The 115,343-nt window shown below is 36.2% G+C and carries 98 protein-coding genes and 1 tRNA gene (1 of these 99 only partly in view); 50 read left to right on the top strand and 49 right to left on the bottom strand.

Annotated elements, in window-relative coordinates; genetic code table 11:
* Both A3EM_RS0131175 and A3EM_RS0131170 read right to left on the bottom strand, forming a co-directional pair.
* Positions 1 to 232 carry the 5' end (the start) of a DUF2179 domain-containing protein gene (locus A3EM_RS0131175; protein ID WP_020532184.1) on the bottom strand. Its footprint begins 377 nt before the window's first position, so only the first 232 of its 609 coding nucleotides appear in the window; its start codon is at positions 230 to 232; its stop codon lies off the left edge, out of view.
* A 260-nt stretch (positions 233 to 492) separates the two neighbouring features.
* Positions 493 to 1,161: a nitroreductase family protein gene (locus A3EM_RS0131170; protein WP_044240425.1), complete on the bottom strand. Its 669-nt coding sequence runs from the start codon at positions 1,159 to 1,161 to the stop codon at positions 493 to 495.
* Between the two features lie 264 nt (positions 1,162 to 1,425).
* Between A3EM_RS0131170 and lhgO the strand changes: the two genes are divergently transcribed.
* Positions 1,426 to 2,622, top strand: a complete 1,197-nt coding sequence (gene lhgO, locus A3EM_RS0131160; RefSeq protein WP_020532181.1) for an L-2-hydroxyglutarate oxidase — start codon at positions 1,426 to 1,428, stop codon at positions 2,620 to 2,622.
* Between the two features lie 399 nt (positions 2,623 to 3,021).
* Here lhgO and A3EM_RS0131155 read toward each other — a convergent pair whose 3' ends face one another.
* Complete coding sequence (locus A3EM_RS0131155; RefSeq protein ID WP_020532180.1) at positions 3,022 to 3,894, bottom strand: DUF3592 domain-containing protein; 873 nt, start codon at positions 3,892 to 3,894, stop codon at positions 3,022 to 3,024.
* 516 nt (positions 3,895 to 4,410) lie between these two features.
* On the opposite strand from A3EM_RS0131155, the gene A3EM_RS0131150 reads away from it, so the two are divergent.
* Positions 4,411 to 5,382: an ABC transporter ATP-binding protein gene (locus A3EM_RS0131150; protein ID WP_020532179.1), complete on the top strand. Its 972-nt coding sequence runs from the start codon at positions 4,411 to 4,413 to the stop codon at positions 5,380 to 5,382.
* A 22-nt stretch (positions 5,383 to 5,404) separates the two neighbouring features.
* Positions 5,405 to 6,973: an ABC transporter permease/substrate-binding protein gene (locus A3EM_RS0131145; protein ID WP_026210692.1), complete on the top strand. Its 1,569-nt coding sequence runs from the start codon at positions 5,405 to 5,407 to the stop codon at positions 6,971 to 6,973.
* A 43-nt stretch (positions 6,974 to 7,016) separates the two neighbouring features.
* Here A3EM_RS0131145 and A3EM_RS44175 read toward each other — a convergent pair whose 3' ends face one another.
* A complete protein-coding gene (locus A3EM_RS44175) occupies positions 7,017 to 7,595 on the bottom strand; it encodes an ankyrin repeat domain-containing protein (RefSeq protein ID WP_020532177.1) in 579 nt (192 codons plus the stop codon).
* A 504-nt stretch (positions 7,596 to 8,099) separates the two neighbouring features.
* On the opposite strand from A3EM_RS44175, the gene A3EM_RS0131135 reads away from it, so the two are divergent.
* Complete coding sequence (locus A3EM_RS0131135; protein ID WP_020532176.1) at positions 8,100 to 9,554, top strand: sodium:solute symporter; 1,455 nt, start codon at positions 8,100 to 8,102, stop codon at positions 9,552 to 9,554.
* A gap of 12 nt (positions 9,555 to 9,566) precedes the next feature.
* Here A3EM_RS0131135 and A3EM_RS44170 read toward each other — a convergent pair whose 3' ends face one another.
* Positions 9,567 to 10,430, bottom strand: a complete 864-nt coding sequence (locus A3EM_RS44170) for a CPBP family intramembrane glutamic endopeptidase (RefSeq protein WP_020532175.1) — start codon at positions 10,428 to 10,430, stop codon at positions 9,567 to 9,569.
* A 209-nt stretch (positions 10,431 to 10,639) separates the two neighbouring features.
* Between A3EM_RS44170 and A3EM_RS0131125 the strand changes: the two genes are divergently transcribed.
* Positions 10,640 to 11,521 carry a hydroxypyruvate isomerase family protein gene (locus A3EM_RS0131125; RefSeq protein ID WP_020532174.1) on the top strand — a complete coding sequence of 294 codons (882 nt, stop codon included), beginning with the start codon at positions 10,640 to 10,642 and terminating at the stop codon, positions 11,519 to 11,521.
* A gap of 402 nt (positions 11,522 to 11,923) precedes the next feature.
* Positions 11,924 to 13,156, top strand: a complete 1,233-nt coding sequence (locus A3EM_RS0131120; RefSeq protein WP_020532173.1) for a Gfo/Idh/MocA family protein — start codon at positions 11,924 to 11,926, stop codon at positions 13,154 to 13,156.
* 183 nt (positions 13,157 to 13,339) lie between these two features.
* Here A3EM_RS0131120 and A3EM_RS0131115 read toward each other — a convergent pair whose 3' ends face one another.
* A complete protein-coding gene (locus A3EM_RS0131115; protein ID WP_026210691.1) occupies positions 13,340 to 14,290 on the bottom strand; it encodes a ComEA family DNA-binding protein in 951 nt (316 codons plus the stop codon).
* Between the two features lie 341 nt (positions 14,291 to 14,631).
* Between A3EM_RS0131115 and A3EM_RS0131110 the strand changes: the two genes are divergently transcribed.
* From A3EM_RS0131110 to A3EM_RS0131095, 4 genes are all read left to right on the top strand, one after another.
* Complete coding sequence (locus A3EM_RS0131110) at positions 14,632 to 15,033, top strand: hypothetical protein (RefSeq protein ID WP_020532170.1); 402 nt, start codon at positions 14,632 to 14,634, stop codon at positions 15,031 to 15,033.
* A 97-nt stretch (positions 15,034 to 15,130) separates the two neighbouring features.
* Positions 15,131 to 16,621: a M28 family peptidase gene (locus A3EM_RS0131105; protein ID WP_020532169.1), complete on the top strand. Its 1,491-nt coding sequence runs from the start codon at positions 15,131 to 15,133 to the stop codon at positions 16,619 to 16,621.
* A gap of 198 nt (positions 16,622 to 16,819) precedes the next feature.
* A complete protein-coding gene (locus tag A3EM_RS0131100; RefSeq protein ID WP_044240417.1) occupies positions 16,820 to 17,362 on the top strand; it encodes a 2OG-Fe(II) oxygenase in 543 nt (180 codons plus the stop codon).
* Between the two features lie 38 nt (positions 17,363 to 17,400).
* Complete coding sequence (locus tag A3EM_RS0131095) at positions 17,401 to 17,628, top strand: 4a-hydroxytetrahydrobiopterin dehydratase (protein WP_020532167.1); 228 nt, start codon at positions 17,401 to 17,403, stop codon at positions 17,626 to 17,628.
* On the opposite strand, the gene A3EM_RS0131090 is transcribed toward A3EM_RS0131095, so the two are convergent.
* Positions 17,612 to 18,814 (bottom strand): proline dehydrogenase family protein, encoded by a 1,203-nt coding sequence (locus A3EM_RS0131090; RefSeq protein WP_026210689.1) that lies wholly within the window; start codon positions 18,812 to 18,814, stop codon positions 17,612 to 17,614. The two genes, A3EM_RS0131095 and A3EM_RS0131090, sit on opposite strands and share 17 nt — an antisense overlap.
* Positions 18,815 to 19,175: 361 nt before the next feature.
* Here A3EM_RS0131090 and A3EM_RS0131085 point away from each other — a divergent pair, with 361 nt between their 5' ends.
* The gene (locus tag A3EM_RS0131085; protein WP_020532165.1) at positions 19,176 to 19,763 is read left to right on the top strand and encodes a nitroreductase family protein; all 588 of its coding nucleotides are present in this window, start codon (positions 19,176 to 19,178) and stop codon (positions 19,761 to 19,763) included.
* A 161-nt stretch (positions 19,764 to 19,924) separates the two neighbouring features.
* Entirely contained in the window at positions 19,925 to 20,251 is a 327-nt protein-coding gene (gene trxA / locus A3EM_RS0131080; protein WP_020532164.1) for a thioredoxin, read from the top strand.
* Between the two features lie 79 nt (positions 20,252 to 20,330).
* On the opposite strand, the gene A3EM_RS0131075 is transcribed toward trxA, so the two are convergent.
* From A3EM_RS0131075 to A3EM_RS44165, 4 genes are all read right to left on the bottom strand, one after another.
* Entirely contained in the window at positions 20,331 to 20,573 is a 243-nt protein-coding gene (locus tag A3EM_RS0131075) for an OST-HTH/LOTUS domain-containing protein (protein WP_157638183.1), read from the bottom strand.
* Positions 20,574 to 21,062: 489 nt separating this feature from the next.
* Positions 21,063 to 21,371 (bottom strand): ArsR/SmtB family transcription factor, encoded by a 309-nt coding sequence (locus tag A3EM_RS0131070; RefSeq protein ID WP_020532162.1) that lies wholly within the window; start codon positions 21,369 to 21,371, stop codon positions 21,063 to 21,065.
* Between the two features lie 225 nt (positions 21,372 to 21,596).
* Positions 21,597 to 22,325: a DUF4197 domain-containing protein gene (locus A3EM_RS0131065; protein WP_020532161.1), complete on the bottom strand. Its 729-nt coding sequence runs from the start codon at positions 22,323 to 22,325 to the stop codon at positions 21,597 to 21,599.
* 188 nt (positions 22,326 to 22,513) lie between these two features.
* Positions 22,514 to 23,779, bottom strand: a complete 1,266-nt coding sequence (locus A3EM_RS44165; protein WP_020532160.1) for a DUF3570 domain-containing protein — start codon at positions 23,777 to 23,779, stop codon at positions 22,514 to 22,516.
* A 116-nt stretch (positions 23,780 to 23,895) separates the two neighbouring features.
* On the opposite strand from A3EM_RS44165, the gene A3EM_RS0131055 reads away from it, so the two are divergent.
* The gene (locus A3EM_RS0131055; RefSeq protein ID WP_020532159.1) at positions 23,896 to 24,438 is read left to right on the top strand and encodes a cysteine hydrolase family protein; all 543 of its coding nucleotides are present in this window, start codon (positions 23,896 to 23,898) and stop codon (positions 24,436 to 24,438) included.
* A gap of 94 nt (positions 24,439 to 24,532) precedes the next feature.
* The gene (locus A3EM_RS0131050; protein ID WP_020532158.1) at positions 24,533 to 25,030 is read left to right on the top strand and encodes a YdeI/OmpD-associated family protein; all 498 of its coding nucleotides are present in this window, start codon (positions 24,533 to 24,535) and stop codon (positions 25,028 to 25,030) included.
* Here A3EM_RS0131050 and A3EM_RS44160 read toward each other — a convergent pair.
* The 3 genes from A3EM_RS44160 to A3EM_RS0131030 form a co-directional block, all read right to left on the bottom strand.
* Positions 25,027 to 28,431, bottom strand: coding sequence for a two-component regulator propeller domain-containing protein (locus tag A3EM_RS44160; RefSeq protein WP_020532157.1), 3,405 nt, complete (start codon positions 28,429 to 28,431; stop codon positions 25,027 to 25,029). The two genes, A3EM_RS0131050 and A3EM_RS44160, sit on opposite strands and share 4 nt — an antisense overlap.
* A 334-nt stretch (positions 28,432 to 28,765) precedes the next feature.
* On the bottom strand, positions 28,766 to 30,091 hold the full coding sequence (locus tag A3EM_RS0131035; protein ID WP_020532155.1) for a cobyrinic acid a,c-diamide synthase CobB: 1,326 nt from the start codon (positions 30,089 to 30,091) through the stop codon (positions 28,766 to 28,768).
* Positions 30,092 to 30,112: 21 nt separating this feature from the next.
* Entirely contained in the window at positions 30,113 to 31,042 is a 930-nt protein-coding gene (locus A3EM_RS0131030; RefSeq protein WP_020532154.1) for a homoserine kinase, read from the bottom strand.
* 567 nt (positions 31,043 to 31,609) lie between these two features.
* On the opposite strand from A3EM_RS0131030, the gene murA reads away from it, so the two are divergent.
* Positions 31,610 to 32,932, top strand: a complete 1,323-nt coding sequence (gene murA / locus A3EM_RS0131025; RefSeq protein WP_020532153.1) for a UDP-N-acetylglucosamine 1-carboxyvinyltransferase — start codon at positions 31,610 to 31,612, stop codon at positions 32,930 to 32,932.
* Positions 32,933 to 33,005: 73 nt separating this feature from the next.
* Here murA and A3EM_RS0131020 read toward each other — a convergent pair whose 3' ends face one another.
* Both A3EM_RS0131020 and A3EM_RS0131015 read right to left on the bottom strand, forming a co-directional pair.
* A complete protein-coding gene (locus A3EM_RS0131020) occupies positions 33,006 to 33,752 on the bottom strand; it encodes a hypothetical protein (RefSeq protein WP_020532152.1) in 747 nt (248 codons plus the stop codon).
* Between the two features lie 340 nt (positions 33,753 to 34,092).
* Positions 34,093 to 35,259 carry a hypothetical protein gene (locus A3EM_RS0131015; protein WP_020532151.1) on the bottom strand — a complete coding sequence of 389 codons (1,167 nt, stop codon included), beginning with the start codon at positions 35,257 to 35,259 and terminating at the stop codon, positions 34,093 to 34,095.
* Between the two features lie 504 nt (positions 35,260 to 35,763).
* On the opposite strand from A3EM_RS0131015, the gene dinB reads away from it, so the two are divergent.
* Positions 35,764 to 36,930, top strand: coding sequence for a DNA polymerase IV (gene dinB, locus A3EM_RS0131005; RefSeq protein WP_044240324.1), 1,167 nt, complete (start codon positions 35,764 to 35,766; stop codon positions 36,928 to 36,930).
* A gap of 73 nt (positions 36,931 to 37,003) precedes the next feature.
* Here the strand turns inward: dinB and A3EM_RS0131000 are convergent, their stop codons facing one another.
* The 4 genes from A3EM_RS0131000 to A3EM_RS0130985 all read right to left on the bottom strand — a co-directional run bounded on the left by A3EM_RS0131000 (position 37,004) and on the right by A3EM_RS0130985 (position 40,969).
* Entirely contained in the window at positions 37,004 to 38,020 is a 1,017-nt protein-coding gene (locus A3EM_RS0131000; RefSeq protein WP_020532148.1) for a transglycosylase SLT domain-containing protein, read from the bottom strand.
* A gap of 219 nt (positions 38,021 to 38,239) precedes the next feature.
* Positions 38,240 to 40,135 carry a vWA domain-containing protein gene (locus A3EM_RS0130995; RefSeq protein ID WP_044240408.1) on the bottom strand — a complete coding sequence of 632 codons (1,896 nt, stop codon included), beginning with the start codon at positions 40,133 to 40,135 and terminating at the stop codon, positions 38,240 to 38,242.
* A 67-nt stretch (positions 40,136 to 40,202) separates the two neighbouring features.
* Entirely contained in the window at positions 40,203 to 40,676 is a 474-nt protein-coding gene (locus A3EM_RS0130990) for a nuclear transport factor 2 family protein (RefSeq protein ID WP_020532146.1), read from the bottom strand.
* Between the two features lie 101 nt (positions 40,677 to 40,777).
* On the bottom strand, positions 40,778 to 40,969 hold the full coding sequence (locus tag A3EM_RS0130985; RefSeq protein ID WP_020532145.1) for a cold-shock protein: 192 nt from the start codon (positions 40,967 to 40,969) through the stop codon (positions 40,778 to 40,780).
* A gap of 693 nt (positions 40,970 to 41,662) precedes the next feature.
* Here A3EM_RS0130985 and A3EM_RS0130980 point away from each other — a divergent pair.
* Positions 41,663 to 42,772 carry a fatty acid desaturase family protein gene (locus tag A3EM_RS0130980; protein WP_020532144.1) on the top strand — a complete coding sequence of 370 codons (1,110 nt, stop codon included), beginning with the start codon at positions 41,663 to 41,665 and terminating at the stop codon, positions 42,770 to 42,772.
* A gap of 105 nt (positions 42,773 to 42,877) precedes the next feature.
* Here the strand turns inward: A3EM_RS0130980 and A3EM_RS0130975 are convergent, their stop codons facing one another.
* The 3 genes from A3EM_RS0130975 to A3EM_RS46450 form a co-directional block, all read right to left on the bottom strand.
* Entirely contained in the window at positions 42,878 to 43,468 is a 591-nt protein-coding gene (locus tag A3EM_RS0130975; protein ID WP_020532143.1) for a hypothetical protein, read from the bottom strand.
* 249 nt (positions 43,469 to 43,717) lie between these two features.
* Positions 43,718 to 45,103: a sigma-54-dependent transcriptional regulator gene (locus tag A3EM_RS0130970; RefSeq protein ID WP_020532142.1), complete on the bottom strand. Its 1,386-nt coding sequence runs from the start codon at positions 45,101 to 45,103 to the stop codon at positions 43,718 to 43,720.
* A 7-nt stretch (positions 45,104 to 45,110) separates the two neighbouring features.
* Positions 45,111 to 46,655: a sensor histidine kinase gene (locus tag A3EM_RS46450; protein ID WP_169513443.1), complete on the bottom strand. Its 1,545-nt coding sequence runs from the start codon at positions 46,653 to 46,655 to the stop codon at positions 45,111 to 45,113.
* Between the two features lie 623 nt (positions 46,656 to 47,278).
* Between A3EM_RS46450 and A3EM_RS0130960 the strand changes: the two genes are divergently transcribed.
* A complete protein-coding gene (locus A3EM_RS0130960; protein WP_020532140.1) occupies positions 47,279 to 47,971 on the top strand; it encodes an ABC transporter ATP-binding protein in 693 nt (230 codons plus the stop codon).
* On the top strand, positions 47,964 to 50,396 hold the full coding sequence (locus tag A3EM_RS0130955; RefSeq protein WP_020532139.1) for an ABC transporter permease: 2,433 nt from the start codon (positions 47,964 to 47,966) through the stop codon (positions 50,394 to 50,396). The genes A3EM_RS0130960 and A3EM_RS0130955 overlap by 8 nt, the downstream gene beginning before the upstream one ends.
* An 84-nt stretch (positions 50,397 to 50,480) precedes the next feature.
* Here the strand turns inward: A3EM_RS0130955 and porG are convergent, their stop codons facing one another.
* The 4 genes from porG to porQ form a co-directional block, all read right to left on the bottom strand.
* The gene (porG, locus tag A3EM_RS0130950; RefSeq protein WP_020532138.1) at positions 50,481 to 51,215 is read right to left on the bottom strand and encodes a type IX secretion system protein PorG; all 735 of its coding nucleotides are present in this window, start codon (positions 51,213 to 51,215) and stop codon (positions 50,481 to 50,483) included.
* Between the two features lie 220 nt (positions 51,216 to 51,435).
* On the bottom strand, positions 51,436 to 52,422 hold the full coding sequence (locus tag A3EM_RS46445) for a DUF6089 family protein (protein ID WP_157638182.1): 987 nt from the start codon (positions 52,420 to 52,422) through the stop codon (positions 51,436 to 51,438).
* Positions 52,423 to 52,826: 404 nt separating this feature from the next.
* Complete coding sequence (gene hslU, locus A3EM_RS0130935; protein WP_020532135.1) at positions 52,827 to 54,209, bottom strand: ATP-dependent protease ATPase subunit HslU; 1,383 nt, start codon at positions 54,207 to 54,209, stop codon at positions 52,827 to 52,829.
* Between the two features lie 27 nt (positions 54,210 to 54,236).
* Positions 54,237 to 55,340 carry a type IX secretion system protein PorQ gene (gene porQ / locus A3EM_RS0130930; RefSeq protein ID WP_020532134.1) on the bottom strand — a complete coding sequence of 368 codons (1,104 nt, stop codon included), beginning with the start codon at positions 55,338 to 55,340 and terminating at the stop codon, positions 54,237 to 54,239.
* 910 nt (positions 55,341 to 56,250) lie between these two features.
* Here porQ and A3EM_RS0130920 point away from each other — a divergent pair.
* Both A3EM_RS0130920 and A3EM_RS0130905 read left to right on the top strand, forming a co-directional pair.
* Positions 56,251 to 57,183: a hypothetical protein gene (locus A3EM_RS0130920; protein ID WP_020532132.1), complete on the top strand. Its 933-nt coding sequence runs from the start codon at positions 56,251 to 56,253 to the stop codon at positions 57,181 to 57,183.
* Between the two features lie 610 nt (positions 57,184 to 57,793).
* On the top strand, positions 57,794 to 58,666 hold the full coding sequence (locus A3EM_RS0130905) for a sigma-70 family RNA polymerase sigma factor (protein ID WP_020532129.1): 873 nt from the start codon (positions 57,794 to 57,796) through the stop codon (positions 58,664 to 58,666).
* A gap of 26 nt (positions 58,667 to 58,692) precedes the next feature.
* On the opposite strand, the gene A3EM_RS0130900 is transcribed toward A3EM_RS0130905, so the two are convergent.
* Positions 58,693 to 59,169 carry a response regulator gene (locus tag A3EM_RS0130900; protein WP_020532128.1) on the bottom strand — a complete coding sequence of 159 codons (477 nt, stop codon included), beginning with the start codon at positions 59,167 to 59,169 and terminating at the stop codon, positions 58,693 to 58,695.
* Between the two features lie 351 nt (positions 59,170 to 59,520).
* On the opposite strand from A3EM_RS0130900, the gene A3EM_RS0130895 reads away from it, so the two are divergent.
* Together A3EM_RS0130895 and A3EM_RS46440 are read left to right on the top strand one after the other, a co-directional pair.
* Complete coding sequence (locus A3EM_RS0130895; protein WP_020532127.1) at positions 59,521 to 60,153, top strand: peroxiredoxin; 633 nt, start codon at positions 59,521 to 59,523, stop codon at positions 60,151 to 60,153.
* A 214-nt stretch (positions 60,154 to 60,367) separates the two neighbouring features.
* Complete coding sequence (locus A3EM_RS46440) at positions 60,368 to 61,801, top strand: GAF domain-containing protein (protein ID WP_020532126.1); 1,434 nt, start codon at positions 60,368 to 60,370, stop codon at positions 61,799 to 61,801.
* Here the strand turns inward: A3EM_RS46440 and A3EM_RS0130885 are convergent.
* The 3 genes from A3EM_RS0130885 to A3EM_RS0130875 form a co-directional block, all read right to left on the bottom strand.
* Positions 61,798 to 62,448: an SCO family protein gene (locus tag A3EM_RS0130885; protein WP_020532125.1), complete on the bottom strand. Its 651-nt coding sequence runs from the start codon at positions 62,446 to 62,448 to the stop codon at positions 61,798 to 61,800. The two genes, A3EM_RS46440 and A3EM_RS0130885, sit on opposite strands and share 4 nt — an antisense overlap.
* A gap of 32 nt (positions 62,449 to 62,480) precedes the next feature.
* The gene (locus A3EM_RS44140) at positions 62,481 to 63,032 is read right to left on the bottom strand and encodes a toxin-antitoxin system YwqK family antitoxin (RefSeq protein ID WP_020532124.1); all 552 of its coding nucleotides are present in this window, start codon (positions 63,030 to 63,032) and stop codon (positions 62,481 to 62,483) included.
* A 73-nt stretch (positions 63,033 to 63,105) separates the two neighbouring features.
* On the bottom strand, positions 63,106 to 63,858 hold the full coding sequence (locus tag A3EM_RS0130875) for a YHYH protein (protein ID WP_020532123.1): 753 nt from the start codon (positions 63,856 to 63,858) through the stop codon (positions 63,106 to 63,108).
* A gap of 348 nt (positions 63,859 to 64,206) precedes the next feature.
* On the opposite strand from A3EM_RS0130875, the gene A3EM_RS0130870 reads away from it, so the two are divergent.
* The 5 genes from A3EM_RS0130870 to A3EM_RS0130850 all read left to right on the top strand — a co-directional run bounded on the left by A3EM_RS0130870 (position 64,207) and on the right by A3EM_RS0130850 (position 69,078).
* Positions 64,207 to 65,037 carry a glycoside hydrolase family 16 protein gene (locus tag A3EM_RS0130870; protein ID WP_020532122.1) on the top strand — a complete coding sequence of 277 codons (831 nt, stop codon included), beginning with the start codon at positions 64,207 to 64,209 and terminating at the stop codon, positions 65,035 to 65,037.
* A 76-nt stretch (positions 65,038 to 65,113) separates the two neighbouring features.
* Positions 65,114 to 65,671 carry a DUF2911 domain-containing protein gene (locus A3EM_RS0130865; RefSeq protein ID WP_020532121.1) on the top strand — a complete coding sequence of 186 codons (558 nt, stop codon included), beginning with the start codon at positions 65,114 to 65,116 and terminating at the stop codon, positions 65,669 to 65,671.
* Positions 65,672 to 65,794: 123 nt separating this feature from the next.
* Positions 65,795 to 66,496, top strand: coding sequence for a response regulator transcription factor (locus A3EM_RS0130860; RefSeq protein WP_020532120.1), 702 nt, complete (start codon positions 65,795 to 65,797; stop codon positions 66,494 to 66,496).
* A 42-nt stretch (positions 66,497 to 66,538) separates the two neighbouring features.
* Positions 66,539 to 67,534 (top strand): zinc-binding dehydrogenase, encoded by a 996-nt coding sequence (locus tag A3EM_RS0130855; protein ID WP_020532119.1) that lies wholly within the window; start codon positions 66,539 to 66,541, stop codon positions 67,532 to 67,534.
* A 194-nt stretch (positions 67,535 to 67,728) separates the two neighbouring features.
* Complete coding sequence (locus tag A3EM_RS0130850; RefSeq protein ID WP_020532118.1) at positions 67,729 to 69,078, top strand: Gfo/Idh/MocA family protein; 1,350 nt, start codon at positions 67,729 to 67,731, stop codon at positions 69,076 to 69,078.
* A 48-nt stretch (positions 69,079 to 69,126) separates the two neighbouring features.
* On the opposite strand, the gene A3EM_RS44135 is transcribed toward A3EM_RS0130850, so the two are convergent.
* Positions 69,127 to 69,522: a response regulator gene (locus tag A3EM_RS44135; protein WP_020532117.1), complete on the bottom strand. Its 396-nt coding sequence runs from the start codon at positions 69,520 to 69,522 to the stop codon at positions 69,127 to 69,129.
* Positions 69,519 to 70,646, bottom strand: coding sequence for a hybrid sensor histidine kinase/response regulator (locus A3EM_RS0130840; protein WP_020532116.1), 1,128 nt, complete (start codon positions 70,644 to 70,646; stop codon positions 69,519 to 69,521). Before A3EM_RS0130840 ends, A3EM_RS44135 begins: the two co-directional genes overlap by 4 nt.
* Positions 70,647 to 71,005: 359 nt before the next feature.
* On the opposite strand from A3EM_RS0130840, the gene A3EM_RS0130835 reads away from it, so the two are divergent.
* The 4 genes from A3EM_RS0130835 (at position 71,006) to A3EM_RS0130820 (ending at position 73,787) form a co-directional block, all read left to right on the top strand.
* On the top strand, positions 71,006 to 71,533 hold the full coding sequence (locus tag A3EM_RS0130835) for a hypothetical protein (protein ID WP_020532115.1): 528 nt from the start codon (positions 71,006 to 71,008) through the stop codon (positions 71,531 to 71,533).
* A gap of 112 nt (positions 71,534 to 71,645) precedes the next feature.
* Positions 71,646 to 72,797 (top strand): sensor histidine kinase, encoded by a 1,152-nt coding sequence (locus A3EM_RS46435; RefSeq protein ID WP_020532114.1) that lies wholly within the window; start codon positions 71,646 to 71,648, stop codon positions 72,795 to 72,797.
* Positions 72,798 to 72,860: 63 nt separating this feature from the next.
* The gene (locus A3EM_RS0130825) at positions 72,861 to 73,595 is read left to right on the top strand and encodes a LytR/AlgR family response regulator transcription factor (protein ID WP_020532113.1); all 735 of its coding nucleotides are present in this window, start codon (positions 72,861 to 72,863) and stop codon (positions 73,593 to 73,595) included.
* A 118-nt stretch (positions 73,596 to 73,713) separates the two neighbouring features.
* A tRNA-Asn gene (locus A3EM_RS0130820) sits at positions 73,714 to 73,787 on the top strand.
* A 423-nt stretch (positions 73,788 to 74,210) separates the two neighbouring features.
* Here the strand turns inward: A3EM_RS0130820 and A3EM_RS44125 are convergent.
* The 4 genes from A3EM_RS44125 to A3EM_RS0130790 form a co-directional block, all read right to left on the bottom strand.
* Positions 74,211 to 74,549, bottom strand: coding sequence for a DUF6787 family protein (locus tag A3EM_RS44125; RefSeq protein WP_020532111.1), 339 nt, complete (start codon positions 74,547 to 74,549; stop codon positions 74,211 to 74,213).
* Positions 74,546 to 75,268: a ribonuclease H-like domain-containing protein gene (locus A3EM_RS0130805; protein WP_044240378.1), complete on the bottom strand. Its 723-nt coding sequence runs from the start codon at positions 75,266 to 75,268 to the stop codon at positions 74,546 to 74,548. Before A3EM_RS0130805 ends, A3EM_RS44125 begins: the two co-directional genes overlap by 4 nt.
* Before the next feature lie 125 nt (positions 75,269 to 75,393).
* Positions 75,394 to 76,530, bottom strand: coding sequence for an OmpA family protein (locus A3EM_RS46430; RefSeq protein ID WP_020532109.1), 1,137 nt, complete (start codon positions 76,528 to 76,530; stop codon positions 75,394 to 75,396).
* Positions 76,531 to 76,780: 250 nt separating this feature from the next.
* A complete protein-coding gene (locus A3EM_RS0130790; protein WP_020532107.1) occupies positions 76,781 to 77,704 on the bottom strand; it encodes a carbon-nitrogen hydrolase family protein in 924 nt (307 codons plus the stop codon).
* A 195-nt stretch (positions 77,705 to 77,899) separates the two neighbouring features.
* On the opposite strand from A3EM_RS0130790, the gene A3EM_RS0130785 reads away from it, so the two are divergent.
* The 4 genes from A3EM_RS0130785 (at position 77,900) to A3EM_RS0130770 (ending at position 83,659) form a co-directional block, all read left to right on the top strand.
* Positions 77,900 to 79,870 carry an OPT family oligopeptide transporter gene (locus A3EM_RS0130785; protein ID WP_020532106.1) on the top strand — a complete coding sequence of 657 codons (1,971 nt, stop codon included), beginning with the start codon at positions 77,900 to 77,902 and terminating at the stop codon, positions 79,868 to 79,870.
* Positions 79,871 to 80,065: 195 nt separating this feature from the next.
* Positions 80,066 to 80,398 carry a hypothetical protein gene (locus tag A3EM_RS0130780; RefSeq protein ID WP_020532105.1) on the top strand — a complete coding sequence of 111 codons (333 nt, stop codon included), beginning with the start codon at positions 80,066 to 80,068 and terminating at the stop codon, positions 80,396 to 80,398.
* A 251-nt stretch (positions 80,399 to 80,649) separates the two neighbouring features.
* Entirely contained in the window at positions 80,650 to 82,287 is a 1,638-nt protein-coding gene (locus A3EM_RS0130775; protein ID WP_020532103.1) for a SulP family inorganic anion transporter, read from the top strand.
* Positions 82,288 to 82,423: 136 nt separating this feature from the next.
* Positions 82,424 to 83,659: a porin gene (locus A3EM_RS0130770; protein WP_020532102.1), complete on the top strand. Its 1,236-nt coding sequence runs from the start codon at positions 82,424 to 82,426 to the stop codon at positions 83,657 to 83,659.
* A 19-nt stretch (positions 83,660 to 83,678) separates the two neighbouring features.
* On the opposite strand, the gene pth is transcribed toward A3EM_RS0130770, so the two are convergent.
* On the bottom strand, positions 83,679 to 84,239 hold the full coding sequence (gene pth, locus A3EM_RS0130765) for an aminoacyl-tRNA hydrolase (protein ID WP_020532101.1): 561 nt from the start codon (positions 84,237 to 84,239) through the stop codon (positions 83,679 to 83,681).
* 541 nt (positions 84,240 to 84,780) lie between these two features.
* Here pth and A3EM_RS0130755 point away from each other — a divergent pair.
* From A3EM_RS0130755 to A3EM_RS0130730, 4 genes are all read left to right on the top strand, one after another.
* Complete coding sequence (locus A3EM_RS0130755) at positions 84,781 to 85,035, top strand: hypothetical protein (RefSeq protein WP_020532099.1); 255 nt, start codon at positions 84,781 to 84,783, stop codon at positions 85,033 to 85,035.
* A gap of 246 nt (positions 85,036 to 85,281) precedes the next feature.
* The gene (locus A3EM_RS0130745) at positions 85,282 to 86,250 is read left to right on the top strand and encodes a GSCFA domain-containing protein (protein ID WP_020532097.1); all 969 of its coding nucleotides are present in this window, start codon (positions 85,282 to 85,284) and stop codon (positions 86,248 to 86,250) included.
* Between the two features lie 274 nt (positions 86,251 to 86,524).
* Entirely contained in the window at positions 86,525 to 86,797 is a 273-nt protein-coding gene (locus tag A3EM_RS0130735) for a MoaD/ThiS family protein (RefSeq protein WP_020532095.1), read from the top strand.
* 46 nt (positions 86,798 to 86,843) lie between these two features.
* On the top strand, positions 86,844 to 87,938 hold the full coding sequence (locus A3EM_RS0130730; protein WP_020532094.1) for a WD40/YVTN/BNR-like repeat-containing protein: 1,095 nt from the start codon (positions 86,844 to 86,846) through the stop codon (positions 87,936 to 87,938).
* A 422-nt stretch (positions 87,939 to 88,360) separates the two neighbouring features.
* On the opposite strand, the gene A3EM_RS0130720 is transcribed toward A3EM_RS0130730, so the two are convergent.
* From A3EM_RS0130720 to A3EM_RS0130695, 6 genes are all read right to left on the bottom strand, one after another.
* Positions 88,361 to 88,750 carry a DUF2306 domain-containing protein gene (locus A3EM_RS0130720; protein ID WP_026210686.1) on the bottom strand — a complete coding sequence of 130 codons (390 nt, stop codon included), beginning with the start codon at positions 88,748 to 88,750 and terminating at the stop codon, positions 88,361 to 88,363.
* A gap of 182 nt (positions 88,751 to 88,932) precedes the next feature.
* A complete protein-coding gene (locus A3EM_RS46425; protein WP_020532091.1) occupies positions 88,933 to 89,601 on the bottom strand; it encodes a response regulator transcription factor in 669 nt (222 codons plus the stop codon).
* A gap of 308 nt (positions 89,602 to 89,909) precedes the next feature.
* The gene (locus A3EM_RS0130710; RefSeq protein WP_020532090.1) at positions 89,910 to 91,784 is read right to left on the bottom strand and encodes a sulfatase-like hydrolase/transferase; all 1,875 of its coding nucleotides are present in this window, start codon (positions 91,782 to 91,784) and stop codon (positions 89,910 to 89,912) included.
* A gap of 75 nt (positions 91,785 to 91,859) precedes the next feature.
* Positions 91,860 to 93,278: an aminotransferase class I/II-fold pyridoxal phosphate-dependent enzyme gene (locus A3EM_RS0130705; protein ID WP_020532089.1), complete on the bottom strand. Its 1,419-nt coding sequence runs from the start codon at positions 93,276 to 93,278 to the stop codon at positions 91,860 to 91,862.
* A 58-nt stretch (positions 93,279 to 93,336) separates the two neighbouring features.
* Positions 93,337 to 93,789, bottom strand: coding sequence for a rhodanese-like domain-containing protein (locus A3EM_RS0130700; protein ID WP_020532088.1), 453 nt, complete (start codon positions 93,787 to 93,789; stop codon positions 93,337 to 93,339).
* Positions 93,790 to 93,851: 62 nt separating this feature from the next.
* On the bottom strand, positions 93,852 to 94,718 hold the full coding sequence (locus A3EM_RS0130695) for a sterol desaturase family protein (RefSeq protein ID WP_020532087.1): 867 nt from the start codon (positions 94,716 to 94,718) through the stop codon (positions 93,852 to 93,854).
* Positions 94,719 to 94,986: 268 nt separating this feature from the next.
* On the opposite strand from A3EM_RS0130695, the gene A3EM_RS0130690 reads away from it, so the two are divergent.
* The 6 genes from A3EM_RS0130690 to A3EM_RS0130660 all read left to right on the top strand — a co-directional run bounded on the left by A3EM_RS0130690 (position 94,987) and on the right by A3EM_RS0130660 (position 102,845).
* A complete protein-coding gene (locus tag A3EM_RS0130690) occupies positions 94,987 to 96,396 on the top strand; it encodes a Glu/Leu/Phe/Val family dehydrogenase (RefSeq protein ID WP_020532086.1) in 1,410 nt (469 codons plus the stop codon).
* 186 nt (positions 96,397 to 96,582) lie between these two features.
* The gene (locus A3EM_RS0130680) at positions 96,583 to 98,373 is read left to right on the top strand and encodes a 4Fe-4S binding protein (RefSeq protein WP_020532084.1); all 1,791 of its coding nucleotides are present in this window, start codon (positions 96,583 to 96,585) and stop codon (positions 98,371 to 98,373) included.
* 284 nt (positions 98,374 to 98,657) lie between these two features.
* Positions 98,658 to 99,332, top strand: coding sequence for a ClpP family protease (locus A3EM_RS0130675; RefSeq protein WP_020532083.1), 675 nt, complete (start codon positions 98,658 to 98,660; stop codon positions 99,330 to 99,332).
* Between the two features lie 61 nt (positions 99,333 to 99,393).
* The gene (clpX, locus tag A3EM_RS0130670; RefSeq protein ID WP_020532082.1) at positions 99,394 to 100,617 is read left to right on the top strand and encodes an ATP-dependent Clp protease ATP-binding subunit ClpX; all 1,224 of its coding nucleotides are present in this window, start codon (positions 99,394 to 99,396) and stop codon (positions 100,615 to 100,617) included.
* Positions 100,618 to 100,702: 85 nt separating this feature from the next.
* Entirely contained in the window at positions 100,703 to 101,029 is a 327-nt protein-coding gene (locus A3EM_RS0130665; protein ID WP_020532081.1) for a YbaB/EbfC family nucleoid-associated protein, read from the top strand.
* Positions 101,030 to 101,822: 793 nt separating this feature from the next.
* Complete coding sequence (locus A3EM_RS0130660) at positions 101,823 to 102,845, top strand: glycosyltransferase family 2 protein (protein WP_020532080.1); 1,023 nt, start codon at positions 101,823 to 101,825, stop codon at positions 102,843 to 102,845.
* Between the two features lie 66 nt (positions 102,846 to 102,911).
* On the opposite strand, the gene xylA is transcribed toward A3EM_RS0130660, so the two are convergent.
* From xylA to A3EM_RS0130645, 3 genes are all read right to left on the bottom strand, one after another.
* The gene (gene xylA / locus A3EM_RS0130655; RefSeq protein ID WP_020532079.1) at positions 102,912 to 104,228 is read right to left on the bottom strand and encodes a xylose isomerase; all 1,317 of its coding nucleotides are present in this window, start codon (positions 104,226 to 104,228) and stop codon (positions 102,912 to 102,914) included.
* A gap of 2 nt (positions 104,229 to 104,230) precedes the next feature.
* The gene (locus A3EM_RS0130650; RefSeq protein WP_020532078.1) at positions 104,231 to 105,724 is read right to left on the bottom strand and encodes a xylulokinase; all 1,494 of its coding nucleotides are present in this window, start codon (positions 105,722 to 105,724) and stop codon (positions 104,231 to 104,233) included.
* Between the two features lie 68 nt (positions 105,725 to 105,792).
* Positions 105,793 to 106,944 carry a galactokinase gene (locus A3EM_RS0130645; protein WP_020532077.1) on the bottom strand — a complete coding sequence of 384 codons (1,152 nt, stop codon included), beginning with the start codon at positions 106,942 to 106,944 and terminating at the stop codon, positions 105,793 to 105,795.
* A 360-nt stretch (positions 106,945 to 107,304) separates the two neighbouring features.
* Here A3EM_RS0130645 and A3EM_RS0130640 point away from each other — a divergent pair, with 360 nt between their 5' ends.
* Entirely contained in the window at positions 107,305 to 108,321 is a 1,017-nt protein-coding gene (locus tag A3EM_RS0130640; protein ID WP_020532076.1) for a M28 family peptidase, read from the top strand.
* A 41-nt stretch (positions 108,322 to 108,362) separates the two neighbouring features.
* Here the strand turns inward: A3EM_RS0130640 and A3EM_RS0130635 are convergent, their stop codons facing one another.
* Positions 108,363 to 108,860: a hypothetical protein gene (locus A3EM_RS0130635; protein WP_020532075.1), complete on the bottom strand. Its 498-nt coding sequence runs from the start codon at positions 108,858 to 108,860 to the stop codon at positions 108,363 to 108,365.
* A 497-nt stretch (positions 108,861 to 109,357) separates the two neighbouring features.
* On the opposite strand from A3EM_RS0130635, the gene A3EM_RS0130625 reads away from it, so the two are divergent.
* The 3 genes from A3EM_RS0130625 (at position 109,358) to A3EM_RS0130610 (ending at position 114,874) form a co-directional block, all read left to right on the top strand.
* The gene (locus A3EM_RS0130625) at positions 109,358 to 112,351 is read left to right on the top strand and encodes an AsmA family protein (protein WP_020532073.1); all 2,994 of its coding nucleotides are present in this window, start codon (positions 109,358 to 109,360) and stop codon (positions 112,349 to 112,351) included.
* 236 nt (positions 112,352 to 112,587) lie between these two features.
* Complete coding sequence (locus A3EM_RS44110) at positions 112,588 to 113,943, top strand: sensor histidine kinase (protein WP_044240317.1); 1,356 nt, start codon at positions 112,588 to 112,590, stop codon at positions 113,941 to 113,943.
* 151 nt (positions 113,944 to 114,094) lie between these two features.
* Positions 114,095 to 114,874, top strand: a complete 780-nt coding sequence (locus A3EM_RS0130610) for a LuxR C-terminal-related transcriptional regulator (protein ID WP_020532070.1) — start codon at positions 114,095 to 114,097, stop codon at positions 114,872 to 114,874.
* Here A3EM_RS0130610 and A3EM_RS44105 read toward each other — a convergent pair.
* Positions 114,871 to 115,290, bottom strand: coding sequence for a hypothetical protein (locus tag A3EM_RS44105; RefSeq protein WP_020532069.1), 420 nt, complete (start codon positions 115,288 to 115,290; stop codon positions 114,871 to 114,873). The genes A3EM_RS0130610 and A3EM_RS44105 overlap by 4 nt on opposite strands.
* Between the last annotated feature and the right edge of the window lie 53 nt (positions 115,291 to 115,343).

Genomic DNA, 115,343 nt, shown 5'->3' with positions numbered 1-115,343 from the left:
TGACCACACTGCCAATATTTTGTAAAATCTGACTAATGGCAATTAGCCAGATAGCGGATTCGAAAAAACCGAGTAAGGTGGCTACCAGTCGTTTACCGCTGAGCATAAAAATTACCCTGACTGTGTTAATGGAAACATCACAAATTCTGGCCAGGAAGATTAAGATGGGAAGTATTACCCAATGAAAAATAACAGGACTAATTCCAAGAGTTTCTGCAAAGGCACTCTGCATTGGCTGAAAATTTAAGTTTGAAAATATGAGAAAGTTTCATTTTCATATTTGTTTCAAATGTAGAGAACTTTTTAGCAAATAGCCTCAGAAATTCTCAATGGAATTGAAAAGTTGCTCCGGACAGGTTGTCTTAGCAGGGTCTGTATTTTCGCGACCCTGCGTCTGTAGGGCTTCTGAAGTTTGATGGACGCAAGGTCTCTATCGAAGACCTTGCTGTGAAAAAGCAGTTTTTAGTGTACATTGGAAATTGCTGAAATATCCTACTCGTAAAAAACAATTACCTCATCCTTAGATTTTCTGGTAATATCAGGAACCAGGGCATCTTCTGCCGGATAGCCCACTGGAATTAAAAGAAATGGCTTTTCATTTTTTGGCCTGTTCAAAACCTTGGAAAGAAAATTCATCGGGCTTGGTGTATGTGTAAGTGCCACCAGTCCGGCATGATGAATGGCTGCCAGTAGAAATCCTGAAGCCAGTCCAACCGATTCACTTACATAATAATTGTTTTTCTTCTCATTGTTTTCTTCTTCATAAGATCTTTTGAAAACCACAATTATCCAGGGAGCAATTTCCAGAAAAGGTTTTATTTCGTTGGTTCCAAATTTCTTCAAATCTTCGAGCCAGGAATCGGACATTCGGCCATGGTAATTGACAAACTCTTCTTTTTCTGCGGCTTCCCTTATTTGTTTTTTGATTTCCCTGCTGGAAATGGCGCAGAAAGTCCAGGGTTGTTTATTGGCTCCCGATGGTGCTGTAGAAGCTGCCATAATGATATTTTCAATTACTGCTTTAGGCACTGGCTTATCGGAAAAATCCCGTAAACTCCTCCGCTGATCCATAAACTGATAAAACTCCTGTACCCTTTTTTTTAATTCTTCCCCTTCGAATGAAGTTCTTTTAAAGGGAATAAAACCTTTTTCTGAATCCATTATTTGAAACTTTTTATTTGAAAATAATTTATTTAAGCCGAATCCGCCAGCGATCATTAACCTTAATGGCGTGAGGGATTTCGCTGTCATAAACTCTTAAATGGCCTTCTGGGGAATGGGAACAAAGGAATATTTAAGAAGACTGGAAAATAACTTTTGGATGATTACCCTGAAATTTACCATGTGCACTTCATCCATTTACTAATGCACATTTTAAACAAGCTCTTATTACATTTGCGCCAAAAGTAAATAAAACTACACAAAATGCAATTTGATATTGTAATAATAGGAGGAGGAATAGTTGGTCTGGCTACAGCATTAAACCTGAAAAAGGCTGATCCCGGTCAAAAGATAGCTTTGTTGGAAAAAGAACAGGAACTTGCCAAACATCAGACAGGGAACAATAGTGGAGTAATCCATTCCGGGATTTATTACAAACCGGGAAGTTTAAAAGCCAAAAATTGCATTAATGGTTATCACGATCTGATTGCTTTTTGCGATCAGGAAGAGATTAAATATGAATTGTGTGGGAAAATCATCGTGGCTACGGATGAAAAGGAATTGCCCGCTTTGGAAAATATTTTCACCAGAGGCCAGCAAAATGGCTTAAAAGATTTGAGAAAAATCTCAGCAGGTGAACTTAAAGAATATGAACCTCATGTAAATGGTATAGCTGGAATTGTAGTTCCACAGACCGGAATCATTGATTATAAAGCCGTTTCCCAAAAATATGCGGAGAAGTTTAAGGAACTAGGAGGAGAGATTTTTATGGGGGAGAAGGTAGTGGATATACAAAACGCAAATAGCAAATCGGAGGTAATTACAGCAAATCAGACTTTTGTGGGAAAACTGGTGGTGAATTGTGGAGGGCTTTATTCGGATAAAGTGGCCAGCTTTACTAATCCAAAGCTGGATGTCAGGATTATTCCATTCAGGGGGGAATACTATGAGCTGAAGGAAGAAAAACAGTATTTGGTGAAAAACCTGATTTACCCGGTTCCCGACCCTGCTTTTCCTTTTCTCGGAGTGCATTTTACCCGAATGATTAATGGAGGAGTGGAAGCTGGTCCAAATGCCGTCTTTGCCTTTAAGAAAGAAGGATATAAAAGATCTGATTTCGATTTCAATGAATTTACGGCTTCGCTTGCCTGGCCGGGATTCCGTAAAGTAGCTGCCAAATACTGGAAAACCGGACTGGGAGAGTTTTACAGATCGTATTCAAAATCCGCCTTTACCAAAGCCCTTCAAAAATTAATACCGGAAATTCAGGAAGGAGATTTAAAACCCGGTGGAGCAGGAGTAAGGGCACAAGCCTGTGACCGAACCGGAGGGTTAATAGACGATTTTAAAATTATAGAAAATGACCACAGTGTAAATGTCTTAAATGCCCCATCACCTGCAGCTACTTCATCTTTGGCAATTGGAAAAAGCATTTCTGAGTTGGTGATGAAAAGGATTTAACTGGAAAAACTGCCCGATAGGAAACTGCTGGGCTGCAATACAATTGCAGCCAGTCAGGAAGTATAGGTTGCATTTTACATTACTTCTAATAATAGTTGTCTTCATTTCTAATAAGGAAACACCCCACTCCCAGTAAGCAAACACCTTGCGCCTGGTAAGGAATGTCCAACGTTCCTAGTAAGGAAACGGTCACGACCCAATAAGCAAACGACCACGTTGCTTATAAGGAAACACCCACATTCCTTATAAGGAAATGACCGCTTTGCTTATTAGGATTGCCGGACGATCTCGGTAAGGGGGTGAAAATTGCCTGCCTGTTTTAAGAATATAGTACTTCTAAAGGGGATTTTTTAGAGGTAAAATAATGTAGATGAAAAATAAGCATTCATTTCAAATATACTAACTGTTAAACAAAACAATCATATAAATGGTATTGCCTACTATGGCAAGGAAGGGAATGAAAAGAGCCCCAAAGGCTACTGATTTATCTACAGCCAAAATCTCCCCATTTTCATCTCTTTCAGGGTTTCCCGGCATGCTGTCAAACATCATGGAATCTTTTGGGTCATCTGGGTTATAAAGCAACAGTTCCATGTCTTCATCTTCCAGTAAATGAGTCTCGTGGGTGTAGGCCACTGTGGTGTATTCTTTCCCATCTTTCCCCCTGAACCCGAAATTCATTTTGTACACTACCTGGTCATTAATTTCCCGGCCAGTGGCAATTTTGCCTTTCATTTTTCCAAAAGCCCAATAGCCATGTACCAAAAGCTTTTTAGTTTTCAATCCACCAGTGAAGCCGATAAACACCATTACCAGTCCCAAAAGAGGCACTACAAGTGGTAAAACTCCGGTAGCCAATCCGTACTCAGCCGACCTCAATCCTTTAATTCGGCTAAAAGCATGATTGTTTGCCACATACTCTACAATTACATTATTTCCTTTTCTAAACTGAATTTCCCTGCTATAGGATTGACCTTCAAAAGTTCCTTCTTTAGTCTTATATTCAAAGGTATATTCTTCCACATCTTTCCCATTCACAATCGCTCCGGTGGCTCTCACCGCTGTAATTTTTCCTTTTGTAGTTTCAAGTTGTCCTGAAAATTTACCCAGGTTCATTAAATCAGAATCAAGGGAAAAAACCCAGAAAAATACCATCCCCAAACCAAAAATTGGCCAGCCAATCTGGTTGGTAAATCCACCAAATAAGATTTTTAAAGAAGTAGTGAAAGGGACTTTTCTGGGCGCCTCAGTAAGTTTAATGGTTTGTTCCATTTATCTTGAGTGTTGAAAAAATTGTAAGACAAAAAACGCTTCTGGAAGTTGAGCGAAAAATCAACCTTATTTTAAACAGGAAGCACTAATTGAACAAACTATTGGCAACCCATTTTTTTTAATTTCCACACAATTCCAGAAAGAAAAACCTAATCCGGATTTAAGTACGCTTCTGAACTTCAAATAAAGGAATAAATAAAAATCCCTCCAATAATTTGATAGGGTTTTCACTTTAGTCTATTTTTAAACTTACCTTTCAAATTTAAAATCCCTGATTTTTCTTCAATCTGAAAAAAAGTAAAAGGGTGTATTGCCAAGAAGTGATTTAAACTTTTTGTTTTACAGCGAAAATTGTCAGTTTAAGGTTCTCAGGAAGTAGAAAAATTTGAACTGCGCCAACATTTGGTAGCAGCGCTATTGCTAAATTTTTATGCGAACTGAGGTTCTTGAAATGACAGTTTGGAGCCTAAAGAAATAAGTTTGAATTACTTCTAAATAAAAAATAAGCACTGATTAATGATTTCCATTAAAAACCTGAGAAAAGTTTACAATGAAAGTGTGGCAGTGGACAATATTTCTTTTGAAATAAAAGAAGGAGAAACTTTAGTATTGCTGGGGAAAAGTGGAAGTGGTAAAACCACCACCCTCAAAATGATTAATCGGCTAATTGAACCAAGTAGTGGGGATATTTTTTTTGATGATGAAAATATCCTTCAATTAGATGCCGTAAAACTCAGACGGCAAATTGGTTATGTCATTCAGGAAAATGCACTTTTCCCACATTACTCAGTAGGAGAAAATATTTCTGTAGTTCCCAAATTATTAGGTTGGGATGCGACCAGCATCAATAAAAAGGTAAATGAGCTTTTACAATTGCTGGAACTTGCCCCAGAACAGTTTATTGATCGCTACCCCAATGAGCTAAGTGGCGGACAACAACAACGGGTAGCAATAGCCAGGGCACTTGCCGGAAATCCCAGGCTGGTATTGATGGACGAACCCTTTGGTGCTCTTGATCCCTTAATCCGAAATCAGGTGAGGGAAAGTTTTTTAAAGCTGAAGACCCATTTCAATTTCACAGTTGTGATGGTAACCCACGATATTTCCGAAGCCATAAAACTTGGAGATAAAATTTGTTTAATGGATCACGGGAAAATCGTTCAGATGGGTACTTCTAAAGCACTGGTTTTTAGTCCTGATAGTCCTTATGTACTGGAGTTCTTTACAGATAATAAATTCCAGTTTGAATTAAACCTGGTGAATTTGGCAGATCTGATGCCATTCCTGAATCACAATGAATACAAAGCTGAGAACCCTACAATTGCCCAATTCCCTCATAATATGAATTTCTATGAGCTTATGCAGGAATATGCTGCAACTTCCATTGACAAGTTAGCTGTCCAATTAGAAAATGGGGAAAATATCCAAACGACCATTTCTGAATTATTGGAGGCTTTCAGGAAATATAAAATTGCATTCAACTCCTAAAAACCATTGAAATAAAACCACTATGAATGAGTTTAGGCAATTTGTAATGACTCACCAGCAGGAAATAGCTCAGCGGACCTTTGAGCACATATGGCTCACCCTGATTTCCCTCATTTTGGCAGTGATCATTGGGATGCTCACAGGGATTGCTTTAAGATTTGAAAGAAAGTTTGCCAGTTCGGTAATTGGATTTATTGGTGTTTTTCAGACCATTCCCAGCCTGGCACTTCTGGGCTTTTTAATTCCTCTGGTTGGCATAGGGCCGGTACCAGCCATTATTGCTCTTTTTATGTATGCACTTTTACCCATTGTAAGAAATACCTATACAGGTCTTACAGAAGTAGGAGATGAGCTAATTGAAGCAGGAACCGGAATGGGCATGAGTAAATTTCAGCTGTTAACCAAAGTGGAAATTCCTCTGGCACTTCCTACCATTTTTGCCGGAATCAGAACGGCCACAGTAATCAATGTCGGGGTGGCTACTTTATGTGCTTTAATTGCAGCAGGCGGACTGGGGGAGTTTATTTTTACAGGAATTGCCTTAAATAATGTACAAATGATTTTGACCGGGGCCATTCCTTCCGCTTTACTAGCCCTGTTTTTCGATTTTATTCTGGGATTAATTCAAAAGCATATTCAGAAAATACTCAGGCCTATTTTAATCATTGGAGTAATTCTTTCGATCTTTTTAATGGGAAGGATATTTTTTAGTCCCACAAAAGCTGATCAGTTAACGATTGGGCTGGAGCCGGAGTTTACTGAAAGAGAAGATGGTTGGAAAAAACTGACACAGGTGTATGATTTGAAGATCAACACGGTGCAATTGAACCCGGGGCTTATGTACATGGCGATTAAAAATAAGGAAGTGGATGTCATAAGCGGATATTCCACAGATGGCAGAATAAAAGCCTATGATCTCAAAGTATTGGAGGACGATAAAAATTTCTTTCCGCCATATTTTGCAGCTCCTTTAGTGAAAGCAAGTACCCTGGAAAAATTTCCCGAGCTTAAGGAAATATTAAACAAACTGGAAGGAAAAATTGATAACCAGACCATGTTGCAGCTCAATTTTCAAGTGGATAATGGAAAAATTCCTGCTAAACAAGTGGCCAAAGCTTTTCTGGATTCTTTGGGTTTTAAAACCAGTGTACAAAGAACAGGTCCTCCTGATCTGGTGATTGGTTCTAAAAATTTTTCCGAACAGTTTATCCTCACAGAAATATTTGCTTTACTGATTGAAAATTATTCATTGCTAAAAGTTGAACAAAAAAGTGGCCTTGGGGGAACAAAGATATGTTTCGATGCCCTGATGGCAGGGGAAATTGACATTTATCCTGAATATACCGGTACGGGATTGTATGTCCTTTTAAAGCCGACTGAACAGGAGCAAAAAACACTGGAGGGCGATGCAGGAAAAATTTACGATTTCGTGAAAAGGAAGTTTAAAGAAAATTATGAACTCCAATGGTTGGGGCCATTTGGGTTTAACAATACTTACGCTTTAATGATGCGTAGTTCACAGGCCGATTCCTTAAAAATAAAGACTATAAGTAATTTGGCTGATTATATGAAAAAAGCTACTCCAAATTAATTTGAAGCAGCTTTTTTGAGGAAAATATGTTAATAAAAACATTTTACTTCCATCTCTTATCTTTATAAAGCTTTACCAGCATTTTATTTTTAGTAGCTTTCGCATAGTCCGCTGGTTTTTTGCCTAAAGCATCCTTCACTTTAAGGTTTGCCCCATTTTCCAGCAATATCTCCGAAATTTCATATCGGTTTTCCATAGCTGCAAAATGCAGGATAGTGAACCTCTTATCAGTGTATTTAGGTGTAAGTTTGGCTCCATTGGCAATTAAAGCACTTACTGCCTGCTGATGATCGGCACGAACCGCTTCGTATAGAGGCGACCTGCCGGCTTCGTTTATGGCATTTACATCGCCTCCTTTGGACGCCAATAAGTCAATTACATCTTCATAGCCATAAAAAGCAGCCATATGTAAAGGGGTATTTCTCAAAGCATCTTTAATATTCGGGTCAGTTCCTGTTTCTAATAGCGTACGAATCTGGTCCACCTGATTTTTTTCTATCGCTTTAAATATTACATTTACTTCACTTTCTTGTCCGATAGCATTTAAAGAAAGTCCGGAAAGCAATGAGAAAAGGAAGAAAAAGGTTAATTTCTTTTGGAATCTAAGTTTTTTTGGTTCCATGGGGAATTTAAATGATTAATGAATAATAGAGCTTTTTTATCTTAAAATTTATATTCCTGAAATTATTCAGGAAACTTCTAAAAAAAATTTCTTAATAATATGATTAAATCTAATTAACCTTACACGTATTTTTTTGCTAAAGGTTAATAAAATGGTCTTTTCAATTTATTTATAATTTATTGAATTTCCTTTTTTGAGATTGTTATTTTTGCAATCATCAATTTCACGGGAAAGAAATTGAAAGGCTATTATTCTCAATATAAGTTTTAAAATTCCTGGTTGCGGGTAATTCAGTAGAGACCAGGGGCAAATTGAGCTTCAGAAGTTTGGAGGACGTAAGGTTGCGAATACAGACGCTGTCTGGAAAGCCTTTTTTGTTTATATTGGGAATTACTGTGGAACGGGAGGAATTAGATTTTATGTGGTTGCAAATGAATGAGTTATTTAATTTGTCTGTTTTGACTTTCCAATGCAACTTCTGTAAATAATTTTTTTGACTTTGTCATGAGTGGAAATCAGGTACTGATTATTTCAGTTTTATATTTTTTAGCACTTTTTATCATTGCATTTTTTACGGCCAGAGGTGCTACCACAGCCATATTTTTTAATGTAGAAAAAAAGGCAAAGTGGTATTTGGTGGCATTCGGTATGGTAGGAGTGGCCATTTCAGGTCTGGATTTCCTACTGATTCCCCTGGGAGTGGGCACCAGTGGTTTTAGCGATATTCAGCGGGTATTTGGCTATTTGTTAGGATATGCGTTTGTAGCTACAATTCTCCTTCCGATTTATTATAAACTCAATCTTATTTCCATTTACAGTTACTTTGAAACCAGATTTGGTTTCTGGTCACAAAAATCAGGAGCCTTTTTCTTTCTGATCTCCAGGGCCTTACGGACGGCTTTTCGTATTTTTATAGTCACGAGTATATTGCATGAGCTGGTTTTCAAAAGTTTAGGAATAAACTTCTTTGTCATTTTACTAATAGGGCTTACCATTATCTTTTTCTACTCTCTTCGGGGAGGCATAAAAACCATCATCTGGACAGATGTTTTTAACACCAGCCTAATCATTATTGTAGTAGGGCTGATTATCAATTTTCTGGTTCAAAATGTAGGCGGGACATTTAATGAAGCTATGATAAAAGTGCAGGAAAGTAAATATTCCATTGCCTTTTTCTGGGAAACTGGAAGTGACAGTCATTTTTTTAAGCAATTCCTATCCGGAATTTTTATAGCCGTAGTATTTAATGGGCTTGATCAGGATATCATGCAAAAACATCTGAGTTGTAAAAATATAAGTGATGCCCAGAAAAATATGTTCTGGTTTGTCATTGTCCTGGTGATTGTAAATATTTTTATGCTCACACTTGGAGCACTTTTCTTTTTGTATGCGGATCAGTACGGAGTTCAGGGAACAGACAGTAGTTTCTTAATTGGTTTATTGCAGCATAATTTTAGCAATTTTGTATTGGTGCTGTTTTTTATCGGATTAATGGCAGCCTGTTTTTCAAGTACAGATTCAGCGTTAATTTCCCTTACAACTTCTTTTTGTATAGATTTTCTGGATTTTGGCAAAACCAAAACGGGAGAAGCCACTAAGCGAATGACTCGTATTCAGGTCCATCTGGTATTTTCCATTATTCTTTTCATTATTGTAGCTCTGTTCAAACTGATTAATAATGAGCGGGTTGTAGAATCCATATTTACGGTAGCCAGTTTTACCTACGGACCTTTGTTGGGACTTTTTGCTTTTGGGCTTTTTACCAAATGGAACCTCAAAGACCGCTATGTTCCTTTGGTTTGTTCTATTGCTCCTATTATTTCCTATTTAATGAATTTCTTTTCTGAAGAGCTATTCAACGGCCATCAATTCGGTAATGAACTGGTTATCCTGAATGGTATAATTACCTTTTTAGGCTTGATGACTTTAATCCGCAAAAAAGTTAGCTCCCTGGCTTAAAATCGGCTGAGTTCAGGTATTAGTTCCCTCTTTCTTCCATTTGAAAATGAGCCAGCAAATCAGGATGAAACAACCTCCTGCAATGATTAATGATATAAGGTCGAATGTTGGGTAGACTTCATGTTGTAAGAATAACGCATGGGTTTGCAGGGAAAAGGATTCGTTGGTAATGAATAATGAAAGACAGATATTGTTGGCTGCATGGGCGCCCCAGGCTATTTCCAGCCCTTTATCCTTAATAGTGACATAGCCAAATAATAATCCCATAAAAAGATATTGACCCATAGCGAAGAATTCTCCAAATGCCTTTACTTCAGGGTTTGAAGCATGAACTGCTGCAAAAAGTAAAGTGGAGAGTACCATGGCTACCCATTTATTATTGGCGATCAGATTGAAACCCTGAAGCAGATAACCTCTAAAAATTAATTCTTCGAAGCCCGCCTGTATAGGAATAAAAACCAGGGAAATGAGCACCATTAAGAAGAAATGAACGCCCTGGAAATTAAATTCAAAACCATCGGGGAAGAAAATGAAGTTGGACTGGATGATCATTAAGGATATGAGAAACCATAATCCAAAACCTTTAAAAAAATGATTCCACCGGAATTTTTGGAAATCATTTATTATCCCTAACAGGGACTTATCGTGGATTTTTTTTAGAGAAAAAAGCAAGGCAAGGAACCCTATAGCAAAAGGAAACGTGGCTAATATGAAAATGATATTCTTTCCCAGAGGATGTTCATTGTCAAATTCAATATGGCTAACCAGATTCACTTCAGCGAAGAGTTGCCATATAAAAATAGCCAGTATGATACTACACAAAGTAAGCAGGTATCTCCACCACTCATTTCTCCCATTTTCAGATTTACTCAACATAAAATTTACTAATCAGTATTTCGAATTTGGAAAAGTAATGCCTAATTTACCCTTCTGAAAATTTTGAGAGCGGTTTCTTATTGATAATAGTCCTGCTGAAAACAAAAATTATAACCGTAGAGAAGACGATTATTTAGGATGTGGTTCAAGGAATCTGTATCTTTATCAAAAAAATAGTGAATTAAATATATCAAGTTATCCTTTTGAAAATGAAAACAAGTAGAAGAAATGCTTTGAAGAAAATGACCGCTGGAACAGCTGCAGTGGCATTATCAGGTGGGCTTACGCACAGAATTACTGCTGCAGAAAATGCACTGGAAAACGGATTGAAAGGAAAGGTGAATCATTCGGTATGTAAATGGTGCTATAAGGATATATCCCTTGAAGATCTTTGCAAGGAAAGTGAAAAAATCGGGCTTCAGTCTATTGAGCTGTTAGGTGTGAATGACTGGCCTACTTTGCAAAAATATGGGCTAACCTGCGCCATGGGAAATGGAGCTTCTTTAGGAATTACCAAAGGTTGGAACGATCCTGCTTTACACGATGAACTGGTAGACCGATATACTGAAATTATTCCTCTGGCCGCAAAAGCAGGGATAAAAAATGTGATTACTTTTTCCGGGAATAGGGACGGGATGGATGACGAAACAGGAATGATCAATTGTGCGAAAGGAATCAGAAGAATAATGAGCCTTGCCGAACAGCACAAAGTAACCATTGTGATGGAATTGCTGAACAGTAAGATTAATCATAAAGATTATATGTGTGACCACACCAAATGGGGAGCGGCACTTTGTGAAATGGTAGGTTCTGAGCGAATGAAATTACTGTATGATATTTATCACATGCAAATAATGGAAGGAGACGTAATCCGGACCATTAAGGAACATCATCAATACATTGCCCATTACCACACCGGTGGGGTACCAGGCCGAAATGAAATTGATGATACTCAGGAGTTGTATTATCCTGCGATTATGAAAGCCATTGTAGAAACCGGGTTTGATGGGTTTGTAGCACAGGAATTTATCCCGGCAAGGGAAGATAAACTAGCTTCATTGAAACAGGGAGTGGACATTTGTAATATCTGAAAATAGAATTTTTTATTTGGAAGCCCTTTGGATTGATTTTCAAAGGGCTTTTTCAGTTTTAATGGTTTGTTTTATCATAATTGATTAAATACTATACAATGGTGCTGGTGGGGAATTAGGATGGAAAATGTACCAGAAAAAGAAATATTTGTCTTTCAAAATATAAAGATTTGTTCATATCCTTGTGTAACTGGTGTCTGAAATTTAGGCGCCAGTAATTGGGGAATTTTCAGGTGTTCTAAATTTCTGGAGAAATTTGAATATATAATTCTCCATATTCAGCATTAACTCCTGGCATTTTGTTGTGTCTTTATTAATAAAGGATGGAATTTTATTTAACTTAATGCTTGGGAAATATATTTCTCTTTGAAAAAATTGTATAGTAAACAACCAATATAGAAAATGAAAAAAAACATTTCAAGAAGAGGCTTTATCGGTGCCAGCAGTCTTGCTACAGCCGGAATGGCTATGGGATTTCATTCCCTTCCCTTCCCATCAGTTGGAAATATAATCGGAGCTAACGACAACATTAATTTAGGGGTAATTGGCACAGGTGGAAGAGGTTCATGGGCTGTAAAAGTGGCTCAGGATGTACCTGGTATAAATGTTACTGCTTGTTGTGATATTATTCCTGAAAGACTGGAGCAGGGATTAAGTGTGGCTGCTAAGGATGCCAAAGGATATAAGGACTACAAAAAAATGTTGGAGAATAAAGATTTGGATGCTATTGTAGTAGCTACTCCACTGTACCTTCATTCTGAAATGGCTCTGGATGCGATAGAAGCCGGCAAGCATGTATACTGCGAAAAAACCATGGCTTTCAATATCGATCAGTCCAAGCAATTGGTGGAAAAAGTGAAGGACAGTAATGTAGTTTTCCAGGTGGGTTATCAGCAAAGGGTTAATCCATTATTTATGAAAATAAATGATATTATGTCTGGTGGATACATTGGAGATGTAAAACATATACAATGTACCTGGAATCGGAATGGAGACTGGAGAAAGCCTGTTTCAGACCCGTCACTGGAAAGACTAATCAATTGGAGAATGTACCTTGAGTATTCAGGAGGATTGATGGCTGAGTTAAGTTCTCACCAGATAGATGTAGTGAACTGGTTGTTAGGTGCACATCCATTGGCCGTAACAGGTATGGGTGGAGTGGATTTTTGGAAGGATGGTCGGGAAACCTATGATAATATTTCTGCTGTTTTCGAGTATCCTAATGGCGTTAAATCTCATTTTACCTGTCTTACGACTAATGCTCATGAAGGATTTTCCATGAAATTTTATGGAACTAAGGCTTCAATTGTAGTGAACAGAGAGCAGGGACAAAAAGGATTTATTTACCCAGAGCCGGTTCAGGGGGCCAATAGTGATGTAGATGGGGTTAGTGGTGCTACAAAAGAATTGATGGAAGCCGGAGAAGCAATTCCAATACTTTTGGGAGACCCTTCCAAAGATGACAGTGTGCCAACTGGAAATGCATTCGAACACTTTGCTGAATGCATCAGAGAAAGCAAAAAGCCAAATGCAGACGTCATTTCCGGGCATTATGGAAGTGTGGCTGTAGCTATGGGAAATATGGCTATGAGAAACAAAACTACTGAAAGGTGGAAGGAAGAATATACAGTTTAAGTTTTAGTTTTAATCATCATAATAAAAAAGGATTCCTGCAATGGCAGAAATCCTTTTTGTTTTATTAAATAATCCAATTAGTAGATGTTAGTAAATAATTGGTGAAAAGAATTATGGCTTATGTGGGTTATAATTTTCGTCCCTATTTGTTGATCAGGAAGTGAGCGGTTTGTTTTGAAATTATTATTGGAAACTAATGTAGGGTTGAACCTGTATTGCAAGTTCTTCCGTGACTATTTTTATTTTTTTCAAATCTTCAATAGAGTTGTAATTGCCATGCTGTTTTCTGTAATTCACAATAATTTTGGCCAGTTTCCAATCGATATAGGGGTGAGACTTAAGCATAGTTTCATCTGCCCGGTTGATATTAATCTTTTGAATCGATAAGTCGGTAATTTCAGCTTTTTCGATTAAGGAAAGATAAACTTCTTCTTTAAGTCCATAGACTTCCTTTACCTGTTCCAGAGAATGAAAACCACCAAGTTTGTCTCTGAATTTCACAATTCTTGTGGAAAGTTTGGAGCCAATTCCTCTAATTTGCTTTAATGTGGTGGTATCTGCCTTATTTATGTCAAAAGAGGAAATTTTTACTTCCGTCTTTTCAATATGTTTTTTAACATCCGGATACGTTTTATTTTCCGCTTTAAATTTTTCTTTTTTTGAAAAAGCCTCAGGTAAGTCTATATAAGGCTCCAGTTTTGAATAAGCTTCTTCGGGAAAACCATAAATCTTTTTCAGATCTGATTTAATCTTAAAACTTCCTCCTTTTTCAACATATTTTAAAATTCTTTTACCCAGGTAGGTGGCAACCCCAAGTTTTTCCCATTCCGACAAACTGATCTCATTGGGATTGAAATTAAAATATTTAACAACCTTTTTGGGAAATGAAGTTTTTGAAGAATTCATTTCCTTTTTTGCTTTTTTGGCGGTGAACTGAGGCTCTAGCTGAGCGGCAAGAATTTCAAGTTTTTCAAGATCACTGTCCCAGTTTTTAGCAGGTTTTTTCATCAAAAAACGAGAACAAAAGGGACTCATGAGTAAAATAGCCATAATTATGACTAATACTACAAACCCATTAGTTTCCCTGTTGGAAAAGCTGAAATATGATTTTATCCAGTTTTTTATTTCGTTCATTGAAGGTTTTTTGACTTTTTTATTTATTAACTCGCATTACCAAAATTAATTTTATGGATTCTTTGGAAAGATTTCATTTTTTTAATGATTAACGAGAGTTTATTACGTGTATAAAATATTTACTCTTCTTATTTTCTGTATAGTTAGAAAATTATAGCTTGTTTGCATTTGTAATTGTCTGATATTCAGTGGAGCTATAACTAGGGGAACCTCAATAAAAAACTGCAAGCCGTCAATTATTATATTTCTTTAATTAAATTTAAGAATGATTCTTAGGTTTTGTTAGGGAAGCTTGTGTTGCCCGTTTGCCTAATATTGTTCACTTAAATAAATATTAAAAAATGGAAATTAAAGGAGCAGGAGGGTCGCAGGGAGGAATTGGCAGATTTTTTCTAGGACTGATTATGCTTATCGGTGGCGGATATCTATTTCTAAATTCAATCCATGTAACCAATAGTTTTGGCCTGGGGTACAGTTTATATTCATTTGGAGGGTTCAGGTTAACTTCCGGTTTTGTACTGATTCCTTTTATTATTGGCATAGGAATGATCTTTTTTAATTCAGCTAACTATTTGGGCTGGTTCCTGGCCATTGGTTCCCTGATCATGCTAGGGTTTGGGGTAATTACCAGTCTGCATTTTACAATGCAGAGAATGACCTTATTTGAGTTAATCACCATTCTTGTTTTATTCATTGGAGGTTTGGGTTTGTTTTTAAGCTCTTTGCGTAACTTAGCCAGATAGAGACAAGGATTAGATTCATTATTGTGAGTCAAAATCACGGAGAGCCGAAGTAAAGTCCGGGAAATTATTCATGGAATAAATTTATTTATTATAGGATATGATAAAAACATTATTATTAGTCTTTTTAACTGCAATTTCACTTTCTTCCATAGCGCAGAAAGTGAAGGATTTACCAGAATCAAAATTAGAAAAATCAGTACTGGAAAAGCATTTGAGAATTATTGCTTCAGATGCCATGATGGGAAGGAGAACAGGGGAACAAGGAAATAATTTAGCCGCCAGATATATTGCTGAGCAATTTAGGGCAAGTGGTATAAAGCCAACACCCGACAATGATGATTATTTCCAATATTTCTCCTTACAAAATGTAGCTCCGGCAAAAATTGCCAGCCTTTCCTGGGGAGGGAAGACTTTTGAAAATGGGGCAGAGGCCTTACTTATTCATGGAAAAGAAAATCAGGAAGAAGGGGAGGCGGTTTTCGTAGGTTATGGAGAGGAAAAGGACTTTAAGGAAAAGGATGTAAAAGATAAAATTGTAGTCGCACAATTTGGTATACCTAATTCGCAAAATCCCATGGAAGCATTCCAGGCAAGTAAAGGGAAAAGGCAGTTGGCTGAAAAGTTGGGTGCAAAGGCATTAATTGAACTGTATCATTTACAATTGCCCTGGAAATCTATTGTAAATTATCTCAATAATACCCGAATGGAGATGGTTTCAGATGAAGAAGCTAATGCCAAATTAGTACATTTTTGGATTAATGATGAAAGTAAGGCATTATTGGCAAAAATCAATAAGGAAGAGGATAAACATATCAGTTTTGAAACATCTGGTTTAATAAAATCTCTGGTGAGGACTCAAAATGTAGTGGGGATGATTGAAGGTGCGGATGCAGCACTGAAAGATGAGTTTATTATCTTATCTGCGCATTATGATCATGTAGGTACAGCTAGTCATGCTCCGGGAGGCACACCAGAAGACTCTATTTTTAATGGTGCACGGGATAATGGTATGGGGGTAGTAGGTTTAATTGCTGCTGCCAAAGCTTTAGGTGAGAAACCTCCTGCCAGGTCGGTTTTGTTTATTGCTTTCACAGGGGAGGAAATGGGTTTATTGGGAAGTCAGTATTATAGTGAACATCCATTAATTCCACTTAATAAATGTATTTTCAATCTGAATATTGACGGAGCGGGTTATAATGATACCTCATTGGTTTCCGTAATTGGACTGGATAGAACCGGAGCTAAAGAAGAAATTGAAAAAGGAAGTGAGGCCTTTGGGCTTGGTGTGTTTGGTGATCCATCACCAGAACAGGGGCTTTTCGATCGGTCGGATAATGTGAATTTTGCAGCCAAGGGCATTCCTGCTCCTACGTTTAGCGAAGGCTTAAAAGCATTTGATGCAGAAATAATGAAAACCTACCATCAGGTAACCGATGAAGTTGATACTATGGATTTCGATTATTTATTGAAATTTTGCCAGGCTTATGTGTACTCTGCCCGGCTAATTGCCAATAAAAAGGAAAGGCCACAGTGGGAAGCCGGTGACAAATATGAGAAGGCTGCTAAGGCGCTTTATGGAGGTGAATAATTCATGTTTTTTATTAATTGGTCTTTCAAAAAAATCAAAGTGAGATTTGGCGGCTTGTTAAACTCTAATACTTGATATAAAATTTAAGTCTAAGCAGGGGCTGCATTTTCGCGACCCTGTGTTCAAATTTGTACTGAAGTACGAGGGCAGGGGCTCTTTATGAGAATACCCTGCAAGGACTAAAAACTCTTGATTGAAATGGAAATTAATTATCACACTGATAAAATTTGGACAATTGAAAATTTCATGGAAAGAGAAGAATGTGAAAATTTAATTGCCTTTAGCGAGGAGATAGGATATGAGGAAGCAAAGGTTAGCTTTCCTGAAGGAGCAAAAATGGTGAAGGGATTGAGAAATAATGAAAGAATTCTTTTTGAGGATGAGGAATTAGCTGGTCGCTTGTGGGAAAGGCTTGCTCCATTTTGTCCATTCAAAATTGAAAATTCCATTGCCGTTGGCTTAAATGAAATGTTTCGGTTTTATAGATATGAGCGAGAGCAGCGGTTTAAACGTCATATAGATGGTAGATTCAAACGTGGGGAATCTGAAGAAAGCAGAATAACTTTTCTTGTTTACCTCAATGACAATTACAAAGGAGGAATAACAAAATTTGATGAGGTTAGCATTATTCCCAAAATTGGGACTGCTTTATGTTTTATCCACGAGCAGAAACATGAGGGAATTCCAATTGAAGAAGGGATCAAATATGTTTTGAGAAGTGATGTAATGTATGGCAATTAATTTTTAAAACTTTAACCAATCACAAACCCTAAAATACTATGTGGAAAGAAGAAAATAACCAATTGACAAAATCATTCGAGTTTAAAGATTTTAAAGAAGCATTTGCTTTTATGACCAAAGTAGCCATGCTGGCTGAGCAGCAAAACCACCATCCTTACTGGACAAATGTGTACAATAAGGTAGAGATTTTTCTCAATACGCATGATGCCGGTGACATTGTAACTGATAAGGATCACCAACTGGCAAAAGCTATTGATGCGCTTTAACTGCTTTTTCTGACTTTCTTCTTTTCAACTCTGATTTTATCAAGTTGAATTCACGACTGGTTTGCCCGGCAATGGAAGTGTTTTCTTCTGCTCTTCTAAAAAGATACGGAAGCACTGCTTTTATTGGGCCGTAAGGTACGTATTTGGCTACATTGTACCCCGCTTTGCTCAGGTTAAATGAAATATTATCACTCATGCCATATAGCTGGGCAAAGTGAATATGAGAGTGGCCATTGGGAATGTCATGTTTTCGCAAAAGCGCAGTAAGATGGTAACATGAATTTTCATTATGTGTTCCGGCACAAATGGCAATTGTATCAATATGTTTCACACAAAATTCAAGTGCAGTATTGTAGTCCAAATCACAGGCCGTTTTATTGGGTTGGATGGGATCAGGGTAACCGAGCCGTTCAGCCCTTTCTCTTTCTTTTTCCATGTAGGCGCCTCTCACTAACTTGGCCCCCAGGAAATAACCACGCTCTTTGGCTAGTTTGTAATCGTTTTTTAAATCCAGCAATTTATTCACACAATACAGCTGATATGTATTGTATACAATAGGGGAATTTTTATTGTATTTTTCCATCATTTCCCTTACCAGGTTGTCTATAGGTACCTGAATCCAGGTTTCTTCAGCATCGATAAAAAGCCTAACTTTATGTTCAAAAGCAGTCTGGCAAATGGTATCCACTCTTACTCTTAGTTTTTCAAACTGTTCCTCTTCTTTAGGGGATAAGGGTTTTTTTGATTGAATTTTGGCTAAAAGCGCATGTGAAGCCAGGCCAGTAATTTTAAAAACACAAAAGGGAATTTCTTTTAATCCTGCAGATTTCTGCACGTTTGCAAGAGTTTCATTAAAGGTTTTTAAAAAATGTTTTTCATTGGAAGCTCCTTCCACTGCATAATCCAGGATTGTCCCAATATTGTATTCAGAAAGTAGGCGAATGGTTTTGTTACAATCTTCTATGTTTTCACCACCGCAAAATTGTGAGAATAAAGTTCGCCTGATAAATGGCTTTACAGGAAGGTTAAGTTTCAGAGCGAGCTGGATGAAAAATGTTCCCAGTTTTACCAGCCCATTCCAGTTCATGAGGGAAAAAAGAAAGTAAGCTTTCCGGAGTGAATTACTGTTTTTAGAAGCAAATGCAATCCTGGTGTCAGTGAAGTTTATATGTAAATTCTCTGTCATCATATTATGTGTTTTGTTGTTTATTGGTTCCGGAACTTTCCGGAGGCTTGGCTGGTTAGGCCATGGTAAATTTAGGCTCTTTCCTATCAAAGAAACCTTATTTTTGTCAATTGGTTTGTATTTGCAAAGAAAGTACATTTTAGGGTTTCTTTTATTTTTAAATCTGATACTTTTTTGCAGCTAATCATTTATCAATAAAATCAATTGGATATATGCGCTATTGATGAAATAAAAGTGGTTTCTCTATTATTTTACCACTGCTTTATCACTATCTTTGCGTCTTAATTTTTGAAGCTTTTTGTAGAAAAGTAAGTGGTTGGGAAACAACTGAATTTTTTAAATAAAAAATTAATCCTTAAACGTGAGTTTTAATACAGAAGAAGTTAATCGGTTGATAAAATCCAGAAGGTCAGTTTTTGTAGACCAGTTTAGTGAACAAACCATTGATAAAAAAATCATTGAACAGTTGTTGGAAAATGCCAATTGGGCACCTTCTCACGGAAAAACTGAACCTTGGAGATTCTTTGTTTTTTCCGGAGATGGTTTGAAAAAATTTGCTGACTTCCAATCTGGTTTATATAAAAAGCTAACTGCCCCTGAAAATTTTTCTGAAGCAAAATTCACCAAGCTAAAGGCCAAACCGCTTAAAGCCTCACACATCATTGCAGTAGCTATGAAAAGGCAGGAATCTGAGAAGATTCCGGAGATTGAGGAGGTGGAAGCTGTGGCTTGTGCCGTGCAGAATATTTACCTTACAGCGACTGCCTATGGAATTGGTGGCTATTGGGGTAGTGGGGGAGTGACTTATTGGGAAGAGGCCAAAGATTTTTTTGGTTTGGGAGATAAAGATAAATTATTAGGTTTCTTCTATTTGGGCTATCCGAAACATGAACTGGCAGAGGGCAAAAGAGGTGATATTTCCCAAAAAGTGGAGTGGATTGAAGAATAATTAATGTTAATCCTGGTTTATCTGAAAAATATCAAAAACTGACAGAATGTCTTTTGAACTTTTTTTGCAGCAAATTTGATATATAAGGGATTATAGAGGTGAGTCCTCTAAAATTATTAAAATAATCAAGAATAAATTTTATCAACAAAATAGATTTTAAAATGGGAAAAGCAATTGAAATAACAGATGATAACTTTGAAGAAGTTGTGTTAAACTCTGAAAACCCTGTATTAGTGGATTTCTGGGCTACCTGGTGTGGACCATGTTTAATGATGGCTCCGGTAGTAGAAGAATTGGCAGGAGATTTTGATGGAAAAGCCGTAATTGGAAAACTGGACGTTGATGCCAATCCGGAAACAGCTGCTAAATTTGGAATCAGGAGTATCCCTACAATGATGGTGTTTAAAGGAGGAGAAGTAGTAGACAAAGTAGTAGGAGCATCTTCAAAAGCAGATCTTCAGGGAAGAGTTGAAGCTCAGATAGCTTAATTTGAGTTTTATTTATAAAATAGAAAGCCGCTGTTGAATAAACCAACAGCGGCTTTTTTTATGATATGTTTGTCAATTTTTATGAAGCCAGTTCTTCCTGATGTTCTCTTAATTTAGCATAAACTACAGGAGGGTTTATGGAATAATCCGTTTTTACCTCCACCAAATCCTGATAATTGTTGAAAAAACGGGAGAGCTTCCCATACTTTACTCCGTTTTTTCGAAGTTCTGTACCTACTTTGGCTAAGTTGGCCCAACCTGTTTCATCACAACTTTCAGCTAAAGCATTTTTAATTACTTTTTCAATTTCCAAGTTTTCCATGCTTCTTATGTCGTTTAATTCAATAAATAATTTTAGAAAAATAAGCACAAAGAGTAAGAAATAACCCTGGTGCTTTAGGATGAAGTTTATCCGGGTAAAAATTAAACCCAAACTCATTTATCATTTAACTAAAAAGTAAATGCTTGATTAAATAACCTATAAGACTTAATTCAACATAAATTAAAGAACATTTTCCGGTTAAAGGGTAGCCGACCCACAGCGAATTAAGTAGTACTAAATTAAAAAAATATGGAAAAAGTTGTATATATTTTTTGAGGAAATTTTTGGTAAATTCCCTGTTTTTGGTAACAAAAATTTAGGATGAGATTCTGCGCTATGGTGTCCAATAGCCCCATTGCTAAGGAGTAAAATTACTTTGAGTCTTTTTTCAACATTGAAAAATGAAGTGAATTTTATTATTATAACCGTTACATTGGTTTTGGAGGGAATGGCACATGCGCCAGCTGAAGAAATTTTTATTAAAAAATGCTACTTTATAATAGAACAGCCTTCCATACAATCGAAAATATTTACAATGTGTTTATCGGCTAAAGTGTAAAAAATATTCTTCCCCTCTCTTTCGGATTTCAGTACGCCTTTATCTTTCATTTTTATCAGGTGATGAGAGAGTAAGGATTGTTCTATTCCTGTACCTTTCATGAGTTCGGAAACTGTGAGTTTTTCCTTGTTTTCCAGTAATTCCAATATGGATAGTCTTACAGGATGGGCTATAGTTTTGAGTATTTCAGCTACTTTTAAAAGTGTTTCAGCATCAAATCGGGTGGATAGTTTCTCCATTTTCAGGTTGGGTATGTTCAATGTAAAAATATGAACATTTTGTCATATTTAAGCACCAATGCTATTATTTCCGAGAAATAGTAATCTCTCTATAATTCCTCTATGGCAAAATAATACAATGCAGGATTAATTTTGAATTACTACTTAAACACCAGTTTCACAAAAATAAAACCCCTGACAGTCATCAGCCTGTCAGGGGTTTTAAGTTATTTTAATTCAGACCATTTATTTCTCTTCACTTCCAAATACCTTCTTCAAAATATCAGAGGTCCTTTCCATAGGGTCTTCTCTGATTTTTTCCTCTTCCTGTGCCACCATCACAAAAAGTCCTTCAATCGCCTTTTCAGTGACATATTCTTCCAGGTTTGGATTGATTTTTTTCATGAAAGGAATTTTGTTGTATTCGGTCATTACGTTATCCCAATATCTTGTAGCGTCTACTTTTTCAATAGATTGGGCAATAATCGGCTGAAACCTGGCTTTGAGGCTATCAGAAGTTGTATTTTGCAAATAAGCCGTGGCTGCATTGTCTTCTCCTCTTACGATTTCGATCGCATCTTTAAAGGTTAATTGTTTTATGGCAACAATAAAAATATCCTTGGCCTCACCCGCAGCATCTTCAGCGGCTCTGTTCAGCGAAAGTATGGCATCATCGGCTAATTTCCCCATGCCTACTGCCCTTAATTGACTTTCTACAAATTTGGCTTCTTCAGGAAAAGGAATTTTTACCAAAGGATTTCCGAAATAGCCATCCAGTTGGGCTACTTCACCTACTCCTTTCACAATTCCCTTCTGTAGGGCTTCTTTAATGGCATTTCCGGCTTCTTCTTCTGTAAATCCCAATGATGTGGTTGTACTGGTTACTGACTCCTTGAGCTTTTTTAAAAACTGCCCATGTGCCAATGGCGCAAATAATAGTAATGCAGGTAAAATCAGACTTTTAATAAATTTCATATGTATAGATTTAATTTTGTGATCTAAGTCTTTCGACTATTTTAAATGAGATTTGTTTTAGTATCCAATTGAAGTTTTAGCCAAATGGTGCAGTATTTATTTTAACCTGACCATATAACAATATTAGAGGATATTTTGCTTAATTTGGTTGGGATGTGAGAAAATCTATGTATTTATAATTTTCTTTTTTAAAAACTAAAGGCAAAATCAGTTCCTATCATAAAGGCTTTTAATCCATCTTGCCTCCTGTATTGCGCATATCTCACATTCACACTTTTGAAGCGGGCAATTTTTTTTGAAAAAGGGTGGCGGAACCGGGAAATCCCAAAAACGGGGGAATACCTGAATCCTATTCCGGCTTTGTGGCTGTAAAAACCTGAAAGATCGAAATCTGAAGTATAGAATTCATCTGTAATCCGGTTCACTTTAAAACCTCCAAAGTATTGAGAAGCCTGCTGTGTATGGTACCTGTAGAATGGGAAAATGGAGAAAAACGGACTGAATTTTATGGAGGGCTCAATGCTAAAAGTATGGGCCTGAATGCCAAAATCATCCCAATAGTACCTGTAAAACATTCGGAGTACTAAAGGATCAGCTACATAATAATGCAGTCGGGCACTTACTGGAATTTTAAAACGCTTTCCCGGTAGTTTTTCAATTTTTGGCATATCCTGTTCTTTGAAATAAACCCGGTGAAAAGGAGTAGAAAGCAGCCCATTTTGATTGACCAGTTCTCCGGAGAAAGCTACCTGCATTTTTTTATTAATCACCTGGGAATAAGAAAGCAAAAGACTGTAGGACCGTCTTTTATCGGTGTCTACCTGGGCAAGGCCTGGCTCACGCAATTCTTCAGGAAAAATGATGGCCCATCGGTCGAAATATACCAGGCCGCTGATATTGAATTCCCTGTTGCCATCTTCAGAAGCCAGCATCCAGTCCGCCCCTAAAAAATTGGAGATATAATCCGATTCCATGGAACCACCCATTTGGAAACCGAAAGCTTTTGACCTTAAAGCATTAAATTTTTTGTAGCCTAAAGAAACCTGTGTTCTCACATCTGAGCTAGAAGCAGAAGAAACAGCAGTATTAATTCTGTCGGTAGAGGCGGAAGAGTAGTGGTTCACATTCAAACTCATGTTGAAATAACTGGAAGTGTCCAGGGGAATATTCAGGATAATTGTTCCGGAAATATCCTGTAGTTCCTCTGTGCCCAATCCTCCTGTTACAGCCGAATGATTGCCATCCTGTTCGTAATAGTGGAATAAAAAATTAACATCAATATCTTCTAAAACTACACTTGAATCAGTGGGAAGGGTAGTTTTTTCCTCATCAATAGTCTGGTTGTTTTGAGCATTTGAACTGGAAAGGCTCAGAAGATAAATTACTGTAAAAAGTAAATGGTTCAGCAGGTTTTTCAGAAAGAGAATTTTTATCTTGGGATTTGTAAATGGCATACAAACTAAAAAATGAAATTATGCTGCTAATTTAAAAATTATTTCAGGGAGGGGAGATTTTTTTGGAGGAATCAGGAAAATTAACATTAAAGATTATTTATCTAAGGTAAGAAAAAATGAAAAAAGCTTTGTTGGTTATTGATATGCAAAAAGGTTCTTTTACGGATGAAACTCCAAGATTTGATTCTGCTGGAGTGGTAAGAAGAATTAATGCTTTGGCGCAAAAATTCAGAGCAGTGGACCTTCCGGTTATTTTTATCCAGCACGATGGCTCAAAGTGGAATGCTTTTGTTCCAAATACAACTGAATGGGAACTTTTGGATGAGCTGGATGTAAATCCCACAGATTTAATCATGGAAAAGACCGCTAATGATGCATTTTACAATTCAAAACTGGAAGTGAAATTAAGGGAATTGGAGATAGATAATTTGGTGATAACAGGTTGTGCTACAGATTTTTGTGTGGAGGCCACTATTCAGTCTGCATTAGTGAAAAATTATAATATTACGGTTGTGAACAATGGACATACTACCGGAGACCGACCACATTTAAAAGCGGAGCAGGTCATTGAACAATACAATTGGATGTGGCAAAATATGATTCCCACTGAAGGGAAAATTGAGGTTAAGGGTTTTGAGGAAGTACTTTTGAGTATTTAAAAATAAATAGGTTTGAAAGTTTAGGATATTCGTTGCTAATAAAGCAGCTTCTTACGAACTTATATCAGTATTAACCAATAGTGGTTTACTATAAATGAAAACTGAAACTCCATTAGTCGATTCGGAATATTTGCTGGAAAAATTTCCCGGCAAGGGTGGGTGGACTTATGCGGCAATTCCTGAAATAGCACAGAACAAAAATAATCCTTTTGGCTGGGTAAAGGTGAGGGGTTTTGTGGATGAATTTGAGTTGAAACAATACAAACTGATGCCTATGGGTAATGGGAAATTATTTCTTCCGGTAAAAGCTCAGATTAGGAGAAAGATCAAAAAAGAAGCTGGGGACTTGGTGAAAGTGGTGCTTTATTCAGATGAATCTCCTTTGGAAATTCCCACGGAAATTATTGAATGTTTTAAAAATGAACCTCAAAAAATTTATGAGACATTTCTATCTTTTACAGAAGGTGAACAGAAGACATATATCGATTGGATTTACGAGGCAAAAACCGAAGATACAAAAGCCGATCGCATCGTAAAAATGATGGATCGGCTTCAAAGAAATTTAAGGTTTTATGATAAGGAAATCCTCTAGATTTTTAATCCCATCAGGGTAATGTCATCTCTTTGGTCTGCAGTTTTCTGGTGGTCTTCCAGCGCCCATTCAAACATTTCTTTCTGATCTTCCATGTCGTGAATAAAATTATCTGAGATCAAAGTTTTTAACTTACTGGTAGAAAAGCTTAGCCTTTCCGGACTAGCCTGATCTATAAAGCCATCTGTGGTGAGATAGACAATATCTCCCTGCTTCAGCCTTGTCTCATGATTTTCGAACACCAGGTCATTTTTCGCATATTTTCCTCCAATAGATTTCCTGCATCCTTTCAGCTCTATCATTTTATCATCTGACATGATATAAAGCTTGTGTTTTGCCCCGGCATAAGTCAATTTGGCTTCACCATTTTTCATGTATTCAATCTTGCACAAGCCCAGATCCATACCATCTGCATTTTTCCCTGAATCCTGAGACAAACGATCCCTGATCCCATTGTGTAGATATTGAAGAATTTCTGCTGGTGAGGTGATCGCGTGTTTGGTGACAGCTTCATTCAGTAAATTATTCCCAATCATGGACATAAATGCACCCGGAACTCCATGGCCCGTACAGTCGATTACTGCCGCCATTTTAAAATCATCTTCCTCAATACACCAATAGAAATCCCCTGAAACAATATCTTTTGGTTTAAAAATCAGGAAGCTTTCAGGGAAAATTTCCTGAAATAAACTCTGGTCGGGTAAAATGGCTTTCTGAATTCGTTCCGCATATTTTATACTTTTTTTGGTTTTATTATGCTCCCGCTCAATTTCATTCCGCTGGTATTCCAGGGCTTCGTGAATAGCTTGTAACTCTTCCATATTTTGCCTCAATTCCTCCTCACTTGACTGTAATTCCTCATTAACCTGAGAGATATCTTCCTTTTGTTTTCTAAGCTCAGAAGTTTGTTCTTCAACCATTTTTTCCAGTCGCTGGTTTTGCTTTTTTACCGCTTTCATTCGGATTTTATAAAAAGCAAAAGCCCCACCCACTACAAGTAGAACAGCTGATATCTTGAACCACCAGGTTTCCCACCAGGGAGGGGTGATTGTAATGTCCAGTGCAACTCCTTTTTCATTCCATACGCCATCATTATTCGATGCCTTCACTCTGAAAGTATAAGTTTTTCCTGCTGGTAGATTTGTATAAGTGGCAAATCTTCTGTTTCCTACCTCATTCCAGTCTTTATCAAAGCCTTCGAGTTTGTAAGCGTACTGGTTATTTTTTGCATTGGCAAAATTCAAACCTGTAAATTCAAAACTAAATACCGATTCCTTGTAGGAAATGGTAATGGCTTCAGTTTCCCCTACTACTTTCGATAAAATTCCATTTTCCTTTTCTATAGGTACCGAATTGTTAAAAATCTGGAAATCCGTAATGGCTACAGGAGGTATAAAAGTATTGTTCTTGACATCCTCCGGGTTAAAAATATTAAAACCATTAATTCCTCCAAAGTACATTTTGCCGGCTTTGGTTTTCATGGCTGCCCCAAGATTAAAGGCATCACTTTGCAGACCATTTCCAGTATTGTAGTGGTTGATAACATTGTCTTCCAAATTAAACCTGGCAATACCCTTATTGGTACTTATCCAAAGGTTACCTGCTTCATCTTCTAAAATACCATAAACTACATTATTCGGTAATCCCTGTTCTTCTGTAAACCTTAGAAAATCACCTGTTTTCTCATTGTACAAATTTAATCCTGCACCGTACGTCCCTATCCATATTCTTCCTTTAGAGTCTTCAAAAAGGGTGAGGATAATATTATGACTTAAGCTTTTGGGATCTTTGGGGTTGTGCTGGAAGTTGGTAAAATTCCCGGTTTTTTTGTCCAATATACTTAGTCCCCCAAATGTTCCTATGGCGATTTTTCCATTTCTTGTTTCAATGATTGCTCTAATGGCATCATCTGCAAGGCTGTTTCCATATTCAGGATTATGTCGGTAGTGTTTAAATATTTTAGTTTCAGGATCGAAAAAATTGACTCCTCCACCATTGGTACCTACCCAAAGTCCTCCTTCAGTATCATTACAAATAGCCCAAACCGAATTGTTGGAAAGCGTATTGGCATTTTTAGCGTTGTTTAGAAAACTGGTGAATTTTCCATTTTTATAATGATTTAACCCTCCAGTATAAGTCCCAATCCATAATCCGCCATTGTCATCCGTTTCAAGACAAAGGGCTACATCATCGCTTATCGAGTTTTTATTGCCTGGAATATTTTTGAAGTGGGTGAAATTTTCTCCATCAAATAAATCGAGACCACCTCCGTCAGTACCTACCCAGACTTTACCATCCTGAGTTTCTGCAAATGACAAAATGGAGTTTTTAGCCAGGCTGTTTGGGTTGTCGGCCTGATGGTTGAAATGGACAAAAACATTGGATGACTGGTTAAAATAATTAAGTCCTCCGGCAAATGTTCCTGCCCAGATATCTCCCTTTTTATCTTGTAATAATGCCCTGACTACATTTGAACTTATGCTGGTGATTTTTCCCGGGATATGCATTTGGGGATGAATAGTCCCAGTTTTATAATTGAAAAAATTTAGGCCTCCTCCATCTGTTCCTATCCAGATGTTGCCAGTCTTATCCTGAATTACAGACCAGATGGCATTACTTTTCAGGTTTGAATTTTGAGTGTTAAAATACTTGATCTCATGATGGTCGGGCTGAATAAAATTAAGCCCTCCATCTTCAGTTCCTACCCAAAAGTCTCCTTTGCTGTCTTTAGTAATCGTTCTTACTACATTTCCAGAAAGGAAGTTTTCTTTATCATCCTTCGTGTATTTTTTCAGGTAATGTAGTTCCTCATTTAAAATAACAAGGCCTTTTCCTATAGTGCCTATCCAGTAGTGGTTGTTTTCTGCTTTGGCGATTGTCCACACTGAACCGCCCTCCAGCTCTGGAATTTTTAATTTTGTGATCGATGAAGTGGCAAAGTCTAATTTTTTTAGACCTCCGTTTTCAGAAGCCAGTAAAATATGATTTTTTTCAATGTGTAGCTTTGTGAAATTATTGAATCGTGAACTATCTCTGAAAGCTTTAAAAGTATCGGTTGCTCTATTGTAAAAGTTTAAACCATTAGTGGTTCCAATCCATAAATTGCCATTTTCATCTTCAATAATATCATTTATTCTATTATTACTGATAGTATTTGGCTCATTATCCTTATGGGTGTAAATTTTAAAATTATAACCATCGAACCTGTTAAGGCCATCTTCGGTTCCCACCCACAAAAAACCTCTGGAATCCTGGAAAATGCTATTTACTGTAGCCTGTGAGAGGCCGTCTTCAATAGAAAGATTGGAGAATTTTAAATATCCTTGTTGGGAAAACCCCCAATGACTCATGAGGATAAAAAGAAAATTGCAGATGATAAATTTTAGATTCAAATTTTTCATTATACAGCCTTAAAGCTTTTGGTAGATTTTTTTGCTCTTGAAAGTAATTATGGACTATAGAATTGAATGGCCAGTTTCAACCATTATTTCTTTGATGGTGAAGGCCCTTTAACTGATTTCTGTTGTGTTTTGGTTAGTAAGGATGTTGTCCTTTTTGGTAATGATAATTAGTAATTCAAAATTAACCGTGTATTATTTTGCCATAAAAGACTGATAGAGAGATTACTTTTTCTTAGAAATAATAGCACTGGTGCTTAAATTAACAGTTAATAACAGCTTTTATTTTGTGATAAAGGCCATTAAAAGGAGGGATTAATTCATACACCAAAACGTGTTAAAGGGCTCCGTTTTCAATAATTTGGGTGAGGAGTGAAGGGTTTTGCCCCCAGTAAAAATGGATGTAAGAAGCCATTGTCTTATTTTTATAATAGACCTGAGTTTTCACCGGGAGATCATTGGCATTTTTTACCAAACCTATAGACCTGAGAGATGCAGGAGAAAGTACTTGATGTCGGGAAAAATGGAATTCATGCCCTCTTATTTCCAGATGCTTAAAATGGAATTTTCGATATCCCAGGTGAAGTTGTGGTTTTTCCATTGAAGTTTCTATTTCCAGAAAATTCACCATTGGGAATAATTTACCTTTATTATTTTTTATCGATTTTCCCAAATACATAAGTCCACCACATTCTGCCAGGCATTTTCCACCTTTTTCCAGGTAATTTTTAATTGCTGATTTCATAACCTGATTTTCCGAAAGCTGTTTTAGATAAAGCTCAGGGTAGCCTCCGGCAAGGTACAGAAAATCAGTTTCAGGCAATCGTTCATCATGCAATGGACTAAAATAAGTGACTTTTCCCAGTTGCCTGAGGGCGTTTATATTTTCTAGATAAGTGAAGTTAAAAGCCTCATCACGGGCAATGGCAATTTTATAATGCTTTTCAGTTTTCGGTAGTGGAATGTTTTCTTCCTGTCTGGGCGCGGGGATAGTGGTTAGGGATAATAACTGGTCAATATCCACAGTTTTAGCAATATGGGTGGCTATGGAGTCTAGTCTTTTTCGCCAGTTGCTTTCTTCCGGACTTTTCAGTCCTAAATGCCTTTCTTCTATGGAGATTTCCGGGTTATTAGGGATATAGCCCAAAGCTGTTACCCCTACATCCTGACAGGCATCTTTTAGAAAATTATAATGTCCTTCCGAATTGACAAAATTGAATACAACTCCTTTTAGATTAAGCTCGGGATGAAAGTTTTTAAAGCCAAATAATATTGGTGCAGCCGAATAAGCCATTGCCCGGGCATCAAGCAGCAGGACCACAGGTATTTTGAGCAAAAGGGCAATTTCCGCACTGCTGCCCTGCATTTTTTTTGCCCCATCAAAAAGGCCCATTACACCTTCAATTATAGCTGCATCAGCCTCCTGGAGGTATTTTGCATATACCTTTTGTACATAAGCAGCGCTGCACATGAAAGTATCCAGGTTTATGCCCTCTCTTTCTGCAGCCAGAGTGTGATGTTTTACGTCCAGATAGTCCGGCCCGCATTTATATGGTTGAACTTTAAGTCCTCTTGTTTTCAGCAAATGAAGCAACCCCAGGGTAAAAGTAGTTTTCCCGGAACCACTTGCTGCAGCACCAATAAGAAATTGAGGTTTTTGCATTAAACATTTGAGATTTGCAGACTACCCAATAGCCACTGTCCCCTCAGGATTAATTTTGGAAACGTAAGAAATGGTTTCAATTTCAAAATTGGAGAAAATATCCTGTTTGATTTTTGCCAGTTTTTCCGCAGTTGCTTTATCCTTTGAAAATGAAAACATAGAAGGGCCTGAACCGGAAATACTACAGCCCAGCGCTCCATTTTCAAGTGCGGCTGCTTTCACTTCTTCATAGCCGGGAATTAATTGAGATCTTATCGGTTCAATAATGACATCTTCCAGCGATCGGCCTATTAACTCATAATCTTTTTGGAACAACCCTGCTACCAGACCTGCTATATTTCCCCATTGTTTTACTGCATCCTGCAATTGAATACTCCTTTTTAAAATTCTTCTGGCATCTTCTGTTTTCAATTCAATTTGCGGATGAATGATCGTACAGTATAATTCTTCAGGGTAGGCCAGCGGGATAATATCTAGTGGTTTATAACTTCTTACCAATACAAATCCGCCAATCATGGCTGGAGCCACATTATCGGCATGGGGAGAGCCGCAGGCTGCCTTTTCCCCTTCCATGGCAAATTGAATCAATTCTTTTTTTGTAAAAGGTTGACCCAATAATTCATTTGCGCCAAATACAGCAGCAGCCGAACTTGCTGCACTTGAGCCTATGCCACTTCCTGGCTTTATTTTTTTTGATATAGTGATTTCAAAACCACAATCGTGTTCAGTTTTATCCAAAAATGCCTGAAGGGCTACTCCCGCAGTGTTTTTCAAAGGGTTTTCAGGAATTTGCGAATAAGGAGTCTGGTTAATAATCGTAATGCCTTTTGAAGCTTTCTTTTTTATGATTACTTCGTCACCCGGGTTAGTTAGTGCCAGTCCCAGGATATCAAAACCACATGCCACATTGGCGATGGTTGCTGGTGCGAAAACTTTTATACTCTTTTCCAAAATATTACCCCCTTGTTTATTCTTAGAAGTCTTTTCAAATTATTATTTAGGCGCAACAGGAATGTCCTGTTTTGTTTTGCTCTCTGCACAAATTTAGGAATTATTTTTCAGGCTGTATTTTTTATTTTATTTCTATTTTAATTTATAGCAAGAAGATCATTTGTCGGCTTACATTTTGCCTGAACTTATTATAATTGGGGAAAAATACTTTTTTTACAAAAAGTACTGGAGGTTTATAGTAATTAATTTGCTTTGGGAACCGTTTACCTAATAAGTATGGAAATTGCTGTTTCCTTGCATTTTTTAATTTATAGAATTGATTTTTTTATTATCTCTACTTATTCTTATCAATATATAATGTCAATAAATTACTCATTCCCAAATAGTTGAGAAATGGATGGTTTATTGGCGGAATCACTAGTGCCACAGGCATTAAATAAGTAACAGGAGTTTGGAGTGGATCATCAGCTTGTTAACCCACTGATATACCTCACTTATTTCGTTAGGACAGACTTTCTGCTTGTCGCACTATATTTGGAAATATTTTTTTACAACAAATTTTTTTAAATGGATCAGGGAAAAATTGTTTTTGAAGTAGAAGGAGGTCACAAGTTAAAAGGAGAAATTACCCCACAAGGTGCAAAAAACGAAAGTTTACAAATTCTGTGTGCTGTTTTACTCACTGAGGAAAAGGTGACCATTCATAATATTCCCAATATTCGGGATGTAAATAAGCTTATTTCTCTGCTCGATTCATTGGGGGTAGAGGTGAACAGAATTAACGAAAGTACCTGTGAGTTTACGGCAAAAGATATTGATATTCATTATCTGGAAACAGAAGAATATGAAAAACAAGCGGCTTCTTTAAGAGGGTCCATCATGATTTTGGGACCACTTTTGGCCAGGTTCAAACAGGCTAAAATCCCACGGCCAGGTGGGGATAAAATAGGAAGGAGAAGGCTGGATACCCACTTTTTAGGCTTTCAGAAACTTGGGGCAAGATTCAATTTTGACAGCGATAGCCATTTTTATGAAATTGATGCCCACGATTTACACGGCACATACATTTTGTTGGATGAACCTTCTGTAACCGGAACTGCTAACATAATAATGGCAGCGGTAAAAGCCAGGGGAAGAACAACTATTTATAATGCAGCATGTGAACCCTACATTCAGCAATTGTGTAAAATGCTGATCAGTATGGGTGCAAAAATAGAAGGAGCAGGCTCAAACTTATTACATATTGACGGAGTGGAGTATTTGGGCGGTACTACCCATACCATGCTTCCTGATATGATTGAAATTGGGAGTTTCATTGGGATGGCAGCTATGACGGCTTCTGAAATTACCATCAAAAATGTTCGGCTTGATCAGTTGGGTTTAATTCCTTCTGTTTTCCAGCGGTTGGGTATACAAATGGAATTTCGTGGCGATGATATTTTTATTCCATCTCAGGAATCTTACGAAATAGACCGGTTTATTGATGGTTCTATGCTGACTGTAGCAGATGGCCCATGGCCACTTTTCACACCCGATTTGCTGAGCATTGTGCTTGTGGTAGCTACTCAGGCTAAGGGAACAGTGTTGGTTCATCAGAAAATGTTTGAGAGCAGGCTTTTCTTTGTGGATAAGCTGATTGATATGGGAGCTCAGATTATTTTGTGTGATCCACACAGAGCCACCATCATTGGTTTGGATAAACAAGTACCATTGAAAGGGATAAAAATGACTTCTCCGGATATTAGGGCTGGTGTTTCTTTATTAATTGCTGCACTTTCTGCAAATGGGAAAAGTACAATTTTCAACGGAGAGCAAATTGACAGAGGTTATCAGAATATTGATACCAGGTTGAGGGCACTGGGTGCGAAAATTAAGCGGGTGGAGGAGTGAGAATTCAGGTCTTAAAATGAATTACAAAAGCCCGGTTTAGAATCGATAAACCGGGCTTTTGTGTTTGAATAAATTACCTTGAAGCAGTATGATTCACCTGAAATATACTGTAATTTCCGGGTTCACCGGCAAATACCAGGCTGTAACTGTTGTCTGCGGCTACTGGAAATACTTCATTGGCAGTTCCTCCTGCAATTGGAGAATCATCGAATGCATCTAAAATTACTACGTAATAAGTGGAAAGTAAATTGAGCCGATCGGCTGTGGCATTAAGGTTCACACCTGTAACATCTGCATGGTCTAACACAGGATTTGCTCCCGGGAAAATATCGTCATAAGTGAGAGTATCACTTGTGGTGGGATTGATAAAGGCGAATTTTACCGCACCTGTACTAACAGATGACATATTGGCCATTACAAAAGTAGTTTTCCCGGCATCAGGGAAACTATTCCTGAAAATGGAAATGTCTGCATCGTCATCATCCTCTCTTATATATACAGAATAATATTCATTTAATGTTAGTCCAAGATTGGCATTGAATTCATCCTGATTGGTTTTGATGGTGATTACAGAATCAGGTGGAACCGATACATAATTGCTGGCCACTCCGTGGTTGGTTACCGATGCCAGTTCCTGATCCTTCAGAAACATTTGCACTTTTGTAGGAGTATTTACCGAATTGATTAATAGTAGTCTTGCTCCATCCGGAGTTACATTTTCATCATCTCCATCACAACTTGAAAGTAGAAATATCAGGGTTAGAATAATGATATTTAGAAGTAATAATAATGGTTTTCGAACAATTTGGGTTGGACGCATAGTTAAAAAAGTTTAGTGAAGACAAATTGATTTTTGAGCTGTTAGTGGAATTTAGCTAAGAAGTAAAGGTAGTTGGAGGCAGTATGGAATTTTATATATGAATAAAGAATAGGATTCATATAGTTCTGTCTACGGAATAAGGCGCGTATTGTTTGGGAACATGCTTTCCCAGATGGTATAATAAGATTAATTCAAACTGTTTTCTCTGTTTTTTAGAGGGAAAAGAATTCTTTTGAGGAAACTGAAAGTGTTTTAGCACTTCCCTTTTTTGGATAAACCGTAAGAGAAGTGCATTTTATTATTCCGGATTTTGAATTCTTAATAAATTCAAAAATTACCCTTATCCAATATATTTCATCTTCTCGAAAGGCTTTTCCCTATCGAATAAATACCTGTAGGTACTGTGTACTTTTTTAATTTCTCCGCCAACCTGCTTCACTACAATAATCATCTTTCTGTTGAAGTCGCCAATACCATTTATTTCCAAAGTAGGATATCGCTTGTAATCTTTTTGCACCATTTGGGCAGTGGCCATAATTAAAGCTCCATCTAATCCTTTTCCCTGATGTTCGGGCACTACCCCAAATACCAGCCCCAGCATTTTTTTATTCGTTTTTCGCCATTTGTGCCAGAGGAATTTCAGTTTTCCGATAGTATCCAGTTTTCCATTTACGTATTTGAAAATCTGGTTGACTTCCGGAATATTGATGTAAAAAGCGACTGGTTCATCTTTATAATAAGCCAGCCAGATGATTTTCTCATCGATTATAGGCTTGAGCTGTTTCACGATAACTTCCACCTGAGCATCGGAGATTTCAGCTACTCCATCATGATTTACCCATGCCTTATTATATACTTTAATAATATCCTGGGTATATTTTTCAAAATTACTGAGCTTCAAATGTTCAAATGAATAATCCGGATCCTGATGAAGGATTTCCGATTTTTTCATGATCCTGGGGTGAAAAGGATCGAAAGTATTTCTAATGAAAGTCAGGTGGCTGAAATAGACTTGGAAACCGTAGTTTTCAAATAATTGCTTATAGTATGGGAAGTGGTAATTGCATTGGTAAATAGGCTCAAGGTCATGGCCTTCGGTAAGCAATCCCCACCATTTGTCCCGGTCACCAAAATTGATTGGGCCGTCCATCGCTTCCATGCCTTTTTCTTTTAGCCAGTCTCTGCAAGCATCCATAAGCATGTTAGCTGCTTCCTGATCATCTATACATTCGAAAAAGCCCATGCCACCTGTTGGCTGATCGTTATCTTTTTCAGCTGTTTTATGATTTATAAAAGCAGCCACTCTTCCTATGGTTTTATCTCCCTTCTTCAGGATCCACCTGATGCACTCTCCGTGGTTAAATGTTTTATTAGTTTCAGGATGAAATACCCCTTCAATATCTTTATCCAAAGGACGTATCCAGGCTTTTTCATTTTTGTAAAGCTCTGTATGCAACCGAATAAATTCTTTCGCTTCTTTTTTAGTTTTTACCTCAATTAATCTCATCTATATCTTGTAAGTAGGTATTGCTTTTTATCTTGTGTCGGATTATTCTTACCAAATTATCCCTCATCTACAAGTACTAAAACTTTTCGGCTGTAAAGTTTATGAATTCATTTCCCAAAGCCAAAAACTGCATAGGTAAAGAATGCTTTTTACTTGTATTGGCTAAGCTTTGAAAGATCATAAAAGCTGCGCACAATGAAAGGTAGCTAAAATTTTGGTTTGCAAAGAACTGAAAGTTTGATGTTTTTACAAGTATATTACCACAATTATTTCTCATTTTTCCTGCTATTTGAGACTTGGGAATATCCCAATATTTTCTTTAAAAAAATTTCTGTTGACCGTACAGATTGAAAGTCGTCTTTTTAAATATAGCTTTTGCTTAAAAAAATAACATTTTTACCGAAAAGTTAAATTTTAAGTAATTTTGATTGCTAGCTTTGTTTAAAATAATACCATTCAGTAAGCGACTCCCAATTTTTTTTAACCAGTAATTTTTTTTGAACTATGCAACACAGGTCAATTGTGCATATGGACCTGGATTCATTCTTTGTGTCGGTGGAGCGACTTCAAAACAGTAAACTCATGGGCGTGCCTGTGATTATAGGAGGAAGTGGTGGAAGAGGGGTAGTTGCTTCGTGTAGCTATGAGGCTCGGAAATTTGGTGTACGCTCGGCCATGCCCGGAAAAATGGCTAAGCGACTTTGCCCTGAAGCTATATTTGTACGTGGCGATATGGAAAGGTATAGCCATTTCTCAAAAACTGTAAAGGAAATTATTGTAGAAAAAGCGCCTTTGTTTGAGCAGGCTTCTATCGATGAATTTTACCTCGATATTTCCGGAATGGATAAATACTTTGGTTGTTTCAAATGGACTTCAGAATTGCGTGAAACGATTACCAGAGAGACGGGTCTGCCACTTTCATTTGGTTTATCCTGTAATAAAACTGTATCCAAAATAGGGACAAATGAAGCCAAACCGAATGGGAAAAATTATATCATGCAGGGTAATGAAAAAAACTTTTTAGCCCCGCTGGATATTATGAGTATTCCCATGCTGGGGAATAAAACCGGACAAATGCTGAAAAGCATGGGCGTAAAAAAAATAAAGACTTTGCAGGAAATGCCCCTTGAGCTTATGCGGCAGGTTTTGGGAAAAAATGGGAAAAGTATTTGGGAAAAAGCCAATGGTATTTGCCATGCAATGGTGTTGCCCACACACGACCGCAAGTCCATTTCCACAGAAAATACTTTCCAGGCAGATACCATTGATGTAAAAATGCTTAGAGCCATACTTACCGGCATGACAGAAAAGATAGCTTTTAGATTGCGGAAAGAACAACAATTAACTTCCTGTGTGGCTGTGAAAATACGCTATTCTAATTTTGATACTTACGCCAAACAAATGATGATTCCCTATACGGCTAATGATAAAACTTTAATCGGAACGGCTTTGCACCTTTTCGATAAGTTATATGAAAAACGATTGTTGGTTCGGCTGGTAGGTGTGCGGTTTAGCCATTTGGTAAATGGAAGTTATCAAATTAATCTGTTTGAAGATACTTCCAGAGAAGTAAAGTTATGTGAAGCCATGGATAATGCCCGGAAAAAATTTGGTGCTAAAGTAGTGAGTCGGGCTTCGGGGTTTGTGAAGAGGAAAGTAGGAAAAGGGTGATTATTTAGTGCTTTTTGTTTCAGTTAACCATGTTTACAATAAAGCATGGTTAACTGAATTTTAAATTGGTATTTTATCTTCCTAAAAGTACAGCAGGCTTAGGTTCAATTTTATAGCTATTAATGGCTACATTATTTCCAGACATCGCATCCAATTCCATCAGACTTGCCAGAGCTAGTTGGGAATAATTTTGCGAAGCATTTCTAAAACCTCTATAGCTTGTTTGCCAAAGTTCTTTTATTAACTCCTGCCCCCCATTTTTAGGAGCAATTACATTTACTGCACCAGCCACATTTCCGGCTCCGGCATGATATACATGCAATACCATTAACTTAAACCAAAGGTCATTCTCAGAATATTCTAAATTCCACCTATCGAGGATTTCCCTTGTTTTGGGAATGCAGGTGGTTTTGATAAATCGGGCAGCTGCTTTTGCGGATTTTTCCAAATCTTCTCTTTCATCTACATACTTATTTACCGTTAAGCCATTATTTCTGGCCACCCATTTCATCAACTGAAAAGAACCATAAGCCCCTACATTGGATTTCTGTAGTTTATTCGGGCTTTCAATTAATAAGATAGCTTGAGCAAACCATGGAGAAACATTTTGTTCCTCAAATATCTGAGTGGATTTCACAATTCCGGGAACAGCTCTTTCTATTTGATAAAAATGTTTCTTGCCAGAGGTGATGTAGATTTCAGTGCCTGTTGGTAAATTATGATCTTTAATTATTTTCTCCTTAAAAATTCTTTTGCCATCTCTGGTTTTGCTGGTATAATCCTCAGTGGCAATGGTGGTCAAAATTGTTCTGTTTGCGGCAATGTTTACCAGACTTGAGTCGGCACTCATTTTCATTATTTTTCGCCAAAAGTTGGGCTGAGGTAAATAATTCCATCCTTCCAGATACATCAGGGGCTCTTTTACCAAGAAAGGACTGAGGGAATCGAGTAAGGTCTTTTTGGTTTCTTTAGGTTCCAGTTCGGTTACTTCTTCTTTTGTGTTTTCCTCAAAATCTACCGGGTGACTTACCGATAATTTGTAGGTAATGGTAATTAAAAATACTAATAAAATGGCAAGGTACTTTTTCATGTTAAGCTCCGGTTATTATGCTGGTATTTAAGTTCTGGGACTATTTTAGTTGAGAATTATTTTACTTTATACAGGCAATTGTGCTTCGACTGTATATTTCTGAAAAAATAAAATCAAAAAAATAACCTCTTAAAATAAAAAGATAAGAAAAAAAGTATTGAAATACAGATTTTCTTATCTAATAATAGCAAATACCTTGATTTATTTCTAATACCAGGCTTATCTTTTACTCAAAAGCTTACATGAACTTATCATTTGAATAAATTCTCTTCTGTATCCGTTTTCATCATTCCCAATGGCACTTTTAGCCAGTTCTTCTACATGCTCATAATTGGCATTTTCTTTAAACTCCGAATTTCTCAATATCATTCCAAACTCAGCTACTGCAGCAGAAAACCTGAAATTATCAGAAGTGTGGTCCAAAGGAATAGGGTTGGATTCCAAAACCTGAGTGATCAGTCTGCTTTTGGACTGATCCGGCTTTTTATAGCGGAATTTTACTGTAAGTAATTCCCCAGTGTTCCCGTTTTCTATCTTATCTACTTGCTGATATTTTAATTTATCTACATCTTTCACAAATTTTGACTTAATTCCTACCGGAATGATTTCATATAGGGCAGTTACAGTGTGTCCTGCGCCTAGTTCACCTGCATCTTTGGTGTCGTCATTGAAATCCTCATCTTTCAGCGCCCGGTTTTCATATCCAATTAGTCGATATGCCTGAACCAGTTCGGGGTTGAACTCTACCTGAATTTTTACATCCTTGGCTATTGTGAACAATGTTGCTCTCATGTCGGTCACAAATACTTTCTGGGCTTCTTTTATATTATCTATGTAATAATAATTTCCATTTCCCGCATTGCTAATTTGTTCCATTCGGCCATCTTTATAATTCCCCATTCCAAAACCTGCAATAGTGAGGTATATACCATCTTTTCGTTTTTCTTCTATCAGACGAACCATTTCCGAAGTAGAAGAAACCCCCACATTAAAGTCTCCATCAGTACAAAGAATTACCCTGTTGTTCCCATCTACCAGGTTTTCTTTAGCAATTTTGTAAGCGAGTTTAATTCCCTGTCCTCCGGCAGTGGAACCTCCCGCATTCAGATTATCCAAAGTTCTGATGATTTTTTCTTTATTTGCGGCTGAGGTAGGAGGGAGTGCCAGGCCGGCAGCTCCAGCATAGGTTACAATAGAAATTTTATCGTTTTCCGAAAGGCCTTCCAGCAATAGTTTTAAGGAAGATTTTAATAAAGGAAGCTTATTCTGGTTATTCATTGATCCGGAAACATCGATGAGAAAAACAAGGTTGCTGGGTTGTAAATTTTCGTAATCAAGTTTCTTACCCTGAATGCCAATATGCACTAACTGATGTTTTTCATTCCAGGGAGCCTGAGATAATTCCATGGCAATGGAAAACGGATGGTCACCTTCAGGATTTTGATAGTCGTAATCAAAATAGTTGACCATTTCTTCTATCCGTACAGCATCTACAGGAGGGGTTTGTCCATTGGTTAACATTCTTCTCAGGTTGCTGTAGGAAGCAGCATCCACATCTATGGAAAAGGTAGAAAGTGGATTTGATGTGGGTTTAAGGAAAATGTTTTCATTGATTACATCATATTCTTCTGTGTTGTGTTGAGAGAAATCATCATTATAATAGAAAGAAGAAGTTGGAGATGACACCAAGTTTCTTTTTGCAGATTTTTTTGGTTTAAAGCCATTGTTCCCCTGAACTCCATAAGCTTTTCCGGCAACAGCCCCAACACGATTTTTCCCTTTTTTTTGCTTTACTACAACTATTTCGCTTAATGATTGAATATCTTCTTCTAATTTAACATCAATAACGGTTTTGGTTTTTACCGTGATTTCCTTAGTAACAAAACCAATATAGCTAAATTCGAGAATCGTTTTGGATCCTGTTGGAATTGCAATAGAGTAATACCCATCAAAATCTGTAGTAGTTCCTGTACTACTTCCTTTGATAATAATACTTACTCCAGGTAATGGGGCATCATCTGCGGCTGAGGTTACAGTACCAGAAATTGTAATTTGCTGCCCAATTAAGGCAAAGGAGAAAAGATTGAAGAGCGTAAAGATTAGTATTTTTTTCATGGCGATAAGTTTTTTTATTACCATGATGCAGCAATCCATACTTTTCCATAAAACGAGGTAAAAAAAATTAATTAAACTTTTTCCCGGAGTATTTAGCCAATAAATGAAGAGAGGTTTTTCTGACTTTATTTTTAACCAGTGGAGTAAACCCTAAAAAATATCCGATGGGGCCGAGTGCCATGCCTGACCATTTCCAAAAATTGAAATAATCGGTATGCCTGTATATTTTTCCATCTTTAAATTGAAAAGAGGCCTTGATCTTATTATGCACTTTACGGTTGGTTTTAGAAAATAAGTATTTGGCTTCCCAATGCGCTTTCCCGGTAGTTTCACTGGCTTCTACATCATGAAAAGTAATTTCCAGGTTGCCCTCACTTCTCTCTATCAGCATTCTCCACATATTGCCCACCTGCTCCCCTTTCAGGGTACCGAATGCGGGATCTTCAAATTGTATATTTTCGTGATAGCAGGCAGTCATTCGCTCAGCATCAAGCTTTTGAAAGGCTGTATAAAATTCTTCGATTAGTTGTTTGTTTTCCATTTACTGAAGGTACGGAAATCTACACAATAGACACAAAAAAAGCTTCACAAAATTAATTGTGAAGCTTGTACGATACCTTTCGGTAAAGGAAATAACTTGATCTATGCTTGTCTTACATTCACAGCATTCATACCCTTCTTACCTTCTTTAAGCTCGAATGTAACTCTATCGTCTTGTCTTACTTCGTCAATTAGACCTGAAACATGAACAAAATACTCCTCATCAGACTCAGAATCTTTTATAAAACCAAATCCTTTAGAATCATTGAAAAATTTTACTGTACCTTCTTTCATAATAATTATTTAATATTGGCGGTAAAGGTAGTTGAAATATTAAACATTGCACTATTTTTTTAAAAAAATCCTTGGAAAAAAAAATACACTTTCAGATTTTTAGAAACATAATAGTGTTATTCGAAGATTTTTTAGGATTAAAAGCATGGATGAACTTTTTAAAAAAATGACCATTTTTAAGCAGAATTATAAAATAATAAAGTGCTGGTATTCAAGTTAGAAATGTGTCTGGGTTGGCTAAATCCAATCATTTGCGAGAAAAGAAAATTAACAGTGAGACTACATTTATTAAGAAAAAATTTTTTAATCTAAAATAATTTAACTTTTTTCACTACTAAGTTTAACTTTGTGGCAAATCTGGATAAGCCAGCAAATTAATTTTTTAAGTTTTAATGAGTAGTAGCTTATTAGGACAAAAACAATAAGTAGCCATTAAAATAAACCAAATGTGGCTGTTGCATACGCTCTAAATAAAATATCTCTTAGCTTCTAACTAAAGTAATTACCTCAAAACTTCCCAGGCTTTAATTTTAGATTACTGACAGGTAGGAAATCAATACCTGTATGGTAAATTTTGAAATGCGGGAGTTAATTGTAAAATTTTTATATAAAATTGTATTTTTCTATGAACTTTAAATTACCGGAATTTATGAATGAAAGTCAATTAAACATTTTAAACAAATCAACCAGATAATGGAGCAACACTTGAAATTTACAGGAAGGGATGAGTCCGGCTTTTTTAGAGAATTAAGAAAAAGAGTTGATGCTTATTTTAGAGAAAATAATATTTCCAAAAATGGAAATGGAGAAATGGTTTTTAAATCATTCTTTTTTTTGGGAGGAGTGATTCTTTTATATTCGTTAATTATATCCAATATTTTTTCTCCCTGGATAATGCTTGGTTTGGCAGCATTATTAGGAATTTTTAAAGCCTTTGTAGGTTTTAATGTGAGTCACGATGCCATACACGGTTCCTATTCCAAAAATAAGAGAGTTAATAAAATCATTTCAGTATTAGCTTTTAATACGTTAGGTGGTAATGATTATATGTGGAGCATTACGCATAATGTGGTGCACCATACATTTACCAATATTCCCGGTCATGATGAAGACATTGATGTGGCTCCGGGAATGATCAGGCTTTCCCCAGAGGAAAAGCTAAAGCCAATAATGAAATACCAGCATATTTATGCTTTTCCATTATACGGTCTTGCCTATATTTCCTGGGTATTTAGAAAAGATTTTGTAAAGTTTTTTCAAGATAAAATCGGGCAAAAGGATAATAGATATCACAAACCAGTTGAATATTTTAATCTTTTCTTCTTTAAGGCTGTTTATTATACCCTGTTTATCGTGATACCACTTATGGTATTGGATATTACCTGGTGGCAGTTTATCATTGGTTTCGTAACGATGCAGTTATTTGCCGGTTTAGTATTGGGACTGGTATTTCAGCTGGCACATGTGGTGGAAGGACCAGAATTCCCTTATCCTAATGAAAAAGGGGCTATTGAGGATAGTTGGGCACTTCACCAGATGAAAACAACGGCAAATTTTGCAAGAAAGGACTGGCTGGCCAATTTTCTGTGTGGTGGATTGAATTTTCAGATAGAACATCATTTGTTCCCACACATTTGCCATGTACACTATAAACCAATATCTTCCATAGTAAAGGCTACGGCTGAAGAATTTCAGGTACCTTATCATGAAAGTCCCACTTTCTTAAAAGCTATTGGAAGCCATTATAGAATGTTGAAAAAATTTGGAAGAGGGGAACTGGCTTTAAATGTTCAGGGATCATAAAAATTAAATACCTTTATAAAAAAAGCGAACTGAGGTTGAACTCAGTTCGCTTTTTTTATTTACCTCCAATAATATTAGAGTCTGTTTTTAGGGTATTGCTTCTTTCTAATTATTGTTGGCCAGAATTTCCGGGGAATATAAATAATCAAAAAGAAGGGCCGGCATATGGTGCTTTCTGTTTACCGGGAGATTCCTGATAAATATTCTGACTGGCAAATCATAGTTGCCAAGGAAACGGTTGAAATTGAAATAATCAAGTGTTTCCAGATTAAGAAAAGTTCTGAGTTCATTCATCAACTCAGCAAAAACATTATAATCTACCAGCACTTCATAGGTAAGGCTTATCCCATGCCACTGTTTATAAAATTGCCTTATCAGCTTTACTGAAGTCAAATTCATAATTGGATATTCTTTAGGGTTAATTGAATTGCAATAAAGCGTGGCAAATTCAAAAAACTCAATTTGTCTGTTGCTGACATTCAATTTGGCAATTTCACCAACAACCCATTTGTCTCCCCGGTTAATTTCATTCTTTACACTCAGGCGTTTGATATGACGGGCCATTAATTTTTCAGCTTTTTCTACCTGAAGCTTTTCATCTCCAAGAGATTTCACCTGATCCAAAATTTCAATATACTCCTTGTCTTTTCTCCACATTTTCAAAAAAATATCTATAATATTTTTAGGTGATTTCATTTCTTTTCTGGTTGATTAACAATAGAAACAAATTTTTTTGCTTCATTTTAAGAAAGCATGCATAGTTAATTAGAATAGTATTAAAGATGGATTTGTTATTACCTCAAATTTATTAACCCCGAAAAGTTAAATTAATTTTTTCATAGTGACAGGGAATTAATTTGGAGCGAAACAGGATCAGTAGAGGCAATGTGATTTTATACCATAAAACATACCAGAAAAAGAAGTTTATGGAAATATAAATAAATGCTAAAGGTCGTATTTTTGCATTCTTCTGTAAAGTGTGGTACGCCCAACTCCAAGTTCTTTGGCTACTTTAGTCATGTTTCCGTGGTGTTTTTCCATGGCTTTTATTATGGCTTCTTTTTCCCGGATTTCCAGATTTAGATTTGAAATTTGCTCATTGCTTTTAAGAACTGGTTTTAGTAAGAAATCGGCTTCTTTCAGTGATTTTCCATCCGACATAATTACCGCCCTTTCCACTGCATGTTGCAACTCTCTGATATTTCCGGGCCAGGAATAGCGCTTAAGAGACTTTTCGGTTTCCTTTCCTATTCTTAAATATTCCTTATCATATTTTTTTCCGTAAACTGATAAATAATAAGATAGTAAAGGGGAGATATCTTCTTTTCTCTCCCTTAGGGGAGGGAGTTTTAACTCTACTGTATTTATCCTGTAAAGCAAATCTTGTCGAAAGCTGTTTAATTCATCGCTACTATTTTCTGCCAATTCCTGTATGGGTTTATTTGTAGCACAAATTAGCCGAATATCAATCGGAACTGGAGTATTAGCACCAACAGGTATTACCTGTTTATTTTGAATAACTGTGAGTAATTTGGCTTGTAATGGAAGAGATAAATTTCCGATTTCATCAAGGAAAAGTGTTCCTCCAGAGGCGGCTTCAAATCTGCCAATTCTATTTTCTCTGGCATCAGTAAAAGCACCTTTTTTATGCCCAAAAAGTTCAGATTCGAAGAGCGTTTCAGATATTGCCCCCAGGTCTACTTTAATGAATGCCTCATTTTTTCTTTCTGAATGATTATGGATGTTTCGGGCAATGAGTTCTTTGCCAGTACCATTTTCTCCTAAAATCAGAACATTAGCATCAGTAACAGCCACTTTTTCCATTGCTTTCAAAATAGGTTGCATGGATTTAGCAGTGGAAATCATTTCTCCAAAACTCCTATCAATATCAGTGGATAATAATTTTTGCCTGTGTTCTAATGTTTTTACCTTTTTTCTGGATTGACTTAGCTCAAAAACGGCCATTGTGGTTGCCAGAAATTTTTCATGTTCCCAGGGCTTTACTACAAAATCAGAAGCACCTTCCTTCATGGTTTCTACAGCTATTTTTATATCACCATAAGCCGTATTCATAATCACCAAAGTATCAGGATACTTCTTTTTTATTTTTTTAAGGATGGAAATCCCTTCTTTTCCGGAAGTATCGCCAGGCTGAAAATTCATATCGAGGATAACCACATCAAAATTTATTTTCAAAAATTCCTCTAATGCCTTATTAGGATCTGTCTGTGTGATTACCCGATTAAAATGAGAAGACAAAATCATATTTGCCGCAAAGAGAATATCTTCGTCATCGTCCACAACAAGAATATTTCCCTGGTTTTTGGGCATAAGCAATTTAATTTAGGATGGAAAGCTGAAGGTTACGTTCCGTTTTATGGTTGGGAATCTCAATGGTAAAAGTGGTACCAACCCCAAATTCAGTGTCGAGATGGATAGTTCCTTTCAGTTTTTTTATAGTTTCACTAACAATGTAAAGACCCAAACCGGAGCCGGAAATATGATTATTTGCTCTGTAAAACATATCGAACACCTTTTCTTTATGTTCATTCTGAATGCCCTGTCCATTGTCCTTAATTTCTATTTTGGCACTTTCAATATCCACAATTACATTCACTTTTATGAAAGGATGTCTTCTCCCCGGAGCACTATACCTCACCGCATTTGATATTAAGTTACTCAAAATTACCAAAAGTCTACGCCTGTCGGAATAAAAGGAAACATGATCGATTACCATCAATTGTTTATCAATCAGTTCAGCATTTTTACTAAACTGAAAATCTTCAAATGTGGCTTCGATCATTTCCTTCAGATCAATTTTTTCAGATTCAATATCCAGTCTGGCATTTCGGGAAAGGTTAATAATATCCTGAATGAAGCTGTCTAATTTAACAACACTTTTAGTCATTAGGTTAAAGTAATTGATAAGTTCAGGCTCCGTAACGCCATCTTTTGCCAAAGTTACTAATCCCAATACCGAAGCCAGAGGTGCTCTTAAATCATGAGAAACTCTGTATACGAACTGGTCTAATTCGTTATTCACTTTTTTTAATTCCTCATTCTGAATCTTCAGTTCAGATTCTACCAGCATTTGTTTGGTAATGTCAGTTACCCTTACCAGAAATAAATCGGAGGTATCATCCAGTTGAGAAACTGCAAAATTTCCCCAAAAAACTCTATCCTTTAAAGTTTTGAACCGGGTGATTTTACTCCAGAAACCAGTTTGCAGAAATGCTTTTTTCATTTCTCTGGTTTCGTCTTTATTCAAAGGTTCCAGTTCGAATTCCAATCCACTTCTTCCTATAATCTCTTCTTTTGATGAGGCTTCCAATAAAAGTACTGCTCTTTGATTACAATTCTTAATTTCTTCACTGGATTTGCTTATAAGAAAAATAGCATCTGCAGATTGCTCAAATACTGATTGGAAAAGTCTTTTATTCTGATCTAATTCTTTTTCCCTAACAAGTAATTGTTTGTTTAGCTTATCGTGTTTTAAATTACTGAAATACAGATTCTTACGTGAGGTAAGCATGTAAGTAATAGTGATGTAATCCAACGCACAAATAGTAGCCATTACACTCAGGAAAGAAAGCTGATTATTGATAGGGTTGGCAATACTTAGGGTAACTATAGAAGTGATAATGAAGTAGCCGGTTACAAAGTACCTTAAATACAATTCTTTGGGAAAACACAATGCCATGGCCAGAAAGCAAAGGATTACAGCATAAATATAATTTGTGTGTAATTGATTGATAAATAGCACATAATGGACCCAACAGGTGAGTAACCCAAATAGTAAGTAGGTTATGGACTGGATATTTCTCCTGATAAAGGAATTGATAAATGAACCGATAAAAACCAGTAATGCAGGAAATGATATCACTAATCTTAGAATTAGTGAATCATTAAGTTCTGGTTCAATCTGATTAATAAACAACCCTGAAGCAGGGAGTAGAATTAATTCAGCGAATAGTAGTAACCTAAATAGTGTTAGTTTATTTGTCAGGAAGAATGACATTATACAATCAAAAAATAAGTAAAAGCTAAAACTGGTATTAAAATTTTTCACCTAAAAGCTTAGTCAGTCAACCAAATCAAATTTTGATTTATACATAGTTGAAAGACTCTTTAGGAGATGATTAAATGTTAATTAGGAATATCATTAGGTATTTAAAAAATATAAAAGTATAAAAAATGATTTCAACTCAAAAATGACCAAATAAATTCAAGTGTAATTCCTAAAATTAGAAATTAATTGATGGTATTGGTGATGTTTGAAAATTTTAAATCATAATAATTGTAAATGAATATTGAATAAAAAATTTGGAATGCATCAAAAACTTAATTGTTTCAAATTGAAACAGTGATGTGTTTCAACCTGAAACATATAAAAGAAGCGTCTGAAATAATTTTTTATGTTAAGAATTTGCAAACCAGTGGCTTATAACATTTGGACTTTCTCTTGATTTAGGATACTCAGTGATTGATTAACAAAAACGATTATTGATGATAGATTTGAAAGAAGTGGTAAAAATTTACCAGACAGATGAGGTGGAAACTTTTGCACTGAATAAGCTTTCACTTAAAATAGATCAAGGGGAATTTACCTCCATAATGGGACCTTCAGGTTGTGGAAAATCAACATTACTAAATATAATAGGCTTAATTGATATGCCTACTGAAGGTACGTATCAGTTCGATGGAAAAATTGTAAATCAGTTTGGTGAAAAACAAAAGGCTGATGTTCGGAAGGAAAATATTGGATTCGTTTTCCAAAATTTTAATTTATTGGATGAGCTTCCTGTTTATGATAATGTGGAACTTCCCTTAATTTATACCTCACTTTCCGCAAAGGAAAGAAAGGAAAAAGTGTTGAATGTACTTTCAAAATTAGATATAATCCATAGAAAAAAACATCTGCCCAAACAGCTTTCCGGGGGGCAACAGCAAAGGGTTGCTATTGCCCGTGCTATTGTGAATCATCCAAAAATACTTCTTGCGGATGAGCCCACAGGAAACCTGGACAGCGAAAACGGGAAGGAAGTAATGAAAATTTTAACTGATCTTAATGAGGAAGGAACCACTATTGTAATGGTAACACATTCTGCCAGAGATGCAAATTACGGAAGTAAAATCATTCACTTGTTTGATGGAAAAATGATCACTGAAAATATTTTAAAAAATTTGAATTATGTTTAAAAATTACCTGAAAGTGGCGTTTACAAACCTTTGGAATCACAAGGTTTTTAGTTTTATAAATATCCTCGGACTTACCGTGGGAATGGCAGCCTGTTTTCTAATATTATTGTTCGTACAGGACGAATTGAGTTATGACCAATACCATGAAAAGGCAGATAGACTTTACAGGGTATTTGTGGAATATAAAAATCAGGAAGGTGAGTTTGTTGGAGGGGTTATCACTCCCTATATTCTGGGGCCAACCTTGGCATCTGTATTTGAAGGAGAGGTGGAAAGGGTGATAAGAATTGATGGCCCTTTTTCTTATCAAATTGAAAAAGGGGATAAAAAATTTCCTCAGGAGGGTTTAGCATTGGCAGATGCGGATGTATTTGATGCATTTTCCTTTAAACTGATAGCAGGAGATCCGAAAACTGCCTTGGTGGAGCCTTTTACAATGGTGATTGATAAAACGATTGCAGAAAAATTTTTCGGTAAGGAAGACCCAATAGGGGAGAGCCTTTTAATAGAAGAAGAGTTTGAGGTAAAGATAACAGGTATAATAGATGAAATTCCTGAAAACTCTCATGCTCATTTCCATGGATTTGTTTCCATGGCTTCAGGAGAACAAATTTATTCAGAAAGGGTAAAGACTCAATGGGGAGAGGGATCACAATCAACCTATTTGGTTTTACCAAAAGGAGCAAATGCCGAAAAGTTTGAAGCTAAATTGCCGGATTTTGTAGAGAATCATACGTTTGGGGAAGGGGCATCGGCATTTGTAAGGTACAGGCTCCAAAAAGTTACAGATATTCATCTTCATTCGCATCTCAGGGGTGAACTTGAAGCAAATGGAGATATCGATTATATCTATATTTTCTCAGGAGTAGCCTTGGTGATCATGTTAATCGCCTGTATAAATTATATGAATTTATCTACTGCCAGATCTTCGGAAAGGGCGAAAGAGGTTGGTTTGAGAAAGGTGGTGGGAGCGTATCGTTCACAGATTATCACTCAATTTTTAAGCGAATCAATATTACTCACTTTAATAGCTTTTATTTTAGCCATATTATGTGCTGAAATTGCACTTCCTGTATTTAATGAAATTGCTCAAAAAGAATTGGAAATTAATTATTTGGAGAATTTTTTTGTAGTGACTGTTTTTTTGGGAATTGCTATTGTAATAGGGATAGTTGCGGGAAGTTATCCGGCATTTTTTCTTTCCTCCTTTCAACCGGTAAAAGTTTTGAAAGGAAGTAAAGGCTCGTCTGGTGGTAAATCCGTTGTCCTTAGAAAAGTCCTTGTGATTCTTCAGTTTGCAATTTCAATTACATTGATCATCTCCACAATTGTAATTTCTGAGCAACTAAATTATTTGAGAAATAAGAAACTCGGGATCAACACGGATCATATTGTAATATCTAATTTTCAGGATACAACTTTGGTGAATAAATTCCCCGTTTTGAAAAGAGAGTTACTAAAAAATCCAGATATAAAAAGTATAACTGCTACAAATAAAAGAATGACCCGTAACCTTAGCAGTAATTTGGGGTACAAAATAGAAGGAGCAGAACCAAATCCTCAAGGTCAGGATAATTATACTATTACCACAGTTACCTCGGATCATGATTTTTTTAAAACTTATGAGGCAGAGTTTGTAATGGGTAGAGACTTTGACGAAACTATCCCTTCAGATGCTAGAGAAGGGTTTATTTTTAATGAGTCAGCAATTAAATTATTAGGCCTGGAAGATCCTATTGGAAAGGAAGTAGAATCAGCGACTTTTGATATGGAGATAATGGATTTTGTTCCAAAAAAAGGCAAAATAATCGGAGTAGTTAAAGATTTTCATTTCGAGTCATTGGATTATACTATTTCACCAGTAGGGTTCCATATTTCAGATAATTGGTTGAATTGGATGTCCATAAAACTAGCAGGGAATAATATTCCTGAAACGGTGCAATATATCGAATCTACGATTAAAAGTTTCGCTCCTACAAGGCCATTTAACTACACTTTTCTGGATGAGGACATCAATCAATTGTATCAGGGACAGGAAAGAGTGATGATAATTTTCAGATATTTTGCCGGATTGGCAATTATTATAGCCTGTTTAGGAATTTTTGGATTGTCATCTTTTACAGCCGAAAGAAAAACCAAGGAAATAGGGATAAGGAAAGTATTAGGAGCCTCCACAAGTGGTGTAACAATTTTACTTACCAGGGAATTCATAAAATTAGTTGTGGTAGCAGCCGTCATTGGGTGGCCCATTGCCTACTATTTTATGGACAGTTGGTTGACAGATTTTAATTATCGAATTGATATCGGGTTTGGGGCTTTTATCCTGGCCACATTTGTGGCAATTTTTATAGCCGTGTTTACTGTTAGCAGCCAGGCTATAAAAGCAGCATTAACCAACCCTGTAAAGGCGCTAAGGTATGAATAAAGGATTTCCTGTTTTTTGAGTAAAGTGCAAAAAAAGAGAAAGTAAAATCTTACCTTCTCTTTTTTTAATATTTAACAATGTGAATTAGTGAATAAGGTTGTTGTTGAAATGTTTTGGACAATTTACCTGAATAAATCTATAACTTAATGAAATACCTAAGAAGTAATAATTTTCGATATCTTTTCTGGACACTTTTTGAAATTTATTAGTATTAGGGTCTTCAATATTATCAATAAACCCATCAGTATTGTCTGAAAAGTTTTTGCTTGTGGAGAAATGATATTCTAAAGTAAATCGATCGTTGAGCGCATGTTTCATGCCTATTCCAAAGGGAACAACTGGTAAAATAGTCTGGCTTGTGTTTTTGGGAGCATTTCCAGTAGCTTCATGAGATAGAAAAAAGGTTATTCCTGCACCTGCAAAAACATATGGGCTAAATTTTAATCTTCTATCATCACTTCTGAAATCAAAAAAGTTATATTCTATTACTGCACTGGCTTCGGCAATTAGGCTATTAAACCCATAATTTCTTACTTGTAGGAATGGATCGTTCGAATTTGCATCCTCACCTGAAATTTTACCGACCAAAAGACTTGTCTTTAAACTTACAGCATGGCTAAAATTCATACGACCAAATACCATCCCCGCAGGTTGAGTGTTTTTTATTGAAAATGTGGGAGCTACATCACCTTTGTAATTTGTAGCACCTAAACCAAATCCAACTTCATACAGCTGAGAATAAGCTGTTTGATGAATAAAAAAAACACAAAATAGAAAAACGATGGTTTTAGCCCAGGAGAAAGAATTGAATTGTTTCAAAATTAAATTATCTTATTTATACCAAAATTTACCATTTGCAACTTAATAAGTTATTAAACTCGAAAAGCCACAATAATAATTCTATTTAATTAAGAATAATTATTGTGCCTTAAATAAAATTTTTTAATAAAATTAACTTAAACCATTAGATTTCTGTTCATCTAATAGTTTAAGAATTACAATTTTAGAAAAATGGTTTACTTAATCTAGTATAAATTTCCTATCTAAATTTTGGGGCTTTATTGGTGGAGAAAAGGTAGGACACCTGAAATCCTACAATTAAATAAGCGTCTTTATCCTGACTCCCTCTTTTATTATTTGGCATTCCATATCCATTCACAGAAGTATATGTTCTGCCATCTATTGGTGAGGTGTATTGTACCAGGTCCGGATTTCTTTCCCCACCACTTAAAAGTGAAGAAGGTTCGGATGATCTGTCATGAAGTGCTCTTGCTAAATCATCTTCAAAAATTCCTGGGTCAAGGTAATCTCCACTAACATCATCAAGATAATCGGTGAAAGTAAATCGATAACCAGCTTCAAAAGCTACATCCACAGAGCTGTTCAGCCTGTATCTTACACCAACCCCTACAGGGATATTTAAATGAAATAATGAATAAGGATTTTCCTGATTTTCAGTTTTAACCTCCCTTAAATTGACCCATACCGGGCCACTGAACCCTTCCGGCCTCATTGCTTTAGGATTGGAATAAACACCTCCTACACCGACTAGTAAATACGGAATAGGAATTTCTGGTCTTCTGTAAGAAAGACCTCTATTGGGGAATAAATCAATGATTCCCGAGAAAGAAAGATCTATTATGTCATTTCTAAAGTGAAGATTTCTTTTATACCTGTAAAATCCTCCATTATCGAGGTCAGTTGGGTCGGCCGAGGTATGATCTTCTCCCATTAATCGCCCATAATTAATTCCCATTCTTAGAGTAATTCTTGGGAAGTATCTTCTTTGAACAAAAATACCAAGGTTTGGCCGTGTGAAATTTAAATCTATACTTCCAATCTTGTTTTTTGGAACAATATCTCCAAAATAGTGCATAGAATTTAACGAGCCTCCAATACTATAATATCTTTTCTTTCTAGTAAAGGTTTTAGCGTATCTCCCCCTCTGTCCAAAAGAATCACCAACGAAAAGGAATAAAAGAATAAATGAAGTAGCTATTAATAAATAGGATTTATGTTTTTTCATAGCCAAGAAAGAAAGCAATTTTTTTAGATACAAATTATCAACTCCTGTTTTTAAATAGAAAAATGGGTGGAAAGTATTGTCAAACAATTGACCCCCTCTTCACCCAAAGAACAACGCAATTAAAATCAAATTAGCATATTAGTATAGATTATAATATGATCATTAATTTTCTTTGTCCTCTAAACTGTTACTTATCCTAACAATTTTATTCGGGATATCTTTTTTTTCGCCTTTAAAATAACGGGTTACTTTAATTTCTTTAACAGAATAATTTCTTTCTTCTTTTCGCCTCTGGATAAAAAAAATCAGCACAGAAGTCAAAAAACTTGCTTCTGTGCTGATTTTAAGCCTAAATTACACTGATAATTTAATTCATACTATATTGTGATGAAAAAATCGGTTTATCATAGAATGTATTGGCTCAAGTCTTTATTAACAATGAGCTGAGATAGTTTCTCAGATACCAGGTCTTTCGTAACAGATATTTTGGCATTCGGTCCTATTGTATCTGGAACATCAAATAAAAATTCATTTAGTAGATGACTCATTACCGTGTGCAATCTTCTGGCACCAATATTCTCCACTTCTGAATTAATATTAAATGCAATAGAAGCAATTTCTTCCAAAGCATCATCTGTAAAAGTTAATTCTACCTGTTCTGATTCGAATAAAGCTTCGTATTGTTTGGTTAATGCATTTTTGGGTTGCTTCAAAATACGGTAAAAATCCTCTTTGGTAAGGCTGTTTAATTCCACTCGAATTGGGAATCTTCCTTGCAACTCTGGTATTAAGTCGGAAGGTTTTGATACGTGAAAAGCTCCTGCAGCTATAAATAAAATATGTTCAGAATGAACTATGCCATATTTGGTGTTAATGGCACTCCCTTCTACAATTGGAAGTAAATCTCTTTGAACTCCCTCCCTGCTAACATCAGGGCCTCCACCTTTAGAACTCCCTTTGGCAATTTTATCAATTTCATCGATAAAAATAATTCCCGTATCCTCTGCTTTTTTAATTGCCAGAGATTTCACTTCATCCATATCAATTAGTTTGGAACTTTCTTCTTCTATCAGGATTTTTCTCGCCTCGGCAATGGTGACCTTTCTTTTCTTTTGCTTTTTGGGCAACATACCCCCAATCATCTCCTGAATATTCATCATGGAAACTTCATCAATTCCTCCTCCAACAACCCCAACCCCAGGGGAGGGACTATTATCTACGGTTATTTCAATTTTCCTGTCTTCTAATTCACCATTCTTTATTTTCTCTCTGAATCTTTCCCTAGTCTTTTCATTTAATTCATGATCACTGGATTCAAAGCCAATTTTACCAGGAGTAGAAGTGGAACTGGTGGTATTTTTTAGTGGTGGAATTAATGCGTCAAGAATTCTGTCTTCTACAATCTGAGATACCTTATCATTTATTTCTTTTTTCTTTTGATCCTTCACCAGCCCTACAGCCTGTTCAACTAAATCCCGAACCATACTTTCTACGTCCCGACCCACATAACCGACTTCAGTGAATTTGGATGCCTCTACTTTGGTGAATGGAGCATCTGCAATTTTGGCCAATCTACGGGCAATTTCAGTTTTTCCAACACCTGTAGCTCCAATCATCAGGATATTATTTGGCATAATTTCCCTTTGCATTTCGCTCTTTACATTCATCCTTCTCCATCTGTTCCTTAGTGCAATCGCCACATTTCTTTTGGCATCCTTTTGCCCAATAATATATTTATCCAGTTCGGCTACAATTTCTTTTGGTGTATAATAACTCCCATTTTCCATATGCTTTCTATTTTGGCTTTCTCAATTTTATTCTATCACTATTTTCTTTTTGAAAACAGATTTTAAATTTACAATTACTGTGAAATTATTGCTTCCTCCTGCAAGATGTTGAATTGCCCTTGAGTAGGCCAGTTCAAATCGTTTAATTCTAATCATTACTCCATAAGAAAAACCTACCATTCCTTTTCTTTGTTCTACCTGGAGTTCCTTTCTGGTTAAAAAGTTATATCCTAACCTTAAGTTAAAGTTTTTACTAAAGACAAATTCTCCTCCAATAACAAAATGTCTTGACAATTTGTCCGCAAAACTGACATCTTGGTTAATATTTTCCCCAAATCCGTTTTGTTTGTTTTTTTGATTTGGGTCTTCATAGGCAATATTTAAAAATTGATGGAGGTGATGTGAAGTGATGGAAAACCGTAAGGGCATTTTTTCTGGTTTTATGGAGAATCCTAGTTGGGCATCAAATGGCATGACAAAGGAGGTGTTTCCCTCCACATAATCTGTTATAGGAAAACCTATATTCTTAAAGACTAAGCCTACTTTCAAGTCTTTGGTAGGATGTAAAAAAGTACCTCCCAAATCAAAAAGAATTCCACTCGCAGCATAACTATCTATTCTGGATTGTGCATATTTTAAATTCATCCCAATTGAAAAGTGACTTATTCTATGGGCATGGGAAATTATCAAGGCGAAGTCATTGGCAGTAAATGTTCCTGTGTTTTCCCCCATCTCGTCATAACTGTCAAATTCACCGTAGTTTAATTGCTGTAAAGAAATTCCCCAGGTTCCTGTTTTTCCAATTTTCATGGCTCCAGCAAATTGATTATTCTGGACCCCGGCAAAGTAGGAGTAATGATTAAAGCTAACTAATCCATTTAGAGAATCAACCAAAAGGCCTGGATTGGCCATAAACATATTGACATCTTTATGAGAAGAAGAGACATTAACACCCCCAAGTCCTATAAGTCTGGCATGAGTAGGTAAATTTAAAAACTCGAAAGTGGCAATTCCTCCAATTTGCCCCATTCCCAACCCAATTCCCAGGGAATTAAGGATGATTACAGTTGCAATTGAAACTTTAATATAATGTTTAAAAAATGAAATATACGGGAGTATTAATTTACTCATAACCAGTTGGATGGGTGAATTTTAGGTATCAAAAAAAAGTGACCATTCCTCAACGAATGCGAAATGGATTTTGTCTTCCTAAATTAAAACTGTGCTAAAATTAAAATAAAAAGGTAATATGAATGGTGTGTTTCTCTCAATTAATTTTGGTTTGGAATTGAAAATATTGCAGGAACTGAGTTTTTTACCAAAGAAACCTTTGGTTTATACACGTCTTATGCTGAATTACAGAACATAGAATTTAATTACAATAATAATTTAGGTGACATTCCTGAGGAAGTTTTTAATATAAAAAAAATAGGAGTACTTGTATTTTTGTACTCCCTGGTTTGCATGTTCCCATAATTTGCGTTATGTGTCTTTTTTTATCCTCTCCACAGGCTCTAAATTTTAAAAATCCAACCATAAAATAATTGGAAAATTTAGTATTGAAGATTAATCCTTTGAGTCCGGCCAGAACTGAGCAACAACGTATCTTTATTGGTATTTAAAGAATCAATTGTTTCCAAATTAGATTTTACCATTTCTGGAAAATCTTTTTTAATTGATTTAGTAGAAATGACTAGGAAGAATACGGATGATATAATCGCCCCTAATAAAAAACTGATTTTGAACATGATGATAATAGTTTGAGTATAAACAAGTAGTTTGATAAATATACTTTTTAAATATGCTATATTTATGCTATATCAAATAATACGGAGGGTTATTTTGAAAGTTTCATTTTTTGTGAAAAAATATTGATATAGCTTATAAATATTGCTAAAAGGCGTATTTTCTGCGCTGATCTAGGATGTGTTTTATATAGCATATCAATATTCGAGAAGTGATTACATTGTTTGGGTTGAATAATTGATTTTTAAATGCTATATTTATAAAAAATAATCAATAGGAATAAAGCATATTTTTTATGACGCCTGTGGAAATTCTTTTTAAGAAAAATTTAGGAAAAGGAGGGAAACCAATATTCGAATCTCAAACAGAACTGGTAAAAGAGATTATCTCTAAGGAGGGTTCTGAATGGAAGGGAAAGAAATTTGAAAGTGTACGGGCATTTGTAAATCAGGTAATAAATGGAGAAAGAAGGCTTTCTCCCAACTTAAAGAATGCCATTTCTTTGGTTATTCCCGAGCGATTAGACAACGGAAAAAGTTTAGAAGAAATCATGGAGGTAATAGAACAGTCCTTTAATGATTACTACGAAGAAAAAAGGGGATTGAAAAAATCAAGAATGCCTGTTAATAACTCTCTGGATGCCAATGATTTTTACTTGCTGGAAAAAAGGGGATTAGTGGCTGATACTATTTTAATTACCACCAGAGAACCGGGAATAGTAAATAACCAGAAATGGTCCAATGAAATCAAGCTTCAGTTACTGGGAAAACTAGGATTGATTGAAATCGAAAATGTGAAGATTGGGAAGTATATTTTATTTTTTCCTGCCTCCAGAGATCTGGATAATAAAGTTTTTAAGTTTTGGCAGGAACTGTATACTTTCATGAAATATGAGACCAAAATCCCAGATACTGAAAAAAAACTGCTTGAAATTAATAGGGGAGAAGATGCACGGTTGAAGGTTTTTCATGCCCCTCCTTTGTTGTGTTCATACCCGATAATTGTATATGATTTAAATACTTTTCCTGAAGTAGCTTTTACGGTATTTGGATATATTGATAAAGGTGTGGAAAAAATAAGTACTGCCAGAATCTCACCCGAATTCTTAAAGTGGTGGAAAGAAAGTATTTTACCAGGCTTATCTCCCGAAAAAAATCCCGAAGAAATACTTGAAATCAAATTTGAGAATGTGTTAGATGATATTAAAAAGAATGAATCCTTATTTTAATTAGTCTGAAAAATATTGATTTATTTTCCTGTTTATGGGAAAATGAATTACATTTTAAAATATTGGTAGTGGGTGCTGTAAAAAAAATAAATTCCTTTCAGACAAAACCGGATTTTCTTATCCTTTTTCATTACTTTTAGAGGGTTCAAATAAAAGGTTTGGATTGAAACCTTTATTTTCTGGAGAATACAACCAGATTAAAAAATTAATTTCATAATTAAAACTAAAACTACCCTTCAAAAGGCTTCATAAAAAAAAGAGCAACAGAATAAAATTTTCTTTTAAAATTTTCATATTTGTTTCCGATTAATATCAACCGGGAAATTATCGACTGAATTGAAATATAGAAATAGGTCTTTGTTTTTTTAAATAAAAGACAGCAGCTGATTTTTTTAACTTGTTGAATGTTGAACAAGATTGAAAGAAAGATGCGAAATAATTAATTTCTAAAAAATAGAAATTAATTAAATGACCTGGATCCGATATGAGTACTTTTTAGTAAATGTATGTTATCAGATTTCCTATAGTAATATTCTAATAGTTATTTTTCGATATTAATTTATTAAATTCAACCAAAATACTATTATTTCATTGATTAAATAGTAATGAAATGCGCCAATTAAAAATTACTCAAAGCATCACCAATAGAAAGGAAAGCGAATCGCTGGAAAAGTATTTCCAGGAGATCAATAAAATTGAACTGCTTTCTGCTGAAGAGGAAATTGCCCTTGTGAAAAGAATAAAGGATGGTGATGAAAAGGCACTAGAGAAACTGACTAAGGCTAATCTCAGGTTTGTAGTTTCTGTGGCCAAACAATATCAAAATCATAATTTGTCCTTAAATGATTTAATCAATGAAGGCAATATTGGTCTGGTAAAAGCCGCCCATAAATTCGATGAGACCAGAGGTTTTAAATTTATTTCTTACGCTGTTTGGTGGATTCGCCAGGCCGTAATGCAGGCTCTTTCAGAAAATTCGAGAATTGTAAAAATTCCTTTGAGCATGTCAGGGACGATTAGCAAGATCAGAAGAGCTGCATCGGAATTAGAACAATTGTATGAAAGAGAACCTACAGACGAAGAAATTGCCGATGCACTGGAAATGACTACAAAGGAAATAACTGGTGCATTAAATTCCGCAGGAAGACAGGTATCCATTGATGCTCCACTGAATGGCGATTCCGAAGCAGGGTCCCTGCTTGATGTTTTGGAGAATGAAAATGCTTCAAAAGTAGATCAGAACCTGAGTGATAAAGAGTCTTTAAAAGTAGAAATAGAAAGAACACTAAGGTCGCTTTCCCCAAGAGAGCAGGAGGTTATAAAAATGACTTTTGGCATTGGAGGGAAAGAACAGATGACGTTACAGGAAATTGGAGAATATTTGGGACTGACCAGAGAACGAGTCAGACAAATTAAAGAGAAGGGAATTCGTAAGTTAAGGTTTACTTCGAGAAGTAAATTATTAGCGCAATTTTTGGAGTAAAAGTAATTTTACTCCTTTTTTATTTTTTATAAATTTTCCACAGAAACACCTTGCTTTAATAAAGCCGCTCTTAATTTTTCTACTTCCTTTTGTAGCTGTTTGTTCCTTTCAGTACTTTTTGAAGAGTTTTCAAAGTGTAATAATGCTTCATCAAAAATTAGTTTTAATTTATCCTTTTCCCAGGGTTTGGTGATGTATTTATAAATCTTTCCGGAATTAATTGCTTCTACAATAGCAGCCATGTCAGAATAGCCTGTAAGTATCATTCTGATTGGAGCTGGGTTTTCCAAATACACTTTTGAAAGAAATTCACTTCCGGTCATATTTGGCATCCTCTGATCCGAAATTATCAAATGAATATCTTCGGTACGAAGAATTTCAAAGCCAACAAGAGCACTGGAGGCTGTAAAAATATTGTAATGTCTTCGGAAAGCCGTCCTAAAGATTCTTAAGTTGCTTTCTTCATCATCTACATAAAGAATGTTATATTTTTCAGAGGTCATTAAAACTGCAATTTAAATTTCAATTCTGGCTAAAAATCAGAATTTTCCTAGTCAAAAAAAGATCGAATTAAAAACAGTCGAAATTGGTTGATTTTGCCAGGTAGTTAGTAGTATGTTAATTTTTTTCTTTTTTAATCCAGGTATATTAACGTTAATAAAGTTAAATATTACAGGAAATTTATAATTCTTTTTATGGCTGAAAACTACCGGGATCAACTCATTTCAATACTTATTCCTGTGTTATAATTCCAGAATAGCCCATAAAGAAAATCTATGGAATGGTTTGCTTGAAAAGTTTTTTGATTTCGTCTATTTTCGCAGCAAATCATAAAATCAAAATAATAAATAAATATGTCTTTAGTATTGAAACCAGCACCAAAATTTGTTGCTCCGGCAGTAATTAACGGTGATGAAATTGTATCAGATTTTTCCCTTGAGCAGTACCTTGGTAAAAAAGAAGTAGTATTCTTTTTCTATCCAAAAGATTTCACATTTGTTTGCCCAACAGAAATTTTGGCTTTCCAATCAAAATTAGAAGAGTTTGAAAAAAGAAATGTGGCTGTAGTAGGTTGTTCTACAGATACTGAGGAAACTCACCTGGCTTGGTTAAGCACTCCAAAAAACAATGGAGGTATCGAAGGTGTAACTTATCCACTTGTGGCTGATGTATCAAAATCCATTGCTTCAAATTACGGAGTTTTAGGAGGAGATTATGGCTATAATGAATTGGGAGAATTAGAATTCTCTGGTGCGCCTATTGCCTTAAGAGGAACTTTCCTTATCGATAAAAATGGAATTGTTAGACATCAGGTAGTTAATGATTTCCCACTAGGAAGAAGCATTGAGGAAGCCTTAAGAATGGTAGATGTGTTACAACACCATGAAAAACACGGTGAGGTTTGTCCAGCAAACTGGGAAGAAGGTAAAGAAGCAATGAACGCAACAAAAGAAGGTGTAGCTGATTACCTTTCAAAAAATGCTTAATTGCTAACGGAATTATAAAACCTGAAGATTTCAGGTGGCAAAGCCCTAATCAATATCATTGATTAGGGCTTTTATTTTAATTTCCTGAATAATTTTTACTCCATTTTGCCTTTGATATATATAAGCAATTAAGCTACTTTTTATTTTTTCGTGAAAATGGCACTTATCGCTTAATTTTTTAACAACTCGTACTTAAAGGACCAAACACCACAAAATGGGCAACTTGAGGCAATTATGGAAGGCCGTTTCTCAATCTGGAATTACCAGAGAAATGCCGTATCCTCTTCAGAAAAGGATTGAATTATCAAACCATTTCAGTATAATTATTTTTCTGGTTAATATTTCCTTCCTGATATACTTCTCTACACAGCCTAACTTCAATCCTGTCACTAATATTATTTTTACAATTGTTTCAGGGTCTATATATCTGCTGAATAAAAATGGATTAATTCATATTACCAGAATTATTATAAGCATTTGCCCTTCTATTGCAGTTTTAATTGTAAATATCTCACTGAAACAGAACAATCCTGAGCAAATTGAGGTAGTCCATTTTATCTCACCCCGAATCGTGATGTTATGTACAATGGCGCTTCCCCTTACGCTCTTTACTTTCAATGAAAAGCCATATTTGTTCCTGGGACTTACATTTCCCCTTACCATTGGAATATTTTACGAACAGATAAATGCTTTTTTTGGAGTAGATGCTGAAAAGTTTGGAATAGCCGGCTCCTACATTCCTACAGTCACTGAGGATGTAGTTTTAATCCTGGTCATTTTATCCGGAACGTTTTATTTTCTTTTGAATCTGGACAAAAAATATCAAAGCATAAACAATGAATTACTAAAAGAAGCGGAGGAAAAAAATAAATCTTTAAATGCTAATGAAGAAGAATTGAAAAATTCTTTGGAGGAAATCCAAAAAGCAAGAGTAGATGATGAGAAAAGAAGCTGGATTTCTTCAGGACTTGCAGAATTTGCCACAATTCTCAGGGAAGAAGAAAATGATGATAATTTTTACAACAAAGTTTTATCTAAACTGATCAACTACCTTAAAACAAATCAGGGTGGAATCTATATTGCAAATAAAGAAGATGCCATTAATGTTCAACTTGAACTTAAAGCATGTTATGCCTATGGAAGGCAAAAATACATAAACCAAGTGGTGGAGCCTGAAGAGGGGTTGGTAGGCCAGTGTTATCAAGAGGGAGAAACTGTTTACCTTACGGAAGTTCCTGACGATTATATTACCATTACATCAGGACTTGGTGAAGCTACTCCCGGATACATTTTTATCCAGCCTTTGGTAGTTAATGACAATATAGAAGGGGTTCTGGAACTTGCCGGTTTTGATCCTCTTGATGAGTTTGAAAGAGAATTTTTAAATAAGCTTGGAGAGAGCCTGGCCTCTAAAATCAGCAACCAGAGAATGAACCTCAGAACTCAAAAACTTCTGGAACAAACGCAGGTGATGGCTGAAAACATGAAGCAACAGGAAGTTGAAATGCGGTCAAACTTTGAGGAGCTGGCCAAAACAGTTGAGGAATCTCAGGCTAGAGAAAGAGATTATCTGGAACAAATAAAGGCTCTTGAAGCACAGCTTTACAGGGTGAAACAAAATCAGGTCGAAAAGTCCGGTAAAGGTTAGTTTACCTGCTCCTTTTTTAAAACTTTAATATCCTGAATTAAATTTTTTACTTCAAGTAATAATGTACCATTGTACACTCCCCTGATTCTTCCCTGTCCATCTACCAAAACGAAATTTTCAGTATGTAAAAAGTCGTTCACTGTCTTTGAAAACCCTAATTCTTTATCCACAAAATATGAATTTCTTGCCAGCTTATAAATGGCTTTTTTATCTCCTGTAAGCAAATGCCATTTCCCTGATCTTACTCCCTTTGTTTGTGCATAATTTTTCAGGATTTCCACAGTATCATATTCAGGAGTAACACTATGCGAAAGTAATAGGACCTGCTCATCGTCCAGGAATTCATTTTGAATTAATTTCATGTTTTCAGACATCTTGGGGCAAATTCCAGAGCAGGTGGTAAAGAAAAAATCTGCAACATATATTTTCCCTTTCAAAGTACTGTTATCGATCTGCTGATTATCCTGATTGATCAAAGAAAATTCACTAATAGAATGGATATTTTTCAGATCAAGATTGCCTTCTCCTTCCCAACGGGGTGTAAAGTCAGGAGTATTATAAAAGGGCAACTTTTCAACAGTATCCCTTTTTTGGCCACAACTCAAAATGAGAAATAAGATAGCTACAAAGGGGACAAAAAATTTCATATCAATAAGTTAAGTAAAGTTGAAAAAATAAATTACATGCTTTCCACTCCACAAGGTTTACTTCCAATCATTCCATATCTTCTGCCATTTTTTACCACATAATTTGCCTCAATTTTACCCGTTTTCCCCCAGGATTTTTGTGGCCCGCTTTCCTTGCCGTTCACATAATTTTTTTGAGTGTAAATAGTGCCATCCTCATGCCAACGCATACATTCGCCTTCATATTTACCCTTTTGAAATTGAAGTTTAAATTTTAAATTGCCATTAGGCCACCATCCTTTGTGTATGCCGACTTTATCATTGGATGCATAAAATCTTATTTCCTTTAATTGGCCATTTGGATACCATTCTTCAGCCTTCCCTTCTTTAAAGCCATTTAAGTATCCTGTTTTCGATTTTAAATTCTCCGAGGAATAAATTTGAGTGATAAAGCCTGAAAACAATTGTTTATTGTAATACATTTTTCCCTTTGATTTGATGAGACCGGGATCATCTTTTTTTAATGAAACTTGTGGAATGGTAGGTTCACAACTTTGCAGAAAAGTAAATATTACAAGGATTAAGAAAAGGAAATTGGCCTTCATTATATTAGTTGAAAAAATTTAAAAATCCACTATGCAGTTTATTATTCCTGAATAATGGATTTTCCAGTTAATATTAGTTGGTGGCAGTTCCTGGTGTTCCGTAATATCCACTTCCATTAATATAAGGGTCTTCATCAGTAATGTGGTAATGATAAATACCTTCGGGATAGTCGGCTGTGGCAGAAGAGTGACCATGAAATTCGTCCAAATCAGCATTGGTGATTTTTTTGCCATTTTCCATTGGGCCATAAACAGGAAACCCATCTAATAAAACACCAAGGAAAGATTCTTTCCCATTTTTTGAAGTAAGATAAAGCGGCTCGATATGGTAATGATAGACTCCTTGCTGAGCAGGATGACCATTATAATGATCAAATGAATTGATTTCATTGGTTAAAGGTTGATCAGGACCTGCGTACTGATTAAAAATAGCAATTCCATTCGTGGAAATCCCGATTGCCCCTAATCCTGTAGCTTCATTCTTTGTGGCTTTCTTCGGGTTTAATGGCACTTTCACAACAAGTTTTTGCTCTGAAATCCTATTCGGGTTTAATTGAAACTTACTGTTTGTTCCCTGGTAATCTTCGTACATATCAGACTTTTCATCATAATAAGGACTTTTATGATCGGGCAAATTGCTAGATTCTAAAACGATGAATTCTCCATCAATATAGACTTCTACCTCATTAGAAAAATTTTTATAAACAGCCGGTAATTCAGCTTCTGGTTCAGTAGGATCATTTGGCTGGACATTGCCATTGTCCTCACTGCAGGCTGCAAAAAAGAAGAAAATTATTCCAATTAATGCCGATTTAGTGTAATTCATAAGGTTTTTAATAATTTTAGATTAGATACTTAATTTGATTGCGTAAATGCTATTGTATATACAAGTTTGGGACAGGAGTAATAATTAAAAAATTAGGTTTATTAATAAGATAAAGGCAAAAGTGCTTGATTAGTACTTGTTAGAGGGGTTTTTTCAGCAGATAAGAAGGATTTGGCTTTTGTTTGTGCACATAAAGTAAATCTGCTTTTGGGAAGCTTGCATACTCAAAATTTTAAGCACAGCAAATACATCATTAATGGCAAAGAAATGCACAAATCATTTTAAATTTGGTTGAAATACAATGTTCGGAGTGTAGAATATACTTATTAAATAAAAATGTTTTTAATTATGAAAGTGAAGATACTTACTTACCTGTTGTTTATGATAATATTTAATTCCTGCAAGGATGAAGACTCTGGAATGGATGCAAAAGAAGAAGAACCCCAAATAGTATTGGAGCCGCAGGAACCAAAACTTGTGTGGAGTGATGAATTTGATGTAGATGGCTTGCCAGATTATACCAAATGGACATTTGATGTGGGAGGACACGGTTTTGGGAATAGAGAATTGCAGTATTATACAGAGAAAAACCTAGAAAATGTAAGGATAGAAAATGGTGTGCTGATTATCGAAGCATTGAAAAAGGACTTTGAGGGTAACCAATATACTTCAGGAAAAATATGGACTAAAGACAGAAGGAGTTGGAGTACTGGTAGAATTGAAGCCAGGATTAAATTACCATCAGGAAAAGGCACCTGGCCGGCCTTTTGGATGTTGCCTCAAAAAACAAATTTTAGCTGGCCGCTTGATGGAGAGATAGATATTATGGAACATGTCGGCTATGCTCCTGATTCAATTTATGGAACCATTCATACACAAGCTTACAACCATACCATTGGTACTCAGAAAGGAGGGAAGATTGGGATAAAGGATGTGGAAAAAGATTTTCATATTTATGCCATAGAATGGACCAATAAAGGAATTGACTGGTATGTAGATGATGAAAAATATTATTCCCTCCCAACCGAAAAAACTTACGAAAAATGGCCATTTAGTACTAATTCATATTTTGTGATTTTAAATCTGGCTGTGGGAGGTACCTGGGGTGGAGCTCAGGGTGTAGATACTGACATTTGGCCTCAAAAAATGGAAGTGGATTACGTAAGAGTTTATCAATAATAATATCCGAACCAATGCTTTTTTATTCCGGTTATAAAGGGATAATTTTAATTCGAACTTAATAAAAAACTAAACAATGAAATTAATTACAGGAACCGGAATTTTACTACTTTTTTTTACTGGCTTTATTGCACAAGCCCAAAATTTTAGAGGAATGGACAAAAGTCCTCTGGATTATGCGTATTATCCGGATAATTTCGCTCATGATAGAAAAGCGGGTGAGGAGGCTATTTTAAGAGTTTTATATAGCAGACCTCAGAAAAAAGACCGGGATATTTTTGGCAAAAAAGTGCCTTATGGCAAAGTATGGAGAACAGGTGCCAATGAGGCTACTGAAATACAAGTTTACAAGGACATCACCATTGGTGGTAAAAAACTGAAAGCAGGAACCTATTCATTATTTACTATTCCCACCGAAAAAGACTGGACTATTATATTCAATTCCGATTTAGATTATTGGGGGGCTTATAGCTACAAGGAATCCAATGATGTGCTTAGAATTACGGCCTCTTCCAGTAAATCCGGGAAAACAATTGAAGCCTTTACCATTCAATTTAAAGATGGGGATAATAACGAAGGCATCATGCAAATAGCCTGGGATGATGTAATTGTGGATGTCCCTTTTAAATATTAAATTTGATAAGGTAGTATTCTTTATACTACCTTTTTTCAATTTTGAAATTGGCATTTTACATTCTTTAGAAATAAGTTTGAATCACTTATTTGACTGATTTTAATTTTAAAGCACCTCCAGACTTTGAGTTTTACCAGAAAAAAAATATTGTTGGTTGAAGATGATGAGAGTTTAGGGTTTGTAGTGAAAGATAATTTGGAAATGAATGGTTATGAGGTTTTTTTAGAAAAAGATGGGATTTCTGCCTGGGAGTCTTTTCAAAAAAACAAATATCACATTTGTCTTGTCGATGTAATGCTCCCTAAAATGGATGGGTTGAATCTGGTAGAAAAAATCCGAAAAGTAGATCAGGTATCTCCTATTATGTTCCTGACAGCCAAATCTCTGAAGGAGGATAAAATAGCCGGTTTCAAGCTTGGATGTGATGATTACCTTACAAAGCCATTCAGTATTGAGGAACTTGTATTTAGGATAGAAGCCATTCTAAAAAGAACTGGAAATATCGGGACTAAAGTTGAAGAAAAACAGATATATCAGGTGGGGAAAATTGCCTTCGACAGCCAAAATTTAACACTTACTTTAAATTCGAAAGTAATTCATAACATTACCAAAAGGGAAGGAGATCTTCTAAAAATGTTGATTCAGGATATGCCTAATATTGTTAAAAGAGAGGATATTCTGAATCAAATTTGGGGAGATGATGATTATTTTAAAGGAAGAAGCCTTGATGTTTTTATTACCAGATTGAGAAAATATCTCAAAGTGGATGACTCCATTAAAATTGAAAATATTCATGGAGTAGGTTTTAGATTAAAGATTTCTTAGTTTCCGCTGTGAAGTGCTTTTTTACCCTTTGAACAATTAAACATGAAAGCTATAATCCTAAAAAGAACCCACGAACCTCCAGACTTTACTGAAGCCAACCTTCCGGAAATTACCGCATCTGAAGTATTGGTTAGGCTGAAAGCTGCTGCTTTAAATCACAGAGATGTTTGGGTGCAAAAAGGATTGTATCCGGGGATGAAGTTACCTTGTATTTTAGGTTCGGATGGAGCAGGAGTTATAGAAAAAATTGGAAAACTAGTTTCGAATGAGTGGTTTGAAAAGGAAGTGATTATTAATCCGGGATTAAATTGGGGTGATAATGAATTAGTGGCAGGAAAATCATTTCATATTTTAGGAATGCCCACCAATGGTTGTTTTGCAGAGTATGTGAAAATCGACCATCAGTACCTTTATGAAAAACCTCCGCATCTGAATTTTTTTGAGGCTGCAGCCCTACCTCTTGCCGGGGTTACTGCCTTTAGAGCTTTATTTACCCAGTCCAAACTACAGAAAGGGGAAAAGGTATTAATTACGGGAATAGGAGGAGGGGTTGCTCTTCAAACACTTCTTTTTGCCAGAGCGCTCGGTTGTGAGGTTTATGTTACTTCCGGCTCTAATGAAAAAATAAAAAAGGCTGTTTCCTATGGTGCAACAGGGGGAATTAATTATAAAATGAATAATTGGCACAAGGTGCTTTTAAAAGAAGCTGGCCAATTTAATGTAATTATCGACAGTGCAGGTGGGGATAATTTTGGGAATTTAATCGATCTGGCTGCACCTGCAGGCCGAATAACCTTTTATGGAGGAACTTCGGGTAATATCAGCAATATTATTCCCTCAAAGGTTTTTTTTAAGCAATTGACCATTAAAGGAACTACTATGGGAAATCCCGAAGATTTCCAGCATATGGTCGATTTTGTTAATCAAAAGAAAATTAAACCTGTAATTGATCAGGTATTTCCACTGAAAGAAGCAGAAACCGCCTTTACCCGAATGGAAAATGGGGAACAATTTGGTAAGATTGTTTTAAAAATCTAATTTATTGAAATTCAATGATTTAAATCATTGGCTTTTGGTGCATTCAGACTTCCTTTTTTCAACAGGCATTCATAAATTTAGGGTACAACAAGTCAGGTGTCTGGATTTGAGCTTCTATAAAAAAGTGGCTCCAGGCAAACTAACTAATGTATTAACTTAATACCCCACATTTTTTTAACTAAACTTATCCTGATATGAAAAATTCAAGAAGGAAGTTTTTAACAACTTCGTCTACAATGCTGGCAGGAGCCGGAATGATTGCTGGTAATCCACTTCCCACATTTTATTATCCGAGCGGGAAAATTTCTGCAAATGATCAAATAAATATAGGCGTAATTGGCTGTAAGGGAATGGGTTGGTCAAATATGAGAGCCCATTTGGCAATGGAAGAAGTGAATTGTGTGGCTTTATGTGATGTAGACCAGAGTGTGTTAGACCAGAGAGCGAACGATGTGGAAAAAATGAGAGGAACAAAACCTAAACTATATAAAGATTATAGAAAGTTACTGGAGGATAAAGACATTGATGCGGTGATAGTGGGCACTCCGGATCATTGGCATTGCCTGATCACTGTGGCTGCCTGTGAGGCTGGGAAGGATGTATATGTGGAAAAACCTCTGGCCAATTCTGTGGAAGAATGCAATATCATGGTGGCTGCTGCCAAAAAATATAACCGAATTGTACAGGTGGGCCAATGGCAAAGAAGTGGCAGACATTATGACCAGGCCATTCAGTTTGTGCAGTCTGGTAAATTAGGACAAATAAGATTGGTAAAAGTTTGGGCTTACCAGGGTTGGATGAAACCTATAGCAAATGCGGCAGATTCTGAAGTTCCTGCAGGGGTGGATTATAAAATGTGGCTGGGACCGGCACCCACAAGACCATTTAATAAAAATCGTTTTCATTTCAATTTTAGGTGGTTTTGGGACTATGCTGGTGGACTAATGACCGACTGGGGTGTCCATGAAATTGATATTGCTTTATATGCCATGAAGGCGAAAGCTCCCAAATCGGTAATGGCATCCGGAGGAAAGTTTGCCTATCCGGACGATCCTTCCGAAACACCTGATACGCTACAGGCTGTTTTCGAATATGAGAATTTTAACATGCTTTGGGAACATGCGGTAGGCATAGATGGTGGAAATTATGGCAGAACTGAGGGAATTGCCTTTATTGGGAATAATGGAACACTGGTGGTTAATCGTGGAGGCTGGGAGGTAATTCCTGAGGTTGAAAACAAGGACAGAAAGGATTATTTTTATAAAATGGAAGCCATTCCAAATCAGCCTAAAACCGGGAATCCTTTGGAAGAACACACCCAAAATTTTGTGGAAGCTATGAAATCAAGAAAGAAGGAGGATTTAAAGTGTTGGATTGAAACAGGGAGTGTGGCTGCAATAAATGCGCATATGGGAAATATTTCCTATAGAACTGGCAGAAAAATTTATTGGGATCAGTCAAAAGGACTTTTCCTGAATGATGACGAAGCCAATGAAATGCTAAAACCGACTTACCATAACAATTGGGAACTGCCCAATATTTAGGCTGAAACAGGAAAAAACTAAAATGCCTTCAAGTCGGGGAGGCATTTTTTAATGGGCAGTAGTTTGGAATTTTTGAAGGGCCTGATCAATGGTTTTCTTTAATTGTTGTTCATCCCAGGGTTTGGTAACATAAGAGAAAACTTTGGCTTTATTCATCGCATATTCCACAATGTTGGCATCACTGTAGCCGGTAAGCAAAATCTTTACAACATTTGGAAACTTAGCATTTACTTTATCCAGGAATTCAATTCCGGAAATCCCAGGCATCCTTTGGTCGGTTATTACCAATTGAATTTTGTTACTTGAATTTTGATTTTTACTTAAAATTTCCATCCCTTCCTTTGCAGATTTGGCAATGTGGATATTATAATCTAACATAAAAACAAGTTGAAAACTATCAAGATTTTCCTGCTCATCATCTACATATAGGATTTGTGGATTCATAACTCAATTGCTTTAAGATTAATTGGTAAGTAAATTGAAAACGTGGTTCCGAGCTCTTTTGTACTTTCTACCTCAATTTTTCCTTTAAGTCGCTCAATTGCTAACTTTGTAAGGTATAAGCCTAAACCGTTCCCTTTTGATTTTAATGTTCCTCTGAAAAACTTATTATATATAAGATGCAAACTTTTTGGGTCAATTCCAATACCATTGTCGTTTATTTGGATTTTTATTTGGTTGTTTCCATTTTTTTCTCCTTTTATTGAAACTTTTGCATTATTCTCAGTATATAAAATCGCATTTTGGATGACATTCATCATAATGGTTCCAACCAATTTTTGGTCACTTACCATTGTAAGATTTGGATCAATTTCTATATTTATTTCATGATTATCTGTAGAAAATGATTTATTTATGTGTTCCAGAGAAGAGTGAATTATCTCCAATAAATTTAATTCATCGCATACAATCTCCATCACTTCAATTTCATTCAGTCGCAGTAAGTTGAATAAAATTCTACTCATTCTATTGGCTTCGGATTTCAACATCTGAAAATATTTTACCGAATCCATCTGTTCAAACTCACGAATACCTAATTCGCATAATCCTAAAAAACTGGAAAGGGGGCCATTAATATCATGTGAGGCTCTGTATACAAAGGTATCCAGTTCCTCTACTTTTTTCTCTAAATTGTCTTTGGATTCCTGCAGATTGCCAATTAAAGATCTGTTTTCCTTGATAAGCCTGTATTTTTCAAGTGCATTATCTAACTTAATTTTCAAATCTTTTTCATCCCAGGGCTTGTGGATATACTGATAAATCCCCACTTCGTTGAAGGCTTTTGTCACCACTTCTAAATCAGCGTAGCCCGTAATAATCATGCAAACAATGTCTGGATACAGTTTTTTTACCTGAGAAAGCAACTCAAGACCAGTCATTTTTGGCATCCTTTGGTCAGTAAGCAATACCTGAATTTCCTCTTGCTCGAGAATCCTCATCCCTTCGTCTACATTGTTGGCAAGATAAAGATCATAATACTCCATAAATACTAACCTGAAGCTATCAAGATTCTCCTGCTCATCATCAATGTATAATATTTTAGATTCTCCTTGCCTTAATTCATTCATTGCGAAGCCCTACCTGATTACTTAATTGTTAAACTAGCAATATCAAATGATATATACCTGATTTTTTTTAATAAGAACCCATTAATGATTAAATCATTTACAGTCGGTATTAATATGGTCCTTTTCCGATAATAAAAATTCCTGAAGAGAAACTTTTACTTTGATTTGGTTAGTAATGCAAAAATGTATTTGAGTTTTTTAAGATAAATAAAATTAACTAAATAATTCCAATCTATTAAAAGGTTAAATTGGATTTTTTTAATTAACCATCATAAATGAGGTAAAATATTATCGGATTTTACCTTAAAATCCTGTTTGACATTAAAATAGAGAATATTTAAATTAAATAATAAATAAAAATGAAATATTTATTGATAATTCCGATAACCATTTTATTTAGCTTTTCTACCCTGGATTTGGCTGAAGTCTCCCAGGATTTACCCGAAGAGACCTGGTTTGATTTCTGGTTGGGTAAATGGGATCTTTCATGGAAAATGGCCGATGGAAAAAAGGGAAAAGGTACCAACCATATTCTTAAAATTCTGGATGGAAAAGTAATTCAGGAGAATTTTGAGGCCACTGATGCAGGGCAAATGACGGGGTTCAAAGGAATGAGCCTTTCTACATTTAATCCGCAAACAAAAACTTGGAATCAGGCTTGGGCAGATAATCAGGGCGGTTATTTCAGTTTTAAAGGAATAAAGGAGGGAGACAAAAGGATATTTATGACTGATATAGTAAAAAAGGATGATGTGGAGTTCGTGCAGCGAATGGTGTTTTACGATATTACAGCTAACTCTTTAACCTGGGATTGGGAAAGTTCCAAAGACGGGGGTAAAGAATGGAAACTAAATTGGCGCATTAACTACGTGAGAGCAAAAAACTAAAGCGGTTTAATTGATAGAATGCCCTGGTTTCATTTAAAAAAAACAGCTATTTGTTGAAAGTATTTGAAGAGTGAAAAGTATCGGGTTATTTTAGACGCTTAAACAAAAAGCTATGAGCAGGTTTTTTCGGGAAAAGCGTAATGTCATTATTCATATATTCTTTTGGATAGGTTTTTTTATTCTATTCACTTTTTTCTGGTCTGCCAGGCACGACCTAAATGAAGCGCTTCTTAAGAGTCTGTATCTTACTACTTCCCAGATTGTTGTAGCTTATGCCAACATCATGTTCTTTATCCCAGTATTCTTTTTAAAGAAGAAATACCTTCAGTTTTTTGTTTCTGGTATTTTGGTGCTTTTCTTCACTATTTGGTTATCAGGATACTTGGAGCCGGTTCCTACTGAAATGCCTCCCGGTATAAATAACAGATTAGGCAGAAGTAATTTTGAAAGAAGGGAAAGAATGGATTCTTTAAATCTCGGACCAAATAGATTCTTAAACGAAAATAATTTAATGCGAAAGGATCGGGAAGAGCGAAGAAGACAAAGGTATCTTGGTTTTGCCAGGCAGGGGAGAATGGTGTTTAATGGGATCTTAACTCTGGCTATTCTTTTAATGAGTACGGCCTTTAAAGTTTCGGAAGTGGCCTTTACCAAAGAAAAGGAAGCTACACAGTTAAAAAATGAAAAATTACAGGCTGAGATGAGGTTTTTAAAATCTCAGATCAATCCACACTTTCTGTTCAATGCACTTAATAATGCCTACACCCTTTCTTATATAAAATCGGAACAGGCCCCTGAAGTAATTTTAAAACTCTCTGATATTTTAAGGTACATTATTTATGAATGTGAAGCGGATAAAGTACCCTTAGAAAAGGAAATAACCTATATCCAGAACTATATCGATCTGCAAAAAATCAGACTGGATAATGTGGAAAATATCACAACCGAATTTTTAATAGATGATAAAGAAATTGAAATAGAACCCATGCTGTTTATTCCATTTATTGAGAATAGCTTTAAGCATAGCCATATCGAAGATGAAGAAAATGGTTGGGTGAAAATTACCCTTAAAACCGGGTCAGGAAAAATTATTTTTATTGTAGAAAATAGTGTCCCGGTGGCACAATTTACAAAGGATAAAGTTGGAGGAATCGGGCTGGATAACGTAAAAAAAAGGCTTGAGCTATTATATCCGGAGAAATATGTACTGCTGGTAAATCCTTTGAAAGAAAAATTTATAGTTCATCTTGAAATTGAAATTTAGGTTTTGAAAAATAATAGCGTATCGATTTTCACCTCACAATAAAAGTATAACATCAGGAGAATTATGAGTATAAAATGTCTGATAGTAGATGATGAAAAACTTGCCCTAACTCTATTAGAGAGCTACATTCAAAAAATTCCTCAATTAGAATTGGTGGATAAATGTAAAAATCCCATGGATGCCATGCAAGTCCTTCAGGAACAGGAAATTGATTTAATGTTTCTGGATATTCAAATGCCGGGACTGACAGGAATTGAATTCTTACAATCTTTGGTGCATAAACCTACAGTAATTTTCACTACCGCCTATTCCGAATATGCTATAGAAGGCTATCAGCTGGATGTAATTGATTATCTCCTCAAGCCATTTTCTTTTGAAAGATTTGTGAAGGCAGTAAATAAAGCAATAGAAAACATAAAACTAAAAAAAGGTAGCATTTCAAATCAAACTTTATCATCAGATGAAATGGTAAAAAATGAGCCTGCTGAAATTACCCATATTCAAATAAAGGCTGACCATAAAATCTACAAATTAAAATTAGATGATATCATTTATATTGAAGGTTTAAAGGAATATGTTTCTTATTATACTGCTACCCAAAGGATAATTGCCCTTGAATCATTAAAAAAACTGGAAGAGACTTTACCGAAAAGCAGGTTTTTGCGGATTCACAAATCCTATATCATTTCTACTGAAAAGGTTAAAGCACTGGAAGGCAATCTATTAGAAATTGGAGATAAGAAATTACCTATTGGTAAAACCTATAAAGAGCATGTGGTGCAAACTATTTTTGGATAGTTGGATGTTGATTATCAGGGTTTTATAAATTTTTCGTAAAAAAAATTATATTTTTTTTGAAAAGATTTTGCAATTTAATTTTCTCATTCTAGATTTGCACACCAATAAGGAAAAACACTCCCCCTTAGCTCAGTTGGTTAGAGCGGTTGACTGTTAATCAATAGGTCCTTGGTTCGAGCCCAAGAGGGGGAGCTACAAACTAAACAGGTAGTTAAAAAAAAGTCTCAAATTTATTTGAGACTTTTTTTATTGCCCAAAATCCAATGAAGGCAGAAAATCGGATGAAGTGAGAAGAACGTGAGACCATCCATCCTGAAAACTTCCTGATCATTAACCTTAGACCTTAGGCTAAAGGTTAACCTGGTTTCAATGAATCATCTTACCTGTTAATCAAAGCCGTAAAATTTTTTTGATTAATAGGATTCCTCCTTGTAATTCTGCAAAAATTCCAGAAAATGGCAAGCAATAGCGAATGATCCCTTCCTGAAGCGGGACCAGAGGCTAATGAATTTGTGATAGGAAAATTTACCCCTGTCACTTAAAATAGCAAATAAGGGGAAAAGGAATTACTTATTATTAATAAGCCTGAGAGGCTTAAACCAAATGCCCTAAACTTTAATCATTTTGAGATTTGGGCGCAGGTTTTTTCCCAAATAACTTTCCAAATCGACCAAACGTTTTTTTCTCAAAATTGTAGAAAAAAGTGAACTGACCGAATATTGCTCCAAAAATTAAAAGTAAACCCTGGTAAATTAAAAATCCTAGAATGTAAAGGGGGATTTTGTATAAAAAATTGGTATCGGAAGTAACTTCTAAGAATTCGAAAATTTTCCTTGTTACAAAAGCCGTTGAAGAACCCGTAATCCCAAAAACTACAAAAATTATAAATACCTGAAAGCCTGAAGTAACGCCCCACCTTTCTTTTAATTTATCTAACCAATTAGCCTTACTCATTTTATCTTAATTATATTCTCCTCTTTTAAATCGGGCAAAGATCGTAATTTTAAAAATATTTTCGCTGTTACAATCACATCATTTTTACAATATTCCTCAATACGGGCTATATCCTGGTCCACATAATAGGTTTCATTTACCTTGCTGCCATCAATATCCGATTTACTGGATTCAATATTTAAAAGGGCTGCAAGTAAGTCCAAGGCTATATAATGCCTTAATTCTCCAAACTTCCACATGGCCATGGTATCGAAATGAGGAATTTCCCATGGCTTTTTGCCGATAAGATCCAGAACCTGAGGTAAGGGGATACCATTAATCAGCAACCTTCTGCAAAGAAAGGGGAAGTCAAATTCTTTCCCATTATGGGCAACCAATTGGAGTTTGGACTTATCAAACCGCTCTTCAATAAGTTTCTTAAAACCCTCAAGAATTTCTTTTTCATCATCACCTGAAATCGTTTTTACCCGAAAACATACCTCCTTTTCTTCATTCAGATGAAAATACCCCAATCCGATTGTAATAATTTTCCCAAACTCGGCAAGAATGCCTGCCTTTGCCTTAAATACTTCCTCAGGGCTTTTTTCTGGATCAAACCGCCTGGCTTTTTTTTCCCACCAAGGTTTAATCCTTTCATCCAGTTCCTCAAATTCAGAAGTGGCAGAAGCTGTTTCAATGTCTATAACAAGCAGGTTTTGTAATTCGGAAAATCTTTTCAAAATGGTTAATTTAATTTTTAAGCCTTTGTAAATATTGAAGTTAAAAAATAGCTTTTTGAAAACATAAAAAAGTAATGGGAAAGTATTTAAAAATAGCCCCAAAGGAATAAACCCTTAAAACATCATTAGTCACTTCCCAATAATTTGATTTCTACCCTTCGGTTTTGCTTTTTTCCGTATTCTGTATCATTATTGGCTATGGGCATGGTTTCCCCCCGGGCATAAATTTTTATATGGTCCTTTTTTACTCCCTGATTAACCAAATAGTTTACTACTGCATTAACTCTATTGTTGGACAATTCCATATTGGCGTCATAATTCCCTTCGCTGTCCGTATGACCAGCCAGTTCCACTTTATCACTTTTGGTCATTTGCATTTTTCTTAAAAGGTTATTCAACTGGGAAATAGAAGTGCCATCAAGATTATATTTTCCTGAGGGAAATCTCACCTGATAACTTTCATGGTAGGCATGTAGGCTATTTCCTTCAATAAAAACCCCGGAATCAAGCAGGCCATCGGATACATCGGCTATGGAAAGTCGCAAAATATAAGTTTCATTGGGAACTACAGCCTGTTTTACTTCAATCAGCTTGGTATAGCCATTATATTCCAACATCGATAAACTATCCGTGTTTTTGATGTAAAAGATAGGATTAACCGCTGGATATTCATTGTCCATATTGCCATGGTTTACATTATTGATCGAAACCGGTTGGTCCGTATTCGGAATTAATGCGATATTTCTCCCATTTTCAATACCTTTTCCTTTAATAAAAAATGCAAAAACATCATTATATTCGGAGCCAACAAATTTATCATACTCTTCGGAAGCAAACATAAAATTAAAAGCCATGGTATCCGCCTTGGGAATCACTTCTAATTCTAAAATACAGGCGTCATAAGTCTTCACATTGTTGCCTAAAAGTTTTTCCAAAACCGGGTCACCAGACCTCCTGTTATTCGATCCTTTTTTCTCCGAAGAGTTTGGGCCCACCGCATTAAAAATTGACCCAGTGGTCATCATAAGGCCTTTTTCCATTCCAAAGCCTTCCCAGGGTGCCTCAAAACTTCCTATGGCAGAGCCAGACCGTTGATTAGTCCGGAATTTACTGATCTCAATTCCATCTCCCACCAGTGACTGCACAATTTCGGATAGTGGATGATCAACAGAGGGAGGGTTTAATTTTAATTCCTGGCAAAAAGACGTTTCGGTAAATGAGAATAAAACAAAAGGCAAAAGAATAATTCGTAAAATAATCATAATAAAAATCGAAAAAATAACACTAAACCAAAGGTTTTACCCAATAAGCAAACTTTGATGTCGATTAAATTTAAGCTGGTGAATTAATTTTGATGGATGTTGGGAGAAAATACTCCTGCCCAAAGATTTTATGATATTAATTGGTTGGTCAGTAACTCAGTTTTATTTTTCTTAAAAAGACCAGAAATTACAAGAAAATTCTAAAAAATTCAAGGAAGTACCATCGATTATTCAAAGCGTCATAGCCTAATTATTTGGGTTTATAGTCAAATTTGAAGACATCAGGACGATGGTAATGACCTGAAACATCAAAATCCATTTTGCCCCTTGTAATCCAGTCCAAATCCAAATCTGCATACAAAATATCCTCTTTATCAAAAAGAGGTCCTGCTAAAGCTTCCCCAAAAGGAGATATAATTACACTTCCACCTTTACTCATAATATTGGGCTCATCAGCCAACTTTTCTACTCCGGGAATATTTTCCGGATACATATCTTTAGTTACAAATTGATTACAGGACAATACAAAACATCTTCCTTCAAGTGCTATATGCCGGACGGTAGCTTGCCATTCATCTCTGGCATCGGCAGTGGGAGCGAGGTAAATACCTATTCCCTGCTGGTATAATGCCATTCTGGCCAAAGGCATATAATTTTCCCAACAAATTAAACCTCCTATTCTTCCTATCGATGTGTGGTACACATCCAGATCGTCACCCTGGCCTTCTCCCCAGATTATTCTCTCAGACCCAGTAGGTTTTAACTTTCGGTGTTTTCCCATTATTTTTCCATCAGGCCCAAAATAGAGCATCGTACAATATAAAGTACCCATGGATCTGGCATCTTTTTCAATAACGCCTATCACTACATGGCATCTGCATTCTTTTACTGTTTTGCCTATTTTATCGGTAAACTCACCAGGTAATTCTAAAGCATTGTCAAAATAAATCTGCCAGGCTTTTTTTCCATCCAAGGTTCTGCTTCCTACTACTGCGCCAAAATCCATTCCTCTGGGATAACCAGGTAAAAATGCTTCAGGGAAAAGAATTAACTCAGCTCCTAAAGCTGCTGCTTTTTTGATTAATTCAATAGATTTTTCTACGCTTTTTTCAAGATTAAACAAAACAGATGCCGCCTGAACTACAGCAACCCTAACATGTTTTTTTTTACCCATAGCAATTTGGAATATTTATAATAATATTTGCGGATTCGAATCAGCTTCTTAAATTTAGGGATTTCCCAATTTCTTATTGGAACAGAATCAAAAAAGCAGGAAATATTTTTAAGCCCAGCATTGAAAAACGCTTTAGCAAGTCAATTACCAGTAAATTTATTCACACAAATAATTTAAACAACAATCAAACATAAAATGGAACAAGAAAAACCATACATAAGTCCCCATACTAAATTACCAGAACTTACCATTCGTGCGGTAATTTTGGGTGCAGTCCTTTCAATTGCCCTATCAGCTGCAAATGCCTATTTCGGATTGTTTGCCGGGCTAACAGTTTCGGCTTCTATTCCCGCAGCGGTAATTTCCATGGCAGTTTTAAAAGTTTTTCGAAATTCTAATGTGCTTGAAAATAACCTGGTACAAACCGCAGCATCTGCCGGGGAATCCCTTGCGGCCGGAGTGATTTTTACATTCCCCGCTCTGGTTTTAATGGGCTATTGGGATGAGTTTAATTACATGGAAACTACCTTAATCGCACTGGCAGGAGGGGTATTGGGAATTTTGTTTACCATTCCACTCCGACAGGCCTTAATTGTAAAAGAAAAACTTAACTTTCCTGAAGGTTTAGCCACTTCAGAGGTATTAAAAACCGGGGAAAAAGGAGGGTCGTTTATAAAGTATCTGGTTTATGGGGGTTTGATTGGCGGGATTTTTAAATTGGGTTCAGGTGCCCTAAATCTATGGTTGGGTATATTTGAAAAAGGAGCCTTAATAAAAAGTAAAGCTTTTCTCTATTTTGGTTTAAATCTTTCCCCAGCTTTAGTTGCAGTGGGTTATATTGTGGGATTAAACATTGCCTTCCTAGTCTTTTTAGGAGGGGCAATAAGCTGGTACTTTGCTATTCCCATCCATATATTTATGTATGGCCCCGGAGAAACCGAAAATGCCATTGACTTAGGATATGAAGTTTGGAATTCTCAAATCAGGTATTTGGGTGTGGGAGCCATGATCGTGGGAGGACTTTGGGCATTGATCAGCATCAGGAATTCATTGGGTACAGCTTTAGGTTCTGGTATTGAGGCCTTTAAAAAAGGTGGAACCAAGATGTCAGAAAAAATCAGAACTGAAATGGACACTCCAATGTCCTGGGTAATCATTGGCATAGGTGTCTTAATTGTTCCCATATTTTTCATTTACCTTCAGGTAACCGGGATCATTCATATCACAGCTATGATGACTGTGGTTATGGTGATAGCCGGCTTTTTGTTTTCTTCGGTAGCAGGGTATATGGCAGGGTTAGTAGGAAGTTCCAATAACCCTATTTCAGGTGTGACTATTGCCACAGTTTTATCAGCAGCTCTTTTATTGGCACTAGTGCTAGGCACGAATGAACCAGCAGCCGGAGCGGCAGGAGCCATTTTAATTGGTGCAGTGGTTTGTTGTGCTGCGGCAATTGCCGGGGATAATATGCAGGATTTAAAAGCCGGTTATGTTTTAGGAAGCACGCCATATAAGCAACAAGTGATGCAGGTAGTAGGTGTATTGGCCGGGGCAATAGTAATGGCGCCTGTGCTTAATTATCTGCTTGAAGCCTATGGAATGGGTCCTGCCACTTCCGAACATCCCAATTCTTTAACAGCTCCCCAAGCTGCACTGATGCAGAGCGTTGCGGTGGGTATTTTTGGAGGAAATTTACCCTGGAATATGGTCACTATTGGAGGACTTATCGGAATAATAATTATCGCGGCCGACCAATACCTTGCCAGTAGAAATTCAACTTTCAGAATGCCGGTTTTAGCGGTGGCTGTGGGGATTTATCTTCCTTTGGAATTGGACACGGCCATTTTTGTAGGTGGAATTCTGGCCTGGATGGTGAATAAATATTTTAATAAGCATAAAAAAGGTAAAAGCAGGGTTGATTTCGAAAAAGGCAAGGAAACCGGGGAAAAAGCGGGTTTACTCTTTGCCTCAGGATTAATAACAGGAGAAGCATTAATGGGAATTCTAATTGCTTTTGCCATAGTAGCAAAAGATGCGGAGTTTTTCAGAATATTTGATAGTCCTCCTGCGGAAAGTTATCCGGGATTATTGTTATTTGTCATCATAATTTATTTATTATTATTCTTTGTTAAAAAGGCTTTCAGGAAAGCTTCAGAGGAAAAATAGCTCCTGTTTCAGTTAACAAATATGAATTTTTGATTAAATCTTATCTGATTCCAGTAGAAATTTAGAATTGAGGAAACTTTTTTCGATTAGTTTTGTAAGAAGATATTGAGTATTTTTACAAGAATACTTACATTAATAAACTGGGTTCCTTCGTTTTAAACTTAAAATTTGGAAAAAATCACTAAACATATTGATATGGATTCACCCCAATCTTTGCATTCTTGGCAAAGGCTGGTGGTGTTTTTGTCAATTGTTATGATTCTTTTCAATAGTTCTCCGATTGACCATTTTCTGGGAACTTGTTTTGATATAGAAGAAATTGAGATTAATATTGATTTTGAAAATGAAGGGGAAAAAGAAAAAGCTGAAACGGATATTGTTCAAATAGACAAAAATCAAATCAGCAAGTCCCTTTCCAATCTAAGTATCCTTGAAAGTCAATTAGAAAAACTTTATCACTTTCAATATAGCTTAAAGGAGGTTACTCATGAGGAAGTACCCACACCACCTCCTGAACCAATAGCCTAATTTTTTGACCCTTTCTTTATTATCCTGATTCAACCCGGTTCCTTAAATCATAAAAATAGACTTCCCGGTTGCATTAGGGTTAAATAGAATTTTCTGCCTTTATGGATAAGGGCAGATGGGGAACTGTAAAATGATTCTTTTTCCGGTAAAATGCATTTTTCCATCAAGTTTAAAACCGTATTCTGGATCTAATTTGACAGATCATTTTAAAATTATTTATTTGTCCTAGTCTATTTAATTATCATCAACCTATGAAACCTTCAGAAAATTTAAGTGTTTTTAAAAACCTGAAAAACGACCTCCCGGCAGGTTTAGTTGTTTTTTTAGTAGCAGTCCCACTTTGTCTGGGCATCTCACTTGCCTCGGGTGCTCCCTTATTTTCGGGAATTATTGCCGGAATGGTAGGGGGAATTGTAGTTACTCTTTTTAGTGGATCTCCATTAGGAGTAAGCGGCCCTGCTGCCGGACTAATTGCGATTGTAATTACATCAATTGCTGATCTGGGTACTTTCGAAGCATTTTTGCTTGCAGTTTTAATTTCAGGAATTTTCCAGGTTTTACTGGGCTTTGCAAAGGCTGGGATTATTGCCTATTATTTCCCATCATCCGTAATTAAAGGAATGCTTTCCGGAATTGGGATTATTATTATTTTAAAACAAATTCCTCATGCTGTAGGCTATGACAAAGACTTTGAGGGAGATTTAGGGTTCAAGCAAATGGATGGACATAATACTTTATCCGAACTCTATTACATGTTGGATTTCTTAAGCATGGGAGCCATTATCATCTCAGTATTATCCCTTGGGATTTTAGTATTATGGGAACAGCCTTTTATCAAGAAATTTAAAATCACGCAAATTATTCAGGGACCTTTAGTGGCAGTGCTGGCTGGTATTGGTCTAAATTTGGTCTTTCTTAATATTCCTTCGCTAGCCCTAAAATCAGAACAGATGGTAAACCTTCCTGTTCCAGAAAATATAATGGGGTTCTTCGGTCAGTTTACTTTCCCTGATTTCTCCCAAATTACAAACCCCCAAGTTTATCTGGTTGCTGTTACTATTGCAGTTGTAGCTAGTTTAGAATCTTTGCTTTGTGTAGAAGCTACTGATAAACTTGATCCTTATAAAAGAGTAACACCAACCAATAGGGAATTAAAAGCTCAGGGAGTGGGAAATATAGTTTCAGGTTTAATTGGAGGTTTGCCAATTACACAGGTTATTGTAAGAAGCTCTGCCAACATCCAATCAGGAGGGAAAACTAAGGTCTCAGCCTTATTCCATGGTATGCTTTTATTATTATGTGCAATGGCTATTCCAAATATTCTAAACCTTATTCCCCTTGCCAGTCTTGCAGCGATACTCCTTGTGGTGGGATACAAGTTGGCTAAGCCAGCCGTAATGAAAGAAATGTTGAAATTGGGCTCTAAACAGTATATCCCATTTTTCGTGACAATTGTGGCCATTGTCTTCACTGATTTACTTATTGGAATCGGATTAGGATTGGTAGTTGCTGTATTCTTTATACTTTACAACAATTATAAAAATCCTTATTTATTTCATCCTGAAGATCATCATGAAGGAGAAACCATTAAAATTGTACTTTCAGAGGAAGTTACATTCTTGAATAAGGCAAATATCCTTCAATCTTTAAATCACCTGCCAGACAATACAAAAGTTATTCTGGATGCCTCCAGAACCGTCCATATCGATTATGATGTGATGGAAATCCTGAATAACTTTAAAGAAAATGCGAAAACAAGAAATATCGAGATCGTATTTAAAAACTTTGAATTTGAAAAAGACAACAAATTGGGTTCAGTTGCCAGATTGAAGAAGGCTTTTCAGGGGGATGGAAAAAATAAAAAAGATGAAGATCTCCAACCCGCCTGATCTTAGAGACCTTAAATTATAGCATAATAAAAAAGACCTTTTCAAAAGGTCTTTTTTATTATGCTCAATTTTATATTCTATTTGGAGAGCACTTATAAAATTTTTAATTATGCCTTATAAAGGATAACTAAAGTTTATGAACAGGCTTTCAAAGAATATCACTCAAAATTTAATATTCCTATTCATCCAACTTGGTCTGGTTACCTGTCACCATGCAATTATAGCCCAGTCCACCTCTAACGACTCCATTCAATCAACCAGGAAAATTGCGTTAGATTATGGCAAAGCAGGATGGCACCTGGAAACATCTGATGGCTTATATGCTGTAAATGCCCAATTAAGATTTCAATTCAGGTTTGCCACTCCTTCCGATACAGATCCGTTAAATTTAAACGATTATGTTGATGGTAAGGAAACCTATTTAGGAATTAGGAGAGCAAGGATAAAAATTGGGGGGAATGCATTTAAACCTTGGTTGAAGTATTATATGGAATATGAGTTATTTACTGGCAACCTCCTTGATTTCCGGCTGATGATTGAGAAAATTCCCCAGTTGAAGGTGAAAATTGGCCAATGGAAAATACATTATAACCGTGAAAGAATAATTTCTTCCGGGAAACAACAAACTGTTGATCGATCTATTTTAACCAGGCCTTTTACTATTGACCGCCAACAGGGGGTTTCGCTTTATGGAAATTTAGATGGGGGAGGTTTAGCTAATTTTAGTTACTGGATTTCTGCTCTTACCGGAACCGGAAGAGGAAATAATTTTAATGATGATAAGTATCTGATGTACATGACTAGATGGCAGTGGAACTTTTTCGGCAGGATTCTTCCATTTGAATCATCAGATACAAAATACCATTCAAAACCGGCCGGGGTCATTGCACTGGCTGCAGTTACAAACCGAAGCCCTTATACAAGGTTTTCTCAGTCTGGAGGGGGGCAATTGGGCCAGTTTGAGGAGGGAAGTGCTGGCCAATACCGGGTAAATCAACTTTTATTGGAAACAGCTCTTATGTACAAGGGTTTTTCATGGCAAAATGAATTTCACTGGAAGGAAATTCAGGATAAAATTAATTTGACCACCACTGAAATGTCGGGCGTTTATTTCCAGGCAGGATATTTTTTAAATGGATTAGTAAGCTGGGTGCCCAAACCACTGGAAATTGCCTATAGACAAGCCTTTTACGACCCCGATATTGTTTCGGAAAATGATATTAGGGAAGAACAAACCATTGTAGTAAACTGGTTTTTTAAAGATCATCTGAATAAACTTACAGCTGAAGTTTCCTTTTTCGATTTACAGGTTGCTCCTCAAACTACAGTGAATGAAACCAGACTTAGAGTCCAATGGGACGTGTCTTTTTAGCAACAATCCCCACATTTAATTAATCATTATATTTCGTCATAGTCTGATTTATCCCAACTGCAGCAAAAGATAATAACATTTCACATGATTTATTTATGAAAATGTCCAGTTCTTCCTGTTCTTTAGGAGTAAAAGCAGAAAGTACATAATCTACCTGCCTGCCTCTTGGGAAATCGTCCCCGATTCCAAATCGCAACCTTGGATATTTATTATGTCCCAAAATATCCTGAATATTTTGCAACCCATTATGGCCAGCTCCAGAACCTTTTCCCCTCATTCTTAAGCTCCCAAAGGGCAAAGCCAAATCATCTACAATTACCATTACATTTTCTATAGGAACCTTCAGCGCTTTCATCCAATAATTAACCGCTTTGCCACTTAAGTTCATATAAGTTGTCGGTTTTATCAGGGTGATTTTCCTTCCTTTAAATTTAAAACCGGTGGTAAAGGCATACCTGTCCGAATCGAACTCCACTTCCTGCTGCCGAGCAAGTTTATCCAATACCATAAAACCAATATTATGTCTTGTATCTTTATATTCCGGACCTATATTTCCTAATCCAACAAATAAGTAATTCACTGTACTAATAAATTAATGGTTGTAATCCAGTGGACTTCACTGGAATAAATGCCTTCCCAAATTCCAAAATTAAAGGAGTTTGCAAAAAAGAACAATCTTCACTAAAATGAAGCCTATATTTCTCAAAATTTAACTTAATCGAAATATGCCCTCTTCTAAATAAACTTAAAATCACAGGAAAAATAGCAAAATCTCTTTTTTATAACCTTTTTATAAAATACTGATTTTCAATAATTAATAATCCAGTCTGTTTTAACCATGAATTATGTTTGAGAAGATTACTGGAAGTTCTAAAATATATTTCTTAACTTATATCTTATTTAAACCTTGAAAAATTGATGATTTTTTAAGAATTGGGAACATTCTTGTTTAAATTCAATTTAATATAATATAGAGGAAGGGAGCTAAACTACTATAGATTGGACAAGCAAGTGGTGAGTCATCAGCCTGATATTTTCAATTGTTTTTCCATTAATCTACTACAAACACTAAAATTTGTTAATCATTAATTTTAGAAATTTTGTCAAATCCAGCGATTTCTATGTATATAATATTTAATGCCATGTTTTTAGCATTGGTTTACATTGCTCTTATTGCCTTTATGTTGGCAAAACCAGCAAGCTCTGACGGAATAAACCCAAAAGATGACAGCGATAATGACAGAGGTGATGGTGGTTGGGATGATTCCGATGATAACCCTCCTCCCTTCGATTTACCTCCAGGAATTTTTTTGTTGAAACCTGATGAAGATGACCCCTCAGTGATCAAAAAAGTTGAAGAAGACATGTTGGTCTGATTTCCCGAAATAAGCAACTTCCAATCCTTTCCCTTAATTATACTGGATGGTTTTGTTCCATTCCACTATTTTTTATTTTTTGACAAATAGCTGATTCCATTTTTCTGCGAAAATATTAAGGCATAATTGCACCAAATAATTTTTATTTATGCCATGTATACTTATTTTTAAATAGGCAGATTCCATTTTCTTCCGAATTTCATTTTCAATCATTTTCCTATTACACACCAAAACTTGAGATCAAGAATGAGCACTTTCAGAACAGAACTTCATATTGAGGAAAATCCTGAAAAAATTCAATACAATTCAAAAATCCTTTCTCTGGGTTCGGGCTTTTCCCATCATATTGCCAATCATTTTTTTAAATATAAATTTAGGGTGAATAGCAACCCCTTCGGTACTATTTACAACCCTATTTCTATTTTCAATCTGATTGACATGAGTTTAGGGAATAAAAGTATAAGCGAAAGTTTAATCACCAAAAATAATGATGTGTGGAACCACTTTTACTTTCATTTTAAAACCAAAGCATCTTCTCGAAATGAATTATTGGAAAACTTAAAGCGGGAAGTTAAAAAAAACCATGAATATCTCAAAAAAACTGATTTTTTAATTCTTACTTTTGGCTCTGCCTATGTGTATAAACATGCCAAAACTCACCGAATAGTCGCCAATTGCCATAAAGCTCCTGCCAAACTTTTTAATAAAGAGTTACTGACCACAAATGAAATAATAGAAGGATTTAGAAAAATTTATCATTCCCTTAACCATATCAGAGACATTATTCTGATAGTAAGTCCGGTTATGCATACCAAAGGTTCAATCACCCTCAATGCGGTTAGCAAATCAGTATTGCGGCTGGCTTGTCATCAGATCAAAAATGAATTTCCTCATGTAAAATACTTTCCAGCTTACGAGTTTTTGTTGGATGACCTTCGGGATTACAGGTTTTATGAGAAAGATTTAATTCATCCGAATGAAATGGCTATGGACTATATTTTCAACAAGTTTGTAAAAGCCTATGTGGATAAGGACGACCAGCAGTATATCATGCAGGTGGAGGAAATTTTAGAAGCAGTTGATCATGTTCCCTATAATCCTCAAAGTGAAGAATACCAGTCTTATATCAAAGACGCTATCGGGAAAATAGAAAACTTAGGTTCCAGAATTGATAGCTCCACTCTTCTGGAGGATTTGAAAGGTAAACTTAAATGAGGTAACAGGTCCAGGATGCAGGATCTAAATTTTTACCAGTTAAAAGCCATAAAATTTACGATTCACGAAACTATTTGAAGGAATCCAAATGTTATTCTAACATCACAATCAGACCTAAATCACATTCTTATTTTTTAATAAAAATATCCAACTTGTGATTCCGCCTTTTAAATATTTGTTTTTCAATTCATTGGAAAAAATATTTTAAAAGTGCTTCAATAAAATTGGCCTGTTCGCACCAGGTAGCTTTCCTCATTTTTTTAAATTTTTCCAGATGGCAGTAATTCAATTTACCACAAATTTGAAAAGGTTTTATCCTGATCTAAATGCGATAGAAATTGATGCAAAAACTGTTGCAGAATTAATCCAAAAAGTTGATTTAAAATTTCCCGGCCTTAAAGATTACGTAGTGGATGAACAGGGAAAGCTACGAAAACATGTCAATATTTTTATTGGTAATAATATGATAAAAGACAGAGAAACCCTGCTTGATACCATCACTGAAAAAGATGAAATATATATCATGCAGGCACTTTCAGGAGGCTGAAAACTAGCACTTATATTTTCTAACCAAACTCAATCATACTTTTCCCATGGAACAAAAAAACAGATTAATGCTGGGAACCCGGAAAGGACTTGCCGTTTTTGAAAAAGGCCCTCAGGGTAACTACCTCCAGACACAAATGCATTTTTTAGGCATTCCGGTTTCTATTGCAGCGGTGGATGAACGAAACGGAACCTGGTGGGCACTTTTAGATCATGGTCATTGGGGCTGCAAGGTGCACAAATCAACTGATGAAGGGAAAACCTGGAAAGAATTGGAATCACCAAAATATCCGGAGGGAGAGGAAATAAAAGATGGCGTGCCGGCAAGTGTAAAGTACCTTTGGGCATTTGCCCATGGGGGTAAAGACCGGCCTGAGGAGCTTTTCCTGGGTTCTGAACCCGGAGGTTTGTTTCATAGCAAAGATCAGGGTACCAGCTTTCAACTAAACAGGGGGCTTTGGGAACATCCTTCCAGGAAAGAACAATGGTTTGGCGGAGGTCGTGATTTTCCGGGAATTCATTCCATTATTGTTGATCCGAGAGACAGTGACCATATTTTTGTAGGAATAAGTTGTGCAGGCGTATTTGAATCCAGGGATGGAGGTACAAACTGGATTCCTAAAAACAAGGGCCTTAAAGCTGATTTTTTGCCGGATGCTAATTCGGAAATTGGCCAGGACCCTCATTTATTAGTCGCGAGTAAAAATCATCCTGATTACCTGTGGCAACAAAACCACTGCGGCATTTTTAAATCTGAAAATGGAGGAGAACTTTGGGAGGAAGTTGGCCAGAAAGCCGGTGAAGGCCCTGCCAATTTTGGATTTGCCATAGCTGTTGATGAAAATAAACCTGAAGTAGCCTGGGTGGTTCCGGCTAATAGCGACCAGATAAGAGTTGCTGTTGATGGCGCCTTATGTGTTTGCCGAACTGATGATGGGGGAAAAACCTGGAAGGATTTCCGTAAAGGATTACCTCAGGAAAATTGCTTTGATATTGTTTTCCGGCATGCGCTGGATAAATCAGGGGAAACTCTGGCTTTTGGCACTACTACAGGCAACCTATATCTTTCAGATGATTATGGGGAATCCTGGAAAAGCCTGAGTAACAACATGCCTATGATTTATTCAGTTGAGTTTTATTGATTTATTAAACCAATAATAAATAGCGGTTTTTTATGATTGAAAAATCCTTATAGCATGTTTAAAATTTAGGTTTTCAAGCGAAACCGTCCAGTTTTGAAGTGAGGTTTCATAAATGGGTGTTTGCAGCGAAATAGTTTAAATTTAAACATGCTCTTACCGGAAATCTGATACTTAAGGGTCAGAAACGGGGCGGTAATTCCTAAGGTGATAAAAAAGATGTCTTGGCAGGGGTTGCATTTTTGCAACCTTGCCTTATTATTCTTCCTGAAGAACGATTTACGCAAAGTCGTTACCGAAAACCTTGCTGATAAAAAACAGGTTTTATGGGCTGTTGGAAATTACCAGGAGCCGGATTTATTTATCTATAAGCTTCTGAAAAAGAGTTAAGTACCTGTTGCAGTACTTGAAGTAGTGCTATTGGTTTACCCACCAAAGAACACTTCATATAAATATCTGCCAGGCATAAAGGTAAATCCACCTGCAATTATAATCGCCCCAAAATAAAGTATAATCATTTTTCTTTTGTGTGACTTGATATCTCCTTTTTTTAAGGCCATATAAGCTGTTGGCACTGTGTAAATGGCAAGAAAACTAAAGCCATGAATCCATCCAAAATGATTGAGGAATCTTGGTCCAACCTGAGCAGGCATAAAAAGGGTGATAAATGCAGTTATGACCATCAAAATTTTATAAACCCACCCAAATTTTTTGTGAATACCAGTTCCTTTCTTGATGAGCAATAATAGGGTACCAATGATAAAGCAGGGGATCACAGTGATTAAATGCAAATACATTAAGTTGGTATAACTCATCCCATTTTGATGTTTATAAAAAACTGAAGAATTATTTAAAATAAATACATTATTTGACTAAATATTCAAATTTCCAAATATTTATAGATATCTACTTGTGAAGATAGAGTAGGGAATTGGATAATCCAAATGCCGTAAATGTCAGGAAATAACGGAAATAAGGGATCAGGAATGAATTTTTCCTAAAATGTGTAATTATCCTGCAAGACAAGGTTTTTGAATGAGTAAATAACTAATTCAGCGGTAGATTTTACGCCCAGTTTTTTGATCAAATGCTTTTTATGTGTCATCACTGTAGTGGGTTTTATCCCGAGAATATTACCTACTTTTTGATTGTCACATTCCATGGTGAGTGCTCTTAGAACTTCTTTTTCTTTTTTGGTCAGAAAAGAAGAATCTGCGGGTTTAGACCGACTTGTTTTTTTGGAATTGTGGGCAACAGCAAATTCTAAGTTACGGAGATTTGTTTTTGGTTTTAAAACCCGGTCTATCGTCCTGAATAAAAATTTCCTATCTTCTTCGAAAGTAAGAAAATCTGAAACCCCGGCAGCTTCCAGCTCTTTGTGGCTATATGGATTTGTCCCCAAAGACAGCAGGATGATTTTAGCATCTTTAAATTTTTGCCTAATTAATTCAACAGCCTGAAACCCTCCGAGATCAGGTAAATTAATATCCACAAAAGCAAGGTCAATTGAAAAGTCTTTTTGTGTGTTGATTTTTCTCATTAATTCCTTCCCGGTATTTACCATTTCTATATGGTTTACCCCTCGTTTTTTTTCTATGACAGCTTTTAACGATTCAGAAATTAATTTTAATTCATGGGCGATTACCACATCCTTCTCTACTACCATAATTAAAATAGTTTAATCAGGAGCTGATCCTGTTAGATAATTAGTCTAAAGGATATTGAGGAATATTTTTGTGGTTTATTGTTATTGGGGCATCCATTGGGGATGCATGATGTTTTATTTTGACCAATCTATTTTTCTATAAAAAAGCAATGGTGGCCAAAACATGGTTTCTATACTTAATTTAAGTAATATTTAACAAACTACAAAATGAGGTTTGGCATTTATTGGAGTGAGGAGGTAAAATAAAAAGCAACAACCTCAAAGGGCTTACCCGATTAGTTGTTGCTTTTTTGGGTTATAAAAAGGTTTTAGTCAGAAAACCCAGATATTTTTTCCCCTTCCAGTTGTTCTACTAAAAACTTGGAAGCTCTTAAATCATACCTTTTATCTTTTGAATCCGCAGCTGCTAATAGTCTTTTTGCTGCGGGCAGAGCAGGTCTGGCATCTTCTCCAATTATTTTGAGAATATTAAGGGCATGAACCCTTGCCATTACATTATCGTAACTTACAGCTTCCACCAGTTTTTGAACAGCTTTATCTTTTTCCCCTAAATTGTACAAGGCCTCTGCAGAAGCAATGGCCACATTTTCTGAAGCATCATTTAAAGTTTGCAGCAAGAGGTCTTTTGCAGAAGCCGCATCATCTCCTAAAATTATACAACCGGTAACGCCCCAGTATCTCACCCCGTTTTCCGGATGACTAAGCATTTCTTTGATCTTATCCAGTTGGGAAGGATCTTTCATTGTGGCAATTTCTGCTGCATTTACAATTTCCTCTAAGGGAAAATCTTTCTGGTGAACCAATTCATAAGGAGTGGAGTTTTCCGACCTGTTTATTATCTCAGCTTCTGGTAAAAATCCAATATCCTTATTGTTTAAAATCCACTCTTTATTGGCCTGTCTCATTTCATCCAATACAGCCTTAAAGGCCGGGTCATTTGCCAGATTATTTACATTATGAGGGTCTGCTTCACAATCGTATAATTCCTCAGCAGGTTTGGTTTCCCAAAACGCAGACTGTATTTCATTTAATTCTCCATTTTTATAGGCATTCTCCCAGGAAGGCATGGATGGAGCTTTCCACAAGTACTCTAAATATTGCCCATAAATCCTGTGGGGCATGTAGTTTCGGGTATACCTGTATTTTTTATTCCGCACCGATCTGCCCATATCATAAACCTCATCCATTCTTCCTCTAAAGCTGTGGGAATATTTTCTTTCTGGTTTTTTCTGATCTCCCAGAAATGCCTGTCCCTGCATATGGTCTGGTATTGTTATTCCGGCAAGGCTAAGCAAAGTGGGAGCAAAGTCTAAAAAGGTTACGATCTGATCTGTACGGGAGTTGGCTGCACCTGAAGCAAGGTGTTTGTATTTTTCAGGAAACCGGATGATCAAAGGGATATGCAGGCCGGATTCATATAAAAAGCGCTTGCTTCTTCCCAGTACTCCACCGTGATCGCTGTAATAGAAAACTATGGTATTTTCAGCAAGTCCTTCTTTTTCTAATTCTGCCAAAATTTCACCCACCTGAGTGTCCATATCTTCTACTTTGTCATAGTATTGGGCCCAGTCGTGTTCCATCTCCGGAGTTCTTGGGTGATAGGGTGGAATGGGTACGGTAGCCGGATCATGCCTTAATTCCTCATTGGGGATAGATTTATGGACGGAACTTTCATGGGAAACTCCAAGATTAAAAATAGCGAAAAAAGGTTGTCCTTCTTTTCTGTTTTTATAAGTCGCCTTATTGCTGGATTCGTCCCATGCACTTTCCTGATCTTTAGCGGTGTTATAGTCCTTTTTTGAATTATTCGTACAATAGTAACCAGCTTCTTTAAGGTAGAAAGGATAAAATTTAAATGCTGAAGGAATTGGATAATAGCTTCGCATATGCTCAGTACCCATAGATGGAGGATAAACCCCTGTAATCAGGGTTGACCTGGATGGGGCGCAAACCGGAGCAGTGGCAAAGGCATTTTCATAAAGAACCCCTTCTGTGGCCAATTTATCCAAAACCGGAGTGGTGGCAAAGGTATCTCCATAGCAGCCCAATAGTGGAGAATTGTCTTCACTCACTATCCACAAAATATTGGGTGGAGGGAGATTTTCCTTATTTTCTTCTGAAGGAGAACAGGCAAAAAATGTAATGGTAATCAGGTAAATGAATGATAAAGTTTGTTTCAACATAGTAGAATTGAGAAGTGAAATTGAATAAATATAATTGTTAGTTTATATGTGTAGTCAGTGTAACCATGATTAAAGCTAAAGTTGTTTGATGAGTTTCAACAATAATTCCCAGACATTTTCCATATGTCTTTTTTCCACATAGGTTTGCCCAAATAACATTCTGAGGGCATATTGGCCTCCTATTTTTGTGTGGGTTAAAAATACATTGCCTGTATCATTGGCAAGTTGCAATAGTTTTTCATTGATGTCATTGATTTCCTTTTCATTAGTGATTTGTTGAGGTTTAAACCGGAAACACACCAGATTTAAATGAACCGGAACTAAAATTTCAAAATCAGGATGTTTTTCCAGCCGCCTGGCAAATTCCTGAGTTAAATCAATGTGAAGTTTAATTTTCTCTTTAATCCCCTGCACTCCGAAATTTCTAATCACAAACCAAAGTTTAAGTGCTCGAAATCTCCTGCCCAATTGTATGCCCCAGTCACGATAATCATTCACCTGGCCTCTTGATTTGGTTTTCAAATATTCGGGCAGAATTTCAAATGTTTTAAGCAAGGCTTCTTTATCTTTTACATAATAAGCAGAACAATCGAAATTGGTAAACATCCATTTGTGAGGATTGAACACAAAGCTATCTGCCATTTCAATTCCCTTAATCATCCATCGGTTTTCGGGCAATACCAGAGCGGAGCCGAAGTAGGCCGCATCCACATGAAGCCAGATTTTGTATTTCTGGCAAATTCGGGCAATTTCCTCCAGTGGATCGATAGCGGTAGTACCTGTAGTGCCAATTGCAGCCACCACACAAGTTGGCTTTCTCCCGGCTTCCAGGTCATTTTTAATTGCTGTCTCTAAAGCTTCGGGTTTTAAGGCAAGGTTTTGATCAGTAGGAATATGTACCAAGTTTTCCAGGCCAAATCCGGCAATTTTCACTCCTTTATCAATAGAGGAATGGGCTTCTTTAGAGCAATATATCCTGAAATTTTCATTTCCTGAAAATCCTTTTTGATTGATTTCATAATTGGTGGATTGTTCCCTTGCTGTCAGAAACGCTACCAAAGTGGCTGTAGAAGCCGTATCCTGAATTACCCCATGGAAAAAATTGGGTAAACCAATCATTTCCCTTAGCCAGTTCATCATTTTTTCTTCCAGTTCTGCTGCTGCAGGTGAGGTATCCCAAATCATGCACTGAGCTCCTAGGGTAGAGGTGAGCATTTCCGCTAAAATTGATGGGAAACTGGCATTTCCATTAAAATAAGCGTGAAAATGTGGATGTTGCCAATGGGTCATCCCGGGCATAATGATATCCTCAAAATCCTTAAAAATATCGGGAATTGATTCTGAATCTTGAGGGGCATTTTCGGGAATTTGATTATAAATATCTCCTGGTTTTACCTGCGATTTTACGGGATAGCTTTCAATATTTTCGTAGTAATCTGCCATCCAATCCACGAACTGATGGGCATGTTTCCGGAATTCCTTGGAATTGATCATTAAATTTTAATAAAAGTCAAAAAAATTGAATTTGAAAAAGGTATTAAAAATAGTAAAGTTACTGATTTAGTGGTTTTCCCGCCTGTTGCCAGCCTTTAATTCCTCCATCCAGGTCATAGACCTCCTTGAAACCCAATTGATTTAACAATTGTGCCGCTTTCCAGCTTCTGCCTCCTACTGCACAATATACCAAAACTGGTTTTGACTTATCCAGTTTTTCAACTTCAGGCTTGAAATCACTTCCCAGAAAATCAATATTAACCGCATCCCCTATGGTTCCCCCGGCTACTTCAGGTGGCGTTCGGACATCTATAAGGTAGGCATTGGGTAATTCCTGTATTTTAAGCTCATATTCAGCAGCTTTTAGGCGCTCTAATACAGGTTCCTGTGCACAGGAAAATGAACCTATGCTCAGCAACAGCATTGAAATATAGACCTTAATCATTGGGGTTCGTTTGTTTGTTAATTTATAATTGTGGTGGATGATAGATAATTTGATATCTTTTAGCATGGTTGTATAAAATTAAGAATTCAGTAATACATAAAAAGGATTAATGTATAAATCATCTGGGGTTAATGGAAACCCTCCAGGTTTTGTTTAATAAAAGATTCAGGATAATGTTCAATATCTTCGAATCCCAGGGGAATATCCCTGCCATCGTAGGGAATATAATTAGTTTTGAATAAATAATCCCAGATACTGAGTGAAATCCCGAAGTTTACGCCATACTTATGGCTTGCTGGAATTGTTTTAGCATGATGCCATATATGCATCTGCGGATTATTGAAGATATATTTTAATGGCCCAAGTTTCAATTTAAAATTGGAGTGGTTGAAATGGCCTATAGAAAGCGCAAATATGTGGACGATAAAAAAATCATCTATCCCAAAACCTATCATCGCCAGTGGAATATATTCAATAGACCGATAAATTACATTTTCCATCCAATGGTACCTCAGGTGCGCTGCAAACCCCATCTGGGTTACGGAATGATGAACTTTATGGTATTTCCAAAATAGAGGCACTCTGTGTAAAAGCCGGTGAACCCACCACTGGATAAAATCCCTGATTACGAATAGCAGCAATAACTGACCCCAGACAGGTAATTGATTTACCCGAATGGCTACCATATTCCTGATTCCAAACAAAGCCAGGAAATCTTTGAAAAGGTTTACAAAAACCTCTGACGCAGCATTATATATGACAAGAGAAAACAGGAAAAAGTTGAAAAACATATAAAAGGCATCCAGCCAGAAATCTTTTCTAAACTTAGGCTGATTTTTTCGCCATGGCTTAATTAATTCCAGCAGAAAGAAAAAAAGAGAAACACCCACTAACCAGTAGAAGTAATTGTTCCATTTGGGATAGGTGATTTCGTTCCACAAATAATTGGCATAGCCAGTATAACCACCTACAAATATTTGCCAGTATTTCTCCATTTTTTATACGTGATTGTTTTTGTTAAACAAAAATATGAATACTTGTTCATATGTTTGGTGCATTTTTATTATTTTACAATGAGGCAAATTGTTTTGTTTTAATTCAGTTGTTGCCTGAAGTGATTTGTTAAGTTTTTTAATACCATTTTATTCCCAAAAAAATTCCCTCCCTAAAGGTAAAAATCCCATTTATTTCATTTAAATTGGAGCACTTTTAACATATTCAAAACCCGGATTTTTCACCAAAAACTAACTTTAATAAATTACCATGAGCGAATATAGTTTTTTTGAGGATGTGTTGGGATACATAGATAAAAGCGCAAGCTACACCACTCATCCTCAGGGATTAATTGACCAGATTAAACAATGCAACAGTATTTTTAAAATGTATTTCCCCATCCGGCTGGATAATGGAGAATATAAGGTGATAGAAGCTTACAGGGCCCAGCATTCACATCATAAAACGCCTGTAAAAGGAGGAATTCGATATAGCAGGCATGTAAATGAGGATGAAGTAAAGGCACTTGCCGCATTAATGACTTTTAAGTGTGCGCTTTTAGATGTGCCATTTGGTGGAGCGAAAGGGGGAATAAAAATAAGAAGAGCTGAATATTCTAAAAATGAAATAGAAAAAATCACCAGAAGATACGCTTTTGAACTCATTAAGAAGGACTTTATTGGCCCGGCTGTAGATGTTCCTGCTCCTGATTATGGCACCGGTGCACAGGAAATGGCCTGGATTGCAGATACTTACTCAGCATTCCATTCTGATACTATCAATGCCAGTGCTTGTGTGACAGGAAAACCGCTTACCATGTTTGGCATTCATGGAAGAACTGAAGCCACTGGTAGAGGTGTTTTCTTTGGATTGAGGGAGGCGGTAAGCTATGAGGATGATATGACAAAGTTAGGCCTCACTGTTGGTTTGGAAGGGAAAAAGGTAATTGTTCAGGGATTGGGAAATGTGGGTTTTCACAGTGCGAAATTTTTGCAGGAGGGTGGCGCTACAATTATCGGAATTGCAGAATATGATGGTGGTATTTATGATCCGGAAGGCTTGGATATTGAAGAAGTAGCCCAACACAGAAGAGATACCGGCTCAATTCTTAATTTTAAAAATTCTCAGAAAATTGAAACGGGAACTGATTTGCTGGAGTATGAATGTGACATATTGGTGCCTGCAGCATTGGAAAATCAGATTACCGAAGAAAATGCCCCAAGAATTAAAGCAAAAATAATAGGAGAAGCCGCCAATGGTCCTGTGAGTAAAAATGCCGAAGAAATCCTTTTGAAAAATGGCGTAATGATTATCCCTGATATTTATCTGAATGCCGGTGGGGTAACTGTTTCATATTTCGAATGGTTGAAAAACCTTTCAAGAATGTCATTTGGAAAACTGGAGAAAAGATATGATTATCTAAACAATGAAAGGTTAGCAAATGCTATTGAATCGGCAAGTGGCCAAAAACTTTCCAATTCCCAGCGGGATGCCATAATTAAGGGAGCCAGTGAAGAAGATCTGGTCAATTCCGGATTGGAAGAAGCCATGGTAAATGCCTACAAGGAAATGCGTGAAACTGCTAAAAAGCATAATCTGTTTGATATGAGAACAGCCGCCTTTATTCTGGCTATCAATAAAATTTCCGTAAGTTATCTTGAGCAAGGAATTTTCCCATAAGATCAACTTGAGGTCCCATTTTAAAACACCTGTATCTGCCTAAAGATCAGGTGTTTTTGTTTTGCTTTTAGGAAGATTGGAACTCGAAGTTTTAAAAAAATGTATTAGAGTGGAAAAATTTGGGCAACCAGCCAAAATTTTGATAAATTCAATCAAAGAACTAAAAACCACTTTTCCCGCTACTTCATGAAAGTCATTAAATATCTTGGATTATCTCTTTTCATTCTGGGCTTTTTTATTTTCAATGCTTCTTTTTTTCTTTCAAATTATATTCTGAATAAAGCTACTCTCCAGGAAAATATTTCCGATGAAAACCTTAGCGAAAGGGTTTTGGGAGAAATTACCTTCATGTTGGACAAGTCCTATGCTTCCAATTTTGAATTTATTTCCGATTTAGACCAGACTTTTGAAAAAGTAAATGAAAAAGTGTTGGCAGATTATGGGATATCCGAGGAAGAAATAAAAAAAATCGTAGCCCTATCCGATTCAGGTGAGGAAATAAAATTGAGTATTTCGGAGGCCGAACAGGCATTTCCAAATGATGCATTCTTTGATTTTAAGAAAAAATCTTTATCAGATTATGGGGGGTGGCTTGATGGCCTGACTTATTCAACCAAAGAAGAGCTTCAAAGTCAATTGGAAGATGTAGTTTCCAAAATTAAAAGTTATGGCATTATTAATCAGAAAGGAATTGACCGGTATAAAGAAAAAGATCTAAAATATTCCCTCACCAGAAGTGCCACGGAGAGCCCAGTAAAAGATTATCCTGTTTTATTTTTATTTCTTACTTATGGATTATGCATAATTGGTGCATTGATGTATATATTACCAAAAGGCAGAGAAGGTAATCCGGGTATAAAGAATAATGGCATATTTTTCAGTTCCATGAAAAACAGAGGCTGGCTGGGCATTCTTACAGGAACCTATCTAATCGCTTTTTACATCCTTTTGTATTATTTCCACCAATACATGACCAATTGGATCATTATGGTTGATCCAATTAGTTTGTCACTTAGCGGGAATCCAGCAGGTCAGTTTTTCCTATATGGCTTTATTTATACGCTTTGCATATTGGTAATGGGTGTGCGTATGATTTTGAAATATCGCCATAGTCCCTACCAGATTGCCAGAACTATTTCAGTAATGTTTTTCCAAACTGCCTTTGCTTTTATCATTCCGGAAATTCTGATCAGGCTTAATCAACCCTATTTTGATTTTAAAAATATCTGGCCTTTGGATTATGATTTCTTTTTCGATAATGAATTGAATAATCTGGTTAGCAATGGGGGAATCGGTATTTTTATGCTGGTTTGGGGCATCGCTTTAATTGTTATTGCAGTTCCGGTCTTTGTTTATTTCTTTGGAAAAAGATGGTATTGTTCCTGGGTGTGTGGCTGTGGTGGATTGGCAGAAACTTTGGGTGACCCTTACCGTCAACTTTCAGATAAATCCCTGAAAGCATGGAAGTTTGAGCGATGGTCCATTCATGGCGTCCTGGTTTTTGCAGTACTTATGACAGTGGGAGTGCTGTATACTTATTTTACCAATTCAGGTCAACTATTAGGCATCAATACCTATACCATTCGGGAAACCTATGGCGTTTGGATTGGAGCAGCTTTTGCCGGAGTAGTGGGAACAGGTTTTTATCCTTTAATGGGCAATAGGGTATGGTGCAGGTTTGGGTGCCCGCTGGCAGCATATCTGGGATTGGTACAGCGATTCAAATCCAAATTTAGAATTACCACAAACGGAGGGCAATGTATTTCCTGTGGAAATTGCTCAACTTATTGTGAAATGGGTATAGATGTCCGCTGGTATGCACAAAGAGGACAAAATATAGTCAGGTCATCTTGTGTGGGTTGTGGGGTTTGTTCCGCAGTTTGCCCCAGGGGAGTTTTAAATCTGGAAAACCTGGAAGATAAGGACCGGACCAAAATGCCGGAAATAATTACAGGGAGAATTTCCCCTAAAGCTTAAATTTTCAGAGAAAATCAGGAGATTTATTTCAATAAAAAAATAAAACTGCAATTTAAGTTTTTTAATTTTAGCAGCGTTAAATTAGATTATTGCAATTAAATATTGCTATTTTACTGTATTCTTGTTTTTTGTGAAAATTAATGAAGCATGAATTACATATTAAGGGATTCTTTTTTCTTAAATTTGTGATTCATGACTTTATGACAGAAAATAATAATATTGCAGTTTTTTTGTATTAAAAGCAGGAAAATTATAATACTTACACTAATAATAAAAGTTACAGAATGATATTTAAAGATGAATTCAGAAAGTTTGCTATAAAAGATCAGGGAATAAATAGCATGGTGGTGGATAATTACATTGGTAATGCTCAAAATATGACCAGAACTGTAATTGAAGAAAGAGAAAGAAGATTTGCAGAGATTGACGTATTTTCAAGATTAATTGCAGATAGAATTATTTTCCTTGGTACTCCAGTAGACGATTATATTTCTAACATTATCGTTGCCCAACTGTTGTTTCTGGAATCATTGGATTCGAATAAAGATATTCTAATGTATATCAATAGCCCGGGAGGTTCTGTATATGCCGGTTTAGGAATTTACGATACCATGCAATATGTTAAGCCAGATGTGGCTACTATTTGTACCGGTCTGGCGGCATCTATGGGAGCAGTACTACTTTGCGCTGGTCAGGATGGAAAAAGGTCCTCCTTGCCGCATTCAAGAGTGATGATTCACCAGCCTTTAGGTGGAGCTCAGGGTCAGGCATCTGATATTGAAATTACCGCAAGGGAAATCCAAAAGCTTAAGAAAGAGCTTTATGAAATAATTGCTTCTCATACCAAGCAGTCTTATGAGAAAGTTTGGGAGGATTCAGACAGAGATTATTGGATGATTGCTTCAGAAGCAAAGGAATATGGTCTGATTGATGAGGTTTTAATGCCTACAAACAGATAAAAAAATACAAGACCTCTATTTTTTAAATGGAGGTAAATTTTCTAACTAATTGTAGTTTAATATGAAGGATATTGTTTGTTCATTTTGTGGTGCGAGGAAGGACCAGGTAGAATTGATGGTTTCAGGTTTAAATGCACATATTTGCAATAAGTGTATAGAACAAACTTGGAGAATCCTAAACGAAGAAAGGAAACCCAAAAGCACAGGGAAGCCGATATTCAAATTGGTAAAACCTGTGGAGATGAAAAAATATCTGGATGAATATGTTATTGGTCAGGATAAAGCCAAAAAGGTTTTATCTGTGGCAGTATATAATCATTACAAGCGGTTGATGCAGAAAGATACCAAGGATGAAGTTACGATTGAAAAATCTAATATCATCATGGTGGGAGAGACCGGTACCGGAAAAACGCTTTTGGCAAAAACGCTTGCTAAAATGCTTCAAGTACCTTTCTGTATTGCCGATGCCACTGTAATTACTGAGGCTGGATATGTAGGGGAGGATGTGGAAACCATCCTGACAAGATTATTGCAGGCTGCGGATTATGACCAGGAAGCTGCCGAAAGAGGAATTGTTTATATTGATGAACTCGATAAAATTGCCAGAAAATCTGACAACCCTTCCATAACTAGAGATGTAAGTGGGGAAGGTGTTCAGCAGGCAATGTTAAAGCTTTTGGAAGGAACAGTAGTGAATGTGCCTCCACAAGGAGGAAGAAAGCATCCTGAACAAAAAATGATTCCTATAAACACAGAGAATATTTTATTTATCTGTGGGGGAGCATTTGATGGAATTCAGAAAAGAATTGCTTCCAGGTTAAACACCAGACCAATTGGTTTTGCCGGAGGTAAAGAGGATAAAGCCAATATGGAGGAAAACCTTCTGCAGTATGTTTCTGCTCAGGATTTAAGGTCTTTCGGGTTAATTCCGGAACTCATTGGTCGATTACCTGTAATTGCCCACCTCAATCCTTTGGATAGAGAAGCTCTAAAAAATATCCTTACTGTGCCTAAAAACTCTATTGTGAAGCAATATGAGAAGTTGTTTGAAATGGAAGAAATTAATTTAACCATTTCTCAGGATGCGTTGGAATTTATTGTAGATAAGGCGGTTGAGTTTAACTTAGGTGCAAGGGGATTGCGATCTATTTGTGAGGCCATAATGCTGGAACCAATGTTTGAGTTGCCTTCTAACCTTAAGTTGAAGGAGTTTGTGATTGATAGAAAATTTGCCGAAAAGCACTTCGAAAAATCTGCTGATGCAAAAAGATTAAAAGTGGCTTAAACAATAATGAAATAATTGGTAAATGAAGGGGGAGAAATATTTTCTTCCCCTTTTTTATAGAAAATAGAAACTAAAATTTTGAATTATGGATATGATGAAAATGCTTGGAAAAATGAAAGATGTCCAGGCAAAAATACAGGAAGCACAGGAAAATCTTGTCAATGTTAAATCTTCTGCTGAGTCAGGCGGGGGAATGGTGAAAGCTACTGTAAATGGGAAAAAGCAGGTAGTTGAGCTGGATATTGATGATGATCTATTCAAACCTGAAGATAAGGATATGCTTAAAGATTTGGTGATTGCGGCTATCAATAAAGCCATGGAGGATGTGGAAGTTAAGTCCAAAGAAGAGCTAAAAAAATCTACCGAAGGATTTCTGCCGAATATTCCAGGGATGGATTTTGGGAATCTGTAAGTAGGTACCAGTAGTATATTATTGGACATTTCATAGAAGTTAAGATATTAGGACTTGCAGACTTTATTTCCTACATCTACCCCCTCCAAAGGGGGAATTGTGTTTTTTTCCTCTAGAGCTAATCTTGTAGGGTTTTTAAAAATGTAATTAGTGAGAAAATACAATTTCCTCCGCCTAACCCCCTCGGTGAGGGGGAAAGTCACTTTGAGTCTGTTTTTTACCTTGAAAAATGAGCTGAGTTTTATAATTAAACATATTAAAATTTTAAGTTGTAAATCATTTTCCCCTTCTGGAAGTAGTTCGGCACTCTGTGGGTAGGGGAAGGTTTTAGCACTTCCTTAAAAAAAAACCAGTTAAATTTCTTAAAGAATTTTTCCTGATAAGATTCATTTGTCTATTAGTATTTGTACATTTTTAATATTGAAGTTGTCTAAAGTAGAAACTATCAGCTGCGAATGATAGATTTTGCCCTATGCTTCTTCAATTTTTCGCCAAATAATATCCATTATTCTCCTCAAAATTGAATCGCCTAAACCAAAATCTATTCATCCTCGCTAGGAAATCCCTTACTTTAGACAACTTCATTTAGCAACTTCATCTCATTCTCCATCGGTTGTACTTCCTGCCGTATGACATTATTAAATACATATAATTTTGTCTAATTTCTAAATTAGCCTAATAATCAACTTTTTTTCAAAAGGGTCTTGAAATATTTGAAAGACCTTTTTTTTAGCAATGGAAGTGCTAGCTTTGCAAAAAAATTGGCTGGAATTAATTCACAATAGGAAGAGTATTGAAAAAGGTAGCAGTTGTAATTCTCAATTTCAACACGGTTGATTATTTGAAAAAATTTATTCCTGTGCTCAAAAGGAATACCGGTGAAGAAGCTGAAATTGTAGTGGCAGATAACTGTTCCACTGACGGTTCTCAGGAATACATCAGAGATGCTCATCCTGATGTGGCTTTAATTAAAATTCCCGAAAACCTGGGCTTCTGTGCCGGTTATAATTTTGCCCTTCGGCAAATCAATTCCGAATATTTTGTGTTGCTCAATTCTGATATTGAAGTTGGTGAAAACTGGCTTCCTCCCTTATTAGAAACAGCTGAATCTGATGAAAAAGTAGGTTGTGTGCAGCCAAAATTATTGTCTTTTACAGAGCGGGATAATTTTGAGTATGCAGGGGGAGCCGGTGGGTTTATGGATATACTCGGTTATCCTTTTAACAGGGGAAGGATTTTTGAAGATTTGGAAAAGGATGAGGGGCAGTATGATGATAAAAAGGAAATTTTTTGGGCTACAGGAGCTTGTCTTTTAATAAAATCTGAATTGTATTTCAATTATGGTGGGCTGGATAATAAATTCTTTGCCCATATGGAAGAGATTGACCTTTGCTGGCGGCTAAAGAATGCCGGTTATAAGCATTATTATGTGCCGGAAAGTCGGGTGTTTCATGTAGGTGGAGGGACGCTCCACAAGTCAAATCCGAGAAAAACCTATTTCAATTTCCGAAATGGTTTGATGATGTTATTTAAAAACCTGCCTACCATTTGGTTGATTCCAATAATATTATTGAGGCTTATTTTAGATGGAATTGCCGGATTAAAATTTTTAATGGCAGGAGAGATTGGAAATTTTAAAGCTGTATTAAGAGGGCATTTTCATTTTTACACCAGAATTCCCATTCTGATTCAGTCAAGAAGAAAAAACAGAAAGTTGGGTAAGTTTAGTATAGCTCATAAAGAAATTTTAAAAAGAAGTCTGATTTGGGAATATTTCGTGAGAAAGAAAAAAACATTTTCTGCCCTCGAGTTCTAATGGACATAAGCAAAAAAAGCGGAGTTGTTTAAGCTCCGCTTTTTTTGAATTTATTTTGGTGTAAACTTAGATACACTGGTTCACAAGGCTCTCGAAAAGCTCTTGTTTTCCACTGATTTTCTTGGGCTCACCCACTTCAACAGCTATTTCTCTTAATGCTTCCAGATTCAATTCTCCTTTTTCATAAGCAGCTCCTTTTCCACTGTCGAATGAGGAATACCTGTCCTTTTTCAATTGAGTGAAATTGGTTTCCTTCAAAATTTTATCAGCCACCAGTAAGCCTCTGGCAAAAATATCCATTCCGGCAATGTGCGATATAAATATATCCTCAAGGTCAGTAGAGTTTCTTCTCACTTTTGCATCAAAGTTGAAACCTCCTTTTCCTAATCCACCTGATTCCAATAACACCATCATTACTTCAGTTGCATCATAAATGTCATGAGGGAAGTAATCAGTATCCCAACCGTTCTGGTAATCACCCTGGTTGGCATCTATGCTGCCCAACATTTTGTGGTCTGCTGCCACTCTGATATCATGAGCAAAAGTATGGCCAGCAAGGGTAGCATGATTAGCTTCAATATTTAATTTAAAGTCATCAGCAAGCCCTTGTTGATGGAGAAACCCGATCACGGTAGCCGCATCAAAATCATACTGGTGTTTTGATGGCTCTGCTGGTTTGGGCTCTATCAGGAATGTACCTTCAAAACCTATTTTTCTACCATAATCTCTGGCTAATCTTAAGAACTGGCCCATGTGCTCAGTTTCCCTTTTCATGTCAGTGTTAAGTAATGACATATAGCCTTCTCTTCCTCCCCAGAATACATAGTTTTCACCGCCTAAAGCCACAGTGGCATCCAAAGCTGCTTTTACCTGAGCGGCTCCATGGCATAATACGCTAAAGTCTGGGTTGGTAGAGGCGCCATTCATGTATCGAGTATGGGAAAATAAGTTGGCTGTTCCCCATAATAATTTTTTCCCTGTATCTTTCTGAAACTGCTTTGCAAACTCAACAATTTCAGCAAGATTTTTCTCACTTTCTAATACACTACTTCCTTCAGGTGCTAGATCACGGTCATGAAAACAGTAAAAATCAATACCTGATTTTTGCAAAAATTCAAAACCAGCTTCTACCTTATACTTCGCAATATCCATTGCACTTGCTCCGGCAGGAGCCCATGGAAAATCGTGCGTATCTCCACCAAAAGGATCAGAACCTCCATTACATAAGGTATGCCACCAGGCCATTGCAAACCTGAAATGATCTTTCATTGTTTTTCCGGCTACTACTTTATCAGCATCATAAAATTTAAATGCAAGTGGATTTTTGGAGTCTTTCCCTTCGAACTCAATCTTGTTGATATTTGGAAAATATAACTTTGTCATTTTTATAAGTATTGTTTTAAAATTTCTAACCAATTATTGTAAGCGGATAAATAAGCCTCCCGGCTTTCTGCATTAGGTTCAATTACATCAAGTGTTTCCAGACCGGAAAAGGCATCGCTAAAACCTGAATAATAGCCAATGCCTACCCCTGCACCTCTGGCAGCACCCTGCGAACCATCAGTGTTGTAAAGCTCAACAGTTGCTCCTGTTACACTAGCAAATGCTTCTCGGAATATCGGGCTCAAAAACATATTAGCTTTTCCTGCTTTTACAGTAGAAAGTTGTAAGCCCATACCTGCCATAATATTGAAGCCGTAATTGAGGGCAAACACAATCCCCTCCTGCAAGGCCCGGAACATGTGGGTTTGGTTGTGTCGGTTAAAATTTAGTCCATGGATTTGAGATTTAATATCTTTGTTTTCCAAAATCCTTTCGGAGCCATTTCCAAAAGGTAAAATGGTTAGCCCTTCAGATCCCACCGGTGCATTTGAAATTACCTTGTTCATTTCTTCATAAGACATTTTGGTAACTCCGGTCATGTTATTTTTAAACCAACTATTTAATATTCCGGTCCCGTTTACACAAAGCAACACTCCGTATCTCGATGCGTCCTGAGTGTTGTTGACATGTACAAAAGTATTCACCCTTGATTTTGGATCGTATTCCGCCTTGTCGGTAATGCCATAAACAACTCCTGAGGTTCCTGCTGTTGCCGCTACTTCACCGGGATTTAGCACATTTAGGGAAAAGGCATTATTAGGCTGATCGCCAGCTCTGTAAGCGATTTTTATTCCTGCTTTTAATCCAAGTTCTTCAGCGGCCTTTGCCGTTAGCTCCCCCTGAACAGAAAAAGTATCCACCAAATCCGGAATAAAGGATTTTTCCAAGCCATAGTATTTTAATAAACTATCGGCAACCTCACCATTTTTAAAATCCCACAGAATCCCTTCCGATAATCCGGAAACAGTGGAAGTTATCTGGCTTGTCATTTTCATAGCCACAAAATCTCCTGGCAGCATAATCTTATAAATTTTGCTGTACAGTTCTGGTTCATTTTCCTTTACCCATTTGAGTTTGGATGCAGTAAAGTTTCCAGGAGAGTTTAAATAATGATCCAGGCAGAATTTTCCTCCCAAATCATTAAAGGCTTTATTGCCAATTTCAACAGCCCGGCTGTCACACCAGATAATAGACGGACGCAAAACATTTTGTGCTTTGTCCACTACTACCAGCCCGTGCATTTGATAGGCTATTCCAATTCCTTCAATGTGTGCTACATCAATGGAACTGGAGATTTCCCTTGTGGCCTCAATGATGTTTTCCCACCAAATATTGGGATCTTGTTCTGCCCAGCCCTGATGATGAGAGATCATACCCATTTCCTCCTTTGGATAGGAAGCTGAAATGAGCACCTTCCCGGTATCCGCATCTATTGCTGTTGCCTTTACCGAAGAGCTCCCCAGGTCATAGCCGAGAAGTATTTTTGTTGAATCCATTTTGATAAAGAAAGTTTATAATTTACGTGTTAAAGTTCTTGTTAGAATTAAATAGGAACAGCTTGTTTTTAAAATATTTTATTAGTTCCATTTACTATTTGGGTTAAATAATATTTCAATTTTATGCTGAATTTCCTTTTATACTCTGCAGAGATTTCTTTTATAAAATCATCTGAAAATTCTTTTTTTACAATATTTATAGTACAACCGCCAAATCCACCTCCAGTCATTCGGGCACCCAGAACATTTGAGTTTGTTTTGGTCTGGTCAACTAAAAAATCTAATTCTTTGCAGCTCACATCAAATAAGTTTTTTAGTCCTTCATGAGATTGATACATTAGTGCTCCAAATTTTTTTATATCCCCGTTTTCCAGTGCTTTACTGGCTTCCAAAACTCTTTCGTTTTCCTCAATTACATACTGGCATCTTTTATAAATAATCGGGTCAAGGGTATTTTTATACCTTTGGATCAGGTCAAGATCTAATTCTCTTAAAGAATTAAATTTTCGTTTCTCTTTTTTGTTGATAAAATTCACCCCTGTCTGGCATTCCTTTATTCTTTTATTGTATTCAGAAATAGCGTGGAAATGACTTACACCCGAATTGATAATTATTAAAGCATAATCATCGGTGTAATTTAGTGGGATGTATTTATTGTCTAAATTCTGGCAATCCAGCATAATGGCGTTATTTTCCCTTCCTAAAATGGAGGAAAACTGATCCATTATCCCACAGTTTACTTTGGCGAATTCATGTTCAGCTTTCTGAGCCATTTTTACCAAAGTAAGTTTATCTATATTAAGCCGGAATAAATCATTTAATGCATAGGCAATTCCACATTCCAAAGCTGCGGAAGAAGAAAGTCCTGCCCCAATTGGAATCTGGCCTCCAAAAACACAATCGAATCCACCAATCTTATAATGGCCTTTAATAAATTGGGCAACCACACCAATGATATAATTATTCCACCTTTTTTCTGATTCTTTTAGTTCTTTTATTGAAAATTCATCGCTTTCATTAAGATCGTAGGAAAATATCCGGCATTTTTCAGAGGCATTTGGTGCAATGGCAAAAAACATCTCCAAATTAATGGAAGCTGGTAGTACAAAACCTTTATTATAATCGGTATGTTCGCCAATAAGATTTACTCTTCCTGGAGACCGAAATAAAACTGGTTCATGTTTGAACCTTTTGATGAATTCTTGTCTTAAAACTACCATTTCAATTTCTTTGGATTAACTTAATAATCTATGATTTCCATGAGATAAAATTAAAATTCCCAGATAAAACCTGAATTGGATAAATCAAAAAGAAATGAAGTTTGAGAAGTATTTTTGCGGTGTTTGTGATTCATTTTCATATTCTTATAAGTGATAGATATCTTCGGTCGATATCTTGTTAGTTTTTTATTCTCGGGAATAAAATTAATTTATTGAATTAATATTTCAAAGTAAAGTATTTTTATGTAAACGATTACGGAAAGATTTTAATTCTTTAAATTGGTTAATTTTAGAATATATGGTAAATGGTTGTTGATTTTAATTTCTTAAAGTATTCCAATTTTTTAAATCATTATATAAATGTCATTTTTTTATTTTTTTGAAAAAATCCTCTTTAGAATTTTGCTTTGTGCCATGCTGATTTCCTGTGGAAAAAATAACGGGACCCTTGTGGAGGAAAATGAACTTCCCACTACTATTCAATTGGTCAAAGCTCCAGTCTTCAATGAAAATTCAGCCTATAAATTTATTGAATCGCAAATACAATTGGGGCCCCGGGTTCTGGGCACCAATGGACACATGGCGTGTAGTCATTTAATTACAGATAGCCTCAAGTCCTATGGGTTGGAGGTTTCTATACAAAATTTTGAAGCTGAAGTTTTCACCGGAGAAAAATTCCAGGCTAAAAATATTATTGGAGTTTATAACCCGCAAGCTAAAAAGAGGCTGCTGCTTTCTGCGCACTGGGATACCCGGCCATTTGCAGATCAGGACACAGAAAACAAAGAGACTCCCATTGTAGGGGCTAATGATGGAGCCAGCGGTGTTGCTGTTTTATTGGAGTTGGCTAAAACTATTCATATGGCCGAGGATAAACCTGAAATCGGAATCGATTTTATCTTTTTTGATGCGGAGGATTTTGGATCTCCTGAAACCGGAGAAGGCTATTGTCTGGGTTCGCATTATTGGTCGAAAAACAAACATAAAGCTAATTACCAGGCTTATTTTGGTGTGCTCCTGGATATGGTGGGAGATGGAGAAAGTCATTTTATTAAAGAGCCCATATCTGAAAAGTATGCAGGAAAAGTTTTGGATAAAATTTGGGCTATTGCAGCCCAATTAGGTTATGAAGATGTTTTTTTGAAAAAAAGTAGTGGGTATGAAATTTTTGACGATCATTATTACCTCAATACAGTAGCTCAGATTCCAACAGTGGATATTATCGGGTTCAACCCGGTAAATGATAATTATTTCCCTAAAACCTGGCATACTCACCATGATGATTTGGATCATATTGATAAAAGCAGGCTGAAGGCAGTAGGACAGACAATGATTCAGGTCATTTATCAGGAAGGACAAAAAGAAAAGGGAATATGAATTATCCATATTCCCTTTTTAAATTTTTTCTGTTTGACGGCCTAATCAATGGCAAATTGCTGGGTATTTCCACATCTTGTTTTTGACATTTCGGAGGCAACCTGGAACGCCTTATTTAACCTTTCAACTACTCCGGTTTCGGCTATTTTAAAATCTGAAATTCTAATCCCGGACCAGGCACTCTGTTCTTTATTTGAATAGGAGGTGCCAATCACTGTGGTTCCAACAGAAAGAATTTCTATATCCTTGCCATTTTGTTTTACTTCCTTAAATGTGTAGAGGTTAAGCTGGTAATTATATTGGGGTGTATTTTGTCCGGCAAGGTATTGATGAATATGAATCTTGCAATCGGTGGTCGAATAAGTTACTTTATAAGAATATTCCCCTCCGGATTTTCCGCCATATTTTTCAATTTTTGCTTTTATCCATTCCATGGTTTGTGTTAGGTTCCCATCACGGTCCTGCGCAGTGGCTGAAAATGTAAATCCAATGAGGATGATTATTAAAGAAATTGATGATGGTAAAAGTTTAAATCTCATTCTAATATTTGGTTTAATTGTTAATTTATAAGTAATAATAATAATTTTTTTTGTTTTTTACCATAGGAAAAGGTGAAACAAACAGGTTGTGCTTTTTGTTATGATTTTCGTATTCAGATAATTCACTCTTTTCGTTTGGGAATATTTTTAGGAATAATTGTTTACTCCATTTAAAAATGAAGTAAATTTGTTTGTAGAATAGAATAATTAACATAAGAATGATATTTTTTTAGTATATAAATATTCAAGTAATCTTTTTTTACTTTTATTAAATTCTGAAATATTACCCTCCTGCTTTTATCGTTGCTAATGGAAATTATCAAATTCAGATTAGCAAAAACTAAACTATTCAGATTTCCAACGGAAAAATGGAAATATCTATTTGTAACTGAATCATTATATTTTTTAATAGTACTTAATTTTTTAACTATTCCTGTTTAAATACCTAATTCATTAATTATAAATCCAATTAACTTTTTGAACATCCGAAAAACACTATGAAAAAATTAATAATCATCCTGGCTATTATATTGGTCGTAATTGTTGGTGCTTTAGCTATAATTCCCAGTCTGTATAAAGATGATATTATGGCAATGATGGATGAAGAAATTGCCAAAAATGTAAATGCAGATGTTTATTTTGACGCAGAAAAGTTTGATGTAAGTTTATTGAGCGATTTCCCAAACTTAAGCCTTACACTTGGAGATTTTGGAGTGATAGGAAAGGCACCCTTTGAAGGGGATACACTTACTAGCATTAAAGAATTTAGCATATCAATAGATCTTTGGAGTGCCATCAGCAGCGTACAGTCCGATGGTAAAGAACCTATTCAGATTGAAGGCATTTACCTTGACCAACCCAGACTGAAGATTTTGGTGCTGGAGGATGGTAGGGCCAATTATGATATTGCTATTCCAAGCGAAGAACAGCCTGAAGCTCCGGTTGAAGAATCTGAATCTGGAGATGTTAGAATTGGAATTAAAGGCTGGGAAATTACCGATGCCTATGTGATTTATGATGATCGTACTATGCCAGTATTTGTAGAGGTGAACGGCTTAAACCATTCCGGGAGTGGAGATTTTACCCTGGATGTTTTTGATCTGGTTACGAGTACTGACATAAAGGGTCTCACAGTTGATTATGATGGAACAAAATATTTCAATCACCATCATGTGAATGCTGATGCTACCTTAAATATGGATTTATCCAAGGATATGAAATTCACTTTTAAGGAAAATACACTAAAAGTGAATGATTTCGCCATGGGTTTTGACGGTTGGTTTGTGATGTCCGACACAGATTATGACATGGATATAAACTTCCATGCAAAGGAAACAGCTTTTAAGACTTTGCTTTCCCTTGTTCCATCCGAATTTATGACTGGATATGAATCTTTGGAAACCAGTGGAAATCTTGCCTTTGATGGTTTTGTAAAGGGAGTGTACAATGAAGAACAAATGCCTGGTTTCAAAATTAACCTGAAGGTAGATGAAGGAATGTTTAAATATCCTGATTTACCCACTGCGGTTAATAATATAATGGTTGACATGCTGGTAGATAATACATCCGGAGTGTTGGATAATATGGTCATTGATATTTCAAAATTTCATATGGATTTGGGTAAAAATCCGATTAACGGAAATGTGAGAATCGCAGGTCTTACGAATTATGATATCAATGCTGATGTGACTGCCAAGGTTAATCTTGCAGAATTATCTACCATGTTTCCTATGGAAGGATTGTCCATGGCGGGAATGTATCAGGCTAATGTAAAAGCGAATGGAGTTTATAGTGAAGCGAAAAATACCATTCCCAAAATAAATGCAGAAATGACTTTAACTGATGGAAATGTGAAGTATGAGGAATATCCTGTTCCCATGGAAAATATTAATGTGCTTACTAATATTCATAATGAGACAGGAATTATTAATGATACCAAAGTCAATATTGATAAAGCCAGTATGCTGATTGGAGGAGAACCTTTGGAAGCGTCCGGAAATATTTATAACATGGATGATATCACCTATAACTTTAAGGTGAAAGGCGGATTTGATTTCCATTTGGTGGATTTGATTTATCCTTTGGAAGGAATGAAAATGTCTGGGAAAGCATTTGCCGATATTCAAACAAGTGGCAAAATGTCTGACATTGATGCTGAACGGTATGAAAAATTACCTACTTCGGGAACTGTTACCATGAATAAATTTGAATTATTAATGGATGAATATCCTCCGGTTACCATAGAAGAAGCTAATTTGACTTTCAACCCAAAAGAAATGGTTTTAAAAAACTATGTGGGTAAATTAGGGAAAAGCGATGTGAAAATGAATGGAACAATTTCCAATTATATCGCTTATGCACTTAAGGAAAATGAAGTACTAAAAGGAAACATGAAAATGTATTCCAAATCTTTTGATGTAAATGAATGGATGCCGGAAGAAGAGGAAGGCGCTTCATCCGAAACTTCCACTGAAACACCGGAAGAAGAATATGGGGTGATCCCAATTCCAAAAACCATTGATTTTAGAGCCGATGCCAAACTGGATAATGTAGTTTATACCAATATGGAAATGACAAACATGGTGGGGTATATTCTGGCAAAGGATGGTATTCTAAGCCTTAAGGATTTGAAATTTAATTTACTTGGAGGCTCTTTTGTGACTAATGGCTCGTATAATACGCAGAATCCGGAAAAACCAAAGTTTGATTTTGATTTGGGAATTCAGAACCTGTCATTCCAGAAATCTTATGCGACCTTTAACACTGTTCAGACTTTTGCGCCATTAGCTCAAAATGTACAGGGTACATATTCTAGTACTTTTAAAGTGAGTGGGGATCTTGGGCAGGATCTTATGCCAGTATTGGCCTCCATGAGTGGACTTGGCGATATTTTCATTAAAGATGCGGCCATGCAGGGAATGAAGCTTTTAAATTCAATAAGTGATTTGAGTGGAATAAAAGAACTGAAAGATCCAAAAATTAAAGATGTGAAATTGAAAGCGGAAATAAAGGATGGGAAATTTATTGTGAAGCCGTTTGATGTGAATTTTGGTGATATAAAATCCAATGTCGATGGTTTTACTACCCTTGACGGAGGATTAAATTATAAAGTCAATATGGACATTCCTTCCAGTAAGCTGGGATCAGGGTTTGCCGGGCAGTATGCCAACTTAACCGGAAAGAGCAGTTTGAAAATTCCTTTTGCTATAACGGGAACTTATGACGATCCTAAAGTGAAAATGGGGGATGGACAAAAGAATGTAGTGGAAGATGTGGTGAAAGAACAAGTGGCTGAAGTTTCTGAGGAAGCAAAACAAGAGGTAAAAAAGGAAGCAAATAATGTATTGAAACAACTGCAGGATACTACAAAATCGGAGGAAGAAAAGGAGGAAGCTGTAAAAGAATCCGTTGAAAATCTGCAAAAAGCAGGAGAGGAAAAGCTGAAAGAATTAAAAATTAAAAACCCTTTTGGGAAGAAAAAGGATAATTAAGATTTCCCCAGCACCGCACTAATACCATAAAAGCACTTTCCTGATTGGCCCGGAAAGTGCTTTTTTTATGAAGCCCATGTTTAAATTTTGTTTTTGAAATGAAAAGTGCCAGTTTTAGGGTTTTCGGAATACCATAAAATTTTACAGGGAACAGAAGCTTCTTTTCCGGGTGGATGCAACTGTGGCATTTTCCGGCCAATAGGATAAATTTCAAACATGCTCTGGCACTATTGAGAATGGTTTTTAAAGGTTTTAGACTTAGGTTAATTTTTAGGGTTACGCTTTTAGTAGGAGTGCTTTTTCTTCTCATTTATAGTGTACTAAATACTTCCTGGCTGATTACTCCCTTGGTTTTGTTGATGATCGGCTTTGCCCAATTAGCAGAACTTATTTATTTTTTGGAAGCCCACATCAGAGAAGTAAGCAATTTTCTACTGGCTATCAAGCATAAGGATTTCTCCGGAACTTATTCGGAAATAGGTAAAAAGAAAAGTAGTCGAATATTACAATCAGCATTTAATGAAATCAATGCTGCTTTTAAGGAGGTAAGCACCCAAAAGGAATTACATTATTTATACCTTCAAACAATTGTGGAACATGTTGGAGTAGCCCTTATATGTTTTAAAACCGATGGAGAAGTTACCCTGATGAATGATGCTGCAGTTAAGTTGTTGCAACTGCCCTATCTCCGTAATATCCAATCGCTTAAGAGGCTGGAAGAGCACTTACCAGCACAAATTATATCCCTGGAACCTGGCCAAAAAGTTTTAGTGAAGCTGAATATTGCAAATTCTATCCACGATTTATCTATCAGTGGGACTGTGTTTAAGCTCGAACAGGAAGAATATAAATTAATCTCTCTTCAAAATATCAGTTCGGAACTGGAAGGGCAGGAAGTAATTTCCTGGCAAAAGCTGATCAGAGTCCTTAACCATGAAATCATGAATTCAGTTACGCCCATTATCTCCCTTTCAGGTATAATCCATGAAAAGCTGGATAAAAATGTAAATTTAATTGGGGTGCATGATATAAAAATTCAAAGGGAATTGGCAGAAATACTCAAAGGCATAGGGACTATATCAAATAGAAGTAAAGGACTGTTGAATTTTGTAAAAAACTACAGAAGTCTCACTTCAATCAAACCGCCCCAGTTCGAAAAGGTGGAAATAAGTTTACTTTTTGATCGTGTGATGCAATTACTTTCTTCACAACTGGAAAAGAATGGGATTAGTCTGAGTATAGAAGTATCCGAAAGAAATTTGGCGATCAAGGCGGGAGATATAGAATTGCTGGAACAGGTACTGATTAACCTGATTTTAAATTCCAGAGATGCATTACATAACAAGGAAAACGCTGAAATCATCCTGTCTGCCAAATCTAACGGACAAAAGGTTATTATACTGGTAACTGATAATGGTAAAGGTATTCCTAAAGCGCATATTGAAAATATATTCACTCCGTTTTTTAGCACTAAAAAAGAGGGTTCAGGGATTGGGTTGAGTCTTTCCCGCCAAATATTATTTCTGCATAAAGGGACATTAGCAGTTAGCTCAGAATTGGGCAAATACACATCTTTTAGGTTAGAAATTTAGTATTTACAATGTTACAAATACTTTTTTTTGGCGATTTTAACTGTTGTTAAGGGTTTTTTCGTGTTTTGAATTCAGAATTTCCTTAAATTGAATTAAATTATTTTTAGTTACATATTCTGATTGTATTTTTTACTAGCACCTATTTTTTGTTATGACTCAGAACATTCCACAAAAATCATTAAGTGAATTTTTAAACGATTGGAAAAATAAATCCTATGATGCCGATGTAGGAGAAATGAAAAAATGCCTGAATCCCAATAAGTATTTAGACTTTATAACTCCAATAGGTAATTATTTTATTTTTATAATGGATTATCAATTGGGTAAGTATGCTTTCATGAGCCCTTCTGTTCATGATATATTGGGATATAAAATCAATGATTTTAAGCGGATGGGGCCATCCCTAACCCAAAGTATTCTTCATCCTGAAGATATTCCCCATTTAAATAAAGTTTTGGGGCAAATAGATAAAATTTTTTCGGAAGTGCCGCTAAGCCAAAAAATGGAAGTTAAAGTTAATTATAATTACCGTATAAAACATAAACAGGGTAATTACGTCCATATACTTCAGCAGAATATTCCAATCCAGATCGACTCTAAGGGTAACATTGTGTATTCTTTAGGGATATGCAACGATATTACTTCTTTTAGTAAGGACACAACGGTATTGATGGATGTAGAATTTCCATCTGAAAAAAACAGACTTATTCCTATTATTTTTACTGAGGGGAAAAAGATGGAAAGGTTTACAAAAAGAGAAATTCAACTGATACCTTTTTTAAATAAAGGGCTGAGCAGCAAAGAGATAGGAGATATACTTTGTATAAGTGAGCACACAGTGAACAAACATAGAAAGAATATGATGAAAAAAGCCAATGTGAAAAACACGCTGGGCTTATTAAATTTTTTGAAAATCAGAAACATGGTTTAGTGCAGTGAATTCAACCAATTAATGGCTTCATTGTAATCCGCACAGGTATTTACCTGATAACCAGTAAACTTTCTAAAAGCCTGTATAAGGTACTGCACGCCAGATTTATGGATAAGTTGTTTCGATGTAATGACTGATCCGGCAATGTTACTTCCCAGTATTTTTTTCAGGGAGGGGAAAAATGAAAGCACGGCCCAACTTCTGGATTTAAAATTAACCTTGCCAATTTTCGACTGGTCAATTATGAATTTTTTGGTTTCGTATTCCATTGCAAAATGGGCTGAGGTATGCCATATTTCCTTATAGACTTCATCCCCAATGTCACCGATAAATTCCATAATTATAATATTATGGGTTGTTTCTCTGGAAATTATAAAATTGGCATGAGACTTTAAGGTACTAATATTCTCTAACATTTTAGGTTGTCTTTATCCCGAATTTATTAATTGAATTCTGGTAAGGACAACGC

Origin of the sequence: Flexithrix dorotheae DSM 6795, from assembly GCF_000379765.1 — a bacterium.
GTDB classification, from domain to species: Bacteria; Bacteroidota; Bacteroidia; order Cytophagales; family Flammeovirgaceae; genus Flexithrix; species Flexithrix dorotheae.
This window is presented reverse-complemented; position numbering and strand designations above follow the sequence as displayed.

Excerpts from the sequence above, each read along its gene's own strand:
- A3EM_RS0131170 (WP_044240425.1), bottom strand. The coding sequence starts at position 1,161 with ATGGATTCAGAAAAAGGTTTTATTCCCTTTAAAAGAACTTCATTCGAA.
- lhgO (WP_020532181.1), top strand. The coding sequence starts at position 1,426 with ATGCAATTTGATATTGTAATAATAGGAGGAGGAATAGTTGGTCTGGCT.
- A3EM_RS0131155 (WP_020532180.1), bottom strand. The coding sequence starts at position 3,894 with ATGGAACAAACCATTAAACTTACTGAGGCGCCCAGAAAAGTCCCTTTC.
- A3EM_RS0131150 (WP_020532179.1), top strand. The coding sequence starts at position 4,411 with ATGATTTCCATTAAAAACCTGAGAAAAGTTTACAATGAAAGTGTGGCA.
- A3EM_RS0131145 (WP_026210692.1), top strand. The coding sequence starts at position 5,405 with ATGAATGAGTTTAGGCAATTTGTAATGACTCACCAGCAGGAAATAGCT.
- A3EM_RS44175 (WP_020532177.1), bottom strand. The coding sequence starts at position 7,595 with ATGGAACCAAAAAAACTTAGATTCCAAAAGAAATTAACCTTTTTCTTC.
- A3EM_RS0131135 (WP_020532176.1), top strand. The coding sequence starts at position 8,100 with ATGAGTGGAAATCAGGTACTGATTATTTCAGTTTTATATTTTTTAGCA.
- A3EM_RS44170 (WP_020532175.1), bottom strand. The coding sequence starts at position 10,430 with ATGTTGAGTAAATCTGAAAATGGGAGAAATGAGTGGTGGAGATACCTG.
- A3EM_RS0131125 (WP_020532174.1), top strand. The coding sequence starts at position 10,640 with ATGAAAACAAGTAGAAGAAATGCTTTGAAGAAAATGACCGCTGGAACA.
- A3EM_RS0131120 (WP_020532173.1), top strand. The coding sequence starts at position 11,924 with ATGAAAAAAAACATTTCAAGAAGAGGCTTTATCGGTGCCAGCAGTCTT.
- A3EM_RS0131115 (WP_026210691.1), bottom strand. The coding sequence starts at position 14,290 with ATGAACGAAATAAAAAACTGGATAAAATCATATTTCAGCTTTTCCAAC.
- A3EM_RS0131110 (WP_020532170.1), top strand. The coding sequence starts at position 14,632 with ATGGAAATTAAAGGAGCAGGAGGGTCGCAGGGAGGAATTGGCAGATTT.
- A3EM_RS0131105 (WP_020532169.1), top strand. The coding sequence starts at position 15,131 with ATGATAAAAACATTATTATTAGTCTTTTTAACTGCAATTTCACTTTCT.
- A3EM_RS0131100 (WP_044240417.1), top strand. The coding sequence starts at position 16,820 with ATGGAAATTAATTATCACACTGATAAAATTTGGACAATTGAAAATTTC.
- A3EM_RS0131095 (WP_020532167.1), top strand. The coding sequence starts at position 17,401 with ATGTGGAAAGAAGAAAATAACCAATTGACAAAATCATTCGAGTTTAAA.
- A3EM_RS0131090 (WP_026210689.1), bottom strand. The coding sequence starts at position 18,814 with ATGACAGAGAATTTACATATAAACTTCACTGACACCAGGATTGCATTT.
- trxA (WP_020532164.1), top strand. The coding sequence starts at position 19,925 with ATGGGAAAAGCAATTGAAATAACAGATGATAACTTTGAAGAAGTTGTG.
- A3EM_RS0131075 (WP_157638183.1), bottom strand. The coding sequence starts at position 20,573 with ATGGAAAACTTGGAAATTGAAAAAGTAATTAAAAATGCTTTAGCTGAA.
- A3EM_RS0131070 (WP_020532162.1), bottom strand. The coding sequence starts at position 21,371 with ATGGAGAAACTATCCACCCGATTTGATGCTGAAACACTTTTAAAAGTA.
- A3EM_RS0131065 (WP_020532161.1), bottom strand. The coding sequence starts at position 22,325 with ATGAAATTTATTAAAAGTCTGATTTTACCTGCATTACTATTATTTGCG.
- A3EM_RS44165 (WP_020532160.1), bottom strand. The coding sequence starts at position 23,779 with ATGCCATTTACAAATCCCAAGATAAAAATTCTCTTTCTGAAAAACCTG.
- A3EM_RS0131055 (WP_020532159.1), top strand. The coding sequence starts at position 23,896 with ATGAAAAAAGCTTTGTTGGTTATTGATATGCAAAAAGGTTCTTTTACG.
- A3EM_RS0131050 (WP_020532158.1), top strand. The coding sequence starts at position 24,533 with ATGAAAACTGAAACTCCATTAGTCGATTCGGAATATTTGCTGGAAAAA.
- A3EM_RS44160 (WP_020532157.1), bottom strand. The coding sequence starts at position 28,431 with ATGAAAAATTTGAATCTAAAATTTATCATCTGCAATTTTCTTTTTATC.
- A3EM_RS0131035 (WP_020532155.1), bottom strand. The coding sequence starts at position 30,091 with ATGCAAAAACCTCAATTTCTTATTGGTGCTGCAGCAAGTGGTTCCGGG.
- murA (WP_020532153.1), top strand. The coding sequence starts at position 31,610 with ATGGATCAGGGAAAAATTGTTTTTGAAGTAGAAGGAGGTCACAAGTTA.
- A3EM_RS0131020 (WP_020532152.1), bottom strand. The coding sequence starts at position 33,752 with ATGCGTCCAACCCAAATTGTTCGAAAACCATTATTATTACTTCTAAAT.
- A3EM_RS0131015 (WP_020532151.1), bottom strand. The coding sequence starts at position 35,259 with ATGAGATTAATTGAGGTAAAAACTAAAAAAGAAGCGAAAGAATTTATT.
- dinB (WP_044240324.1), top strand. The coding sequence starts at position 35,764 with ATGCAACACAGGTCAATTGTGCATATGGACCTGGATTCATTCTTTGTG.
- A3EM_RS0131000 (WP_020532148.1), bottom strand. The coding sequence starts at position 38,020 with ATGAAAAAGTACCTTGCCATTTTATTAGTATTTTTAATTACCATTACC.
- A3EM_RS0130995 (WP_044240408.1), bottom strand. The coding sequence starts at position 40,135 with ATGAAAAAAATACTAATCTTTACGCTCTTCAATCTTTTCTCCTTTGCC.
- A3EM_RS0130990 (WP_020532146.1), bottom strand. The coding sequence starts at position 40,676 with ATGGAAAACAAACAACTAATCGAAGAATTTTATACAGCCTTTCAAAAG.
- A3EM_RS0130985 (WP_020532145.1), bottom strand. The coding sequence starts at position 40,969 with ATGAAAGAAGGTACAGTAAAATTTTTCAATGATTCTAAAGGATTTGGT.
- A3EM_RS0130980 (WP_020532144.1), top strand. The coding sequence starts at position 41,663 with ATGGAGCAACACTTGAAATTTACAGGAAGGGATGAGTCCGGCTTTTTT.
- A3EM_RS0130975 (WP_020532143.1), bottom strand. The coding sequence starts at position 43,468 with ATGAAATCACCTAAAAATATTATAGATATTTTTTTGAAAATGTGGAGA.
- A3EM_RS0130970 (WP_020532142.1), bottom strand. The coding sequence starts at position 45,103 with ATGCCCAAAAACCAGGGAAATATTCTTGTTGTGGACGATGACGAAGAT.
- A3EM_RS0130960 (WP_020532140.1), top strand. The coding sequence starts at position 47,279 with ATGATAGATTTGAAAGAAGTGGTAAAAATTTACCAGACAGATGAGGTG.
- A3EM_RS0130955 (WP_020532139.1), top strand. The coding sequence starts at position 47,964 with ATGTTTAAAAATTACCTGAAAGTGGCGTTTACAAACCTTTGGAATCAC.
- A3EM_RS46445 (WP_157638182.1), bottom strand. The coding sequence starts at position 52,422 with ATGAAAAAACATAAATCCTATTTATTAATAGCTACTTCATTTATTCTT.
- hslU (WP_020532135.1), bottom strand. The coding sequence starts at position 54,209 with ATGGAAAATGGGAGTTATTATACACCAAAAGAAATTGTAGCCGAACTG.
- porQ (WP_020532134.1), bottom strand. The coding sequence starts at position 55,340 with ATGAGTAAATTAATACTCCCGTATATTTCATTTTTTAAACATTATATT.
- A3EM_RS0130920 (WP_020532132.1), top strand. The coding sequence starts at position 56,251 with ATGACGCCTGTGGAAATTCTTTTTAAGAAAAATTTAGGAAAAGGAGGG.
- A3EM_RS0130905 (WP_020532129.1), top strand. The coding sequence starts at position 57,794 with ATGCGCCAATTAAAAATTACTCAAAGCATCACCAATAGAAAGGAAAGC.
- A3EM_RS0130900 (WP_020532128.1), bottom strand. The coding sequence starts at position 59,169 with ATGACCTCTGAAAAATATAACATTCTTTATGTAGATGATGAAGAAAGC.
- A3EM_RS0130895 (WP_020532127.1), top strand. The coding sequence starts at position 59,521 with ATGTCTTTAGTATTGAAACCAGCACCAAAATTTGTTGCTCCGGCAGTA.
- A3EM_RS46440 (WP_020532126.1), top strand. The coding sequence starts at position 60,368 with ATGGGCAACTTGAGGCAATTATGGAAGGCCGTTTCTCAATCTGGAATT.
- A3EM_RS0130885 (WP_020532125.1), bottom strand. The coding sequence starts at position 62,448 with ATGAAATTTTTTGTCCCCTTTGTAGCTATCTTATTTCTCATTTTGAGT.
- A3EM_RS44140 (WP_020532124.1), bottom strand. The coding sequence starts at position 63,032 with ATGAAGGCCAATTTCCTTTTCTTAATCCTTGTAATATTTACTTTTCTG.
- A3EM_RS0130875 (WP_020532123.1), bottom strand. The coding sequence starts at position 63,858 with ATGAATTACACTAAATCGGCATTAATTGGAATAATTTTCTTCTTTTTT.
- A3EM_RS0130870 (WP_020532122.1), top strand. The coding sequence starts at position 64,207 with ATGAAAGTGAAGATACTTACTTACCTGTTGTTTATGATAATATTTAAT.
- A3EM_RS0130865 (WP_020532121.1), top strand. The coding sequence starts at position 65,114 with ATGAAATTAATTACAGGAACCGGAATTTTACTACTTTTTTTTACTGGC.
- A3EM_RS0130855 (WP_020532119.1), top strand. The coding sequence starts at position 66,539 with ATGAAAGCTATAATCCTAAAAAGAACCCACGAACCTCCAGACTTTACT.
- A3EM_RS0130850 (WP_020532118.1), top strand. The coding sequence starts at position 67,729 with ATGAAAAATTCAAGAAGGAAGTTTTTAACAACTTCGTCTACAATGCTG.
- A3EM_RS44135 (WP_020532117.1), bottom strand. The coding sequence starts at position 69,522 with ATGAATCCACAAATCCTATATGTAGATGATGAGCAGGAAAATCTTGAT.
- A3EM_RS0130840 (WP_020532116.1), bottom strand. The coding sequence starts at position 70,646 with ATGAATGAATTAAGGCAAGGAGAATCTAAAATATTATACATTGATGAT.
- A3EM_RS0130835 (WP_020532115.1), top strand. The coding sequence starts at position 71,006 with ATGAAATATTTATTGATAATTCCGATAACCATTTTATTTAGCTTTTCT.
- A3EM_RS46435 (WP_020532114.1), top strand. The coding sequence starts at position 71,646 with ATGAGCAGGTTTTTTCGGGAAAAGCGTAATGTCATTATTCATATATTC.
- A3EM_RS0130825 (WP_020532113.1), top strand. The coding sequence starts at position 72,861 with ATGAGTATAAAATGTCTGATAGTAGATGATGAAAAACTTGCCCTAACT.
- A3EM_RS44125 (WP_020532111.1), bottom strand. The coding sequence starts at position 74,549 with ATGAGTAAGGCTAATTGGTTAGATAAATTAAAAGAAAGGTGGGGCGTT.
- A3EM_RS46430 (WP_020532109.1), bottom strand. The coding sequence starts at position 76,530 with ATGATTATTTTACGAATTATTCTTTTGCCTTTTGTTTTATTCTCATTT.
- A3EM_RS0130790 (WP_020532107.1), bottom strand. The coding sequence starts at position 77,704 with ATGGGTAAAAAAAAACATGTTAGGGTTGCTGTAGTTCAGGCGGCATCT.
- A3EM_RS0130785 (WP_020532106.1), top strand. The coding sequence starts at position 77,900 with ATGGAACAAGAAAAACCATACATAAGTCCCCATACTAAATTACCAGAA.
- A3EM_RS0130780 (WP_020532105.1), top strand. The coding sequence starts at position 80,066 with ATGGATTCACCCCAATCTTTGCATTCTTGGCAAAGGCTGGTGGTGTTT.
- A3EM_RS0130775 (WP_020532103.1), top strand. The coding sequence starts at position 80,650 with ATGAAACCTTCAGAAAATTTAAGTGTTTTTAAAAACCTGAAAAACGAC.
- A3EM_RS0130770 (WP_020532102.1), top strand. The coding sequence starts at position 82,424 with ATGAACAGGCTTTCAAAGAATATCACTCAAAATTTAATATTCCTATTC.
- A3EM_RS0130755 (WP_020532099.1), top strand. The coding sequence starts at position 84,781 with ATGTATATAATATTTAATGCCATGTTTTTAGCATTGGTTTACATTGCT.
- A3EM_RS0130745 (WP_020532097.1), top strand. The coding sequence starts at position 85,282 with ATGAGCACTTTCAGAACAGAACTTCATATTGAGGAAAATCCTGAAAAA.
- A3EM_RS0130735 (WP_020532095.1), top strand. The coding sequence starts at position 86,525 with ATGGCAGTAATTCAATTTACCACAAATTTGAAAAGGTTTTATCCTGAT.
- A3EM_RS0130730 (WP_020532094.1), top strand. The coding sequence starts at position 86,844 with ATGGAACAAAAAAACAGATTAATGCTGGGAACCCGGAAAGGACTTGCC.
- A3EM_RS0130720 (WP_026210686.1), bottom strand. The coding sequence starts at position 88,750 with ATGAGTTATACCAACTTAATGTATTTGCATTTAATCACTGTGATCCCC.
- A3EM_RS46425 (WP_020532091.1), bottom strand. The coding sequence starts at position 89,601 with ATGGTAGTAGAGAAGGATGTGGTAATCGCCCATGAATTAAAATTAATT.
- A3EM_RS0130710 (WP_020532090.1), bottom strand. The coding sequence starts at position 91,784 with ATGTTGAAACAAACTTTATCATTCATTTACCTGATTACCATTACATTT.
- A3EM_RS0130705 (WP_020532089.1), bottom strand. The coding sequence starts at position 93,278 with ATGATCAATTCCAAGGAATTCCGGAAACATGCCCATCAGTTCGTGGAT.
- A3EM_RS0130700 (WP_020532088.1), bottom strand. The coding sequence starts at position 93,789 with ATGCTAAAAGATATCAAATTATCTATCATCCACCACAATTATAAATTA.
- A3EM_RS0130695 (WP_020532087.1), bottom strand. The coding sequence starts at position 94,718 with ATGGAGAAATACTGGCAAATATTTGTAGGTGGTTATACTGGCTATGCC.
- A3EM_RS0130690 (WP_020532086.1), top strand. The coding sequence starts at position 94,987 with ATGAGCGAATATAGTTTTTTTGAGGATGTGTTGGGATACATAGATAAA.
- A3EM_RS0130680 (WP_020532084.1), top strand. The coding sequence starts at position 96,583 with ATGAAAGTCATTAAATATCTTGGATTATCTCTTTTCATTCTGGGCTTT.
- A3EM_RS0130675 (WP_020532083.1), top strand. The coding sequence starts at position 98,658 with ATGATATTTAAAGATGAATTCAGAAAGTTTGCTATAAAAGATCAGGGA.
- clpX (WP_020532082.1), top strand. The coding sequence starts at position 99,394 with ATGAAGGATATTGTTTGTTCATTTTGTGGTGCGAGGAAGGACCAGGTA.
- A3EM_RS0130665 (WP_020532081.1), top strand. The coding sequence starts at position 100,703 with ATGGATATGATGAAAATGCTTGGAAAAATGAAAGATGTCCAGGCAAAA.
- xylA (WP_020532079.1), bottom strand. The coding sequence starts at position 104,228 with ATGACAAAGTTATATTTTCCAAATATCAACAAGATTGAGTTCGAAGGG.
- A3EM_RS0130650 (WP_020532078.1), bottom strand. The coding sequence starts at position 105,724 with ATGGATTCAACAAAAATACTTCTCGGCTATGACCTGGGGAGCTCTTCG.
- A3EM_RS0130645 (WP_020532077.1), bottom strand. The coding sequence starts at position 106,944 with ATGGTAGTTTTAAGACAAGAATTCATCAAAAGGTTCAAACATGAACCA.
- A3EM_RS0130640 (WP_020532076.1), top strand. The coding sequence starts at position 107,305 with ATGTCATTTTTTTATTTTTTTGAAAAAATCCTCTTTAGAATTTTGCTT.
- A3EM_RS0130635 (WP_020532075.1), bottom strand. The coding sequence starts at position 108,860 with ATGAGATTTAAACTTTTACCATCATCAATTTCTTTAATAATCATCCTC.
- A3EM_RS0130625 (WP_020532073.1), top strand. The coding sequence starts at position 109,358 with ATGAAAAAATTAATAATCATCCTGGCTATTATATTGGTCGTAATTGTT.
- A3EM_RS44110 (WP_044240317.1), top strand. The coding sequence starts at position 112,588 with ATGGTTTTTAAAGGTTTTAGACTTAGGTTAATTTTTAGGGTTACGCTT.
- A3EM_RS0130610 (WP_020532070.1), top strand. The coding sequence starts at position 114,095 with ATGACTCAGAACATTCCACAAAAATCATTAAGTGAATTTTTAAACGAT.
- A3EM_RS44105 (WP_020532069.1), bottom strand. The coding sequence starts at position 115,290 with ATGTTAGAGAATATTAGTACCTTAAAGTCTCATGCCAATTTTATAATT.